This window comes from Gemella morbillorum, assembly GCF_900476045.1.
GTDB lineage: Bacteria > Bacillota > Bacilli > Staphylococcales > Gemellaceae > Gemella > Gemella morbillorum.
Genome location: NZ_LS483440.1, coordinates 115343 through 230685, shown reverse-complemented (window position 1 = coordinate 230685; position 115343 = coordinate 115343). Strand labels below are relative to the sequence as shown.

Here is a 115343-nt window from a genome sequence, read left to right as displayed (position 1 = left end):
AATTTATATTCGTGTTCTTTTGCTCCATCCCAAGCATTATAAACATTTGTGTAGCCTAATTCTACAGCTTTTTGAGCAGCTTTAGTTGAACGGTTACCACTGTAGCAGTAAGTGTAAACTGGTGCGTTTTTATCAGCTGGTAATAATGCTGCAAGATCTTTATCTAGATTCTTAACATCAATATTTTTAGCTCCTGCTACATGTCCTTTTTCAAAATCTTTTGCTTCACGAACATCGATAAATGTACCTTCTTTTTTATCAATAGCTGCTTGGAATTGGTCTGCAAGTAATGTAGTAAATTTAACTAATTCGTAGTCTTTATATTCTTTAACTCCTTTAGCGTCACTTACATCTTTGAATCCTGCTTTTACTAATTTTTCAGCAGCTTCTTTACTTTTCTTACCAGTATTACAGTATACGATTACTGATTTTTCTTTCCAAGCACTGATTCTGTCGATATTTTTTTCGATATCAGCTAATGGAATGTTGATAGCGTGTTTAACGTGCCCTTCTTTATATTCGTTTTCTGCACGAACGTCAATTACAAGGTGTTTTTCTTTTTCTTTATCATCTTTTTCAATTTTGTTTAAATCTTCTCCTGACATGGCTTTTACTGTTGGAGCATTGCTATTATTTTCTGCAGGTTTAGATGATGAGCACCCCGCTAATGTTAATGATAAAACAGCTGCCATAGTTACAGCCAACAATTTACTTTGTTTCATAAAATTGTCTCCTTTGTATATATTGTTATTGTTTCCATGGCCATTATAACAGATTATATAATTTCATTCAATAGCGCTTTTTAAAATACTTAACAATTATTTTAATTTTATTTCTAATAAATATAATCAAATAACTGGCATCAAGACTATTATTACTATACTCAGGGTTTTTTAACGATGTAAATATTTTAATGTTTTCTTTATAATCAGAAAAATAATTTTTATTTTTATATATTATAACATCTCTAATTGTTCAAGAAATTCATTAATATTTTTTACTTTACATCCTTCATAATGAACAATTTTGTCATCAAAATGCCATTTTTTCTCTATTAAACAAGTTTTTAATCCTAATTTTTGAGCTGGTTTTATATCGTAGAAAATTGAATCGCCTACCATCATTGTTTCATCTGCAATTAAATTCTCATTATCCAAAATATTCGTTAACGCCAGCGGTTTAGGTTTACTTACTTTCGTCTCTTCAGAAATATACAGGCTAAATAATTCATCTAAACCAAGTTTTTTTAGCTTCAATCTTTGCTCATAGCTCTTTCCATTGGTCAAAAGGATTAATTTATACTTTTTGCTTAATTTTTTTAACTTCTCATTTAATTCTTCATTCGGTTCTATACAATCTATTATAAAATCAAACTGCTTTTTATAATAAATACCGCAATCTTCCAACGTTAAATGCAATCCGTATATTTCCATAGTCTTAATTAATCTTTCATTGCGAAGATTTATCAACTTAAGATTTCCTCTATGAATTTCTTTCATCAATTCGTTATTTATTCTTTTATAAGCTATAAAGAATTCATCATAAGACGTTATCTTATCATACCCAAGATACTCAAAAACTAATTTATTAGATTTTTTCCATACCGTACTAAAGTCATACAATGTATTATCTAAATCGAAAATTAAATTTTTTATTTTTTTCACCATCTCACCTCCTAAAAAATGAATTATTACCACTATTTACCATTATTTTATAATTAAAAAAACTAAAATCCAAGCAAAATAACTTGGATTTCAGTTGATCTTATTCTTCATATTTTATTGTAGGACGAGCCTCATAAACTAGCGTACCAGGTGGTACACTCTTTTTTAAAACCGCATTTGCTCCTATTTTAGAATTATCCCCTACTGTGACATTACCTAAAATTTTGGCACCTGCACCGATAATAACATTATTTCCTATAGTTGGATGTCTTTTTATCGGATCTAATGTCGTCCCTCCTAAAGTTGTTCCATGGTACATAGTAACATTATCCCCTACAATTGCAGTTTCACCAATTACAACTCCCATACCGTGATCTATAAATAGACCTTTACCTATTTGGGCCCCTGGATGAATTTCTATACCTGTTATTCGTCTAGCGCGTTTAGCAAGTATTCTTGCCAAGGTATGATGCTTTTTCTTATATAGCTTATGTGCAAAATAGTGATAGTTCAATGCCTTTATATGTGGATATGTTAAATATATCATAAGTTTAGACTCAGCAGCAGGATCTTCTCTAAGCACTCGGTTAATGTTATAGCGTAAATTATCAAAAAACTTCATTACACTTCTACATATGTAACTTCATCAAACTCTAACATAGATAAATATTTATCTACTCCGTCAGGTAAGATTGTTACAATTTTTTTATCGGGATACTTAGCCGCTACTTTTTTTGCACCAGCAATAGCCGCTCCTGAGGAAATTCCAACTCCAATACCAGTTGTTCTCACGAAGTTTTTAGTTTCGCTTATTGCTTCATCACTTGATACTGTATAGATTTCATCCATAAGTTCTTTATTAAAGTTCTCTGGTACAAATCCTGTTCCAATACCTTGGATTTTGTGAACTCCTCCATGCCCTTTACTAATGGCTGGCGATTCTTCTGGTTCAAGTGCAATTGCTAAAACTTCAGGTTTATTTTCTTTTAAATATTTAGCAACACCAGAAAATGTTCCGCCAGTTCCTACTCCTGCTACAAAGATATCTAAATCTGGAACTTGCTCTAAAATTTCTTTCGCTGTAGTTGCATAGTGATATGCTGGATTTGCAGGATTATCAAATTGGCTTAAAGAAATAGCATTATCATATTTTTCACGGATTTCTGCTGCTTTATCGATTGATCCTTTAATTCCTAATTCTTTTGGTGTTAAAATTAATTGTGCTCCGTATGCTTTAATTAACGTACGACGCTCTATACTCATACTTTCAGGCATAATAATAACAGCCTTTAATCCTAATACCGATGCTAAAATAGCAACAGCAATCCCAGTGTTTCCACTAGTTGGTTCTACGATAATAGTATCGCTATTTACTTTTCCTTGACGTTTTGCTTCTTCCAGCATACCAAGAACAGCACGATCTTTAACGCTTCCCCCTAAGTTATATTTTTCAAGCTTCACAAAAATATTTGTGTTGTCTATTTTATATATAGGTGTATTCCCTACAAATTTTAATGATGATAACATAATATCTCTCTCCTTTTCTTGTTATTCATTTACATTAAATTATATCATAAATTTTATTTATTGAAAATATTTTAATGTGAATATTCTGAAAATTTATTACAAAGTAATTCTTAAGTATTTTGGTAAATACTACTTTGAATACATTAAATACTTGTTTTTTTAGAATTAACTAAATAGCACAAGAATTAATATATTCCTATGCTATCTGTAATAATTCTAATATCCTCTGCTAAAGGGACTTCTAAAGAAATTTCATTTTGTGTAATCGGGTGTTTAAACTGTAGATTATAACAATGTAATGCTTGTCTCTCTATAAGGTCTTTGTTACCTCCATACAGTTCATCTCCTAAAAGTGGATGGTCTAAATGGCTCATATGCACTCGTATTTGATGAGTACGTCCCGTAAATAATTTTAATTTCACCAAACTAATATCTTTTTTTTCGTCATATTTTTCTAACCAAACTTGTGTTTTGGCATAATCTCCATCTTCTGCAACACATCTGGTTATAATACTATCCGCTTCTCTTTTTATATTGGCTTCTATAACTTGGTCAGCAACTCTTCCTTTTGCGAGTGCAAGATAAAATTTATTTATGTCTGTTTTTCCAAATAGCGCATGAATATGACGATGTTTTGCAATTAAAACTAATCCTGTAGTATTTTTGTCAAGGCGAGTGACTATATGTGGAATAGTGACATAGTTATTATCATGAAAATAAGTATTAACTATTTCTAAAAGCGAAGCATCTTCTTCATTTCTTGAAGGAATAGAAGGTAGATTAGCAGGTTTATTGACTACAAGAAAATACTCGTCTTCATGAATAATATCCAGATTCCCTTCTATAAAACGAACATGTTCACTAAATTTTTCGCTTGGCAATGTTATTGTTACTTTGTCACCATTTTTCAAAATATAGCGGACATTTTCTTCTTTGTCATTTACCTTAATACTGCCATCATTATCAAATTTTATCCTTGTTAAAGTTTTACGCGAGATGTTATTTTCTAACAAAAACTCGCGTAAACATTGTTCTTTTTCTATTGTATAAGTTAATACTAAATTAGTCATTGCTAATAAACGATCTTTTTACTCGTTGCCAAAAGCTATCATCGTTGTAACGAATAAACGAAATCTTTCTATCCTTTGCTAAAGTAATTTGTAGTTTTGATATTGTTTCATAATTAAAGTGTAAATGGTCAACACTTATACGATGATTATCAGCGTTTATAGGTTTTATAGTTAATTCATCATCTTCTGATAAAATTAGAGAATTCCCTAATGTTCTGTAAACCAGATTATTTAATGCTGCGATCTCTGTAACTTGGTATACAGCTGATTGTGGATGAATTACAGCCCCACCAAGACTTTTGTTGTAAGCTGTAGACCCTGTTGGAGTACTTATGCATAAACCATCTCCTCTAAAACTTTCAAAATGTACACCATTTATATAAACTTTGGCCGCATAAGTCGTCCCTGTGTGATTATTTACGGTAATTTCATTTAGAGAATAATATTCTCCTACTAGTTTTCCATCTTCACAATATGCTTTTAATCTTAATACAGGGTATTGCTCTATTTTCGGCTCTAGTGCCAACATATCAAAAAATAATTTTTCAAAATTCTGAGCTGAATAGTCTGTGTAAAATCCTAAATGTCCCGTATGTATGGATAGAAACTTTATTTTATCTAAGTTATCTATATGTTTATTAAAAGTACGCAGTACTGTTCCATCTCCACCAATTGCAAAAACATAATCGGGATTTTCAGTATCTTCTTTCATATTACTAGCAAGAAGAAATTCTTTTAACTTATTTCCAATTTTTACCGAAACTTCATCATCCCTTAATTCTATGCAAAATTTACCTTTTAACATTTTTATCCTCTTTTGTTATTTTTTCATAATTTTCTAACCAAACATCTGCAAAGTCCGGTGCTAACGCTCCTTGATTGTTATCTATCCATTCTTGCAGTTTGTTAACATTATATTTCAATATTTTATCAATCTTCTCCCCATAATTATAACGAACTTTATTCTGATTATACTCATCTTCATCTAATAAGAAGTATTTACCATCTGGATATTTTTTTATATCAAGGTCATAGTCAATATATTTCACACCATCTACGTCATAAGCAAATGGGCTACTTAAATTTGAATAATAATGTACGCCATCTTCCCTAAACATGCAAATTATATTAAACCAACTTTCGCTATGGAAATAAACTAGAGCAATCTCTTTTGTTACCCAAGTTCGCCCATCGCTTTCTGTAACTAATGTTCTATTATTTGCCAAAATTAAAACTTGTTCATCCGCTTCAAGAACAATGTTTTTATGCCAAATTCTATGTATAGAACCGTCATGTTTATAAGCAATTATTTTTACTACATCCCCCTTTTGGGGCTTTCCATCTCTATACATACTCTCTCCTTTCATCATTTTATTCTTCATATCTTTTTTATTATATCATAATTATTCCTTCTTATTCCACCTTAATTACCTATTTCTCTCAATTATTTTTCACAAAATAAAAGAACTAGTTGTTAGATTATTTAAGCATTTTTACAAGCAAAATTATTCCTATATTTCACTTGTAAAAATAAGCTTATTTTGGTAAACAACTAATTCTTTATTTTCTTACCATGCATAGTTAGGTTCTTCACATGTTAGCATTGAATTCAATAATTTCTCTGGTGTTTCTATTTTTAGCCCACCATATACACTATCTTGTACTTTAGGAGCTGGATCTAAGTAATAAACATACTTTATATCAGAGCCATCTTCTGTTTCTATATAGCCGATTGCTGTAACATTATGTTCTCCTTTTAAACCTGGATATATTTTAGAAACATCCATTGTTAAATACATAGGATACCCATCCTTTATGTTTTTCTTTAATCTCTGCTTAAATAATGAAATTTCTTGTGCACTTTGCGTACCACCGACTACCACTTCTAAACGATAACCTGCTTGTCCCGTAACTGGGAATTCATATCCAAACATATATTTATTTAATACCCTTATAGCATCTTTATTATGTGTTCCAAATGGTTCATAAGTCCCCATTTCTTTAGCTAATGTGAATTGATCTACATATACTCCGCGATATGATAAAATCATGCTAACACTAGTAGGAGCACAATAATACCAAACTTTTTGTACTTGTGGTGTTACATTAAGTCTAACTTTTCTATTAGTTTCTTTTGGTGTTTCTTTTACTTGAGACGTTTCATTATTTGGGGATTTTTCTCCATCTTGAGTCTTTTTTATAACCTCATTATTATTAATATTATTTTTATCATTAGGATTATTTTCTTGACGGTTTACTTTATTATCTTCTTTTTTATTCTCCTCCGTCTTAGTTGGGGCATCCTCTTTTTTATCTATATTTTTACTACAACCACATAAAAAACTAACAATTAATATCGTGTTTAACAACAATTTTATAATTTTCATCTCGTTCTCCCCCCTTCTTTTTTCCTACTATTATTTTAGCATATTCTTTCCTTCTTAGTCTATTCTCATCCTAGACTTACTAGCTAGTTGCAGTTTGCAAAATTTTTAGAGAAAAAAACTAAATCTCTGTTGACAAAGACAAAATTTACTGTTATTCTATAAGTGTATATACTAGGGCTCTTTATGTTCAGTTTGTCTTTGGGGTAATTATGAGAAGAATTTTTGGTAGAAGATTTTAGGGATATTTAATCTTCCTCTGGAAATACACTATTGAAGTAACTAAGCTGATATAATTTGCAAATACACCTACTAAAAATTTTAGTAGGTGTTCCTGTTGGATTAAACAAAAAGTCAGATGATTTTTTAACTACTCATCTGACTTTTTTATTTTATTCGTAATCAATTACTCCTAGGGCTATTTTAGCATAACGTGACATTCTATCTTTTGTCCACGCTGGCTCCCAAACTATATTGACATCAACTTTTTCTATCTCATCAACACCTAGCATAGCAGTTTCTACTTGTTCGATTATAACCGGTGCTAAAGGACATCCCATTGATGTTAATGTCATATCTACAATAGCATGCTTATTATCGTCACTCATCTTAACATCATAGACTAATCCTAAATTCATAATATCAATCCCTAATTCTGGATCAATTACATTTTCTAAAGCCTCTATAACTCTATCTTTTAAAGTTTCCATTTTTTCCTCCTGTTTCAAAAACCTTTATACTTATCTCAGCTACTCTTTTTATTTTATTCCTAAAATCTGTAGCCAACTCCTTTTTTATACTCTTCTTTAATATAGTTACCCAGTTGAACTATATGTTGTTCTGTTTCTTTTCTAATCATACCTATCTTTATGTCAAGGTTAGATGTGTCATCTAATCTTAGTATATCTAACATATATCCTTGTAAACGTCCTTTGGAGTCTGTAACTTTTCTAAACTCTAGTCTCTTAATATCACGTAGAGGTTCAAAATTAAACACGCCTTTATAAACAATTATTGAATCTTTATAGATTAAAACTTTAAGACCTTCATCTAGGTACTGCGCTTCACGCAAAAGAATATCCAAGTCTCTTTCTGTTTCAGGGAATTCAATAAATAGCTCTTCGTATTCACTACGAGCATGACGAATTCTTCTTCTTATTGAAAATATTACACCTATAGTTATAGCAGATAAAACAAACGGTACTCCTATAGTCATAACATAATATCCCCATCCTATTGGTTTCAAGTACATATCAGAATAAAACGGTTTTTCTTTCAACTTACTTGTATAAGCATCTTTATTGTCTTTAATCCCAACTTCGGCAATAATCTGTTTTACACGTTCTCTTATTAAACTACTCTTTTGAACTGATTCTACAAATTTGCGTCTTAGCTCAGGTGTGATATTTACTTTTCTACTACTGCGTCTTCCTTTCGTAACTTCCGGAATAGCATCAATACGTTTATAGATGTTTTCGTTTGATAAATTAGTTAGCTTTCCATCTTTTAACTTTCGACCATCAAGGAATTTTTCTAATTCTTTTTCTGTAGCTTTTAGCATTATAAAGCCTCGCTCATAGTCGACTAAATAAAATTTTTCACCTTCTTTGAGCTTTTCATCAACTATATTTTGTTCTTCTATAGCTACAACTTTTATAATTGAGTAACCAGAATCTCCAGAAAAGTCGTCTCCTTCTTTATATAATGTTTCCAAACTCCTAAAACTATTTATCGAAGCAACGATAAACACAAAACTTACTACAAACAATATTATAGCTATTATAATCGAAACTTTCGATCCTCGTATATAACTTTTTCTCATTTTCTATCCAACTTTTATCTTTAAATTATTTTTTATTTGAATTTTCTATTACTATCGCTCCATTTGGAGTTCCTGAAATACATAAATCGCACATATTTAAGAATAATCCATGTTCAACTACACCAACAATATCAGCCAACTTGTTCTTCACTTCATCTATATCGAAACCATAACCTAGATGTAAGTCTACAATATAATTATGGTTATCAGTTACTAAAGTTTTCCCATCTTTTAGGCGCAATACTGGATTTAGTCCTAATTTTTCCATTTTTCTAATAGTATGGCTATATCCAAATGGTAAAATTTCTACAGGTAGATTAAAGTTCCCCAATTTTTCTACATCTTTACTTTCATCAAAAATCCAGATTATTTTTTCGGCAATATCCGCAACTATTTTCTCTCTAAATAGTGCTGCTCCACCGCCTTTTATCGCGTTGAAGTTTTTATCAATCTCATCTACACCGTCGACAGCAAGATCGATATGATCTATTTCTTCTAGTTCCTTAATAACAAGACCTAAGCTTTTTGCTAGTTCCACTGTTTGAATCGATGTTGATACCATCTCTATATTCAAACCTTCTTTTACTTTTTCAGCTAGCGCATGAACAAAGTAAAACACAGTAGAACCTGTCCCAAGACCTACTATCATACCATCTTTAACATAGTTAACTGCCTCTTTACCAACAACTTCTTTTAAATTCATTTTTCGTTCCCCTTTTAATGATTTGTATATTTATTTAATATTATTTATACTCTACCAACTTGTAATTTTTCTTACCACGTCTCACAACTGTAAAACTATCTTCAAGATGCGAACTACTATCTACAGTGAAAGCTAAATCAGTAACTTTGTCCCCATTTATAGAAATTGCTCCGTTATTTACGTCTTCACGCGCTTGGCGTTTAGAAGTAACTACACCACTTTCAACTAGGAAATCTACTATATTGATATCCTCTTTTGGTAATTGAGCTTTTGGCATACCTTTTACAGCTACTTTTAATTCATCAAGAGTTAGTTCTTTAATATTTCCTGAGAATAATGCTTTAGTGATATTTAAGGCACTCTCTAAAGCCGCTTCACCATGTACAATTTTTACTAACTCTTCTGCTAGAGCTTTTTGAGCAAGACGTAAGTGTGGCTCTTTTGCCAAGCTTTCTTCCAATTTTTCAATTTCTTCTTTTTCTAAGAATGTGAATTTTTTAATTGCTGAGATTGTGTCATTATCAGCAGTATTGAACCAGAATTGGTAAAACTCATAAGGCGTTGTTTTTTCTGGATCTAACCATACCGCTCCACCTGTTGATTTCCCAAATTTTGTTCCATCTGATTTTAGCATTAGCGGAATAGTAAATCCATACGCTTCTACATCACCGCGGAGTTTACGCATAATTTCTAGCCCTGTAGTAATGTTCCCCCATTGATCCGATCCACCAAGTTGCATTTTTACCCCATGATGTTCATTAAGATAAGCATAGTCAATACCTTGTAATAAGGTATAACTAAATTCTGTAAATGACAATCCATTTTCTAAACGACTTGATACAGAGTCTTTTGCCAACATATAATTAACATTGATTAGTTTTCCATAATCTCGTAAAAACTCAATCATAGACATTTTTCCTAACCAATCACCATTATTTACAAACTCGATATTTTCATCTCCTCTAAAAATATTACGCAGTTGATTTTCTAATTTTTTAGCATTTTCTGCAATAGTTTCTAAACTTTGTAATTGGCGTTCTTCACTACGTCCTGAAGGGTCTCCAATAATTCCAGTTCCCCCTCCAACTAAAACTACTGGCTTATGTCCATATTTCGCAAATCTTTTTAATGTTAAAAATGGTAATAAATGCCCAACATGTAGAGAATCTCCAGTAGGGTCTGTTCCACAATAAATAGATACACTTTCCGTTTCTAATAATTTTTTTATTCCTTCTTCATCAGTTTGTTGATATACTAAATCTCTATATTTTAGTTCTTCTAACAAGTTACTCATGCTAACCTCCTTGTTTTCTTTCATGCGTATGTTTCCATTATATCACAATTTAGCTATTTCTTTGATAGTTTTTCATTATTTTTTGACTATAAAACTTTATCATTATTATGATTTAATTTAGAGTTTTCTCAAAAATATGATATAATGTAGTAAAATATGTAACCAAGGGGATTTCTATGGAAAAAAAGAAGATTAGAACTTCATTTCTTAGGATTTTTTTATTAATACTTGCTATTTTCATTAGCTTTGGAGCTGGGATAGCTCTTGGTTTTGTCGGTGGATTAGTCAAAGATCAGCCCGTTTTAGATCAAAAAGAAATGAAAGAACAGATCAATAACATTAGTAAAAATAGTGAAGTTTATTTCGGTACTGGTGAAAAATTAGGTACCCTTAACTCTGAGCTTATTAGAAAAACTGTAAATTATGAAGACTTAGGTGAAAATGTTAAAAATGCGACTATTGCTAGTGAGGACTCTGATTTTTACTCTAACAATGGTGTAGAAATATTCGGATTAATCCGCGCTGTTTATAGCGAAGTTACCGGAGCTCATACTAGTGGTGGTAGTACGATAACTCAGCAGCTCGTTAAGAACCAATTATTAGATAATTCTCGTTCTTATGAAAGAAAAGCAAAGGAAATTTTATTAGCCCTAAGGGTTGATAATCACTTTTCTAAAAAAGAGATTCTTGAAAACTATTTAAATGTTGCTTCTTTTGGGAAGAATAGTTTAGGGCAAAATATTAGTGGAATAGAAACTGCTGCACAAGGCGTTTTCGGTATCCGTGCCAAAGATTTAAACATCGCTCAAGCAGCTTATCTTGTTGGTTTTGTTCAATCACCATATAGATATACTCCTTTTGATAATGCAGGTAATATTAGGCCAGATGAAGAACTACAAGCTGGTATAGAGCGTCAAAAATATGTTTTATCGCGAATGAAAGCAAATAACTTTATCAATTCTTCTCAATACAAAGAGGCTCTTGACTTTGACATTAAAGGATCTTTTACTAAACAAAAAGTTGAAGAATATACTGAATACCCTTATATTCGTGACGAAGTAACAGCATCTGTTGCAGAAATCTTAGCTGAACAAACAGCAGTTAAAAATAATAGACTCCAACAATTTAGAAATAACGCTACTTATCGAGCAGAATTAATCGAAAAAAGTAAAACAAAATTTATTACAGGTGGTTATAAAGTAAAAACAACTTTAGATAAGAAGCTTTATGATAAGCTTCAAGAAACAAAAAAACAATTTGAAAGTTATCCAGCATCTTACCAAAACGGATCAACTTATCCATTAGAAATTGGAGCTTCAGTTATAGAAAATGATACTGGTAAAGTCTTAGCTTTTATCGGTGGAATAAATTATAAAAAACAACAGCTAAATCATGCTACTCGTACTAAACGTTCTCCAGGTTCTTCAATCAAACCACTATTGGTTTATGGACCTGCTATTGATAAAGGATATATTACTCCAAATTCAACTATCCTAGATAAACGATTTAATTATTACGGTTGGACACCAGAAAACTTTACAAGAACTGAATATGGTTATATTTCTGCAAGAAAAGCACTTGCTCAATCACTTAACTTATCGACAATTAGATTATATTCAGCTTTTGTAAATGAAGATCCTGTAAAAGAGTATCTTGAAAAAATGGAATTCAAAGGTATGACAGAAACAGATCATACATCTCTTGCTGCTTCTATCGGTGGGATGAGTTATGGAGTTTCTGTAATGGAAAATACTAGTGGTTTCTCTACATTTGCTAATATGGGAGAACACAAAAAAGCCTATATCATAGAAGAAATTCGCAACAATGATAATGAAATAATCTATCAAGCTAATCACACACCTATTAGAGTTTATAATGATTCTACAAGTTACTTAATTTTAAATATGCTTAATGATGTAATTAATGCAAGTTACGGAACTTCTGCTGATATAGCTAAACAACTTAACTTCAGCAGTAAAAACTTATTTGTAAAAACAGGAACTTCTGAATATTATAAAGATCTTTGGGTTGTTGGTGGTACAAAAAATATTACCGTCGGTGTTTGGAATGGTTACGATAAACCTGCTACTGTACCAAGTTATGACTATGCTCATAGGTCTTGGGCTGCAATAATGAATGCTATTTATAGCTATGATAGTAAGCTTGTTTCACCAGATGTAGCCTTCACTAGACCAAATTCTGTAATAGATTTCTCTATAAATCCTTACAATAACGCAAAAGGTTCTGTATCCGATATGATTCCTAATGGTTTTGTGGAATTAACTAAGGAAAAAACTCTTGCGAAACTTGGATTTAGCATTGATAAAGATTTAACCTTTGGAGAGCCAAAATCTATTATGGAAAAAAATAACAAAGACAAAGATGATAAAGATAAAGATAAAGATAAGAATGAAGAGTCTCATAGTCATTCATCTCATGACGACTCTGATGACTAATCTGTTCTTTATACATTATAAAACATAAAAAAGAAAGACTTTATAGGTCTTTCTTTTTTACTTCTATCCTTCTAATACATCATACATAGCTGTTAAATCATGTGCATCAGCAACTTCTGCCCAACCTTCAATATCATCTAACTCTTTCGCATGAGTTATCGTATATATTGCTTTGGTTAACGTATAAAATTCTTGCAGTGGTTTTATTAATTTCTTAAAGCTAGTTACCGCCCCACCACCTAAAGCTTCTTCAAACATTGATTGAGCTCTCTTTCCATCTTCATTATTTATAACATCTTCTAAAATAATGCCAGAATGGGCAAGGTATAACATATAATTATAAACCGCCTTAAAAGTACGATACGCTTTTTTTATATTTTCATTTCCTTCTTCTTTATTGGTCCAACGACGCAAGCTTGTTACCTGGTTTTGTATAGGATCTTTTATCTCAGAAATTAAAAATGCAACAAATTCATCAGCAATTTCTTTTTCCTTTTCCTTTACTAAATCTGGAGTAAATCCTTTTTCTAATAACCTATTATAAAAATCTCCAAAAATTCTATCCAATTCGTATGTATCTTCTTCGGTTAAAAAATCTTCTGGGGGAACAAATGTTTTTAATACAGGAGGAAATTCTATAGTTTTTCCTACATTAAATGTCCCTACTGTCATATTTAGCGATTGAACAAAATCATTTTTTCTTAGATAATTATAAATATGATGTGCATCTTTAGCATAATAATTCTCGGTAAATTCTTGAAGTTTATTTGTCTCTTCTAAATCTTTTTCTAAAAAGTATTCTTCTAACTTCTTATTATATCTTTTATCATATTTACGTAGTTGTTTTAATTGTGGTAACGCCGTATTATAAGTATAAACTCGCTGAAAAGTTTTTCTTAATAATTCTACTGTTATAGCCAAATGACCACCTAAAGAATGACCAGCTGCAACTTTATAGCATGTATCAAAATTAGGTATCTTTTTCTTAAGAAATTTCAAAAATGCAAATGCAGAATCAATCTGACTAGTATTCTCTCCTGAAACTATTCCTGTATAATTGTAAAACCAATCACTCATATCATCAAGCTCGGTTCCTCGAAAAATTACCAACAGTTCATTGTACTTCTCCAAATAAATAGCTGTTGCTTGAAAACCATTTTTTGCAAGTTTGGGAGTCGATAGACCACAATTATAGACTACTATATCATCTATTTTCTCACCTGTAACATCTTGAATAATTCTTTTTATTTTATATTCAGCCGTGCTTTGCTTCTTATTTCCTTTTATCAAATACTCATACCAAGCTAACTTCGCTAAAAGTAACGGATTATGGAAAAAACGTAAAAACATATTAATCCCTCTTCTCTACAATTTTTCTCTAGTTCTTTTTATATTATATCACAAAATATATTCAGTAAAACAATAAAAAAGAGCCTAGATTTTTCTAGACTCTGATTATTATTATAACTATTTTGCTTTTCGGCGTTTTAGCACTAATGAAGCAACTAATACCATTAATCCTACAGCTACTGATGATTTACTATTTTCACCTGTTTTCGGTAGAGTAGCTCCTTTTTCAGTCTTAGAAGTTCCTTTTTCTACTACCGATGTTGAATTTGTTGAATTTAATGGTTTTGTTGGTTTATTTAATGATTTAATATCAAACTCTGGTTTTTCCAACACTGGTGCATCCTTTGGTATTTCAAAGTGAAACTCTAGTTTTTCTAATACCGGTGTATCTTTAGTAACCGCATATGTTAATTTTTCTAACTCATGTTGTTTTTTGATTGCTATATATTTATCATATGCAAGTTTTGCTTTTGTATTAGCACCTTTTAATTTTTCTTTTTCTAAATCCAATTCTTCCTTGGCTAACGCAAGTTCTTCCTTAGCTATTTCTAAATCTTTTTCGATTTTATCGTATTTAGCACGTAATTCTAACGCAGAAGTGTGTTCTCTTTCTAAGTTCGCTAATTTATCAGTAAGTGATTGAATATCACTAGTTAAATTAGCAATTTCTGTTTTAGCTTCTTCTACTTTAGCTTCAGCATTACGAACAGCTTGTTCTTTAGCTACTAAATTATCTTCTAGTGCTTTGATTTCGTTAGTTAATGTATTAAATTGACCTTGTAATTGTCTAACTTTTTCATCAGCAATAGCTTTTTTATCTTCTAAAGTTTTAATAGTATCAACAACAGCTTTTAGTTCTTGTTGTGCTTTATCTAATTCTGTATTTACGGCATCTAACTCTGCTTGTGCTTGTGGACTAGATGGTACTACATTATCATAAGATTTTACTTTGTTAACTAAAGCATCATATTTAGCTTGTTCAACTTTAACTTGTTCAGCTTTTGCTTCAGCTTCAGTTTTCGCTTTGTCGTAAGCTTGTTGTAATTCAGCTTGACTAGGTACTTTTAATGGTTCTAAGTTATCTTTAGATGTTTTACCAAATCTTGCTTCTGCTGTAGCTTTATCACGAACAGTTGATAAAGCTACACTAACAACGTGGAATCGTAAATGGTATACTTTATCACCTTCATCGTCAATTAATTCTTTATATGAAAAGTTAACAGCCGTAGTAGGGACGTTTTCTAATAATGATTCTGCATGTCTGTAATGGCCATTAAGATTTCCTTCATAGAAGAAATCGAAAATTGAATTACGAATATCGTGGAAAATTTCACGTTTTGTACGAATGCTACCTTGTTCATTTACCATTTCTGAAGTAGTAGTTAAATTCTCATAAAATTGACCTTCTTGTAATCCGTGTTCTTTAGCTGCTTTCTTAATACTTTCTTTATCATGCCCCATTTCTTGGTAATTTGATGTGCGAGAGTATTTAGCTATATCATCAGCTAATTTTTGAGTATTTTTATTAACTCTACGTGGTTCTAATCCGAACTGTGCACGTACTTGATTTAATAAGTATACGAAGTATTGTGAAAATTCTTCTTTATCTTTTTCAGATAAGTTATTAACATCAACTGTTTCATCACCATTTTTATCATCTTCAAAGAAATAGTTCTCTTTTTTGTATTTTTCTAATACTTCTAATTCAATAGCTTTTAGTTCTTCAAGTGTGATTTCATTTCTTCGATATTTTTTGTAACCTTCCACAAACTCAGGTGCTAATTTAGCTTCTTTTAGAGCGTATTTAAATAATCTACTATTAGATTCTAAGTTAGTTTTAGCTTCTGTTTCTTTTTCTTTAGCAGTTTGCTCATCAGTTTTAGCTTTAGCTAATACTTCTTTTTGTTGATTCATATCCGCAGTAGCTTTAACTTTTTCATCAGAAATAGTTTTGTCTTTTTCTTTTGCAACTTTTAACGCGTCTGTTTTTTCTTCTTGTGCTTTTGTTAAATCTTTAACTTTTTGCTCAAGTTCTACTTTTTCAGCTTTTTTATCTTCTAATTCTTTAAGACTAGGAGCTAACTCTTTGATTTTACCTCTTAATTCATCTGCTTTAGCTTTTTTGTCTTGAATACTAGTCTTCGCAGTTTCTAAACCTTGTTTCTCGGTATTTAAATCTGCTTGTTTAGCTTTTAAATCTTCTTGTTTGTTTACTAGTTCTTTTTCTTTAGCTGCTTTTTCTGTAGTTGTTTTTGTAGTTTCAGATTCTAACTCTTTGATTTTTTCAGGTGTTACAGACTCTGACGCTTTTTTAGTTGATTCTACTTTTGAAACTTTTTCTTCTGCCGATTTAACTTTGTCTGTTTTCTCTGCAACAGTTTCAGTTAAAGCATCTGTTCTTTCTTTCGCCGTATCTGATTGTACTTTCGCCACTTCAACATCTTTTTCAGTAGTTTTCCCTTCTTTAGTTTTTATAATTAATTCACTATCAGGGGTTGTAGATGTTGATTCTGTCGTTTCATTTGCTTTTGCTTCTGGAACATTTACTAATAATACACTCCCAGCTAAAACTGTACCAATTGTAATTGTTTGTTTAAGTTTTTTTCTCATATATTTTTCTCCATTTCTTAACTATATCTATCGCCCACTTTATTTTTATAATTTTTTCATATTTAACTGTACTTTATAGTATTTTTATAATTAAATTGCTAGCTATTTTACTCTTTTTTTACTCTTCTACAAACACTATTCACGCAATACATACCTTGTAAGTTTAAATTACAGTTTATTATCGAGGCATACAACAACTCAATTCTATCATTTTTCTTTAAAAAAATCAATATTTTTATTATAAACATATATGTATTCTGAAAAATATCCATCTTAATATTTCAAAAATATTGTTTTTAATCCAACTATTCTCCCTATCATTATAAAAATAATCTTAAAGTTTTTTAAAACTTTAAGATTATTCCTATTTTTTTGTTTTTCCTATACATTAAATCTAAATAGCATTATATCGCCATCTTTAACTTCGTATTCTTTTCCTTCAAGACGAACACGTCCAGCTTCTTTTGCTTTTACCATGCTTCCATATTCTAATAAATCATCGTAACTTACAGTTTCTGCACGAATAAATCCACGTTCAAAATCAGAGTGAATAATTCCAGCACATTCTGGCGCTAACATTCCTTTTTTGAAAGTCCAAGCACGTACTTCTTGAACACCAGCAGTAAAGTATGTCGCAAGACCTAATAAACTATAACTTGCTTTAATAAGTTTATCAAGACCACTTTCATCAATTCCTAATTCTTCTAAGAACATTGCTTTTTCTTCGTCTTCAAGAGACGCCATCTCTTCTTCAATTTTCGCACAAACTACGATTACTTGACTTCCTTCGTTTGCTGCAAATTCGCGAACACTTGCTACGTGTTTATTAGCGTCAACGTCTAGCAAATCATCTTCACTAACGTTTGCTACATAAAGCATCGGCTTCATAGTTAATAGGTGTAGATTTTTAGCGATTTTTTGCTCTTCTTTATCTAATTCTAAAAGACGCGCTGGTTTTTCTTCTTTAAGAATATCACGCACTTTTGATAATACTCCAAACTCAGCCATAGCATCTTTGTCTTTTTGTTTGGCTTGCTTTTCGACACGTCCTATGCGTTTTTCTACACTTTCAAGGTCAGCTAAAATCAACTCTAAGTTAATTACTTCAATATCATATAATGGATCTACGCCACCTGCAACGTGTGTAATATTTTCATCTTCAAAACATCTAACAACTTGGCAAATTGCATCTACTTCACGGATATGACTTAAAAATTTATTTCCTAGTCCTTCACCTTTTGATGCACCTTTTACAATACCAGCGATATCAGTAAATTCGAATGATGTCGGTACTGTTTTTTTCGGTTCTACTAATTCTGTTAATTTATTTAATCTATGATCAGGTACTTCTACAATCCCAACATTTGGATCAATTGTTGCGAATGGATAGTTTGCTGCTAATGCTCCTGCTTTCGTTATTGCATTGAAAAGTGTACTTTTCCCTACGTTTGGTAATCCTACTATTCCGGCTGTTAATGCCATAGTATTAATCACTCCTTTTCTCTTTATTATTTATATATACGAAAAACAAATCTTCTTTATTTTTCTTGAAAATTTAGGCCTTCGCCTACTCAACTATCATATTATAACATAAAAACTATAACTTAGCATTTAATATTATATTATTTGAATTATTTTTTGCAAATTATAATTAATTTTATCCATTAGTATCTAAAATGATACTAACTATTCTAAAATTGCGTACTTTACAAAATATAGTTTAGTGGGTAAACTATATTGTAAGATATAAATATATCTAATAAATTGTTAGGACGGTGCTTAATAATGAAAAACTACAACTCAAATATTAAACTTGGTATCGCAAGCCTTAATGTTCAAGATTTGGAAAAACAAACTAATTTTTATAGACATACAATGGGAATGACGGTGTTGGAAGAAGATAAGGACTTCGTTCTTTTAGGTACTTCAAATAAAACTCCGCTTCTTAAACTGCAAAAAACTGCTCATAAATTTGTGAATTCTTACGGATTATACCATATTGCATACCTAGTTCCAACTGAACAAGATTTAGCAGATATTCTTAAACATTTTGTAACGTCAAAAACTAGGCTGGAAGGTGGGGCTGACCACGGCTATTCTAATGCTATTTATCTAAGTGACGCTGAAGGAAATGGTATTGAAGTATACTATGATAAAGACGAAAGTTTTTGGGATAGACGCCCTGATGGAACTATCGTCGGCATTACCGAGAGATTAGATGCAGACCATTTACTTGATATCTCTAAAACTATCTCCCCATATGAATTACCCGCTGACACTATTATCGGACATATTCACCTAAGTGTTCGTGATTCTAAAGTATCATCTGCATTTTATCAAAATGTTTTAAACTTTTTAGATAAATTTACCGTACCATCTGCAAGTTGGATTGCTCATGGAGATTATCATCATCATCTTGCTGTAAATAATTGGGCAGGTAATAACTTGAATGATAGGCAAAAAGATTTTCCTGGATTAGCTTATTTCGAAATTATCGTAGCAGATAAAGATGAATATCTAAAGCTTATTCAAAATATTAAAGCAACTAATACTACTATAAGAAAAGAAACTGAGGATGCTATATTTATAAAAGATCCTAATGGAATTGAAGTAAGATTAATAAAAAGCATTTAATTAAAGTGTCTAAAAAAGGAGAACGGCTCGCCAATTGGCGAGCCATATATTATGAAAAAAAATATTATTAAGTTTTGGTATAACTATATTATAGTATTGCTACTTTACATATACTTTAATCTATAATTAAAGTTTACTTAAAAGTTATTTTTAATGAAGACACGGGAATAATTACTCTAAATTAAAAAATAAACAACCTAGCTTTATTAGCTAAGTTGTTCATTGCTAAAAATCTATTCCGATTTTTTCTCAATTATTTTTTTTATTTTTTTATTAAAATCTCGTCTTGGCATCATAATATTATTATCACACTTTAGACATTTTATTTTAATATCTGCTCCCATGCGTGTGATTTCCCATCTATTTGTACCGCATGGATGTTGCTTTTTCATCTCTACTATATCACCTAAGCCATAATCCATACTTCTTTCCTCCTATTTCTCATCTTTTCCTTTAAGCCTATCTTTGAAAACATTATAAAAATCTCGACGTAACATAGTTTCTATGCTTGAATTTTTTCCTGCTTTTGCCTTACCGACAATTGTTATATAAGCTATATTATCTTCTATCTTGTCAATTGCATCTAACCTTAACTTATCATGTTTGTATAAATAAGATTTATAAGCGTCATTGTTATTAGCAAAATCAAGGATACTTTGGACTTCATTTTCTAAATCCTCTATTGTTGTTTCTATATTAATTGGAAACTCACAGATTGCTAGATTATAAGTCAATGAGTAATTAATAACTTGATTAATTGTACCATTAGGAATAAAATAAATCTCTCCACCTTTAGAGCGAATTTTTGTTGAACGTAATCCAAGAGAAAGGACACTTCCTTCCGCAATAAATGCCGCTTGATTATAAATTTTTACATTATCTCCGACATCAAACTGTCCTTCAAGAATTATAAAAAATCCAGAAATAATATCTTTTACTAAATTTTGCGCACCAAAACCAATAGCAACAGAAGCTATCCCTGCACTGGCAACAATGCTAGTTGTGTTTATTCCCACAATTGCTAAAATTTGGAAGAAAGCAATAAAGTAGACCGTGTATCTAACCGCACTTTTTACAAGTTTAAGCAGAGTCTCTGATCTTTTTTCATTAAACTTAATGTTGAATTTTTTGTTGGCATTGTCCCTTGTTGTCATTATATAATCTATAATTTTGTTTAGGATTTTTACGCCTATAGTTGCCACTATAATTATCGCAATTATTAATAGTGTTTTTTCTAAGAGTTTAATCCAAAGATCAACATTATTGAATATTTTTAAAATTTTTTCATTAATAAAATTCATACGCTAGTCCTTAAATAATGCTACAATTCTTTCGAATTCATCATTATCTTTAAATTCTATTTCTATTTTACCCTTTTTATTACGATTTTGTTTAATCGTAACAACTGTTCCAAGACGTTTTTTTAAGATATTTTCTTGTTCTTCTATAAAAATATCTTTCGCTTTTACTTTTTTAGTCGTTTTAGGTTTAGTCAGATTATTAATATACTCTTCTAGTTCACGAACAGACATCTGACGTTCTTTAACGCGATTACACACTTCAATCATAGCCTTTTTAGTTTTAAGCGCTAATAATGTTCTTGCATGCGCAGCGCTAATTATGCCTTTTTCTAGTTCTGCTTTTATTTCTGCTGGCAATTTCAAAAGGCGTAGGCTATTAGCTATATATGGACGGCTTTTCCCAAGTTTTTTAGCAAGCTCTTCTTGAGTAAGGTCCATCTTGTCCATTAGATTTTTATAACTTTCTGCTTCTTCTAACGACGATAAATCTTCACGTTGTAAATTTTCTAGAACGGCGAAAATCATCATCTCTTCGTCGCTCATCTCTTTTATAATAGCTGGTATAGTTTTTTTACCTAAAAGCTCAAAAGCACGGAAGCGTCGTTCTCCAGCAATAATATAATATCCTTTTACTGCGTTTTTAACAACTATCGGCTGTAATAATCCATTCTTTTCGATAGAATCTTTTAATTCATTCAATTTTTCTTCGTTGAAAACTGTACGTGGTTGATATGGATTTTTTTTGATTTCTTCCAGAGGAATATCCACTACTTTATCACTATCTTCTACTAACTCTATATGTTCAGTAGCAAAAATAGCATCTAGTCCACGTCCCAATCCTTTCCCTGACTTTTTAACCACGTTCAATCACCTCTTTAGCTAATGATAAATATTGTTTTGCTCCATTAGAATTTTTCGCGTATTCTATAATTGGTTCCCCAAAACTCGGCGCTTCACTTAGACGAACTGTTCTAGAGATAACTGTTTCAAATGCTTTTCCTTTGAAATGCTCACGCACTTGCTCGCCTACTTGATTAGAAATATTTGTACGGCTATCTGTCATTGTAAGCAATACTCCAAATATATCCAATCTAGAATTAAGATGTTTACGTACTATATTAAATGTATTCATCAGTTGGCTAAGACCTTCAAGAGCATAATACTCTGTTTGAACAGGGATAATAACCCCATCAGCAGCCGTAAGTGAATTTAAAGTGATTAATCCCAATGATGGTGGACAATCTATTATTATGTAGTCATATTTTTCTTTTATATCTGCTATTGCATTTTTCATGCGTTGTTCACGGCTAATCGCAGATACTAATTCTACCTCCGCACCTGCTAAAGCAATACTAGATGGAACAATATCTAAATTCTCATAAGCAGTTTTTATAATAACGTTATTAATATCAACCTCATCTACTAAAATATTATAGATAGATTGTTCTAAACCTGCTTTGTCAATTCCAACACCGCTAGTAGCATTGGCTTGTGGATCAGTATCTATAAGCAACACTTTCTTTTTGAGATGTGCCAAAGATGCTGCTAAGTTTATTGAAGTCGTAGTTTTTCCAACCCCACCTTTTTGGTTACATATCGCTAAAATTTTCATCGTTCTCCTCTTTCTTCAAATAACGAGGAATAGTTACTTTTATAACTATATTTTCCATATTTTCTTCTTCCTCTTTATTTAAATCTATTCCATATTTTTCTTCTAATTTTGCTATTTCTTTTGTTAATTTAATTACTAATTTCTGTGCATCGTAATTAGCATTTGTAGATACAGGTTTAACATCTTTTTTGATTTTTAAATATGTATCTATTTTTTCTTCTGTTTGCGAGACGTTTAAATTTTGTGATAAAATTTGTGATAAAATCTTTTCTTGAGCAGATTCATCTAATTTTACCATTGCTCGTCCGTGACGCTCTGTTATCTTTTTCGAATTAATTGCTTCTATTACTTTTTTACTTAATTTTAATAAACGCAGTTTATTAGCAACTGTCGCCTGGGTTTTACCTAATGATTTAGCAAGTTCATCTTGTGTTAATTTATTTATACGTAATAACTCTTGATAAGCATGTGCTTCTTCAATCGGTGTAAGCTCTTCTCGTTGAATATTTTCAATAAGCGCTAGTGTCGCCATTTGTTCTTCAGTTAATTCTTTTACTATAGCTTTAGTAGTTGCATGCTGTAAGTATTTTATAGCGCGAAGGCGACGTTCGCCAGCTATTAACTCATAAAATCCATTCCCTATATCCCTAACCGTAATGGATTGTAATAAGCCGTTTTGTTTAATAGATTCTGCAAGTTCTTTTATTTTTTCTTCTGTAAATTCGTGTCGTGGTTGATATTTATTTGGTACTATTTTATCTACTAATATTTCTCGTAAGACATCATCATCTGAAATACCAACTTTTTCAGCTCTATGTGTCAAATCATATAATTTACTAAATGGTTTTACACTTTCTATCATATTTTACCTCCTATTAGTAAACATTACACTAATACAATAACATATATATGTTTGTTTGTCAAAAATATTTCCCAATAAATTTTATCTACTAAGGCTTAATTACATTGCATTCTTAGGATTATTTCCCTAATTTACTAAATTTTAAGGTAATAAAAATAGTCAAGGAGAGGTTATTTATTCTCCTTGACTACAATTTGGACTATATATTTAATTTTAAAATATAATTTATTGAATAAAAAAAGATGTAATCCTAAAAGATTACATCACTCTAAACAGGGACGGCAGGAATCGAACCCACACCAAAGGTTTTGGAGACCTTTGTTCTACCGTTAAACTACGTCCCTAAATGGTGGGAAGAAGTGGATTCGAACCACTGAACCCTAAGGAGCGGATTTACAGTCCGCCGCGTTTAGCCTCTTCGCTATCTTCCCTATATAAAAAAATGCCGGCCAGAGGACTTGAACCCCCGACCTACTGATTACAAGTCAGTTGCTCTACCAACTGAGCTAGGCCGGCAACATGGTGCCTCGAGACAGAGTCGAACTGCCGACACATGGAGCTTCAATCCATTGCTCTACCAACTGAGCTATCGAGGCAAGTATTAATTTTTACATAAAAAAATGGCGGTCCCGACGGGAATCGAACCCGCGATCTCCTGCGTGACAGGCAGGCGTGATAACCGCTACACCACGGGACCTAATATAAAAAATTGCGGGAGATGGATTTGAACCATCGACCTTTGGGTTATGAGCCCAACGAGCTGCCAGACTGCTCCATCCCGCGATAATAAAAATGGAGGAGGAAAGGGGATTCGAACCCCTGCGAGCTTTTACACTCCTGTCGGTTTTCAAGACCGATCCCTTCAGCCGGACTTGGGTATTCCTCCTTGATATGGTGGACTCTGCAGGACTCGAACCTGCGACCGATCGGTTATGAGCCGATAGCTCTAACCAACTGAGCTAAGAGTCCGTGTTCCTTTAGAATTCACTAAACATTATTGGTGGCGGCAGAGGGGATCGAACCCCCGACCTTACGGGTATGAACCGTACGCTCTAGCCAGCTGAGCTACGCCGCCAATAAAGGCTTAAATTCAATTTAAAATGGTGGAGCCTAGCGGGATCGAACCGCTGACCTCCTGCGTGCAAAGCAGGCGCTCTCCCAGCTGAGCTAAGGCCCCATAATAAATTATTTTCAATGGTCGGGAAGACAGGATTCGAACCTGCGACCCCTTGGTCCCAAACCAAGTGCTCTACCAAGCTGAGCTACTTCCCGAGGTTTTTAAATGGCGCGCCCAAGAGGAGTCGAACCCCTAACCTTTTGATCCGTAGTCAAACGCTCTATCCAATTGAGCTATGGGCGCTAATATAATGGTGCCGAGGACCGGAATCGAACCGGTACGGTATTGCTACCGCAGGATTTTAAGTCCTGTGCGTCTGCCAGTTCCGCCACCCCGGCACTATATTAACTATTGGAGCGAAAGACGGGATTTGAACCCGCGACCCTCACCTTGGCAAGGTGATGTTCTACCCCTGAACTACTTTCGCGAATACTAGAATGGTGCGGGTGAAGGGAGTCGAACCCCCACGCCGTGAGGCGCTAGATCCTAAGTCTAGTGCGTCTGCCAATTCCGCCACACCCGCAAAAGAATGGTGAGCCATGAAGGACTCGAACCTTCGACCCTTTGATTAAAAGTCAAATGCTCTACCAACTGAGCTAATGGCTCTAAATTTAAATGGTGCCGGCCAGAGGACTTGAACCCCCGACCTACTGATTACAAGTCAGTTGCTCTACCAACTGAGCTAGGCCGGCATAAATGGTGGAGGTTAACGGGATCGAACCGCTGACCCCTTGCTTGTAAGGCAAGTGCTCTCCCAGCTGAGCTAAACCTCCGAAATTGCCTGGCAACGTTCTAGTCTTGCTGGGCGTAAACCCAACTACATTCGACGCTAAAGAGCTTAACTTCTGTGTTCGGTATGGGTACAGGTGTGTCCTCTTCGCTATCGCCACCAGACGAAAACTTCATACATATATTATATCATCTTTTCTTCTCTTGTCAACAAATTTTTCAGAACTTCACTTGATTAAGTCCTCGACCTATTAGTTTTAGTCAGCTACATGTGTTACCACACTTACACTCCTAACCTATTCTCCTTGTCGTCTTCAAGGGGTCTTAATATCCGTGGGAAATCTCATCTCGAGGGGGGCTTCATGCTTAGATGCTTTCAGCTCTTATCCCTTCCGTATTTAGCTACCCAGCTATGCCACTGGCGTGACAACTGGTACACCATTGATACGTCCATCCCGGTCCTCTCGTACTAAGGACAGCTCCTCTCAAATTTCCTACGCCCACGACGGATAGGGACCGAACTGTCTCACGACGTTCTGAACCCAGCTCGCGTACCGCTTTAATGGGCGAACAGCCCAACCCTTGGGACCGACTACAGCCCCAGGATGCGATGAGCCGACATCGAGGTGCCAAACCTCCCCGTCGATGTGGACTCTTGGGGGAGATAAGCCTGTTATCCCCAGGGTAGCTTTTATCCGTTGAGCGATGGCCCTTCCATGCGGAACCACCGGATCACTAAGTCCTGCTTTCGCACCTGCTCGACTTGTAAGTCTCACAGTCAAGCTCCCTTGTGCCTTTACACTCTGCAAATGATTTCCAACCATTCTGAGGGAACCTTTGAACGCCTCCGTTACTCTTTGGGAGGCGACCGCCCCAGTCAAACTGCCCACCTGACACTGTCTCCCGGTCTTTGCCGAGGGTTAGAATTTCAATACAGCAAGGGTAGTATCCCAACAGCGCCTCCTCATACACTGGCGTGCATGATTCTTAGGCTCCTACCTATCCTGTACATACTGCATCAAAATTCAATATCAAGCTACAGTAAAGCTCCATGGGGTCTTTCCGTCCTGTCGCGGGTAACCTGCATCTTCACAGGTACTATGATTTCACCGAGTCCATCGTTGAGACAGTGCCCAAATCGTTACGCCTTTCGTGCGGGTCGGAACTTACCCGACAAGGAATTTCGCTACCTTAGGACCGTTATAGTTACGGCCGCCGTTTACTGGGGCTTCAATTCATACCTTCGGATTTCTCCTAAGCACTCCTCTTAACCTTCCAGCACCGGGCAGGCGTCAGCCCCTATACTTCACCTTTCGGTTTTGCAGAGACCTGTGTTTTTGTTAAACAGTCGCTTGGGCCTATTCACTGCGGCCTACTCTCGTAGGCACCCCTTCTCCCGAAGTTACGGGGTCATTTTGCCGAGTTCCTTAACGATGGTTCTCTCGCTCACCTTAGAATTCTCTTCCCAACTACCTGTGTCGGTTTGCGGTACGGGCACCTCTTATCTCGATAGCGGCTTTTCTTGAGAGTTTGGCTTCATTGACTTCGCTACTTTAATTTCGCTCCCCATCACACTTCAGTCTTATGAGCAGCGGATTTGCCTACTACTCAACCTTTGTGCTTAGACGTCCTATTCCATCAGGACGATCAATTAGCCTCCTCTGTCCCCACTTCTCTCAATCGATATTTGGTGGTACAGGAATTTCTACCTGTTGTCCATCGGCTTCACCTATCGGCTTCACCTTAGGTCCCGACTTACCCAGAGCGGACGAGCCTTCCTCTGGAAACCTTAGTCTTTCGGTGGATAGGATTCTCACCTATCTTTCGCTACTCACACCGGCATTCTCACTTCTAACCTCTCCACCTCGCCTTCCAGCTCAGCTTCTATGATGTTAGAACGCTCTCCTACCATATAACATTAGTTATATCCGCAGCTTCGGTTGTATGTTTAGCCCCGGTACATTTTCGGCGCGATGTCACTCGACCAGTGAGCTATTACGCACTCTTTAAATGGTGGCTGCTTCTAAGCCAACATCCTGGTTGTCTGTGCATCATCACATCCTTTTCCACTTAACATACAATTTGGGACCTTAGCTGGCGGTCTGGGCTGTTTCCCTTTCGACTACGAACCTTATCACCCGCAGTCTGACTCCCGTTGATATTTATCTGGCATTCGGAGTTTGTCTGAATTCGGTAACCCGGGATGGGCCCCTAGTCCAAACAGTGCTCTACCTCCAGTAAACTCACAACGAGGCTAGCCCTAAAGCTATTTCGGAGAGAACCAGCTATTTCCAAGTTCGATTGGAATTTCTCCGCTACCCACAGCTCATCCAAACACTTTTCAACGTGTCCTGGTTCGGTCCTCCATTCAGTGTTACCTAAACTTCAACCTGGCCATGGGTAGATCACTTGGTTTCGGGTCTACTCCATCATACTATTTCGCCCTATTAAGACTCGCTTTCGCTTCGGCTCCATGTCTTCCACTTAACCTCGCATGATAAAGTAACTCGCCGGTTCATTCTACAAAAGGCACGCCATCACCCCCTAAAGGGCTCTGACTACTTGTAAGCACACGGTTTCAGGTTCTCTTTCACTCCCCTCCCGGGGTTCTTTTCACCTTTCCCTCACGGTACTGGTTCACTATCGGTCACTAGGTAGTATTTAGCCTTACCAGATGGTCCTGGTAGATTCCGACGGAATTCCTCGTGTTCCGCCGTACTCAGGTGCTCTCTCACGCCAACTTAGCATTTCGTATACAGGACTTTTACCTTCTATGGTCTATCTTTCCAAATTGTTCTACTATACTTCGTCATACGCTTTGTTGAGAGTCCTACAACCCCAATATGCATGCACATTGGTTTGGGCTCTTTCCCTTTCGCTCGCCGCTACTTAGGAAATCGATTTTTCTTTCTCTTCCTGCAGGTACTTAGATGTTTCAGTTCCCTGCGTTACCTCGCTTTCGCGTACCGCCCTTTTAAAAGCGGTGGGTTCCCCCATTCGGATATCTACGGATCTTTGCTTACTTACAGCTCCCCGTAGCGTTTCGTCGTTTGTCACGTCCTTCTTCGGCTCCTAGTGCCAAGGCATCCTCCGTGCGCCCTTTACTACTTAATCGTGTGTAGCTTTTACGCTTCGTTCTTCTTCCTTGAACTCTTGTGAATAAGTTTTTCAACTTACTTACTTTTTTCTCGGTTTTGTAAATCTGTTTCTTTACTTATAGAAAATTATCTTTGATCTAATATATATATTCAGTTTTCATTGTGCTTGAGTATTCCTTGAACACTCAAAACTAAACGAATTGCCAACGTATTCCTTATCCTTAGAAAGGAGGTGATCCAGCCGCACCTTCCGATACGGCTACCTTGTTACGACTTCACCCCAATCATCTGTCCCACCGTGACCGGCTCCCTCCTTAAAGGTTAGGCCACCGTCTTCGGGTGTTACAAACTCTCGTGGTGTGACGGGCGGTGTGTACAAGACCCGGGAACGTATTCACCGCGACATTCTGATTCGCGATTACTAGCGATTCCAGCTTCATGTAGTCGAGTTGCAGACTACAATCCGAACTGAGAATAGTTTTATGAGGTTGGCTGACTCTCGCGAGCTCGCTTCTCTTTGTTCCTATCCATTGTAGCACGTGTGTAGCCCAAGTCATAAGGGGCATGATGATTTGACGTCATCCCCACCTTCCTCCAGTTTATCACTGGCAGTCTATCTAGAGTCCCCATCTTACTGCTGGCAACTAGATATAAGGGTTGCGCTCGTTGCGGGACTTAACCCAACATCTCACGACACGAGCTGACGACAACCATGCACCACCTGTATCTGTGTCTAACCAAAGGTCAGAACAACACAATCTCTTGTGTCCTCACAGTATGTCAAGACTTGGTAAGGTTCTTCGCGTTGCTTCGAATTAAACCACATGCTCCACCGCTTGTGCGGGTCCCCGTCAATTCCTTTGAGTTTCAACCTTGCGGTCGTACTCCCCAGGCGGAGTGCTTAATGCGTTAGCTGCAGCACTGATCTCTTATGAGACCAACACTTAGCACTCATCGTTTACGGCGTGGACTACCAGGGTATCTAATCCTGTTTGCTCCCCACGCTTTCGCGCCTCAGTGTCAGTTACAGGCCAAAAAGCCGCCTTCGCCACTGGTGTTCCTCCTAATCTCTACGCATTTCACCGCTACACTAGGAATTCCACTTTTCTCTCCTGCACTCAAGTTTAACAGTTTCCAATGACCCTCCACGGTTGAGCCGTGGGCTTTCACATCAGACTTATTAAACCACCTGCGCGCGCTTTACGCCCAATAATTCCGGACAACGCTTGCCACCTACGTATTACCGCGGCTGCTGGCACGTAGTTAGCCGTGGCTTTCTGGTTAGGTACCGTCTCTTACATGTATAGTTACTACATATCCATTCTTCCCTAACAACAGAGCTTTACGAACCGAAATCCTTCTTCACTCACGCGGCGTTGCTCCGTCAGGCTTTCGCCCATTGCGGAAGATTCCCTACTGCTGCCTCCCGTAGGAGTCTGGGCCGTGTCTCAGTCCCAGTGTGGCCGATCACCCTCTCAGGTCGGCTATGCATCGTCGCCTTGGTGGGCCTTTACCCCACCAACTAGCTAATGCACCGCAAAGCCATCTCATAGTGTTAGCATAACCAACTTTTAAATATCTCTCATGCGAGAAATACTGTTATCCGGTATTAGCTATCGTTTCCAATAGTTGTCCCAGTCTATGAGGCAGGTTCTTTACGTGTTACTCACCCGTTCGCCGCTAAGTTTTTCTAGTGCAAGCACCAGAAAAACTTCGCTCGACTTGCATGTATTAGGCACGCCGCCAGCGTTCGTCCTGAGCCAGGATCAAACTCTCCAAATAATTGTTTAGCTTGATTAGCTCTTTAAAAAGTTTTATAGTTTCTTTTCAAAACTGTCCTTTTTGGAATTAACGTTGACTTAATTCGTTTAGTTTTCAATGTTCAAGTTTGTTGCGTTAGCAACTTTTATATCTTATCATTTTTATTTTTTTTTGTCAATAGTTTTTTCAAACTTTTTTTAACTTATTTTAAAATGACTTCGTCTTTCTTCAAGACTTTTCCTATTCTATCATCTACTTTCCCCTTTGTCAAGGTGGTTTTTCAACTTCTTAACCTTACCACTAAATATAATTTTAAGTTGTTCTGTTAAAGTAGAAGATGGTTATTATTTTATCATCTCTTTTCTTTTTTGTCAATAGCTTTTCTTATTTTATTAACATTCACCTTTTTAAATTTTGTAATTGTTCGTTTTCTTCGAAACCTTATATAGAAATATTTAGCTTAGCAGAAAACAAAATTGCTGAACAAGTATCTTTTATCCAGCAATTTTATAATATTATTATTTTTTTCTTCTATATATTGTAGAAATCAAATACTGTAACAGGCATATTTCGTTTGTGTTCTGATTTTAGATAATGACCTTCTATTATTTTCGCTATTTCTTCTGGGACTTTTTTCCCCTCTAAATAATCATCTAAATTATCATAGCTTACCCCTAGCGCTACCTCGTCTTCTAGAGCTGGTCTTTCTTCTTCTAAATCTGCAGTTGGTTTTTTAAGATATAGATGTTCTGGACATCCTAATTTTTTCAGCAATGCTTTTCCTTGACGCTTATTTAATCTATACAACGGCATAATATCTGCTCCACCATCGCCATATTTAGTATAAAAACCCGTTATAGCTTCTGCTGCATGATCTGTACCGACAACAATTCCACTATTCATGGTTGCTATAGAATATTGAACTTTCATTCTTTCTCTAGCTTTTTCATTGCCTTTGGCGAAGTCTGTTATTATCACACCTGCGTCTTTTAGAGATTCAACACTAGCATCTACAGCTTTTTTTATATTTACAGTATACACCTTATCAGGTCCAATAAATTTCAACGCATCATTACAGTCATCTTCATCAAATTGCGTTCCATAAGGCAAACGAACAGCTATAAACTTATAATCTTCACCTGTTTCTTCTCTAAGTTCTGTCATCGCCATCTGACAAAGTTTTCCACATAACGTAGAGTCTTGCCCTCCAGAAATACCTAATACTAAACTTTTCACAAAACTATTCTTTTTAATGTAGTCTTTTAAAAAGTTTATAGTTAAACGTATTTCTTCATCTACATTTATCTCCGGTTTACATCTTAATCTGGCGATAATTTCCTGTTGCAAACTCATAATTCCACCTACTAATTTTGTTTTTTAGTTACTTTTCGTAAAATATTATTTCTATTTTCCCAACATTTCGTACTTAAATCCACAGGATAAAATTCCGGATTTAATAGTCTCAAATATTCATTCCATAATGTTTTTTTATTTTCTTTGAAGTATTGTGCGCTTTCTTGAACACTAGGGATAGCATAGACTTGTCGACCATCTTTGAAAACATCAACATGCAAGTCTCTCGCTTCAAAATTCTCAACTTCTTTTTCTAAATATGTATGAGTAGGGTGGAATAGTTTTATACTTTTCTCCTTACTAACATCTTCAGATTCTAATGCGATATAATCCCCTGCTGCCATACCATTTTCTTTATTTATTATTCTATATACTCTTTTAATACCAGGAATAGTCAATTTACCAGGGTTTTCTGACACTTTTAATCTATCTACCATATTACCATTCTCGTCTTCCAAACAAGCTAATTTGTATACCGCACCTAGCGCAGGATTATCATAAGCTGTAATCAGCTTAGTCCCTATTCCCCAAGCATCTATTCTAGCACCTTCTTGTTTTAAATGAGTAATTGTAGCTTCATCTAAATCATTAGACGCTACCACTTTAGCATTAGGGTATCCTGCCGCATCAAGCATCTTTCTTGCTTCTTTTGACAAATAAGCTATATCTCCAGAATCTAAACGAATACCAAGGAAATTAATTTTATCTTTCAATTCATCAGCTACTTCTATTGCAGTTGGTATCCCTGAACGCAAAGTATCGTAAGTATCAACTAAGAAATAGCAATCTTTATGCGCTGCTGCATACTTTTTAAATGCCACTTTTTCATCTTCATAGGCTTGAACAAAAGAATGGGCATGAGTTCCGCTACATGGAATTCCAAATAATTTCGCAGCTTTCACATTACTTGTTGAATCAAATCCACCTATAATAGCTGCACGCGCTCCCCATACCGCAGCATCAAATTCATGCGCGCGACGTGTTCCAAACTCCATACAAGGTTCATTAGGACATAAATGTTTTATTCTTGCAGCTTTTGTCGCAATCAATATTTGATAATTAACTATATTTAAAATCGCTGTTTCTATTATTTGAGCCTGAATCAACGGTGCTTCAACACGAATCAATGGTTCATTGCCAAAAACAATCTCACCTTCTCGTACTGAACGAATACTACCGGTAAACTTCATCTGTTTTAAGTATTGCAAGTAAGAGTCTTCATACCCTAATCCGGCTAAATATTCAATGTCACCGTCAGTAAATTCAAATGAATTTAAATATTCAACTACTTTTTCAAGACCAGCAAAAACTGCATATCCGCCACCGAAAGGTATTTTTCTAAAGTAAACATCAAAATAAGCTTTTCTTTCATGCACTCCATCTTTAAAGTAGGCATACCCCATATTAATTTGGTATAAATCGGTATGCAATGCATCCCCTTCATATTTATTCATAATTTCCTCCGAATTTAATTTTATTAACTATATTTTAGCACTTTAACCTCTTTTTCTCAAATATTTGTTTCTATTATACAAGGTTACGTTATACTGTATTATTTTCAAATAAAAAAGAGGTTATAGAAACTTAACCTCTATTACCTCTTTGATTATTTGGATTTGGATTTGTCGTTTGTCTTGTTGTATTTTGCTCAGAAGTATTCTTTTCATCTTTATTATCAGTATCTTTATTTTTAGATTTATTATCTTTCCCAGAAGAAGTCTTTTTATCCTTATCTTCCTTTGACAATTCAGGAATTTTACTATCATCTATCCTTCCATGATTATCTTCAACCTTTTGAAGATTGCCATCCATAATAGATTTTATTGTTGTCTGTAAAAAACTTTCTTGTAAGGGTAGATTGAATATTATTTCTCCTTTATAGCTAAGTCCATATTCTTGTCTTACTAAATCAGAAATAAAATAGGGGTCTTTCAATTTATCTATTACTAATTCATTAACTTTATTCTCTTTGTCTAATTTCGCTATAGTATTATTTTGTTCTGTAAGCTGATTACTTATTTGCTTTTTCTCACGAATATACATATATGTTTGAATCAAAGTAACTGCCAAAACCATACTCATAACCGATAAAATAAGAAGTTTTCGACGCTTTCTGTACTTAGCCTTAGCTTTTAGAACATCTTTTCGAAATTGATTGTTTTGCGTAGCCATATTACTCTACTCTCACCTTTTCTGATAGCACCTTAAACATTTTAGTTGCATCTTCTTTTTTTGTACTATCTTTTAATTCTAATACTTCATAGACAACTTCTTTTTTTGCGAAATAAATAGTAATCTGATCGCCTACTTTTAACGGACTGGATGGCTTAGCCTTTTTTCCGTTAATAGCTATATGCCCTTCTGAAGAAATTTCATTGGCAATCGTCCTTCTTTTTATTATTCTCGATACTTTTAAAAATTTATCCAAACGCATTTAATCACCCCTACATATTAGTATTATTTATTATCACATATTTATTTGTTTTTCGCAAATATTTATAATTTCTATTTTTTGTAATCTAATTACAAAGAATAAAAGGCAAGAGTCTCTCGCTCCCACCTTCTTTTATGCTTATGCCCAGTTACCATCTTTAAAGATAGCCACTTCTTTTCCATCAGCTGTTATTCCTACAATATTTGTTGTAGCTTCTCCAATCATAAAGTCAACATGAATCAAACTATCATTAGCACCTACAGCAGAAAGTTCTTCGTCACTCATTTCAGGACCACCTTTCACGCAAGTAGGATAAGCTTTCCCTAAAGCGATATGGCAAGCTGCATTTTCATCAAATAAAGTTTCCAAGAATAAAATCCCTGTATTTGAAATTGGAGAATCAAATGGAACTAGTGCCATTTCTCCAATTTTTCTTGAACCTTCGTCTGTATCTAATAGATTTTTAAGAACATCATATCCACGTTCTGCTCCAAAGTCTACTACTTTCCCTTCTTCAAATTTCAACCAGAAGTTATCTATTAAAACACCACTGTAATTTAAAGGTTTAGCATTATAAACAATACCACTAGTTTGCTCTTTATGCGGCATAGTAAATACTTCTTCAGTTGGGATATTAGCTACAAAGCGGTCAGCTTTTTTTGCATAACTTCCTGCACTTTGCCAAATATGTCCTTTAGGAAGCCCTACATAAAGATCTGTTCCTAATTCATTTGTAATATGTAGTTTTACAAGTTCATTTTCATGTAAAAATTTAGCTTTCTCATCTAAAATACTAATATGTTCTTCCCAGTCTGCTACCGGATCTTCTCCTTTAGCACGACATGCACTTAAAATTTGATCCCAAAGTTTTAAATACGCTTCTTCATCAGTAAGTTCTGGGAATAAACGTTTTGCCCATCCAACAGTAGAAGCACTAACAACGCACCATGGACACTCATCACTCATAATTGCTTTCATATAATTACGCAATGCCTTTGAGCGACCTATCATTGATGCTTTCAGTTTCGAACTATCAGCTCCTGCTAATCCATCTGGATCATCTCCAATAACAGAAAGATATGCTGTTCCTTCTTCTAAACTCTCTTGATATCTATCAATATACCATTGACCTACACTACTTAAAGTGTCTTCACTTTGATATTTAAGATGTAATTTAGTAAGTTCTTGATCGCGCCACTCTATCTCTACCTTTTTCGCACCAAGATCATAACAAGCTTCCACTATTTTTGCCACAAAATCACGAGTTTCTGTACTAGCTCTTACTAAAACAGGTTGATCTTTTTGAACATTAAGACCTACTTTTGCAATAAGTTTCGCATAATTTTTTAATTGTGTATTTAAATCCATAGACAATCTCCTTTATTTATAAATTTCATTAAGATTGAAACACTTTCTACTTGTTAAACTAAATAAATTTTAGTTACGATTCTATTATAACACTTTTTTCAATATATTAGTAGGAGATTCCAAGAAATCTTGAAACCTCCTTTATAAATTACTATTCGACTAGACTGCGCGAGTAGCTTCTTTTAACCATTCTAACTCTTCACCTTCAAAGTATGGAGAAAGAACTTCAAATACTTTTGCATGGTATTTATTCAATTCATATTTATCTTCGCTTGTAAGCATATCTACAACAACAGCTTCTAAATCCCAAGGAACAAATGTCATAACTTCGAATTCCATAAATTGACCGTATTCATTTTTCACAGAATTTCTAATGATAAGTTCATTTTCTAAACGAATACCATGAGATCCTGAAATGTACAATCCTGGTTCATTAGTCATAGTCATACCATGTTTAAATGGTTCTGCAGAACGATAGATTCCCCAGTGAATACCCTGTGGTCCTTCGTGAATATTTCCTAAGTACCCAACACCATGTCCTGTCCCATGGTTAAAGTTTTCGTATCCATACCATAATGGTGCACGAGCAAATAGGTCTACGTTAGCTCCGCAAACACCTTCCATAAATTTAAGTCTTGATAGACGCAAGTGACATTGTAACACTTTTGTATAATCTTCTTTAAGACGATCGCTTACTTCGCCCATAGCCGTAGTACGTGTAATATCAGTTGATCCTTCTTCGTAGTGACCACCTGTATCTGTTAAGAAGAATGTTCCAGGACGCAGTGGAATAGATGTTTCTTCAGTAGAAGAGTAATGGACAATAGCTCCATTTTCTGCATGACCACAAATTGGTGCAAAGCTTGGGCAAATAAATCCTCCTTGTTCTTTTCTGAATTCTACAAGTTTATCAGAAGCTGATAATTCATCTTCTTGTTCACTAATACCTTGTTTTACTAATTGTTTCAACCAATAAATAAATTTAGTATGTGCAACACCATCTTTAACGTGCGCTCTAATTGTATGTTGTAATTCTACTTCATTTTTGATAGCTTTCATTAAGATCGTAGGATTACGCTTTTCAACTAATGTTACTTCTTTAGGAATATTATTAAATGCAGCATAGTTTAAACGAGCTGGGTCAACTAGAACTACATCTTTTTCTGTAAATTTCTTAACATCTGCATATACATCATTATAAGGTTTAATAACTACATTATCCTCTTTTAAGTGTCCTTTAATTTCATCAGATAGTTTTCTTTCATCTACATATAAGTCTACTCTATCTTCGTATACTATCGCATAACTTAATAATAATGGGAAGAAGTCTACATCCATACCTCGAATATTTAATAACCAACCTATATCATCTAAAGTTGTAATTACATGGACATTAGCTCCTGCTTCTTTCATTTCTTTACGAACTCGCTCTAATTTACTGGCAACAGTTTCCCCAGCGCGTTCTAAGTTTAAATAAAATGCTGGGGCTTCTGACAACGGTGGTCTATCTGTCCAAATTTCATCTACTAAATCAACTTCATATTTTACAGTTGCATTTTTATGTTTTAATTTTGTTGCAATTTCTTTTCCTTCACCAAACATAACAACACGTCCATCGAAACCTGCAACACCATTTTCAGGTGTATTTTCTACAACAAAATCTACAATTTTAGGAACACCTGGTTCCCCCATTTTTTGAAGTTCAACTACAGTACCTGCCAATTGTTTTTCACCTTGTAAGAAGTAACGACCATCAGTCCATAATCCCGCAAAGTCTTTTGTTACAACAAGCGTACCTGCTGAACCTGTAAACCCACTCATAAATGCACGTGCCTTAAAGTGTTCACCTACGTACTCACTATTGTGGAAATCGGCTGTCGGTACCATATAAACATCTATACCGTTTTTGTCCATCAACGCTCTTAATTGAGCTATTCTTTCGTTTACTACCATCTTTCTTACCCCTTTTTATTTTATTTTTATTTTAAAATCTCTTTAAATCTATCTGTGGCACGAACCAAAGCATCTACAATAGCTGGTTCTGCTGACGAATGTCCAGATATAACAAAATCCAAATCACAATTATTTAGCTTTTTACTTAATTCATAAGCATTAATCGGTCTACAATCAACATCATATCTACCATGCACTATATAGGTAGGAATATCTTTTATAGCACTAACATTATTCAACAACCAATTATCATCTCCACCCCAGAACATATCATTCATCCAGAAATGGCACTCGATAGTCGCTACTGACAGAGCAAAGTTAATTTCTCCCGCACTTTCTTCTACATTAGGAACTGGGTGCAACGTCATTACACTTCCTTCCCAAATACTCCATTCTCGTGCTGCTTCTTCTCGAGTTTTTCTGTCTTCACTAGTTAATCTCTTATAATAAGAGCCTATAATGTCGTGTCTTTCTTCCTCAGGAACAATAGATACATATCTATCAAATGCTTCAGGGAAAAATTCACTAACTCCACCTTTTTCATATAACCATGTTATATCTTCACGGCGTCCTAAGAAGATTCCTCTTAACACCAATCCTAAAACGCGTTCAGGATGTTTTATCGCATAACATAGAGCCAATGTTGTACCCCAACTCCCTCCAAAAACAAGCCACTTTTCTATCGATAGCTCTTCTCGAATTTTCTCTATATCCTCTATGATATGCCAGGTATCATTATTCTTTAGACATGCACGCGGAGTTGATTGACCACTTCCTCTTTGATCTAATTGAATAATTCTATACGCCTTAGGGTCAAAGTAGCGTCTCCCTGTTGGAGTAGTTCCTCCTCCAGGCCCACCATGTAAAAATACTACAGGGATACCCTGTGGATTCCCACTCTCTTCATAGTATATGGTGTGAACATCATCTACCTTTAGCATTTTCGAAAAATTTTCATTTATTTCTGGGTATAACGTCCGTAACTCTCCCATATTAGAACCTCCTACCTTTTATTATATTTACACTTACTATTTTAACACAAAATAAAGCGTTTTTCATTAATAAAATAACGTTATTTTCTGTAAAAATATATTTTTATTAAATATATTTATTTTTTACATAATTAAAGACTATAGTACTTTTTCACTATAGTCTTTAATTTAATCTTTACTCTATTTTTTTTAATAAATTATTTTATTATTTTTCTATGATACCTTTGAATTTATCTGTTGCACGTACTAAGGCATCAACAATTTCAGGTTCTCCTGAAGAGTGTCCACATACCAAGTACTCAAGTTCACAATTATTTAATTTTTTGCTAAGCTCCCATGCTCCAATAGCACGACAGTCAACATCATAACGACCATGAGCGATAAATGTTGGAATATCTTTTATAGGTTCAATATTGTTTAAAATCCAATTATCATCATTCCAGAACATATTATTCATCCAAAAATGACATTCAATAGTAGCCATAGAGATAGCATAATTTATTTCCCCGAAGCTTTGCTCTAAGTTTGGATCTGGATGAAGTGTTACTAGAGAACCTTCCCACATACTCCATTCTTTTGCTGCTTGTTCACGTTCTTCTTTGTTCTCACTTGTTAGACGTTTGTAATAAGCTTCAATAAGATTTCCGCGCTCTTCTTCTGGAATTATACCTTGATATCTTTCAAATGCTTCAGGGTGAATATTACTTGCTCCCCCTTCTTCATAAATCCACAGTATATCTTCACGACGCCCTAGGAAAATACCACGTAAAACAAGCCCTAAAACACGCTCTGGATGTTTTATAGCATAGCATAATGATAGTGTAGAACCCCAGCTACCACCAAATACTAACCACTTGTCAATATTTAGTTCTTCACGGATTTTTTCGATATCCTCTATAATATGCCATGTATCATTATTTTCTAGACAAGCATGTGGTGTAGATTTTCCACTTCCACGTTGATCAAACAAAATAATTCTATACGCTTCTGGATCAAAATAACGTCTGCACGATGGTGCTGTCCCACATCCTGGTCCACCATGTAAGAAAATTACAGGTATTCCATCAGGGTTCCCACTTTCTTCATAATAAATTGTATGAGTATCATCAACTTTCATCATCTTAGTAAAGTTAGCTGAAAGCTCAGGATACAGTGTTCTTAATTCTGCCATAGTCTATTCTCCTCATTTTTATTTTATTCCTACATTATTATTTTACCATAAAAAATAATTTTTTTCATCAATAAATACTAAAAAAATAATCAATACTATAACAGAATAAACAAATATAATAAAGAAATTAAAATATAAATCAAAAGCATATAAGCTCCTTAACTAATACAGAAGAGTATTATAAAATGAAAATGCATTTCTTATATAAAAAATAAAAAAAGAAGAAAGAGCTAACTCTCTCTCTTCTTTTTATATAATTTTAATCTTCTACTAAAGTTTCACCTTCACGTAGTTCTACTAAACTAGCTAGTTTTTTCTCAAAAATGAATACTAATAATGCTACTACTACGCAGACACCACCAATTCCTAAAGCTACGTTTACTATTGGAAGCTCAGCTACTAATTTATACAAGTAGCTATATCCTTTAGCTGCACCAAATGTTGCTACAATCCAAACCGCCATCATTATAGATAGAATTTGTTTTGGCGCATATTTAGAAACGAATGATGCTCCTAATGGAGAGAAGAACATTTCTGCTAAACTCATTACGATGAAGAATAGAATTACCCAAAGAATACTAGCTTTTTGGCTTTCAGGCGCACCTACTCCACGAGTAAATTCTGTTAATGCTAAGATTCCAAAAGTTACACCTAGTAAGAATAAAGCGATTGAAGCTTTTTTGTATAAACTCCAGTCTCCTTGTGGACGTCTAGCAAGTTTATACCATAAAGCACCTAAAATTGGTCCTAAAATAACACATGCTAATCCGTTAAGTGAGTCTAACCATGAAGTTGGCACTGTAAATGTTCCAATTTTATCATCGATAAACTTAGGCATGTAATCGTATAGAATTACATATGTTAAATACCAGAAAATCCAGAAGATAACTGATAATAATGAAATAATTACGATTGAGTACACACGACGAACTTCATATTTTTCTAATGGACGATTTACTTTTACTTTTTCCTCATGGTGGTCTTCACCTTTAGCGAATGGATGTTTACCAACATCTCCTAAAGATTTATAACCTAAAACGAACCAAATTGCACCGATGATACAAAGTAATCCAGCAATTTTGAAGCATTGTAGGTATCCGTTAGCACTTGATGTTGCAAGTTTAACATATAAAAGCCCTACTGCAGTAGTTCCAATGAATGAACCTATATTAATGAATGAATACATAGTTGAGAATGCATCGTCTTTACGTTTTTCATCACCTTTAAAAATTTCTCCAACTACTGCTTGAAGATTACCTTTGAAAAATCCTGTTCCAACAGAAACTAAGATAATCATTGTCCATAAAGAAGAATAAGTACCAACGTAACCTGCATAACCATATCCTAATCCCATTAAAAGTAACCCTACAGGAATAAGATATCTAGCACCTATCAACTTATCCGCAATAAACCCTAATAATACAGGGGCAAGATAAGTAAAGGCTACTAAGTTAGATTGCATTGCTGCACCTTCTACTTTACCTAGTCCAAGACCACTTTCTCCTAAGCCACCACTAATTACAGCAGCTGTAACATAGATAATGATAAGCCATTTAGAAGAATAATACGCCGCTCTCTCGAATGAGAAAGTGATAGAACTCATATAAAAACTCCACGGTTTGTGATTTTTAACCGCCACTTCTGACATAATAAATCCCTTCTTTCTTTGTGAGTGTCTCACATTTTTTCTCTATTATATCATAATATATTTTGTCATACAACTACTTTCAGAAAAAACTCTATAAATATTTTGATATCAGTATTGTATTTGCTTTCATTGAGTGCTATAATTAAATTAAAGTTCAGAATATTTTAAAGGAGTTGTATAAATATGAAACTTTCAAGAACTAATAAAATCTTATCTAAAATGAAAGAACAAGGTATCAATCAAGCTATTATTAGCGATCCTTATTCAATTTTCTACTTAACTGGTCACCTGGAACATCCAGGAGAAAGATTTTACGCTGTATTACTTGACGAAAATGGTAATCACAAACTTTTCGTTAATGCTCTATTCCCTATCGAAAATGATTTAGGTTTAGAAAAAGTAGTGTACTCTGATACTGATAATCCAATCGAAACACTATCTAAAGTTATTTCTGATGGAGCAGTTGTAGGTATTGATAAAATTCTTCCAGCTAGATTTTTATTACCACTTATGCAATATTTACCAAACAGCAAATTCGTTGATGTATCTCTAATCGTTGACCGCATTCGTATGATTAAAGATGAAGAGGAAAAAGAACTTATGCGTCGTGCATCTCTTCTAAACGATGAAGCTTGTCAAAGAGTTATTAACAGCATCACAGCTGAAAAATCTGAAAAAGATATAGTTAAAGACTTACTTGCTATTCACGAAGACCTTGGAGTTGAAGGATTGTCATTTGATCCAATTATCGGATATGGCGCAAACGGAGCTAACCCTCACGGTACAGTTGGTGATAGATATCTAAAACCTGGAGACTCTATTATCGTTGATATGGGTGGAATCAAAGATAACTACTGTTCTGATATGACTCGTACAGTATTCTGGAAACAACCAAGCCCTAAAGCGCGCGAAGTATTCGAAACTGTTTTAGAAGCTCAAAAACGTGCTTGTGCTCTAGTTAAACCTGGGGTTAGATTCTGCGATATAGATGCAGCTTGCCGTGACTATATTACAGAAAAAGGATACGGAGAATTCTTCACACACCGTACAGGACACCACATCGGTCTTGAATGTCACGAATACGGAGATATTTCTAGTATCAACGAAACTAAATGCGAGCCAGGTATGATTTTCTCTATCGAGCCAGGTATCTACCTTCCTGGAGAACTTGGAGTTCGTATCGAAGACTTAGTACTTGTAACTGAAGATGGTTGCGAAATATTAAACAAACTTAACAAAGAATTAGTAGTTATCGGAGAATAATTACTTAAGAAAAAAGAGTATCGCAAGATACTCTTTTATTTTATATTAAGAAGCTGTACAATCGTATTGCTTCTTAATTTTTTTATAATTTAGTTATTAAAATTTTTATTTAAAAACTCTCCAACAATATTCCAATATTGTTCTCTAAATTTTCGCTCTGCTTGAACATGCTTCATACCTGGAAAACTATGGAATTCTTTTTTAGAGTTAATTAATTCATAAGCCGCTTTCCCATGTTCAATTGGTACGAAACCATCAGCTTCACCATGTAACACTAAGGCAGGAAGTTTAGTATTTTTTAACGCCTCGGTTGCATCAACATCCCCAAAGAAATATCCTGCACGTAATTTTGTCATTGTATTTGCTGCTGGAATAACAGGGAAACTAGGTAAATTAAATAATTTTTTCAGTTGATATGTAAATTCTGTTTTTAAATTAACATAACCACTATCTTCTATAAATACTTTTACATTACTTGGTAGATTTTTGCCTAGTGAATTCATAACAGTAGCTGCTCCCATACTTATACCAAATAACGCTATATCAGCATTACCACTGTCTTCCGAAATTTTTTTAATCCAATTGACTAAATCAGTTGAATCATACCCTCCCATAGAAATAAACTCACCTTCACTTTTCCCGTGGGCAATTAAATCTGGAGCAAAAACATTATATCCCATGTCGTAAAACTTTTTAATATAATTTGCCATTTTAAATGAGCTACTTGTATACCCATGCACTACTATAACCCATTTTTTAGCACCTGGATTTTCAAATTTATATCCTACCAGTTTATTTTTAGTTACAGAATCCATCGTCAATTCTTTTTTAGTAGTCTCAAACCAATTTTCTACTGCTTTTTTATCTTCTTTGTTACCATCGCTATCTTGGTTTACTATTGCACTTTTATCTACTTTTGGATTCAAAGCAAAATTATAAAAATAATTCCCTGTAAAACCAAAGGCAACAACTAAAATCACAAGAATACCTAATAATATTTTTTTGAAATGCTTTTTCACTGTTCCATATCCTTTCTTTCATTAAAACATAACCCTTATTATACTACCTCCATCAAGAAAAGTAAACAAAAAATAACACCAATAGAGATATTGGACATCCCTATTGACGTTATCCTTATTTTATAATTACTTCAACTTTATCACCAATTTCAAAAGCTTCTTCTGATGATAATGTCAAAACTTTTAAATATCCATATTTCTTAGTTTGCACTTTGTATTCTACCGTAGCCCCTAAATAAAATTTTTCTAAAATTGTATTTCCCTGATTGTTATCTTTTTTCAATTTAATCCTCTCAGGTCTTAAAACATGTCCATCTTTCGATAAATTACTTTCACCTATAAATTTTGACACAAATTCCGTTTTAGGATTGCTATATAATTCTTGTGGTGTTCCTATTTGCTCTATTTCACCATTATTCATAACAATTATCTTATCAGCGAGTCTAAAAGCATCTTCTTGATCATGAGTAACAATAATCATAGTAACACCAAACTCTTTTTGTATTCTTCTTACCTCATCTCTCATAGCTCCTCTAAGATGTACATCTAGATTAGAGAATGGCTCATCTAAAAGTAAAACCTTAGGTTGTAACACTAGACTACGTGCAATAGCAACCCTTTGCTGCTCTCCCCCTGATAATTCAGAAATATATTTATTTTGGTAGCCTGCAAGTCCTACTTTTTCTAAAACCGAAGTAGCTTGTACTAAGATTTCCTTTTTTGATAATTTCAAAAATTTCAAACCATAGCTAACATTTTCTATTACATTTTTATGAGTAAATAGTCCATATGATTGAAATACCGTCGCTATAGGTCTTCGTTCAGGTGTAACATTAGTTATATCTGTATTATCTATAAATATTTTCCCTGAAAAATCTTCTATAAAACCTCCAATTATATTTAACAAAGTTGTTTTCCCACAGCCAGAAGGCCCTAAAACACAGACAAGTTGTCCTTCAGTTATCTCAAAATTTATATTTTTTAAAACTTCTTTTTCATTATAATTTTTAAAAATATTTTCTAGTTGCAAATACATAACTACCTCTTCCTATTTAGTATTAAGTAATATAAAACATTAACTGCCAAACAAATCATGATAATATAAAAAGCAATTACTGAACCTATATCATACTTACCACTTTCTATAACATCAAACATTACTAGTGTTGCTACTTTTTGACTTGGATATACTAAAAATATAATAGATCCTATCGTTGTCATCGTTGCATTAAAACCGTTGATAAAGCTGACAAATAGACCTTGCTTCGTTAACGGTAGTACAACATCTTTTAATTCATCAAGTCTTTTCCCTCCTAAATCACGAGCCGCTTTTAGCTGAGCTAAAGGCACTTGACTAACTGAACTATATCCAATTCTACTAGCAAATGGCATTTGTTTGAAAATTAAATTCAGTATAACTATCAAAGCTGTGCCTGTAATTTTCAGCGGATACGAATTAAATGCTAGAACATACCCTAATCCATAAAATGTTCCCGGTAATATGTATGGCAATGTAGCGATAAAATCAATTATCTTTAATGATTTTATTTTTTGAATTTGAATATAATATTGTAAAATATGTCCTACTATAGAAGCTACACCACCTGCGATTAATGCATAGATTATACTTCTAAGAAAGACTCCAGAAATATACTCATTAGTATCAATAAAATTCTGTAGAGTAAATACTAGTTTCCCATATTCCATAGTAGTAAACGCAGATAAGACTATAGCTCCATATAAAGATACTAAAATAAAAATAGTAATAATGCTAGCTAATGCTGACAGTCGATATATTAGACCTTTTTTCTCTATATTTAAACCTGAATAAGCAACACCTCTATTTTCAACGACAACATTTTTTAGACTTTTTGAAAATAGTAAAAAAACTAAAAGTGATGGTAATAAAATAATAAAGTTCAATATTACCGCCTTACTTACATCACCTTCTGCAATAAATGCTAAATAACCTTCTGTTGAAAGGACATTATACTTACCACCAACAATAGCTGGTGTTGTAAAATCAGCTACACTTCTTATAAACGTAAGGAGTACAACCACCTTAATAGCTGGTTTCATTAACGGAATCAAAACATCCAATATAACCCTATTTGTATTAGCACCTAACGACCTTGCAGAGTTAATGACGCTATAATTAATTCCATTTACAAAACCAATTAAAAGCAAGGCATTTATAGCTATATGAGTAACACTTTGCATACTAACAATACCTAAAAAACCATACGGATCATAATTTAGTCCTAATAAGTTATAAGTGATTAATCCACGTCTACCAAATAAATTTATATAAGATAAAGATGTGACGAACGGTGGTGAAATCGTCGCTATCATAAATACTAAAACCATAAGTTTTTTAACGGCGTTCTTACTTATAAAATAAAATATCGCTATAAAGACAGATAATATCGCCGTTACAATAGTCGTTCCGCTAGCAACTTTAAGAGAGTTAGTTAATAGTTTTAAGTAATAACTTTTATTTTGAAGAAATACACTAACTAAATCGCCCTTCATCCCATAAATAAAAATCATTACAAATGGGTATAATATAAAAAGTATAAACGAAATAACTAGCACCATTATTATGCTTATATCAAATTTATTTATTGTTTTTACTCTCATAATACCTCCTTGTAAAATAAAGTGATAGCAAATAAGAAAAATAAATTTGCTATCACCTTTTAATTTTATTTATCTCCTACTAATTCTTTCCATTTTTTAAGAATAGCACTACGTTCGTTACCAAATGAAGCTAGGTCTTCTTTAAGAAGTCTATCTTTTGGTAATCCTAAATCTGCTCCTTTAGAACCATCGATTACCATTTGAGCACCATCTTTACCATCAAGTTCTGCAATTAATTGTTGGTTTTCTGGTTTCAAGATAAAGTCTTCGAATGCTTTTGCTATATCTGTTGCTGAAGAGTTTTTGAAGATTGCAACTCCTTCAGGAATCCAAGGAATACCGTCTTCAGGATAAACAACTGTTAAATTATGTTTTTTAGCTGCATCAAATGCAGATTTATCAACAGGGATAATTCCTATTCCGAATTCTCCAGCAGCTGTTTTTTCTTGTGGGTCTTTACCACGTTTACTGTAGAAATCTACGTTTTTGTTAAACTCTGTCCAGTATTCCCAACCTTTTTCATTACCTTTTTGACCTAAAATTCCAGCAACGGCACCGAAATTAGTTCCAGAAATAGCTGGGTTACTCATAATAATCAACCCTTTATATTTTGGATTAGTTAAATCAGACCATTTTTTAGGAACTTCTAATCCTTTTTCTTTTAAGACTTTTTCATTAACTAAAAATCCAACTACAGTAATCCCTTTTGATAACCAATAATTTTCTTTATCTTTAAAACCTTCTTTGATTTTATCAGAACCTTTAGCTTCGTATTGTTCTAAAAGTCCATCTTTTTTAGCAGCCATAAAAGCATCAATACCTCCACCAAACCAAAGGTCTGCTATAGGTTTTCCTTCTGCTTTTGTGCGTGAAATTACTTCTCCACTTGACATAGATAAAAATTCGACTTTACTATTTGTTTCTGCTGCGAATTTATCAAATAGCTTTTTGTATTTTTCGGAAGTAGCGACAACATTCATCGTTCTACCACCAAAGTCTAATTTTTTCTCCTCTTGTTTAGTTTCAGTCGATTGTTTTTGACCACAACCTAATAAAATTAGAGAAACTGCTAAAACAGTAGCTAATAATTTAAAGATTTTTTTCATAAATATCTCTCATCCTTTCATTATTTTGAGTATATCTAGATTATACTAACTATTTCAGCTTCTTTCAACCATACCTAAAAGGTAGGTGTTAGATTAAATTAGCATTTTTTATATATACTTTCTATTTAAAAAGAATAATCTACCTAATCTTATTTATATTTTTTGTATAATTATAAGTTGAAAAATTTATTTAAACTTCCAAACCAAATTTTTCTTTAATAGCATCTGCAACTATCATACCTGTAAACCATGCAATCATCAGATTATATCCCCCGATTTCCCCGTGTAAATCTAAAATTTCTCCAGCAAAATATAAGTTATCTATTTTTTTATGAGAACATGTTTTCGGACTAACCCCTTTTAAGTCAACCCCACCAGCTGTTGTAAAAGCATATTCCAACGGCATTGTCTTAATATTTACAAGCTCATAACGTTTAATCTTCGAAACAAACTTCCTAAGTTCTTTTTTACTAACATTTTCTGGGAAATACTTATCAATCATAAAATTATAAAAACTTTTCGGTAATTTTCCACTTAAAAACTTATTATCTTGCCAAAGTTTCTCAAACAACGCTTCTTCATTTAATTCCGGATAAAAATCTAAGTAAAACTTATCTTCTGGAAATCTAGCTACAAATTCACCCATCGCAATAGATAATGGCCCACTTAGACCTTTATGTGTGAAAAGCAAATCTCCTACGCGTTCATTCTTTTTATGGAACATTTTTACATTTTGAAGTGCAACTCCTGACAATTCTTTAAAATCATCAAAAATCAACGCTACTTCACTCGGATATATTTTTGTGATTTTTACACCATGTTTTTTTAATATTCTATGGAGAGAACCGTCACTTCCACTCTGCGGATAAGTTTTTCCTCCTGCACAGATAACTACACTTTTCCCATAATATGTATCTATATTAGTACGAACTCCTACTAGTTTTTCATCTTCAAAGATTAAATCTTCTACTTTTTCGTTATAGTTTATTTTAGCATGATCTATTTTAAAAGTATTCACCACATCGCGCGCTTTTTCACTAGCTGGGTACAATCTTCTATTTTCTTGTTTTAGCTTTAAATTATGTTTATCAAAAAATTTCTTCACATTATATTTATGATATGCACTACGCAAAAATCGTCCGTTATGAACAGCCGCGACGAAATCTTCAGCATTATCACTACTCATCACATTGCAGCGACCATTTCCAGTTAAAAGTAGCTTCACCCCTGCACGTTTATTTTGTTCTAAAACTAAAACACGCAACCCACTATCATTTAACCTATCAGCAACCATAAGCCCTGCACTTCCAAGACCTATTATAATAACATCATACTTCATTTAGATACTTCCTTTCTTCTAACAATCCTCATTTATATGACTTACCGCCGCTTCTATTATCGATGTTACATGACTATCATATATGCTATAGTATCTCATTCTTTTTTCTTGGCGATCTTTTACCAACTTCATATTTCTAAGCTCTGCTAATTGGTGAGATATTGCCGACTGCGTACCTCCAATAATCTCCTCAAGCTCACTAACATTTCTTTCTTTTTCCATTAATAATAACAAAATCTTAAATCTTGTTTTATTGCGCAATAAATGAAACAACGCTAAAACTTTATCTAATTTTTCTTCCGGTATATTTTCTACTCTCTTTAAAGTATTCATCTAATCCCTCCATCTTAACATACTTTATTATAACCATATTCGCTATTTAAAGCAAGATTATTAAAACAAAAGATAGGCTTGGGATTAACAACTATGATTTTAAAAATCAACTATGTAAATCCGTGCCTATCCTCTACTCTTACTCTTTTATTTCTTTTAGCATTCTAAGTGAGTTTAATATTACTGCTAGTGTACTTCCTTCATGGAGAATAACCCCGAAGGTAATATCCATTTTCCCTAAAAAGTTCAAAATAACTAATACAACTACGACAAACATTGCAAAGATAATATTTTGATAAGTTATCTTAAGCATTTTCTTACTTAATTTATGAGCATGGCTAAGTTTTGATAAATCATTTTTCATTAAAATCATATCCGCAACATCCATCGCAACGTCAGTACCATTTCCCATAGCTATACCTACATCAGCAAGGACAAGTGCTGGCGCATCATTAACACCATCTCCTAACATAGCTACATTACCATATTTTTCCTTTTGACTTTTTATAATCTGTGCCTTATCCTCTGGCATAACATTCGCTCTTACCTCATCTATTCCAACAATCTTTCCTACAACCTCCCCCGTCAAATATGAATCACCTGTAATCATCATTGTATAGATGCCTTGCTTTTTAAAATACTCTACAGCACCTTTTGCACTAGCATTTGGGATATCCATAAAAGCCAACAACCCAACTACTTTAGAATTGCGTGCTACATAAACAACAGTTTTCCCTTCTTTAGCCAAGCACTCCACCTGTTTAGTTAAAGCGTCGCTTGCATTAGTAAATGCAGTTACCTTTGCTATACAGTACTCTGCCCCTAAATACGTCGTTACTAATCCAATACCTATTTTATTCTCAACTTCTAATTCTATAGGTTCAACATTAGGAAACTTATTTACGATAGCTCGTGCTAATGGATGATTAGATTGCTTCTCCATTGAGACAACTACTTTTAACAATTCTTCCTCATCTTCTTCAAAAATATAATCTGTAACAACTGGCTCTCCATTAGTTAATGTTCCCGTTTTATCAAAAGCAATCGCCTTAATATTACTCAAATGCGATAGGTATGCCCCACCTTTAACGAGAACTCCACGTTTTGATAGATTAGAATTAGTCGCTAGTGTCGCTGGAATAGCACTTGCTGCCAAAGCACACGGAGATACCGCAATTAAGTAAACCATACTGCGATATAAGCTAATCTCCCAACTCCACCCGAAAATAAATCTACTCGCAAGAAGTACTACTGGAAATAGAACTAAAACAAGAGTTACATATTTAGGTTCCAATCGTTGAAGCAATGTTGCAGTTTTTGTCAAACTATTTTGCGAAGCATTGACTAAACCTAATATCTTCGCAAAAACCGTATCTCCTAGCTCTTTAGTGACTTGCATAACAAAGGTTCCTTCTCCATTAATAGTACTCCCAAAAACTTCATCACCAATGTTTTTTTCTTTAGGAACACTCTCACCAGTAATAGAACTTTCATTAATGAATGTAGTCCCGCTTAAAACAATTCCATCCGTCGGAACTTGATCTCCATTTAAAACTTGGAGTTTATCCCCTACTTCAACCTTATCTATAGGAATAATCTTTGTATTATTATCTTCTAAAACTAACCTCGCTTGAGTCGGATTTAGATTCAATAGATTCGTAATCTCTTTTCTACTTTTTTCATCAACATATTCTTCTAAAAAGTGTGCTCCGGCAAAAATAACTATAAGCATAGCCGCTTCTTCATAATTACCGATAAAAATAGCCCCTATAGCTGCTAGAGTCATCAGCAAATGAACATTAGGAGAAAATCGTTTCTCTTTTTTTGTATTTTGGATTGTATTTCCTAATCCTTCAAAAATGACATGATATCCCGCTATCCCAACTGTTCCAATAAACAAAATATTTGAATATAAGGAATACCTATTTTCTAATATATATCCAGCAATAAAAGCCGCTAATCCAACAAAATACATTATTACTGGAAATTTTCCACCATGGCTATGCATATGACAGTGATTGTTATTGTGATTGTGTTCATGACAATTATTATGTTTATGATTGTGGTTGTGTTCATGAGCATGAGAACTAATATTATTACTATTATACTTATGAGCATGATTACATTTTTTTTCATTATTATGAATATTATCAACACCCTTTATATTATTACACATACTATATCCCCTCTTTCCTCTTGAAAATATTAATATATGATTATTCTTTCATATGTATTATATATGAATAAACAATCATATGTCAAATATAATTAGTTTTTTCTTCTAAAATTTTTTCCAACCTACGTTTTTTATTAAAAACTATTATTTGAAAATTATTTTAATTTTATATTTCTTCTTATTGGAATTTTTTATTATTTTGTACTATACTAAAGGGTATATATTTAGAAGAACTATTGAACTTTTTCAAAAGAGTTCCCCCTAGTTTTCCTAATTAAAACTTTGATTAAAAGGATTTTTTTATAATGAGACTTAAAAAAATTAGTATTTTATCTATTCTTCTAGTTTTTTTATTACCGAATCTCGCAAAAGCAGAGATGCTATTTTTAGACAACAATGCAATCTCTAACTTTAGCGATGTCAACACACATCTTGTAGTTTCGGAATTTAATACTGGAAAAATAATTTCTAAACGTGGAGAAAATAAACAAGTATCTGTGAGCAACTTACCAAATCATCTTGCCTTATTTTTACTAACAAACGATTTAAAAAATGACAAAATTTCACTTGATACAAAATTGAAAATTACTAATAGCGATGCTATCTTAAATAAATACAACCTTAGTTCTTCTGTTAGCGTTGAAGATGCTTTATTCTTACTTGAAAATGAAGATTCTGACGCTCTACTAGAGGCTATTTTTAAAAAATATGATTTAACAATCGAAAAAGCAAAAGACATTTTGAGTTCAATGTCCCTTAACGACACGACATTAGCTTCATTAACTATTGACGAAAAAAATATAAGTACGGCAAAAAATATGTCGTATTTAACGAATATGATTTTGAGAAATTACCCAAAACTTACTGAGATTACTAAAAATCCAGAAGTAACACTTTCATCAGGTTCTAAAGCTACTAACAATATTTCTTTTACAGAATCAGATAAGTTTAGAGTGTTGGGACTTAATCACGCGAATAAAAATAGTATCACTTTTGCTTATAGCGGAGATACAAAATTACTTATTACGATTTTAAACCAAAATGATGATAAGGCTACATATTTTGATAAACTGCAAAAAACTTATGACTATTTATTTACCAATTATAGCTACAAACTTGCACTAAAAGCAGGTAGTTATAAAATAAATAACGAGAACATCACTTTTGAAAAAGATATTTATGATTTATTCTATGAAAAACATTCTATAAAAGATGTTACCTACCTACTTATGAATAAAAAAATATTACTTTTCCAAAAATACGAAACAATCTCTGCTAATGCAGGTACTGTTTTTGCTGACTTTTCATCAAACGATACTTCAGGTGTATTAGCAAAAGTAAAAACAAATTTTATCAATGATATTAATTTTGACAAGAAAAACAACTTAGAAAAAACTACTATAGTTATCGATCGTACTAAGTACTTCGCTACGGGTATTTTAGCTATCTATTCATTAGTATTTATGGCATTTTACATTATGAAAAAAGTTGTTAGAAAGGATTAATTATGGAGCAAAATAATTTAGTATTTGAAGTTGATGGGATTATCTATGAGCTTATATACAATTTTAAAGATGCCTTCCAAAAAGAATGGTTCGAAGAAAAATTAGTCGATGTACTAAAAAATAAACCTTATATTGTCGGCGATATTTCTCATGACAAACTTCGCCTTAGTGGCTTCACACTAACAAAAGACAATAACAATCCAAAAAATATCAATAATCTAGAAGATTATATTTTAGAATATTGTAATTTTGGAGCACCCTTTTTTGTAGTTAAAAAACGATAAAAGAAAAACTATTTGGCGTTACTTACGTCAAATAGTTTTTATTATATTCTAAATAAACTTTACACAGACTGCTTCCGGTACTTCAACACCACATTGAACAACATCTAGCTCACCAGTTTTTTGATCAACTGCATATACAGTTATCGTTCCTGATGTTTCATTAGTTGCAACAGCAAACTTATTATCTTTTGATAAGGCAAAATCCCTAGGATCTGCTCCCTCAGTACTAATAGTTTGAATCTCTTTTAACTTATTATTCACATTCTCAAAGACAACGATAGTATCCTGCCCACGATTACTCACATAGATAAACCTATTGTCATTAGAAATTTTTATCGCACTTCCTTTATTTTCAACAGGAAAATCCTCTAATAATGTCGAATAGTATTCCGGATTCGTTAGATTTCCATCACCATCATAATCAAAAGCAATTACCTCACTTGTTAGCTCCGTCATAGCGTAAGCTTTTGTTTCATCTGAACTAAAGACTATATGGCGAACGCCACTACCAGCTTTTACTTTTACATTTTGAACTTTTTCTAATCTACCCTCGTTTAACTTATACGTTGTAATTTCATCCGTACCTAAATCACATGTGAAAACATAATTACCACTTGGAGAAAAACCTGCAAAATGAACATGAGACTTTTCTTGACGTGGATGTACACCATTCCCTTCGTGAGTATCAGTCGATAATAATGTTCCTAAAGCTCCATTAGTAATTGAATAACTATCCGCCGTTCCCGTGTGGTAATTTGCTGATAGCAAGTACTTGTCATCATGACTTACCTCGACGTAACATGGAGGATTACCTTCTTTTGAAACTGATGTTAGTTCTTCGAGTCTCCCATCTTCTAAAACTCTAAAACTAGTAACAGCTCCTTTACCTTCTCTTTTAGATACACTGTATAAATTTTTATTATCACTCGATAGCGCCAAGTAAGTCGGATTTTCTACTTTAGCAACTGATGCTACTTCTAACACTCTACCTTCTTCTGATAATTCTATTTTATATATTCCTTGGCTTTCTTTTTTAGTATATGTTCCTATATATGCTCTTACCATTTTAGCCTCCTAGCCATTATTTCATCATTTATAACACCTATTATACCATTTATCGCTATTTTGTATAATATATTGACTTTTCTCTATTACCGACTTATCTATTGCCGACCTGCACTTCAAGTAAATCTCCTTGATTTTAAATATTTTTCATAATAATTAACCTTGATTTTATCGGAAATCACAAATACTTCGTTTTTGTTCTCTATTTGCGTAATTTAAGTTTTACTTCTGAGTCTGTTCTTGATATAATAAAGTATATTATTATGCAAATTTTAGGAGGACAACTGTGAAACACGAATTTATACTAGTTCTTGACTTCGGTAGTCAGTACAACCAACTTATCACACGTCGTGTACGTGAGCTTGGTGTTTATTCTGAACTACATGATAACGAGATTTCTATTGATGAAATTAAAAAAATGAATCCTAAGGGAATTATTCTTTCTGGGGGACCTAACTCTGTTTATGAAGAAAATTCTCTAACAATTGATGATGAAATTTTCAACCTAGGTATTCCAGTGCTTGGTATTTGCTACGGAATGCAATTAATGCAGCACAAACTTGGAGGTCGCGTAGAATCAGCGACTAGCCGTGAATACGGAGCACATAACATTGATGTAGTTGCTGGTGCTCGTCTATTCGAAGCTACACCAACTACTCAACAAGTATTAATGAGTCACTCTGACAAAGTTGTTGAACTTGCTGATGGATTTAAAGTAGTAGCAACTAGTGATAACTGCCCTATCGCTGCTGCCGAAAACGTAGAAAAAGGATTCTACTGTTTCCAATTCCACCCAGAAGTTCGTCACTCAGAATACGGTTATGACCTACTTAAAAACTTTATTAGAAACGTTTGTAACTGTACTGAAAACTGGACTATCCAAAACTTTATCGATGACAAAATCAAAGAAATTCGTGAAGAAGTTGGAGATCAAAAAGTTCTTTGTGCCCTATCTGGTGGTGTAGACTCTTCTGTAGTAGCAGCTCTTTTAGATAAAGCAATTGGAGACCAACTTATCTGTATGTTTATCGATCACGGTTTACTTCGTAAAGGTGAAGCAGAAGCTGTTATGTCAACTTTCAGTAAAGAAATCGATGGTGGTTTCAACATGAACCTTATTAAAGTAGATGCAAAAGAAAGATTCCTAGGAAAACTTAAAGGTGTAAGTGATCCAGAGAAAAAACGTAAAATCATCGGTAATGAGTTCGTATATGTATTTGATGAAGAATGCGCGAAATTACACGATGTTCCATTCCTAGCACAAGGAACTCTTTACACAGATGTTATAGAATCTGGAACTAAAAATGCTCAAACTATCAAATCTCACCACAATGTTGGTGGACTACCAGAAGATATGCGTTTTTCACTTATCGAGCCTCTTAACACATTGTTCAAAGATGAAGTTCGTGCATTAGGAGAAGCTCTAGGTCTTCCTCATGAAATAGTTTGGCGTCAACCATTCCCAGGACCAGGTTTAGGTATCCGTGTTCTTGGAGAAGTAACAGAAGAAAAACTTCAAATCGTACGCGATAGTGACTTTATCCTACGTGATGTTATCGCTAAACGTGGTTTAGAAGGAGAAATCTGGCAATACTTCACATGTCTTCCTGATATCCGTTCAGTAGGAGTTATGGGAGATGTTCGTACTTACGATTATACTGTTGCAGTTCGTGCCGTAACAAGTATCGATGGTATGACAGCAAGTTGGGCACATATCCCATTTGAAGTACTTGAAGAAATCTCAGCACGTATCGTAAACGAAGTAGCACACGTTAACCGCGTAGTCTACGACATTACAAGTAAGCCACCAGCAACTATAGAGTGGGAATAATTCAATAGTAAAATATATAAATAAAAGCCTTGATTTTTAAGGCTTTTTATTTCAAAAAAATTAATAAAAATAAACTTTTAGGCATAAAGTTCCCTGCCAACTTCCCTGCCGAAGAGTAAAATTTACAATGTAAGAAGGTGAACAGTTTTGAAATATATACAAGATTATCTTAATGACATACTAATTAGAATGGCTTATCATTCTAGTGCAATTGAAGGAAATACTATCACTTTACCTGAAACAGTATCAATAATATTAGAAAATACTCTTCCTAGTTCTCGTAAAGGTATCAGAGAATTTTATGAAATAGAAAATCATAAGCAAGCTTTTGAATATTTATTTGATAATATAGATAATAATAAAGATTTAAATATAGACTTAATACTTGATTTGCATAGGTATTTAGTAGATAGATTACAGCACGATGCTGGTTGTTTCAAGTCTAGTCAAAATGCAATAGTCGGTGCAGAGTTTCAGACTGCATCACCTAGTGAAACACCATACTTAGTACGTCAATGGATAGATAATACTAACTATCGATTAAACAACGCTAAAGAGGATACTGATATATTAGAAATTCTTGCAGATACACATATTCAATTCGAAAGAATACATCCTTTCAGTGATGGTAATGGTAGATGTGGAAGATTAGTCCTACTCTACTTAGGAATCAAATACTTAAATTCTCCACTTATCATCTCTAAAGAAAATAGAGCTGAATATATGGAATATCTAGCTGAACAGAATATAGAAGGATTAACTTCTCTATTAAGCAACTCCCTTGAGTTTGAAAAACAAAGAATAACACAATTCAACTAATATTATAGTCGCAACTTTAAAAATAAAGTTGCGACTATTTTTTCGCCTAAATTGACTACTATGGGTATACCCATATCGAACAAAAATCAATCCTATTAAATCAACAAATAAAGTGTCCGTTATACATGTCTAAAAACTAAATTCAGGAGGTACAAAAATATGAAAATCGGATATATAAGAACTTCTACCATTAATCAAAACTTAGATAGACAAAAACAAATTATGAAAGACAATAATGTAGATTTACTATATAGTGAACAAGAAAGCGGAAAAGATACAAATAGACCAGTTCTTAATAAAATGCTAAACTCTATCCGACCTAACGATGAAGTAATAATCTCTTCTCTAGATAGACTTAGCAGAAATTACAAAGATTTAAAAGAGATAATACAAATAATAAAAGATAAAGGAGTAATACTAACAATAGTAGATGCTCCTTTTCTTAATTTTAATACTAACAATCCTACACTAGACACTGCTATGTTTGATATTTTTCTTTCACTACTTGGATATATCGCTCAAAATGAACGTGAAAAAATTCTAGAAAGACAACGTCAAGGCATAGAACAAGCAAAGTTACGTGGTATTTATAATGGACGCCCCATCAAATATCATGCTCACGCTAAAAATCCTCAAGATAGGTTTATATATGAAAGTGTAGTTTCTATGCTCCAAGATAAAAAACCTGTCCAATCTATCGCTAATCATGTTGGCATAGCTAAATCTACTGTATATGAGATAAAGAAACGCATAAACTTAATCACTTAATACACTCTTATATATCTCTTGCTTGTGTTTAAATGAATCTATTCCACCTTCAAGATAGTTAACAATTGCTTTTTTTATTTTTATTTCACCCGGGTATCCTTGTAATTCAATCCATCCATGCTCTCCATCTGACTCCATGACAAAAACCTTATCTGATATAGCGTTAGTAACAATAGTAGCATTGTGTGTAGCAATTATTATTTGTCGTTTATCTTTTACACTTTTAAGTTGATTTACTAAAGTTAGGTAAATATACCTTGTATCTAGATTATCTTCTGGTTGATCTATTATTAGTGGTCTATAGTCTTCCGAATAGTCACTATACGCTAAAATAAAATCTAACATCGCTACTACCTTTTGCCCTTGACTTAAGTTTCTTATATCTTTATAAATAATTTCCCCTTTTTTTGATGAGACTTTTAAATTAATATTAAACTCCAATCTTAATTCTTCCTGTCTTCCAAAACTATTAATATAATATTTAAGGTTCTCTTCAGAAACTTGGTCAAATACAGTATAAATAATTTCCAGAAATTTTTCAATATTATTATCATTTAAAGCAACACGATCTACATCTCTTTTTAGTTTACTTTGAGCAGAATACCTACAAAAATATTTACCTAATATATCTGATTTTTTCTTTTCTATGTTGGTGAAAAACTCAAAAAAACCAAATTCTTCATAAAGCTCATTTAAGCAATCTATTGTTTCATTTAAGGTTATTCTATATATTCCTATATTATTTTTTAAATTTTTTGACAACCAATTTTTAAAATTAGGTGCTCTAAATTTATCACTTTGTTCATATACAATTTTTAATCTACCTATATTTTTTTCATTGAATGAAGAAATAATTTTCTCTACTTGCTCAGCCCTTTGATTTTTCTTATTATTCACTTTAACTATCATTTCAGAAATACTTCGGAATTTAGTTTTCTCACCATTAATTGTGGGTTTAGCCAGTTGTTTATTTTTCAATAATAAATTGTAAATAAATTCTGTCATCTCATCATTATCTGCTTTTTTCACCAAGTCATTGACAGAATATACAGTATCAAACATTTCCCCCAAGATTCTAGCTTTATTCGATACTCTTTCAAACTCTTTCCCATTACGTTTGACATGGTAAATATTTAAGTCCTGTGATCTAGCCAATTGCTGTATTTCGCCAGAATCAAACCTATATGAATAATGATATAATCCTTTTTTATTTTTGCCAAATTTTCTTAGTATATGTTCTTTATCATCCTTTTTAGAAATAGAACGAATTCCCATTTCTACAATATACTCATCCCCATCTAATTCATACAAAATAAATATATTAGGATTTCTACAAATAAATTCTAATTCTCTTTCGTTCCTCACCTTTTGAGTTAAACAATACTGTAATATATTTAAAGTGGTACTTTTCCCTGTTCCTCTTCCTCCTATGAAACAATTTAAATCTGGTGAAAAAATTATATTATATGACAACTGTTCATCTTTATTTATTAAGAATCTATTTATCTGATTGTCCTTGGGAATATGTACCCCTTTTATGTAATTCTTAGGAAAATTATCTACATCTTGAAATCTCACTGATGTATCATAATTTAACATCGCTTCTATAATCATTTCGTAACTTCTCTTACTTCCTTTTATCCACATAATATTTTTTCCCAGTCCTTCAATATTATGTGAATCATTATCTAAAATATACTTTACTTTTACCGATTTATTATACTTTGAAATATTATTATTTATTCTTTCAATATGCTCTTTTGCTGATACGCCTAGACACTCTATAAGTGATGATTGTAATAACTTCTGTCTATAACCTCCTGCTAAATAGTCTTTGCTAAATATACTCGATGAATTTATATGGGCGATATAACAAAATATTCCATTATTTGAAAAATAAGTCATTACATTAAGACTTGTCTCATATGTTCCAGATTCTACGTCCATTATGTTATTATTTAACCAATCTTCAACTATCTGTAATTTTTTTTTATCAAATATTAACACTATATGTAACTTATCTGCACACGATATTTCAACCCCATTAAATACATGAGGAAATACGTGCTTTGGATACTTAGAGTTTAACAAGCAAATAGAAGTTTCTAATTTTTTTATTCCTTTAATCGAATTATGATCGCAGACCACTACACATCCAATTTTTTGTAAATATAGTTCATTTGCTAAGATAAGGTAAGATAAGTATTCTTTACAACTAGAATAACCATATTTCTGAGAATCTTCTTCATGCATTAGCAGTGTGAATTTGTCTACTCCCTCTATTTTCTCTTTAGCTATTTCATATATATCATTATCACTCTTTTCTTTATATACCTCATCATTCCATTCTTCTAATAAGCTATAGTCATGAGATTCTGGAGTATGGATGTGAAATACACTTTTATAAAATACACCAAATTCTTCTTTTTGATTCTTTAGTTCTTTATAAGCCGTTTTTACCTGTTCATTAATTTCCATGGAAAATCTCCCTTCATTTCTAATTAACCATAATATATCACATATATTAATTATATATTATAACTTTGATAGTTTAAATACTAAGTATTAAACTATTTACATTTTAGACATTTATATTTGCTTATGTCCTAGATATTATCCAAGACTTACTAGTCTTATACTGTCCTAGAAAAAAACTTATAATAATTATTGTAAAGGAGGGGATTTAATTTGTCAGCCAAGAATAAAACATTAAAAGACCCAAATAACTGGCAGCCAATTTATAATGATATATCACATTTAATTGGTGAGGAAAACACAATTAAATTGTATGAACATTTTAGAGGCTTAACTTTGAATTTTCCGATGAAGTTACTCTCTAAAGAAGGTATGATTAACGTTGTTAAATCTGAGTATAATGGACATAATGTAGTTGACTTGGCTAGAAAGTATGGCTACTCTATGAGACATATAAACCGTATAATAAAAGATAATAATTTAAAAATAAAAGGAGAACAACAATGAGTAAAAAAAATATCACAATAATCTCAAGTCTTATAGCATTTATAGTAATTGTAGCTAGTGGATACTTCTTCTATAAAAACTCTGGGCAAAATAACATAAAGGCTGATCATGATAAATATTTAGCGCTTATAAATGATAATTATAATTTTGACGAAGGAGTTAAAGGTTTAGAAAACCTTGATAATGATAAAGGTCAAAAAATGTTTAAAAACATAAAAATTGAAATCAAGATTGCTAAGGAATTAAAAAATACTAACACAAGCCTTGATAATAAAGATATTGATTCAGCAAAAAAATCGTTAGAAAAAGTCGAAACCCTAACTATTGATAATTCGTTTGATAAAGCGATTGACTGGTTAAAAGAGGATATCACTAACTATGACAAAGTATTAAAAGAAATAAACGATGCTAAACCTGATGATATTAATACTATTATTGATAAATATAAATTTAACCACACCTCATTAAAACAAAAACTAAATGATGAAGCAAATAAAAAAGTTAGCAGAAAAGAGGAAGTCCACCAAACTGAAAATCAAAATACAAGCTCTACACTTACATTTGCAGAAAGAATAGCGAAAAACTATGAATATTATGAACATACTATAAAAAATGATTTAATATCTATGAGCAAAAGTCCTGATGGTAAAGAAGCACCTACTGATGGTATTGATGTTTCTTATAGAACGTTTGACAAACACAATAATTTAATAATGCTGAATTATACAGCTAGAGATCCTCAATACTCTGCCATTGTATTATTTAAATTAAACAATGATGGAACGTGTTCCCTTGTTGAATATGGAAGCCTTCAACGCACCATTGCTACTTATAAAGCGATATATTAAAAATTTTGTAAGTGCATATTCCTATTTGAAATTATTATACTATATTTCAATAGTTATACACTTACTCCTGATACAAAAATTACAAGTTAATTTTTAAATTTATGTCACAAAAAATTAAAAGATTTATTAAACTATAAAAAGGAGATAACATATTATGAAATATTGTACACAATGTGGTAAACAAAATATCAACAATTCTAATTTTTGTGAGTTTTGTGGAGAAAAAATAAATAATAACTACACAGTTACTAACGAAGCAAAAGAAAAAGTAAAAAAAACTAAATCTTCTAAATATATAATAGTATTAACCATCCTAGTTATCATATTATCAATAGGTGGATATTGGTGGAAGACAACTTCTTCTGCTAAGGCAGAGTTTATGAGAAAATATGAATCAGCAATTTCCCTAGTAAATAAAGGTGAGCTTGAAAAAGGAAAATCAGCACTTGAAGATATAAAAACAGAAGATAAATACGATGATGTGGATATAGAGAATACTATAAAATTAGTATCAGATTTATTTGACATTCAAGTTGCAATACTAGAGGAAAAAGATAATCTCTCATCCCAAATAGAGAAGTTCAATTCAAATTATTCGGGGAAATATGATAATATCAAAACGCTTGTTAATAATATATTAGCAGATAGCAAAGTATTAAATAAATATTTGGAAACTGCTAAAAAATTAAAAGATTTTCAAAAAAATAATGATTTTGATAAAGCTGAGTCAGAATTAAAATCATTAAAAGAATACAAGTTTACTACTGAAAAAATATCAAAAGAATTTGAAAAGAAAGTAGCCGATATTGAATCGAAATTAGCTAATGCAAAAAAACAATTTGATGAAACTAAGACAAAAGAATCTCAAGCAAACACATCTTCTGGAGGTGTAGGTGATAACGACGTTATACCAGCAGGATCTTCTTATGTATTTAGTGGCACAGTAACTAACTCTACAACTTATAAAGAATTTAGGCAGACAAATGCTTATCAGACTATAGCAAGTAATTATGTAGGTTTTAATGCAAGTAATGCTGAAATTAAAGCTTGTCTAGAATGGCTTATCCAAAAAGGAAAAGAAGGAGCCCAAACACTACCAAGTACTGATGAATATAGAAAAGCTTTTGGTAGATAATAATACAATAAGATTAAATCGTTCTCTCTAATAAACTACATATTACTCATATAAATATATAACTGCAACACTAGTTGATTATACTTTTATAAAGTATCTTTTAAGCACATATTCTTAAAATAAAATATTAATTTCAATGAAAGGAAATATATAATCATGAATTTTTGTCCCAACTGCGGAAATAAACTAAACGAAAACTCAAATTTTTGTGGTATATGTGGTATTAAAATACAAAAAAATACTAACATGGTAAATCAAGAAAATTTGAATGAAGTTCAATCACAAATCCAATATCAAAATCAAAATGAATATAATATCTCTACAGAAAAACATAAAACAGAACAAGCACAATTCTCAAATCCATCTCAGTTTGCACAATCCACAAAAAAAGTATTAGATTCTGCAACTGAGCATTTAAACAAGTACACTGGAGAAATAGGGAGTGTAGATATTAACCTTAGAGAATTATTCTCTGAAGTTTTTAATTCTCATTCTACTGATGAGGCAGAAGAAATATTTATTTCTGGAACTAAAAAAACTACACCACCTCTAAAACAAGTATCAGAAAGCTGGGGAAAACCATGGTTGTTTTCTAGAGTTCTTGTTTGGTTCCTTATTGCATTCGCAGCATTCTGGTTTTGTATTTTTAAATTAAACGCTCAATATGCAATCCCAGGATTCATATTTGCTGGAGCATTTGCAATGCCTATTTCTGCATTAATATTCTTTTTTGAATTAAATTCATTTAAAAATATTAGTATAATGAGTACATTTAAAATATTCTTCGTTGGTGGTGCCTTCTCTTTACTTATAGCACTTCTTTTATATCAAGTTTTCCCATTAAGTTTAGAAAGTCAGATATTTGGAACATTAACCGTTACCGATGCATTCTTAATAGGACTAATAGAAGAAGTTGGAAAATTCATAATAGTTATTTACTTTGTAACTAAGCTAGATATAAAATATATTTTAAATGGCCTTCTTGTTGGTGGTGCTGTTGGAGCTGGATTTGCAGCATTTGAAACTGCTGGATATATTTTATCATTCTCTGAACAAGCTATGGAAGTAACAATTATAAGAGCTATCACTTCTATTGGTGGTCATCTTGCATGGACTGCAATAGCTGGTGGTGCATTAATAATAGTTAAAAGAACTAGTGAATTAGAGTTATCTCACTTCATGAAATCACAATTCGTTTTCTTCTTTTCATCTATTGTAATAATGCATGCTCTTTGGGATATGGATTTACCTCTTAATAGTTATTTGAAAATGGCTGGTTTAATAATATGGGTATGGATAGAATTATTCGTCATAATAAATGCTGGACTTAAAGAGATAACTAAGTATAAATATAACTCAGAAAATTAGTCAAATATTTTGCGAACCTAATTAGTTTTAACACTAGTTAGGTTTTTTATTTTTTACAAAAAGGAGTCTAATAATGACAAAAATACAAATTATACAACTAAAACAAGAAATACTTAAAGAAATAGAAATAAACAATAATAAAGAATTTAACTCTCCTGATGTTTCAGGAGATTTTTTTATTAACTATATTGGTGCATATGACAGAGAGGTTTTTGCTATTGTCGGTCTAAATGTTAAAAAGAAACCTACCTACTGCGAAATTTGTCATATAGGTATTTTAGACCAATCCCCTATTCACTTTAGAGAAATATTTAAAGGAGCTATACTCGCTAATTCTGATTCTATTATTGTAGCTCATAACCATGTATCAGGTAGTTTAAAACCTAGTAATGAAGATATAAAAGTAACTAAAACATTAGTAGAAGCTGGTGATTTACTTGGTATAAAGGTACTAGATCATATTATTGTCACTAATTCTAACTTTTTATCTCTTAAGAAAGATAATAAAGAGTATGGAGGTATTTTATGGTAGATATTAATCAAATCATTAACTTACTTTATAACAAACTAAATTTAAATATTAACTACTCTGAATTAATATCTGAGAGTTATCTCCTTACTATAGATGAGTTAGATAGCCAATTATTACCTACTAACTTTTATGATGTAATGAAGCACAAATCATATCAAGTTATCTTTTTTTATTATGCAGATATTACGGTTTATATTTTCTATAATCCTGATATGACAAAAAAACTTTTAACAGGCATACTAAAACAAGAAAGGTTAGTGTTCAGTAAATATGAGAAAATCTAACAAAAGAAATAAAGCCTCTATCTTAGACTGGATAAAGGCTATATATGAAATAACTGTAATAATTATTAAACTATATCAAAAAGTAACAGCATAGAAAGGATAAAACAATGACAAAAATACTATCAGCAAATATTCAAATAGAATTACTAATGTCAGATGATGGCAAAGAAAGATTTATATTAAAGAAAGTCTGGGATGAAAATAAACCTATGGTCACTATATTAACATTATACCCAAGCACAAGCGAGCTTATTATAAATGATTCTACAACTACATTTATTACTAATAATGTGTACAGAAATAACTTTGGTGGATTTTATAGTGTTAATCTATATTCGAAGATTTTAACGGGAAATCGGAGATTTGAAAATCAGAAGAATACAAATAATACAAAGCACATACTAGAGTGTGCTAAAGAGTCTGATAAAATAATTATAGCTTGTGGCTCACTCCCTAAAACTAACAAACACGTAAAAGATAGATTAGATTCAATTATTTCGTTACTAGCTAAAAACAAATTAAAGAAAAAAATACTTTTTCTTACTGATAACAACAAACAAGAAAATTTTCATCCTCTAGCACCAAAAGTGAGAGCAAAATGGGAGTTTATGTGATATAATTTAGGAAAAAAATATGGAGGATTCTCATGGAAGAATTTATTTTTACTGGGGATATATTATGTGATTCAATTTTATTTATCAGAGAAGATAGAGAAAATAATACATTAAAAGAAGAAGACCCCAATTATAATATAAAAACAAGAAAAAAAGAAAATCGAAATTATACTACTAAAAAAAGTTATTCATCAAGAAAAACAAAATACTCTGATGAATTTATTCGTAACGCGACGTTAGGAGTAGACTCAATTATAAATAAAAAGGCGGTTTCTAAACGACTAGCATATTCTTTGTATTTATTATCTACAAATAAAAAATGCAATAGATTACTTGGAAATGATTTTTTCGATAAATACTTGGAAATAAAACCAGAAACTTCTAAAAAAACTAATTGTAAACTTAAAACAAGTTTAAGTGATTTTAAAATATACAATAAATCTATAGCATTTATTATATATGTGCTCACTTCATTATACTATATTAACAATCTTCCATTTTATATCACTCCACGTAAAGATGGCTTTTTAACAAAATACAAAAAAGAGTATTTTCTATATCCTAGATTAATAGACAACTTTTTGCTACATAATATTCTAATGATTTTAAATCTAATAGAAAATAAAAGTTATTCCCCTGATTTAATAATAACCGAACATAATAAATTAATGGAAGAGTACAAAAATATATTCTCATCATTTGAATATAATATCTCCTGTTCTTACTTACTTATAAAAGATTCTAAAACTTCTCGCATAGCTCAATTAACTGCTCCTGTGAAATACAGTAGCTCCAGAAATGAAGATATATTTTATAAAATCTTTAAACAATTTGAAAATTTAAATGAAAAAGAATTAACAGACATTATAGAAATTATAAAAAGCCTATTTTCTAGTTCTTCTCCTACGGATGACGAATGGAAATATTTAAAAAAAGAATTATTTATTACTCATTCTACACTATATACTGAACAAAGTAGACTCCAATCAAAGTGCTATAATATAATGCTACAACTACCCGATACTCTAAGTAATATTAGAGACTCTGTTGTAGATTTACAATCAAAATTGCTCTCGTTTGATCCTAATAAATCGTCTATGTATGATAACGAAAATTATTTGGCTGGTTTATGTATGGAATTAACTTATTTAAAAGAAGTTAATTCATTTATAATCTCTACTTATAAAGATTGGGTACTGCTAATTAAAAAAATATCTACTCTATGTAAAAATGTAAAACAAATATTGAAAGAGCCAAAAAAAGCCCATCCTTTCACCCTAGATAAAACAGAGGATTCTTTAATAGCAGTTCTAAAATTGCACCCTAGTTCAGTATCGAAAGAAATTGACAAAATTTTAAACATTATATATGAGGCGCATCTAACTAAAGAACCTATCTCTTTTATGAAAAAAAATAATCGAATAAAAGAACTAGCTTTCCATGTTTTTGAACATATTGGCTATGTACTCGCAAATTTACATTTTTTTTCAAACTATATTGTTAAGTTTTATGAAACGCCTGAATTATACAATTATCACCTTATATATGATGATGAACTTTGCAAATATGAAAATAAGGTATCTATTGATAATGACACTTTCAAATACTATAATGATGATGATATATATAGAGCTTTTTCTCTACTAGATATAATTACTCCTAATGATTCCCATTATGTTTTTTTTCATGCTATAACTGAAAAATTCACTGAATTAATAGAATCAAAATACTATAACATTTTAAAAAACAATTTTAGTGACGATAATAAGATAGAAATAATTAAAAACTATAAACGTCTAATTGATTGCGAAAATTTTATATCACAAACTAAACTTATCATATACAACAAAAATATCAAAAAACTACTGAATTCCATAAAAAAAAATAAAAATAATATTAATGTAATTAATATAGACTTTTTCGAATCAAAATTAGATTCTTTAATAATTTGACCACTGCTTTAAAGTAGTGGTTTTTAATTTATATAAGTATTATTTGTCTTTTTTTCTTATTAGATTTTTTTTACCAAATTTTATGATAAACATTATTCTTCTTTATGTTATCATATCATTAGAAAATGCACTTTCAAAAAATATATAGAGCAAGTACTTGTCTTCTAAAAAATTTTGGGACACCTGGGTAACCCATCCAACCCAAAAATAAAAACAGAGAGGTAATTTCAATGAAAAAACATATTTTAAAACAAAATGAAATCAAAAAAACTCTAAGCACTTTAAATAATCATGGAGTAGAAAAAATTAACATTCGTAGCATTGGAAAGGAACAAATTAAGAATGATATTTTCCTTACTTCTGAGATAGACGAAATTATAAACTATATTGAAGGGTTAGATAATAACTCAAATATCTACACTACTTTTAACTACTTTGACACAGTTGAAAAAAATACTATATCTGATAAGGATATAAAAAGTATAAAATTCATATTGTTGGACATTGACCCTGAACGCCATCCAGGAACGGTTTCTACTAATGAACAAAAAGAAGAAGCAAAAAAAGTTTTTTATAATTGCTTGAAATTTTTAGAAGAAAACGGGGTTAAGTATCACTATACTTTTGATTCTGGTAACGGATATCACGCATTAATTCCTGTAAGTATTGATGCTAATAAAGTTAATCAAGATACTATAAAAAAATTACTTTATTTATTAGATGATAAATTTTCAACTGAAAAAGCTCATGTTGATAAAGGTGTTCACAATCCAGCACGTATTACTAGATTTTACGGAACACTTAATACGAAAGGTATTGAAACTACCCCAGAAGAATGTCGTTATTCTAAATTCTTAGAAGATAACTCTAATAGAAAAGTTAATGATTTCAAAATGATAGAAAATATGGTAAACAGTTATTCAAAAAAAGAAAATATTGAATATGAAAAAATGACAAAAAATGTACCGTATTTGCTAGTGGATAAACCTAAAGAGTGGCTTGAATCACATAATCTGCTATTTACTAAAGTTAAATATTTAGATAATGGAGAACTCTATAAATTTGAAGGCTGTCCAATGAGGGAGCATAAAAATAACGATAGGGGTCACTATTTCATCGTAAATGGAGATAAATGTTATTTTGGTTGTCATCACGAAAGCTGTGCATATCAAAATATAAATACTTTTAACGAAAAATATCCTTGTCCTGAGGAATTACTCATTACAGAAGTTATAGAAGCCTACGAGCATCCCACTCTAGACGGTATTAAAAACGGAAAGAAATATCAATTCTCCAACTATATTCTAGATCAAACAGGTGTCATAGTTGAAGATAAGGAAAAAGGTCTGTATCAAATTTCTTCTAATCCGATTTTTATTAGTAATGTTATATACAATAGAGACTTAGAAGAATTTGATTATGAAATACAGTCGCTTAGCATAGGACAGACTAAAAACACTTTTTACTTGAAAGGTAATGAGCTTAATGCCTTATGTTTACGTAACATTTTGGCGAAAAAAGGAGTAATGGTTAATAGTGAATACAAACTTCTTACCTACCTGCAACTTCAGGCTCATAAAGCTAAAATCAGCGCTATCCATAGTTATGTAGGATGGGTTAAGTATGACAAACTTGTTTATAATCTGTGTAAAAGTTATGGTGATGATAAAGAAAGCACACTCAACAAGGATAGTATTTTTAAATTATCACCCTCTGGAGACTATGAAAATGTTATAAACCTAGTAAATAACGAAATAATAGGTACTAATATGGAAATTGCGTTAGCTGTAAGCTTTTCTTCGATAGTTCTAGGTTATCTTTCTAAACATGATTTTCCTGATATTGGATCACTAATTGTCAACATCATGGGACGTAGTTCAACAGGGAAAACTACAGCCTTACATTTTATACAGAGCGTCTATGGTAATCCTACAGAAAACTTAAAGACATTTAATGCGACATCTAATGCATTACTAGGGATGTTATCTGACAATTACGGAGTAGCCACTGTCATAGATGAGCTGTCTAGTAGTACTATAAATGATATGACTTCATTAGTTTATCAAATAGCAGGAGGAAAATCCAAGCAAAGATTAAACTCTGATTCAACACTGAAAGAACAAAAGACCTTCAATACGACTATAATATGCTCATCTGAAATCGGATTTCGTTCTAGACTAAAAGATAACCCTGGACTAAGAATGAGACTAATTGAAATAGATTTAGATGAGCCTTGGACAAAAGATGCTAGTAGTTCTAATAGTATAAAAAGGTTAGCAAACGAAAACTATGGTATACTTGCTAATGAATTTATGAAAGCTTTGTTTTTACATAAGAGAGGCACTCAACTAATATTAGATCATTTTATAAAAGCAAAAGACAAGATAATTGCCTCTATTGCTAAATCAGAATATAGAGATAGAATTAGCGTTCTTTATGCAACAATTCTCGCTGGTGCAACACTCACAAAAGAGTTGTTAAATGTTCAACTTGATGAAGAAAAAATAATCCAACTATTTGTAAAGCTAGAGGAAAAAGAAATACCTAATAGAAAAGGAATTCCTGAAGACGTACATGAAAAAATAATCGAATTTATTCACAAGAACGCTACTAGGTTTTACTATGATACAACAACTGTTCGATCTTCTGGGAAAATAGGCATAATGAAAAAAGAAAACCAAGCTGTATATGCTTATATATTTACTGGTGAATTTGAGAAATTTTTACACAGAGAATTAAAAATAGAAGACGTAAAGTTAGCCATTAACAGATTAATTAATGAAGAAATTATCATTAACAAGTCTGATAGTAAAAGGAAGGCATCACGAATCTATATAGCAAACATACGAGAAAAATGTTACAAAGTTAAAGTACCAATAGAAGATTATGACTTAATTATTAATGAAATCGGACGAGATACCACCGATTTTCTAAGACCTCAGTCCCCTTCTAAGTTCGAGGACTTTGAATCAAAATCGGTTGATGATATAGATTTATCTTAAAATTATAAGGAAAGTTTATGAAGTAATAATATTAAATCAGATAAAAGGAGGTTCTTATGATTACTATAACTTACAAAGATGTTATGCATCTAGGATTCCCGAAACATACCGCTCGCTCGGTGATAAAACAAGCGAAAGTTCAGCTTGTTAATAGAGGTTACACTATTTATGAAAACAACCGCATTGGCACAGTTCCAAAAGAAATTGTTGAAGAAATACTCGGTTTGAAATTTCCTATACAGGAGGATATAGCGTAATGACAAAAACAAAATTCCCCGGAGTTTATAAAAATGAAAAAACAGGTTACTTTTTCTACAACGTGGAACTCGGTGTGGACCAGATAACTGGTAAAAGAATTCAGAAGAAAGGTAGCCGTGATTCTCACGGTTTACCTTTCAAATCAGCAAAATCTTGTAATGATGAGCTGATAAAAGTAAAAGCAAAATTTAAAGAATCTAAAGGTGGTTCTCATAACTATAATATGACCTATGAGCAATTCATGAATACAGTTTATTTGCCACACTACAAATCAACAGTAAGTGAAAATACATGGAAGAATAGAAAAACTATATTACCTATTTTTATAAATAGATTTAAAGGAAAGAAACTACGTAACATTAGTATTGCCGATTGTGAAAATTTTAGAATCTACTTATTAAATCATAGCGGATATTCTCAAGCATACTGCTCTCTATTATACGGAGCATTTAGAAAGTCTTTAGATTATGCTGTTTTTAGACAATTCCTTTCGGAAAATGTATCTAAGAAAACATCAGCCATTCCTAAAGGTAAATCTAACATCCCTTACTGGACTAAGAATGAGTTTGAGAAAGTAATTTCTACCTTTGATAAAAGTGATTATCTAGAGCACCTTCACTTCGTTATGATATGGCTATACTATGTAACTGGAATACGTGTTTCAGAAGGCTTAGCATTATATTGGTCGGATATTGATTTTACTAAAAAGACATTAAGAGTTCATCATAATCTTGATATGAAGTCCAAAAAAGAATATACACGAAGCCTAACTCTTAAAACTGAAAATAGCAAACGTATCATCTCGCTAGATGATGATACTATAAAGATATTAAAGGAGTGGAAAAGGCGGCAACAAAAATTAGTAAATAGCCATTTTATAATGAGTTATGATGGCACACCTTTACATAGATGTATTGTTGGTAGAATAATTAATAAACGTTCTAATTTAGCTGATGTTCACAAAATTCAAGCTAAAGGACTTAGACACAGTCATGCTAGCTATTTAATTAACGAGCATAATGCAGATATACTAGTAATATCTAAAAGATTAGGTCACTCTAGTCCAGAGATAACACTAAAACATTACTCTCATCTTTGGGGTAATAATGATAGAAGTATCGCTGATATGATAACTGGAAATATAAAAATCAAGTTTAACACAACTAACTCGAATACAAAGTTTATTGGAAGAGAAAATAGCATTATCGGGATTGAACAAACAGGATTATATGATTCAAATGAGCCTAAATCATAGAGTTGAGGTATTCGGAAATATAAGAGTATTTGACGAACTACAAACAAAACTGGCAATGCTTGAAGAGTATTTCGAAAATGTTAATTTGGACTGCGATATTGATGAAAAATAAGCTTGAGCTTTTGGCATATATTCTGGAAATGTTTGAAACGGTGAATAGAAATAAAAATGACTCTACCTACAGCAATAGATAGAGCCAAAAAGTTTATCCGGTTGATTGAACGCTATGATAACTTTGATGAACTGACACCAACCATCATCAACGAGTTTGTAGAAAAAATCTTAGTCCACGAACGAGATCGAAAAGGCAGTCAAACCGCCAATCAGAAAGTCGAAATCTACTTCAACTTTATCGGGGACTATGAAGCGCCGAAAGAAGAATTATCCGAAGAAGAAATACAAAAATTAAAGGAGGAGGAAAAAGAACGGGAAAGAAAAGACAGGCTTCATCAAAACTACCTCAAGCGTAAAGCAAACGGCAAGGAAAAAGAATATGAGGACAGATATAAGGCAAGAAGAGAGGAGAAAAAACAGGAAAAGCTAAAAGTTTGAAAAGAACAGGGATACCGGTAAGCGAATATGAAAAGGTTGAGAAAAATTATTCTGTCATTTAGCTACAAGTAAAAACCTTGTTGACAAATATTATAAAATAATTTATAATAAGTATACATATAATAAAAGGAGGAAGTACTATGGAATTTAGTTTTAGTTTGAAAATCAAAGCGGCAAAAGAAGATGTGTGGGAATACTATGCAAATATTGAAAAATGGTATGACTGGGAAAAAGATTTAAAAAATATTACATTAAAAGAGGGATTTAAGACAGGTTCATATGGAACTATGGAACTTGAAGGAATGCCCCCTATGGAATATCAGCTTACTCTTGTAAAACCTTTTGAAGAATTTTGGGATAAAACAGAAACTCCGTTTGGAGATATTCTTTTTGGTCATCAAATAATTGATAATAATGACGGAAGCGTAAATATAAAACATATTGTAGCTTTAGACAGTGAAGACAAGCAGCATTTGGAATTTTTGAGCCAAGTTTTTTCCGATGTTCCTCATTCTATATTCATTCTGAAAAATTGCTTGGAAAGATAAGGTGATTGCTGTTTGTTTACATCAAAATATAAAAATAATTCAGAAAAATCAACAGGATTGTTATTCATGAGGGTGTACAATAAATGGCATCTTATGATAAAACAGGAGTTAAAGAAAATGAATTTGACACACCCTCAATTTGTTGTTTTAGCTTCTCTTGCATATCTATCGCAAAATGGAAATGAAGTTACACAGGTTATGATTTCAAAACTCTCAGGGATAGATGTTATGACCGTATCTCAAATATTGAGTTTATTGGAAAAACATAACTTTGTGAAAAGAAAAGAACATTCAAGGGATACAAGAGCAAAAGCTGTTACTTTGAATAAAAAGGGAGAAGAAATATTACAAAAAGCTGTTCCGCTAATTGAGCAAATTGATGAATTTTTTTTTGGAAAGTTAGATAACGATGAAGAACAATTTAAACATTTTCTCGTTAGCCTAAATGAAGAATAAGAAATATTATTTATAATTTACGGAGATGTCAAAATTGCCATCTCCATTATTATATTTGAAACTCAAAAAATAAAACATAGATATAAAACAGAAAATTATTCAAGAGGATTTTTTACGTCAAAGTGTAGAAGTCCTCCTTTTTTATTCTCAAAAGCAAAAACAGAGAGCAGAAAAAGGAGGATTACACAATGGATAAAAAGGATTACTACCTTTATGTCAAAGGAAAAGAGGTTAAGGTCAGTGAAGAAATCTATAAAACCTACTGGAAGATAACCGAGCATGAAAAATATCTTCAGAGAAAGTTTAAAAAATATGCTTGCAAAAAATCGGATAAACAGAAATAAACTAGATAATAAGGCTAAATCAGATAACAAAAACCTTGATTTTATGCCATTTATAAAAAACAATATCAATGGACATATCGAGTGGGAATAAACGGTGTAACTTAGAATTATTAGGAGTATAACAACGACATAATTCTTAGATACAGCGTATGCAACAAGAACTTTAATCTTAACGAACAAAGTGAGGAAAAGATTATTAGTTCTAACTGCTCATACATCAAAGTATCTATACTAAAAACTAGTTTAATCTCCACCAAAAATTATTGGTGGGGTCTTTTTATTAAAATCTTTGATTTTTTTCCTTATCTATGCTAAAATATAAATATAAAAAAGAGAGAGCCGTTTTAAAGACGGTGGCTCGAATATGTAATTATTAAATAACTATCTTACCCTAAGCCAAAGCGTAAAGATGGTTATTTTTTATTGTCTTTTTTCAATGCTACAATACATGCACTAACTACTGAAACAATCAATAGATTTATTCCAATAATCGTCTGTACAATTTCGTAAGCTGACAACTCGCTACTCCTTTCGTCCAGATTTTAGTGTATGCGAGCATAGCACCATCCCCTTTCGTATTGAAGTAGCCACCATCTTTATCGCCGTATTGTTACGACTAACTTCTCTCTCCAGTTTTGATTATATCAAATTAAATTATCATAATCAACTATTTATAAATACTAATATATCAACACTTTTTACTAAATAATTATACTTTTTATACCCTGCCATTTCCCCTGCCAAAACAAAAAAAATTAGTTTCAAAACACTATAATATCAATAGTTAAGATTATATTTTGTTACATTTGAGTGGGAATAATGCGGTGTAACTTAGAATTATTAGGAGTATAACGACGACATAATTCTTAGATACAGCGTATGCAACAAGAACTTTAATCTTAACGAGCAACGCGAGGAAAAGATTATTAGTTCTAACTGCTAACATAGTGAGATATATAAAACTCCTAATTTATAAGGGGTTTTATTTTAGTTATAACTAAAAAGGTAACTTAACCTAAGAAACCCTATTTTAATAGTATTTATAAAGTTATATATAGACTAAAAACAATAAAAAACACTTTGGATTGTCTCCAAAGTGACCCCAAAAGCCCACCGAAATTGTCGGTGGACTTTTTTATAAATAATCTACAAATTAAATATACTTAATGATTTTATTTATAAAGGATCTTAAAAAAACTCGACTGTAATTTTAAAAATTTGTTGTATATAAAGACTAAATATTTTTTGCGAGCGTTTTCTTTGACTTTGAACATTTATTGATATACAGTAATAGTAGATAGATATTTACTTATTATGTCTAATTCTAACGACTAAGATAATAAATGTCTAAATAAACGGGAAAGGAGTAAAAATATGATTTGGTCAATTATTGTAGGAGGGTTTATAGGTTTTATTGCAGGAGGGATTACTAAAAAAGGTGGAGCAATGGGTATCATTGCAAACATCATTGCAGGATTAGTAGGTTCTTCTGTGGGACAAGCACTATTTGGTTCATGGGGACCTAAGTTAGCTGGAATGGCATTAGTTCCTTCTATCCTAGGTGCAGTTATTGTTATTGCTGTTGTATCATTCTTTTTTGGTAAAAAAGAATAAATAGCCTTTTCAAAAATAGTACGATTTAAAATTAATTAAATAGGTTGGTTTAGTATATCACTAATCATACTAATTACCGTTTTTTTAAACTACTATTTTTATGTGAAAGGAGGTATTTTACATGGTGCTAACGCCAGATTCTAGTATATCGGCAGGAAAAAATAAATATTTATCTAAAGTTGATGAAAAAAAATCAGATGAAGAAATCAAAGAAATTGCCGATGAAGCGAGAGAAGCAGTAAAAAATGCTATAGAAGAAGTAAAAGAAATATTTGGTTATAACAAAGAATAACTTTTATAACAGGAGGTATTATTATGTCAATAGAAGAAAAATTAGATCAAACTAAAGGATCAGTTAAAGAAGGTGTAGGAAAATTAACTGGTGATGAAAAACTAGAAAAAGAAGGAACTGCAGAAAAAGTTACTTCAAAAGTTAAAGAGGTTATCGTAGATGCTAAAGATGCTGTAGAAGGAGCTATCGAAGGCGTTAAAAATGTAGTTAAAAAAGACGAAAAATAATTTTTATAACAGGAGGTATTGTTATGTCAATAGAAGAAAAATTAGATCAAGCTAAAGGATCAGTTAAAGAAGGTGTAGGAAAATTAACTGGTGATGAAAAACTAGAAAAAGAAGGAACTGCAGAAAAAGTTACTTCAAAAGTTAAAGAGGTTATCGTAGATGCTAAAGATGCTGTAGAAGGAGCTATCAAAGGCGTTAAAAATGTAGTTAAAAAAGACGAAGAATAATTCTTAAAATAATTTATTTACCTTCACAACTTAAAATAAGCCCTATTTATCGTATAACTATAAAAAACGTTATATTAGAATATAGGGCTTATTTATTTTTCACATTACCAAAAAGATAAGAAGAACATATATTAATAAAATTGATTCCCTTAACAAATGACACCATATCACATGGAGGAAAAAATTCCTAAAGAAGTTTTTTATAATCTCACAAAGGAAAAACAAGAAAAAATAATTTTTGTATTTAAAGAAGCGTTCGAAGCCAAGCCATTTCAAAAGGTAAACGTTAAAGAAATAGTTGAAAAAGCAGGAATAGCTAGAGGTAGCTTTTATCAATATTTTGAAAACTTGGAAGATGCCTATTTTACAATTCTTAATAAAGAAACTGTTGATATTCATAAATTATTTATGAAAATGTTTTTGTTGAAAAATAGAAATTTGTCCGAGGCTTTAATTGCTTACGGTCATAAAATCGCAGATATACTATTCGACGAAAACACCTATATGATTTATAAAAATCGATATTTATATTAGACAGATTACAGCTTTGGGAAAAATGGAGTATATTGTGCATTTTCATACAATGTGGCAACTGAAGTATTAAAATTTTTAAAAAACACTGCCGAACAATATGGTATGGGAGTTTATAATCTAGCTACTGGTGAGATTATTTGTAAAAATCTTGACATATTAAAATATAGTACCGAAAGTATAGGAGATACTTTATACGATTGGAAGACTATTGAAAATTCTATTGCTACTCTTGATAACCCAGAAAGAGGTATAATAAAAGATCAATTTACCTTTATTACCCTCTGGTTTGAAAATGATAACACAGCCTCAGAAAGTAATTATATTCAATGCATACCAAATTATGTACCAAATGGTCTTTTTGCCCGTCTATTCAATAAAGATGCATCCCATAACATTTCTGGCTACTTTTTTGAAATAGCAAAAGATGATGCACTCTACCAAACACTTGTTCAAGATAAGAACGAATTAAAAATCATTATAAAAAATTGGTGCATAGAAAGAAAAGAACCCGATATAAACACATACAAAAAAATTTTAGATTTATAAAATAAATCCGGGACATTTACCATGTCCCGGATTTTACTTAAAACTATTTATTACTATTGTAATTAACAAATAACTATTTCTATTATTTTCTCTAAATCAAAAAAGATTATCGAGCATCTTTAGTGCGATATAAGAAGATAGATAATGCTGCAAGTACAAGTCCTAAAAGGCTAGGGAATAATGGAGAATCAGTAGCCCCTGTATTTGGTAATGTTTTTTTAGGTTCTGGATCATTTGAACCATCAGGAGTTTCTGTTGCTGGTTTGTCTGGTTTGTTATATTTATTTGTAAATATCACATTATCTCCATCTCCTGTTACTTTCGCTTCAAGTTGTCCTTGTCCATTGTCAGTAACTTTTACTTTTACAGTATAAGATTTTGAATCATATGTAATTCCTTCTTCTTTTCCTGCTTTTTCTGTTACAGTGTATTCATGTTCTCCTGCTTTTGTATACTCTACATCGAAAGCAATTGATCCATCTGCTTTGTTTTTAGCTGTTCCTACTACTTCAGTTCCTTCTTTTAGTTCAAACTCATATTTGTCTGCTTCTAAATCTTTACCTTCTAATACTTTTTTAGCTTTAATAGTTGCTTTTGTTGCAGCCGCTTTATATGTATTTGTAAATGTTGGGTTATTATCTGTTACTGCTGCTTCAAGTTGTCCTTGTCCGTTGTCAGTAACTTTTACTTTTACTGTATAAGATTTTGAATCATATGTAACTCCTGCTTCATTTCCTGCTTTTTCTGTTACAGTGTATTCATGTTCTCCTACTTCTGTATATGTAATATCTTCGAAAGTAACTGTTCCGTCTGCTTTGTTTTTAGCTGTTCCTACTACTTTAGCACCCTCTTTTAGTTCAAACTCATATTTGTCTGCTTCTAAAGCTTTACCTTCTAATACTTTTTTAGCTGTAATAGTTGCTTTTGTTTCAGTTGCTTTATATATGTTTGTAAATGTTGGGTTATTTCCTGTTACTGCCGCTACTAACTTACCTTGTCCATTGTCAGTAACTTCTACTTTTACTTCACGAGGAGTTTTATCGTACGTAACCCCACCTTCTGTTCCTTCTTTCTCTGTTAGAGTATATGTATGCACTCCTACTTCTGTATATGTAATATCTTCGAAAGTAACTGTTCCGTCTGCTTTGTTTTTAGCTGTTCCTACTACTTTAGCACCCTCTTTTAGTTCAAATTCAAATTGATCATCTTTTAATGTGCTTCCGTTTAGTACTTTTGTTGCTGTAATAGTTGCTTTTGTTTCAGCTGCTTTATATGTATTTGTGAATGCTGGGTTATTTCCTGTTACTGCCGCTACTAATTTACCTTGTCCATTGTCAGTAACTTCTACTTTTACTTCGTGAGAAGTTTTATCGTACGTAACCCCACCTTCTGTTCCTTCTTTCTCTGTTAGAGTATATGTATGCACTCCTGCTTCTGTATATGTAATATCTTCGAAAGTAATTGTTCCGTCTGCTTTGTTTTTAGCTGTTCCTACTACTTTAGCACCTTCTTTTAGTTCAAATTCAAATTGATCATCTTTTAATGTGCTTCCGTTTAGTGCTTTTGTTGCTGTAATAGTTGCTTTTGTTGGTTTTGCTGTATAAACGTTTACAAAAGTTAGGTTGTCTAAACCTGTCACTGTTGCTACTAATTTACCTTCACCATTATCTTTTACATCTACTGTAACTTCATAAGCATTAGGGTCATATGCTACTCCATCATCCCCTGATCCTGCTTTTTCTGTAATAGTGTAAGTGTGTTTCCCTGCTTCTGTATATGTAATTACTGGGAATGTAATTTTTCCTGCTGCATCATTCTTAGCTGTGCTAACAAGCGCACCATTTTCTTTTAATTCGAATTCATACTTTTCTGCTTCTAGTACTTTGTTTTTCAGTACTTTTGTTCCTTCTAGTTGAACTGTTGTTTCAGCTGCTTTATAAGTATTTTTGAATTCTTTATTATCATATTTTACACTTGCCATTTTAACACCGTAAACATCTTCTACAGTAACTGTTGCGTTGATAGTTTTAGTGTCATAAGTGTATCCACCTTTTTTACCATCTACTTCTTTGATTTGGTAATTAAATGTTCCAGTACTTGAGAACTTAACAGCTGGGAATTTTACTTTTCCTTTAGCATCGTTTTTCGCTTCTTTTACAGTTCCATCTGGTGCGATTAATTGGAAAGTAAATTCATCTGCTTCTAGAGCTTTACCTTCAAGTTTTTTAGTAACTTGGAATTCAACTTCGTCTGATTTACCACCTGCTCCAATACCTTCTGTTGTAGTTAGTGGTGCAAAACCTGGTATATCAAAATTCCCTTGATCTGTTGTAGCTGTAGCATTGTTGAATGCTTTTTTAGTAGCATTATCAACAGGTGCTGTTAAACGAGTTCTATACATTACATATAAACCTTTGTTGTCTAGCGTACCACCGTTTGGTCTAATGCTAAAATGATTTGGATCTGTTACAGTTACATCCGTTTTTGCTAATAGTGGACGTGTTTCTGCTTTATTCCATTCAGTGAAATAGTATCCTGTAATATCACTAGCTAATACTTGTCCTTCTGGGATAGTATCTGCTATATTAACATTTGTAAAGTGTTTTGCATAACGGTTAATACGGATACGCCAGTCTACATAGTTAGGGTCACTTGAGTTTTGAACTCCCCATTTTGTAAATCCTGTTGGGTCATCATCTGGAACAATACGAGTTAGAGTATAGTTTCCAGCCCCAGGGAAAGTAATGTTATATGGAGTATCTAACTTAACACTATCTGCCCATACAACAGTAAATAAAGCTGTAATTTGTTTATCTTCTGGCAAGTTAGCAAAGTAGTCTTGATTTGTTACTGTAACTGTTGCCGTATTAGCTGCTTTATTTGTTGTTAATTTCGCGATTACTGTTCCATCTGCTGCTCTCAAATCAGTTGTTGAATCTTTTTCGATTTTAAACTCGTTTGGAACTTGGTAAACCATATAATCTCCATTTTGTAATACTACATCATTTGGGAAACTATATGTTGGTGATATATAGAATTTTCCTTCCCCGTATTTTGCATTATTTACAATTGGATTATTATTGATTTTCACAGTCGCTGTCATGTTATATTTATTTGCTGGTAATTCTGCTGCTTTTACGGTATTACCAGTTTTTAAAAATGGCACAAATACTGATAATACTAACAGAACTGCCATAAATACATGAACATATTTTTTTGTAATATTTTTCACTATATTATCCTCCTTAAATATTTAGGCATAAATCCTTACTTTATATTATATATATTCTTTTATAATTTTGCAAGAATTTAATTTTGATTTTCCACTTTTTTATGATATAAAAAATATATATCATTATCTTAATTATAACTTAACAAAAAACCTTATTCTTGTAGTATAAATCAACAAAGAAATTATTATTTAATTTTCAAAAAAATATCTCATTTTTTTTACTAATTTTTCTCCAATTTTCTGTTAAATAATAATTAAAAATATTTTTCATTTTAGCAACAACATTCGTCACTATTACTCTAATAATCACATATTTTTTTAAAAAGTATTATTTACCTAATAAACATAAAAAAAGAGAGAATAAGAATTCTCTCTTTTTTTATTTATCATCACTGTAAGTAGCAAATAGTTTTCTTTCTCTAGGTTAAAACCAAAATTAGTTATTATTTCTAGCGCGATATAGGAATGCAGATACTGCTATAAGCACAAGTCCTAAAAGTCCAGGTAATACTGGTGAATCAGTAGCCCCTGTTTTTGGTAATGTTCCCTTAGGATCTGGGTCATTTGAACCACCAGGAGTTTCTCCTTTTGGTTTGTAAGTATTTTTAAATATTGCTTTATCTTCAGGTCCAGTAACTTTTGCTTCAAGTTGACCACCATTGTCAGTAACTTCTACTTTTACGTCATAAGAAGCATCATCATAAGTATACCCGTCTTTTCCTTCATTTACTTCAGTCAGTTTATAATTATGAGTCCCTGCTTCTTTATATTCTATATTGAAAGTAACTGTTCCATCTGCTTTGTTTTTAGCTGTTCCTACTACTTTAGTTCCTTCTTTTACTACAAAGGTGAATTCGTTATCTTCTAAGTTTTTACCAGCTAATTCTTTTTTAGCATTGATAGTTGCTTTTGTTGGTTTTGGTGTATAAACATTTACAAAAGTTAGATTATCTAACCCTGTCACTGTTGCTACTAATTTACCTTCACCATTATCTTTTACATCTACTGTAACTTCATAAGCATTAGGATCGTATGCTACTCCATCATCCCCTGATCCTGCTTTTTCTGTAATAGTGTAAGTGTGTTTCCCTGCTTCTTTATATGTAATTGCTGGGAATGTAATTTTTCCTGCTGCATCATTCTTAGCTGTACTAACAAGCGCACCATTTTCTTTTAATTCAAATTCATACTTCTCTGCTTCTAGTACTTTATTTTTCAATACTTTTGTCGCTTCTAATTGAACTGTTGTTTCAGCTGCTTTATAAGTATTTTTGAATTCTTTATTATCATATTTTACACTTGCTGTCTTAACTCCATACACATCTGTTACTGTAACTGTTGCATTGATAGTTTTAGTATCATAAGTGTATCCACCTTTTTTACCATCTACTTCTTTGATTTGGTATTTAAATGTTCCTGTTTTTGAGAACTTAACAGCTGGGAATTTCACTTTTCCATTAGCGTCGTTTTTCGCTTCTTGTACAGTTCCATCTGGTGCAATTAATTGGAAAGTGAACGCATCTGCTTCTAGAGCTTTACCTTCAAGTTTTTTAGTTACCTCAAATACAACTTCATCTGATTTACCACCTGCTCCAATACCTTCTGTTGTAGTTAATGGTGCAAAACCTGGTACATCAAAAACACCTTGATCAGTTGTAACTTTAGCATTGTTAAATACTTTTTTAGTTGTGTTGTCAACAGGTGCTGTTAAACGTGTTTTATATAAAATATAAAGCCCTTGTCCATCTAATTTACCATTACCATTCGGATTGATTGAGAAATGATTTTGATCTGTTACAGTTACATGTGCTGCATCTAACTTAGGATGAGCTTCTGGTTTATTCCATCCAGTGAAATAGTATCCTGTAATATCACTAGCTAATACTTGTCCTTCTGGGATAGTATCTGCTATATTAACGTTTGTAAGTTGTTTTGCATAACGGTTAATACGGATACGCCAGTTTACATAGTTAGGGTCACTTGAGTCTTGAACTCCCCATTTTGTAAATCCTGTTGGATCTTCATCTGGTACAATACGAGTTAAATTGTAAACCCCAGCACCAGGAATCGTGATTTTGTATGGAGTATCTAACTTAACACTATCTGCCCATACAACAGTAAATAAAGCTGTAATTTTTTTATCTTCTGGCAAGTTAGCAAAGTAATCTTGATTTGTTACTGTGACTTTTGCCGTATTAGTTGCTTTATTTGTTGTTAATTGTGCAATTACTGTTCCATCTGCCGCTCTCAAATCAGTTGTTAAATCTTGTTCGATTTTAAACTCGTTTGGAACTTGGTAAACCATATAGTCTCCATTTTTTAGCACTACATCATCTGGGAAACTATACGTTGGTTGTAGATAAAATTTACCTTCCCCATATTTTGCATTATCAACTAATTTATTATTATTGATTGTTGGAACGGTTGTCATAGTATATTTATTTGCTGGTAATTCTGCTGCTTTTACGGTATTACCAGTTTTTAAAAATGGTACAAATACTGATAATACTAACAAAACTGCCATAAATACATGAACATATTTTTTTGTAATATTTTTCACTATATTATCCTCCTTAAATATTTAGGCATAAATCCTTACTTTATATTATATATATTCTTTTATAATTTTGCAAGAGTTTGCTTTTTATAATACAGCTTTAACCTATAAATTGCTTTAATATTAAGCATATATAGAAATAATTAACACTCTTTATTTTCCAAAAATATATTGAATTTTTACTAATTAAATAACAAAATAACAGAAAATATAGTGAATAATACCTACTACTTTCTGAAAATATAAGTATAAGTAATTAACTATAAAAAATTAATAGCGCAGTGGCCATTTCACCATTACGCTACTAAACTTTGATTCTAATCTTAAAGATAAATTAGCTACTATCTATTGAATACACTTAAATCATCTCTTATTTTACATTACATACAAGTTATCAATTTTATTAGAAATTTTAAAATCGTTAATAAACTATTAAAATAAAGAATTTACACATATATTTTAATTATATTTTACACTTTCAACATAATATTTAGATTTTTTGCTTCCACCTTGATAATCTTTGTTGTTAAGTTTTATAGTTATAGTCGAAATATTTGTCTTAGTCATTGCATCAAGGACATTTATTTTTATACTATCTCCTTCTACTTTCCACTTTTCTTTTGCTTCAACTTCTTGTGGATATTTATTTGTTAAAGGCATTCCAACAAAGACAATTTTATCATCACCTTTATAATAATGTATTTCATTTTTTGTTGGATACAATGGCGATTTTGCTGCTTCAACTTCATATTCGTTAAAATTTGGTCCTTTTAATAAACCTAACGCCTCATTCATAGTATAAGTTTTATCTGAATATTCATTGATAACATCTAGATAATCTTCTTTCGAAATAGTGAACAGTTCATCTCCATTAGGTGATTTCGATTTTTTAACTCTGTCTTGTGTAATCCAAGCTAATAGATTCGTTTGTGTTTTTAACCTCGATAAATCATTTCCTGAAATAGCCACTTTATTTATTAGCTTTTCTGCTTCTTTTAAGTCGTGAGCAGCTTTTTGTTCTTGTTTCTTTTCTTCTTTTGGAACATCTTTTTGTTCTGAGTTATTTTTTTCATTTTTTTCTTTATTGGCTTCTTTTGCTGCACATCCTGTTATAACCAATGCACCTGCTGCAAGAACCATAAGTAATTTCTTATTCATATCTAAATTCTCCTTTATCAATAAAGTAAGATATTTTATTGATTATTCTTTTTTCTTTGACATTATTATACCACATTTTCTCTAAATTAAAAAATAACACTCAGAATAATTAACTTTCTGAGTGTTATTGTATATATTTTGATTAAATTACTTTTACCTTATCTCATACCTTTATCGTAAGGAACTCCAAGCGCTTCTGGTGTAGAAGTTTTCTTAGAGAAGACGATAAGTGCGATAATTGTCGCTACGAATGGGAACATGTTCCAGAATGATACTGGAATTGGAAGATCTGGTGCAAGAATAGACACTTTTTCTGCGAAAACTTTTGTTCCTCCGAAGAATAACGCTGCAAATGTAATTGTAATTGGGTTATATTTACCAAAGATTAAGGCTGCTAATGCCAAGTAACCAAAACCGTATACTGTAATTGCCGCGTTAAATCCTTGGCTAAATGTAGTTGCAATAATTGCACCTGCAAGTCCTGCTAAACATCCAGAAATAAATACCCCAATATAACGGTATTTAAATACGTTTAATCCTAATGAATCACTGGCTTGAGGATTTTCCCCAACAGAACGAAGTCTAAGTCCAAATGGACGTTTGTAAATAATATAGTAAGTAAGTGCTACTAATACTATTGCTATAATAATCGTTGGATATACTGTAAATTTACCAAAAACTGTATATCTAGGGAATCCACTTGCTAATAATAATTCGTAAGTCCCATTGAAATGGTTAACTAAGAATAATGCAATAGCTGGTGTAATTAAGTTAATCGCTGTCCCTGAGATAACTTGATCAGCTTTTAAGTTAATACTGATAAATGCGTGGATAAGTGAAAGTAGTCCTCCACATATTGTCGCAGCTAGTAAACATATAACCAATTGAAACATGGTTGGCGCACCTTCGAATGCTGTTAAAGCTATGAAAGAAGCAACAAATGAACCAAAAATTACAAAACCGTCAAGTGCAATATTAACAACCCCACTCTTTTCAGAATAGAAACCACCAATGGCTGCTATTAGAATAGGTACTGTATATTGTAACATTGAGTCTAATAGTGATAATACTGTATCCATTTATTTATCTCCTTTCTTTTTACTAACTAGTTTATCTAGTAATTTGCTATCGAAAATAGCTTTTGCTGCAACGAATAATACGATTAATCCGATTAAGATGTTCGCGATATCTTTTGGAATACCGATAAACGCTAATTGTGGAGTAAGAACTCCTAGGAATCCGAATAATAATGCTCCTAAGAATGAGCCTAGTGCTGTATTTGCTCCGATAAGTGCAACCGCGATACCCATGTATCCAAACCCTTGGAATGTAGACCCTGCAACTACTTGACCAACAGGTCCCATATTGTAAAGCGCTCCTCCAAGTCCAGCAAATGCTCCTGAAATAGCCATTGAAAGAACAGTGTTTCTATTAACTTTCATACCAACAAATCTAGATGCTGATGGGTTAAACCCTACTGAACGAAGCTCATAACCGAATACTGTTTTTTCCATAACGATATAGAATATAATAACCGCAAAAATAGCTAAGAATAAATCCGTTCCTAAACGGTGGTTATTGAAAATACCTTCTATCAAATCATTTTTTAAATATCCTGAACCGTCACTTGCAACAAGTGGTTGAGATATAATGTCATTATTTCCTCGAATAAATTTTGGCACTGCAAATTGAACAAAGTATAAAGCTGTGTAGTTTAACATAATTGTTACAACTACTTCACTAATATTGAATCTAGCTTTTAAATACCCTGCAATAGCTGCCCAAAGTCCACCAACAATAATACCTGCTAAGATACTTGCTACTAAGACTACATAAAAGTTCATACCTTGCATTTTAATAGCAACAATACCTGCAAAAAGTCCACCCATAATGAATTGTCCTTCTGCTCCTATATTGAATAACCCTGTTCTAAATGCAAAGGCTACTGACAATCCTGTACAAATTAACGGAATTGTCGATACAAAAATTTCAGCTATACTGTTAGAGTCGGTGAAAATATCACCCATAACTCCTAATACGTCTCCTGGTGCTGCTCCTATTGCTGAAATAAGAATTGCTCCAATTATAAATGAAGCTAATATTGGTAGCACCGCATTAGTTAAAACTTTCTTTAACATAGGTTCTCCTCTCTACTTCTTAACCCCTGCCATAAGCAGACCAAGTTGTTCTTTTGTTACATTCTCATCATTATCTACAACATCGATAATATTACCGTTGTGAATAACTGCTATTCTATCTGATAAAGTTAAAATTTCATCTAAGTCAAATGAAATTAATAGAACACTATTACCTTTATCACGGTAATCAATTAGCATTTTATGAATACCATTAATAGCCCCTACGTCAAGACCACGAGTTGGTTGAGTAGTCACTAATAGTTTAGGGTCAAGTTCTAATGCGCGCCCGATAATAAGTTTTTGTTGGTTACCACCACTCATGCTTCGTGCAGAAATCTTCTCATCACCAGCTTTACGAACATCATATTTTTCACAAATTTCTTTTGCAAATTTAGAAATTACAGGCTTTTTAAGGAATCCATTTTTAGAAAACTTCTCTGTGTAGTAATTTTCTAATACTGAATTTTCTTCAACGCTGAAATCTAACACTAATCCATCTTTATGTCTATCTTCGGCAATGATTTCAAGACCTAATTCTTTACGTTTTGCTGTAGAAATTCCATGTAAATCTTTTCCATCAAAGATAATTTTACCTTGTGTTTCTTTAAGTAAAGCATTCAGTACTTCAACAAATTGTTGTTGTCCATTACCATCAACTCCAGCAATACCTAAGATTTCTCTTTCATGTACGTCAAGATTGAAGTCATGTAAGATATTTTGTTTTTCTTGAGTATCTGCATAAATACCTGATACTTCTAGTATTTTTTTCTTCCCTTCACGAGAACGTTCATACTTGATTATTTCTAAGTCTTTACCAATCATAAGGCTTGCTAATTTTTCTTTAGTTGTTTCTGCAACTTCTACTGTTCCAAAATATTCTCCACGACGAATAATACTGCAACGATTAGCTACTGCCATAATCTCATTAAGTTTGTGCGTAATTAACAGAATAGTTTTTCCTTCTGCTTGAAGATTTTTAAGAATCGCTAAAAATTCTTCAATCTCCGCTGGTGTTAATACCGCCGTTGGTTCGTCGAAAATTAAAATGTTAGCATCTCTATATAACATTTTTAAAATTTCAACCCTTTGTTGCATCCCTACACTTATATCACCAACAAGGGCTTTAGGATTAACTTCTAATCCATATTTTCTAGATAACTCTGAAATTTTATTTGCAGCAGATTCTAAATCAATTTTTCCACCTTTTACTTCTTCCATTCCTAAAATAATATTTTCAGCAACAGTAAAGTTTTTAATAAGTTTGAAGTGTTGGTGTACCATCCCAATTCCAAGTTTATTCGCATGTTTAGGGTCTTTAATATCAACTTCTTTTCCATCTAATTTAATCACACCTGCTTCTTGATGGTACATCCCAAAAAGAACTGACATTAATGTAGATTTTCCGGCACCATTTTCTCCAAGCAAAGCATGAATTTCATTATTCTTAACCTGAATAGTAATGTCTTTATTTGCGTAGAAGTCACCAAACTTTTTAGTTATGTTTAGCATTTCTATAGCGTACATATCTTTACCTCTCTTTTTTGTTAATTTCACTTATATATTATACTAGATTTTTACGTTCTAGTATAGCTTTTTATGTTAATTTTTCATTTGAATTTTAATACTATTTAACTATATTTCTTATAGATAAATATTAATTACATCTTTCTTATTTATCATACTTAGTTTAATATCATTATCTCTTTTCTTAGTATTAATTTAAAACAAATTTTTTTATACTTACCTTACGTTTAAATAATAATCTGCGAAACTATTTTATTTCTGAATGTATCTTTTAAAAATATACTTACCTATATTTTAGAAAAAAGACCTAGTAAAACTAGGCCTTTTTCTATGACTAAACTATTAGTCTTATAGTTCTCCGTCAATATTAGCTTTATCTGTTATTTTAGCAGCTTCTGATGCTACTGTTACTTTACCTTCTTTAAGATCTTTAACAGCTGCATCGATTTTAGCTTTAATTGCATCACTTAAGTTTGGATTTTGTGCTGGAAGTCCTACACCGTCTTCTTTGATTGTGAATGTTTTAGTAGTTCCACCTTCAAATTTACCAGCTTTGATTGAATCTAAGATGTTTTTAACTGCTACGTCAATACGTTTAACAGCTGAAGTTAAGATTACAGATTTCTCTACATCTTTTCCATCTTTATCTTTAGCTTTGAATACACCTTCTGCATATTGGTCTTTGTCTACACCAACGATCCAGTGTTTAACTTCTCCGCTTTCTTTTAGATCTTTAGTAGCTCTTTCTTGAGCTTCTTTGATTGATCCACTTCCAGTTCCACCAGCTGCAACGAAGATAACGTCTGCTCCAGCGTCAAACATTGTAGCTGCTAAAGTTTTACCTTTGTTAGTATCATTGAATGAACCACTGTAGTTATAAACGATTTTGATATCTTTTTTAGCTGCTTTAGCACCTTGTACAAATCCTAAACCGAATTTGATTACCGCTGGGATTTTAGCTCCACCGATGAATCCAACTTTTCCAGTTTTTGATTGAAGAGCTGCTGCATATCCTGCTAAGTATCCTGCTTCTTGTTCAGCGAATAATACTGATTCTACGTTTTTGTTAGGTACTGATCCATCGATAAAGATGTATTTTTTATCTTGGAATGAATCTGCAATTTTTGGTAACTCTTTTTCAAAGTAGAATCCAGCAAGAGAAATAACGTCTGCTGCTTTTGAAGCGTTTTGTAAGTTAGCTGCAATATCACTTTGGTTTTTAGTTTCAATTGGATTTAAAGCTTTACCACCATTTTTTTGAACCCATTCTTGAACAGCTTCTACGTTACTTTGGTTAAAACTTTTATCTTTTGCTCCACCTTCGTCAGTTACAACTCCGATTTTTAAGTCAGATTTACTATCTGAACTAGAATTGTTGTTAGATGATTTAGAAGAACATCCAACGAAAATTAATGCTGCTGATAAAACAACTGCTATTAACGAAAATACCTTTTTCATAAATAAAAAGTCTCCTTTGTTATTATATATTTTATATTTAAATAATACCACATTATCTTCTAAATATCAACATTTTATTTGTTTTTCAAATATATTTTTTTAGAAAGTTCGTGTTTAGGGAGGAAAGTGTCTTTTTTCTATTTTTTTATGATTTATCGTTCTTATTACCCTATAGATAACAAAATTTCTCACATCTCTTTAAAGCATTTTCATAACTTTTAAATTAGCATTTTAAATTTCTCTTTTCCCTCATGTTTTTTATTAAAATAAAGCCCGAACATTTAGTTATATTATATTATTAAATAAAACGAAACTAACACAACAACGACTGTAAAATCAGCGTTTTCATCATATTATTTTTTATTATTTTTTTGAATAATTTTATAGTTCGGTTATTGAATACAATCACAAATTATAAAAAATACGGAGCCACCCTATGTCCTTGACTCCGTATTTTGAAAATATTAAAGCTCACCTTCAATGTTAGTTACTGAACCTTTTGCTTTTAATTCGTCTCCAGTGGCTACAACTTCCACTTTTCCTGATTTCAACTCTTCGATTGCTTTAGTTAATTTTCCTTTTATATCATCATTTAAATTTGGATTTTCTTTTGGAATGCCTACTCCATTTTCTTTAATACCAAATATATGTTTACCATTTTGGAATTTATCAGCTTTAATCTCATTTAAAATCTTAGTAACTGCTACTTCAATATTTTTTACAGCTGATGTTAAAACAACAGATTTTTGAACTTCTTTACCGTCTTTGTCTTTTCCTTTGAAGATACCTTCTTCGTATTGGTCTTTATCTACACCAACAACCCAGTGATTAACTTCTCCACCTTTAGACATATCAAGAACCCCACGTTCTTTTGCTTCTGATATTACTCCATTACCTGTGTTACCAGCCGCAACGAAAATAACATCTGCTCCAGAATCATACATAGTTGCCGCTAATGTTTTACCTTTGTTTGTATCTGAGAATGTTCCACTGTAGTTGTACATAATTTTAATATCACTTTTAGCCGCTTTAGCTCCTTGAACAAATCCAATACCAAATCTTTCTACTGGTGGGATTTTTGTTCCACCGATAAATCCTACTTTACCAGTTTTAGATTTTAATGCTGCTGCATATCCTGCTAGGTATCCTGCTTCTTGTTCTTTAAATATCAACGATGCAATATTTGGCGCTTCTACAAAAGTATCAATATATAAGAATTTTTTGTCTTTATATTGTGCAGAAATTTTTGTAAGTTCTTTTTCAAACTCATATCCTGCAACTGAAATTATATCAGAAACTTTCGCCGCATTTTGAACATTAGATGATAAATCCGATTGTGTTTTAGTTTCGATAACAACAGGATCTTTCGCTCCATTTTCTTTAACCCATGCTTGAATCGCTTCTACGTTGGCTTGGTTAAAGCTTTTATCTTTTGCTCCACCTTCACCAGTAACAATTCCTATTTTGTATCCTTTTGAATTGTCCGTCTTATTGTCATTCTTGCTCTTAGATGAACATCCTACAACCACAAGTGACAATGTTATTAAAATTGTTAATAGAGTGCGTAATTTTTTCATAATTTACCTCCTAAATTTATCTCTATTGAAACTACAATACCATATTCAGCAATCGATTTCAATAGTTTGTAACAATTTTTGAAAATATTACATTTTTTCTATCATATGTGATATAATTATTAGATAAAGCATTTTCAGGAGGAATTTTTTATGACGTATTACAATAATATTGTTGAAACTGCAAATTATATTAAAAAGTATTTTAACGAGCCTATCGACTACGCGGTAGTTTTAGGTAGTGGTATTACACTTGAGCTAGAAGACCAACAAGAATTAGGTTATGAGGCTATCCCACTTTTCCCAGGAAATAAACGTGCTAACCATGTAAAAGGACACGCGAATAAACTTACTTTCGGAAAAATCTCTGGGAAAAATGTCCTTATTTTAAATGGTAGACTTCACCATTACGAAGGATATAGCATGAAAGATGTCGCTTTTATGACTTATGTTGTTAAGTTTTTAGGAGCTAAAGGATTATTTATTACTAATGCTTGTGGTGCTATTAATACTGATTTTAGCGAAGGAGATATTATTTGTCTTGATGACTTCATCTCACTTGTTAGCGATAATCCACTAAGAGGCGAAAATGATCCACGTCTTGGAGAAAGATTCGTTGATATGACTACTCCTTTCGATCCGTATTTAGTAGAAAATCTTAACAATTCTGCAGAAAAACTAAATATCAAATTATCTCAAGGTACTTATGGTTTCTTCCAAGGACCATACTTTGAAACACGTGCTGAGATTAGAGCATTCAAAACTATGGGATGCGATCTTGTAGGTATGTCTACTGTTCCAGAAGTTATTGCAGCCAACCATGCCGGACTCCCAGTAGCAGTTCTTGCTTGTATTACAAATATGGCAACAGGGGTTCAAGAAAGAAAACATGACCATGAGCATGTACTTAAAACAGCCCAACAAATTAGTATAAACCTTAAACAATTACTAATTGAAACACTAAAAAACTTAAAATAAGGAGTGTTATCTATGGAAAAAACTATTTTTGAAAAAATTATTGACGGTGAAATTCCTAGCTATAAAATTTATGAAGATGAGTATGTCTACAGCTTCTTAGATGTATTCCCAATTACAAAAGGTCACACATTAGTTATCCCAAAAAAACATAGCCGTAATATTTTGGATTGTGATCCTGAAACAGCAGCAAATATCGGACGTGTTCTTCCTAAAATTGCAAATGCCGTAAAAGAAGCTTACAATTGTGACGGTATTAATATTTTCCAAAATAATGAAGAATATGCTGGGCAAAGTGTTTTCCACCTTCATTTCCACATAGTTCCACGTTACAAAGACAAAGATACTAACTTTGACAATTTGGAAATCGCGTGGCCACCTCAAAAATTAGAACCTTCTGATTTTGAAAAAATTCAAGAAAGCATAGTTAAAAATCTATAAATATAAAAAGGAGAATTTTTAAAAATTCTCCTTTTTATTATGTTGCTTATTCTTATTTATTTTTTCCCATCTTTTGAAGAAAATAAAGCTACGATTGAATCTAAAGTAGTTTTAGCTTTTCCTTTTTCCTCTTGGGCTTCTTCTTGCTCTTCGTCTTGATTTTCTTTTACTTCTTCATAATCTTCTAATTCTTGTGCTTGAACTGCTAATTCCGCTTCTAACGCCTCTAATTCTTCATAAGTCAGTTTGTCTAGATCCAATCTATCTCCTGCTGCAGTAACTATATCTTGAGCTTCCTCTTGCGCATCTTTCGCAAATTCAGATACATCTTCTATTTTCTCTTCTACTGCATCTTGGATATCTTCAGCTTTGTCCTCAACCTCTTCTTTTACTTCATCAGCTGCGTCTTGTGTTTCTTCAAGTACTGATTCAGCTTCTTCTTTTACTTCTTCCACAACTGGTTCTACTTCTTCAGTTACTTCTTCCACAACTTCTTGAGCTTCTTCTACTTTTTCTTCCACTGCATCTTGGATATTTTCAACTACAGGAGCTACTTCCTCTTGAACAGCCTCTACACCCGATACTACCTCTTCCGTTGCTTCTTCTACTTTTTCTTCCACATCTTCTTGAACTTCTTCTAGTACATTATCTGCATCCGTACTTAGTTCAACAAAATTATCTTCAAGTTTTTCTTCATAAGCTTTTACTTCTTCTAACTTTTCACGCGCAATATCACTTTCTTCTTGCACCACTGCGCTACCTACTGCTTCATTTACAAGCTCATTTAATTTATTCAAACCTTCTTTTGCATTTTCTTTAAGCAATTCTTTGTGTTTTTCTAATTCTTTTGGATTTTTATAATAGTACGCTCCTACCGCACTAACCGCACCTAATACTAATCCTTTGAAAATTTTACCCATTTTTCTGTCCTCCTGATTGTTATGTCAATATTGATTTTATCAGAAAAGTATGTTGATGTAAAGAGTTTGGAGCTGTATAAAGTAGCTTATTTTATCCATTATCACTTATTAATTATCAAAAATAAATAAGCTCTCTATAAATTTGCTAGAAAGCTTATTTAGTAATTATTATTTTAAATGTTTTACCCTTGCTACGATTTCTTTATGGCGCCCTTTTATCATAGGACGTGCTTGTGGATTACCTAAGTAACCACATGTTCTTTTTACAACATCACAGCTTTTTGGATCTCTATTACCACATTCCGGACATTTAAAACCTTTTTTCGTCGGTTCAAACTCACCTTCAAAGTTACAGTTATAGCAACGGTCTATTGGTGTATTAGTTCCTAAATACCCTACTTTATCATAAGCAAAATCCCATACCGCTTCAAGAGCTTTTGGATTTTGTTTTAACACTGGATATTCACAATAATGAATGAATCCACCACTTGCATAATAAGGATAATCTTTTTCAAAGTCTAATTTTTCAAATGGTGTTGGGTTTTTACGAACATCATAGTGATAAGAGTTTGTATAGTATTCTTTATCTGTAACATTTTCCACCATACCAAATTTCTCTGTATCCATACGGCAGAACCTATCAGTTAGTGACTCACTTGGTGTAGAGTAAATACTATACCAGTAATCCCCTTCGCTAGTCCATTTATCTACGCATTGTTTCATATACTTCATAATGTCTAATGTGAAGTCTTTAGCTTCTTTATTTTTTTCCCATTCTCCACCATAGAAAACACTAGCAACTTCGTATAGGCCGATATATCCTAAAGATAATGTCGCTCTTTGTTTATCAAAAAGTTGTTTAACTCTATCATCTGGTTTTAGACGTTTCCCAAAAGCTCCATGCATATAAAGAATAGGTGCATTTTGAGGTTTCGCCTCTCCACATCTTTTAGCTCTGTAATCTAGAGCATCTTTACATACTTCTAAGCGCTCTTTAAAGATTTCCCAGAATAACTCTTTATCCCCATTTGATTCAAGAGCAATACGCGGTAGATTTAGAGTTACAACTCCTAGATTCATACGGCCACTCTCAACAAGTTCTCCATTTTCATCTCTCCAAGCAGGTAAGAATGAACGACAACCCATAGGCGTTTTGCAGCTTCCTGTTATTTTCACTAAAGTATCGTACATAATTACGTCTGGATACATTCTTTGTGTAGCACATTCTAATGCTAATTGTTTTACATCGTAATTAGGATCTTCTGGTTTTAAGTTTAATCCTTCTTTTATTACAAAGATTAATTTAGGGAAAATAGCCGTTCTTTTTTCTTTTCCTAATCCTGCTATTCTAACTTTTAAAATAGCCTTTTGTATTTCTTTTTCGAAATATCCTTCACCTAAACCAAATCCTAAAGATGTAAATGGTGTTTGTCCTTGAGAAGAATATAAAGTATTTATTTCATATTCTAGTGATTGCATCGCATCATAAATATCTTTTTTAGTTTTTTCACGAGCGAACTGTTCTTGTTTTTCTTCACTTTCAATCCATTCGCTAGCCATCTTTAGATTTTTTTCATAGTTAAGTTTTGCAAAAGGAGCAAGCACTTCATCTATTCTATCCGCACTACATCCTCCGTATTGGCTTGATGCTACGTTTGCAATAATTTGCGCCATTTGAGCAGTAGCTGTTTGGATACTTTTCGGACTATCTACATCTGCATTACCAATTTTAAATCCTTTTGTAAGCATTTCTTTAAAATCAATTAAACAGCAGTTTGTCAATGGTTGATACGGAGAATAATCCAAGTCATGATAATGGATTTCGCCTTTTTGGTGGGCATTAGCTACGTGTTGAGGTAGCATTTTCAAACCAATCGCTTTAGCTACAATACCGCTTGTTAAATCTCTATGTGTATTGAATACTAAACTATCTTTATTAGCATTCTCGTTAACAACATTTTCATCACGATTCACTAATTTTTCAATTGCGACATTGATATCAAGACTACGTTCACGCTCTATATCACGCATACTACGATAGCCTACATATTCCTCATAAATAGCCTCTTCTCCCAATGTTAACAATGTGTGCTCAACAATATTTTGAAGCTCGTAAATTTTTATATTATCCTTAAATCTATTTCCGATTTCTATAATAACATTATCTACGATACTATCTATATTAACACTATGTTTCTCTCCAAACACACTTTTAACAGCTTTTTCAATAGCCTTGTATATTTTATCAGCATCAAATTTTACTACGCGACCATCTCTTTTTATAACTAATAAATTTTTTGTAAGCAAATCTAACTTTTTCTGTGTATAAGAATAAAAATTACTTCTTTGCATCTTTTTCCCCTCCCAAAAATCCTATCTATCCTCTATTAATTCATAATTAATCTTAATTATAATAAAGACGCTATTAATACTATATTATAACAAATATCAACGCTTGTCTACACCGAATATTTCCGGGAAATTCAGAAATGTTATTATATCGCTTGTTGTGAGAATTGTGAATTTTTTGAGAATCTCTGTTTTCTCTTTTATAAGAAGAAAACATTGATAAATCAGCATTTACGTTGAATAAATTTATTATCTGTACCATTTCTTTTCTATATTATTTTTACTACAGCTATCTATTAGTGTTAACCTCGCCAATTACAAGTGAAAATTAAAAAGTTCCCTGCCAGCTAACACTTTTATTGAAAAAATTAAGTTTTTCTTTTTAGAAAATTAAACTACATTTTAACATTATAATTTATTATATAGTTGAGTATATAATTAAAAGCGAGAAAATATATGAAAAAAACACAAATAGAAACATTAACTGATCAACTTTTTTCAATGGAGGCTAACCAGCCTTTATTAATAAATGAACTGGAGCCTTATGTCGAGCTATTTATGCATTATGAATGCGCAATGTTAGAAATAGAAACTAAGCTAAATGTTTTTGATAAGGAATTTTCTCTTCACGGGGAAAGTAACCCCATCGAATCAGTTTCAACTCGTCTTAAAACACCGCTTAGCCTTATGAATAAATTAAAGCGTCTCGATTTACCGTTTGATATAGAAACTATAAAAAATAATATTTATGATGTAGCAGGAGTACGTGTTATTTGTTCATTTAAGGATGATGTTTATAAACTTGTAGAAGCCTTAAAACAACAGGATGATTTAACGATAATAGCGGAAAAAGATTATATTAAGAACTACAAAGACAATGGTTATCGTAGCTATCACCTTATTGTGAAAGTTCCTATATTTTTATCAGATAAAGTAGAGCATGTAGCTGTAGAAATCCAATTTCGAACAATAGCTATGGATTTTTGGGCTAGCTTAGAGCATAAGCTCCGTTACAAAAAGAACCTAAGCGAGGAAAAAGAAAAAGAAATTGAACGTCGACTATTACTCTGTGCTGAAATAAGCGCTAAGCTCGATAATCAAATGCAGAAGGTAAAAGAAATAATAGAAGACGATTCTCAACTTGTCTAATACATACTAACCCTAGTAGATATAGAAATCCAACATTAATATATCTACTAGGTATTTTTATTTTAATGAATTAACTGTTAATCCTAAATTTTGTTTGATTATTAACTATATTTACTATATACTAATAAAATATAAAAGAAATTTGTGAAAGGAGCGCCATATGAATAACACCAAAAAAAGTTTAATAGCAATTCTTATATGTTACTTTTCATGGGGACTTTTTCCAATATATTTCAAACTTCTAAAAAGCATTGACGCTTACGAAGTTTTGGCTATACGTGTACTATGTTCATTTATTTTTATGATCTTAGTGGTCCTTTTAGCGAAAAATAAAAATAGCATTTCTTTAGAAATTAAAAAAATATGGCAAAATAAGAAAAGCTTCTCGTTACTTGTTCTCGCTTCGTTTTTAATTACAGCAAACTGGTTAACTTATATCATAGCTGTAAATACAAACCACGTGCTAGAAGCTAGTTTTGGTTACTATCTTAATCCAATTGTCACTATAATACTCGCTGTTGTCTTTTTAAAAGAAAAATTAACCCGTATACAGACAATTGCCTGTATCTGTGTTGGAATTTCATTACTATATTTATTTATTTCTATTGGTTCGCTTCCTTGGATTTCCATCCTACTTGCCCTTACTTTCGGATTATACAGTCTGTGTAAGAAGAAAATTATTCTTAGTCCAAAAGCAGGTCTATTAATAGAAACAGCTATTGTTTCGCCTATAGCTATTATTTATATGCTCTATTTAGCAAGCACAAGTAATATAACATTTTACACTTCTAATAATGCTACAATAATAGCCTTACTTCTATCAGGGGCTATTACCGCTATACCTCTTATGCTGTTCGCTAAAGGTGCTGTCGATATTCCTCTTTACCTTCTTGGAATACTACAGTATCTACCACCAACAATGCAATTTTTTGTAGGAATATTTATTTATAACGAACCATTAAGTATTGAGAAATTAATTTCATTTATCATAATTTGGATTGCAGTAGCTGTATTCTGTTATTCCGCAGTTACTTCAATGAAAAAGCATAATTTAGCAAACAAAAGTCACCAGAGATAATCTGATGACTTTTTTATTAGGTATTAATTACAAAAAAAGAAAACGAAGTTTGATTTTATCTCAAACTTCGTTTTAATTTATTTATTAAGCTGCTTTTTTAGTACCTTGTCTAATCATAGAGATACCTGTTATAATAACAACTCCGATGATTACCCATGTTAAAATTTCTAATGGCATACTCTTAACTAATGTATAAGCGACTGTTACCCCAATAACACCCCCTATAGCAATAGCTATAGAACCAATTCTTGTATAGTTTCCTGCTTTAATGAATTCAGGTGAACCTATAGCCATAAGTCCAGCACAAGAACCCATCATGATTGGGAACGCTACAAGTGGGCTTAGACCTAACATGTAAACCATAGCCATACAAGGTGCATATAATCCTACACCAGCCATCATAAGAGCTCCAAGAATGAAGTTACCTACAACACCGATAATAAGTTTAATACCTGTTAATCCTACAGCTTCGTTACCAGCTCCAAGAGCTTTTAACCATCCAAGTTGTCCTGACATCATTAGGAATGCTGTTACGATTAAACACACACCCATAACAAGTTGGATTTTTTTCTCAGGAAGTTTGTTTACTATTCTTGCTCCTACTAACGCACCTACGATTGCTGCTGCGATCATAGAGAATAGTGTAACACCTTCTACTTTTACCCCAGTTAAGAATAAAGCCGCTTCCATTAATACTGGAATTGTGTGGGCAACATTCAATGTACCAGGAATCTTTTTATCAGTATCTAAAAATTTAGTAATTTTAAAGAATAATGTTGTTGGTGCGAAGCTTCCAATCCCTAATGTATCGAAGAAGTCAGTCACTAACCCGATAAAGAATCCGATAACTGGATTTTCTTTTCCTAAATCATCTTTATGTTTTACAATATCCATAATGAATGAAACTAAGAAGAATACTCCTGCTGCCCCTAATATAATTAATAATACTGTCAATAAATCCATAATTTTCTACACTCCTATCCTAATAAGAATCCATAAGTTAATTCATCGTCTGGATCGTAAACATAGTTACTAAATCCTAAAATATAACCAGAACCTGTGATTTCAGGGATGATTGCATCATATCCCGCTAATTTTCTCTCTTCAACTATTCTACCTTTAAATAAAGTACCTAAGATACTTTCATATACGAATGGTTCACCTGGTTTAAGTTCACCTTTAGCATATAATGTAGCTAATTTTGCAGATGTACCTGTTCCACATGGAGAACGGTCGATGTTTCCATCTCCGAATACTACTACGTTTTTATAAGTAGCTTCTGGATGAGAAGGTTTGTCATAAATTTCAACTAAGTCTACAGTTTTAATATGTTCTAAAGTTGGGTGTTGAATTTCGATGTTAGCATTAACTGCTTCACGAATTTTTAGTCCTGCTTCTTTTAGTTTAGAAGCATTTTCTGGTTTAACTTCTAATCCTAATTGATCTGCAGAGATGATACAGAAGAAGCTTCCTCCAAATGAAATATCAAATTTGATATGTCCGATTCCTTCTACATCTAATTCTACATCGCGTTTGTATAAGAATGATTCAACGTTTTTGAATGAAACTTCTTTTACTTTAGCTCCGTTATCTTTTAACTTAGCTGTTGCATAAATAAGTCCAGCTGGTGTTTCTACTACTACTTCTTTTTCAGTAGCGCCTTCTTCTACATCAACCATACCAGTTTCTACAGCTGCAGTTACTGCCGCGATAGTATTGTGTCCACACATATTTAAGTAGCCACCAGTATCCATGAATACTAATCCAAAATCAGCTTCCTCTTTTGTTGGAGGTAATAGGAATGCTCCGAACATATCTTGGTGTCCACGTGGTTCAAACATAACAGACTTACGAACATCATCTAAGTGATCGATGAAGTATTGTTTTTTCTCAACCATATCTTTACCAGGAATTTTTGGAATACCTGCAGTTACTAATCTTGCTGCTTCACCTGCTGTATGTGTATCAATAACTGAAATCATTTTATTTAGTTTCATAATTATTCACTCCTTAAATTATTTGTTATCTTGTCTCATTTTTAATTTTAACAATGCTAAGGCTTTTCTTGCATCAGTATAATCAATATTGTTTTGGCAAACTATTTCTGTTTCTACGCCTTCTTCTGATTTATTAAAGTCTAAAACAAATTTTGTATATTCATTTTCTACGACAAATTTATGTTTACCCATAAATTTCAAACCAACTATTGTAATACCGCGCTCTCCTATTTCAAACATAGTATTAGCGTAGTCAACATCACTATTACCCCAACCATCTGCTGAGATTATAGCTCCATCCGTTCTCATCGCTTCTAACCAAGTAGCTGTTCTCCAACCAACTAAATGTTTTAGTCTGTTGTCTTGGGGAGTTCCCACAACTATAACCCCTTGGAAATCGATATCCGGATCTTCTGCCAAAGTATCTAATAATGGATCTCTAAAATGATGCAAACTAGTTTCTTTTGTAGATGGTCCTATACCCATAATAACACCCCTTCCTATACCATTGCTCTTATCGCACCATCACGATATTCGTTTGGTGTTAATAAGACGGGCATATTATTCATATCTATAATAGAAATACCTTTATCTATTCCACTAGGTTCAATAGGGAACAGTTGATTATCATACATCATGCCTTGTCCAGCTACCTCTTTCACTAAAGCTACTTTTGGTTTTCCTGGATTTTGTTTATTATAAAATTCATGTACTTCATCTGCATCACGACCACTCAAAACTTTCATAACTTCTCTGATATTTTGTAAATAAACATCTGATAGCTCGAAAATTGAGAATGCTAGTTCACGATTAAACTCAGCTTCTGGTTTTATAATAACATCAATATGGATTAAATAATCATCAGCAGCTGGTGAACCAGCCTTGTTTAAAACTAACTGTTCTTGTAGGATACCCTCTGAAGAACCAAATTCATGCATTTGTTTCCCTTCTGTGTTTGCTCCTGTAAGAATCATATAAACACCTGTCAGAGTATGTGTAATCCCTTCTCCTAAACGTCCTATAACCTTTGTCGAAATTGGTACAACGTCCATTATAGTATTAACATAAAAATTATGTTCACGAGGGCGTATTATTTTCACCTCTACACTCTCAAAAATATCTTTATCATATTCTATTTCTGTTGGAATAATTAACTCATTATTCTCAATTTTTACTTTTTTTCCTAAAGCAACATCTTTTATATGGAATGCTTTTATTTGTAATTTCTCACTTGACATAATTATCATCCCTTTTTATTTATTCATCTGTAATGTAACAGTACCTCTTCTGTACACTAGTACAGATATTCTTTTAAAAAAGAAGAGGGATTTCCATCCCTCTTCGGAATTCTCCTACACGTGAGCGATGTACTCAAATGGAAGAGGAACTATTTTACCTGAACTTGGTATTTTAATTAGTTGCTCTAATGTTGCTTCTAAGATTTGTGTTTGTTGCTCAACGTTTCCTGGTTCTCCTGCGTTTGCTCCCATTGGTACAAGTGGAGCAACGGCTCTTGGAGTACCGTTTTGACGCACTACTGGAGGTAGTGCTGCTATTAAGATTGTTGGAATACCTGCTTCCTCAATTGCTCTCTGCACGATCACGGCAGTTCTATGGCAAGTACCTCAACCAGCAGTTAAAATAACTGCATCAACATTTTCTGCTTTTAGTTTTTTAGCGATTTCTGGACCTGTAGAGTTTGTGAAAGCCTCTTGGTCTCCACCACCACCCATGAATCCGTAGTGGAATTCTGCTACGCTTTTAATGAAACCTTTTTTAGCAAGTTCGTGTAATCTGTCGATTGGGAACATGCAGTTGATATCTTTGTTAGCGTCAGCGTTGTCATATCCACCGTGAGATACCATAAGATCTGAACTGTGAGCAGTATCCGGGATTTCACGGAATGTAGTATCCCCTGCTAAGTTAAATCTTTTATCTGTTTTTAAGTGAACCCCTGCAGCTGTAGCTAATGCTACTTTCATATCTTTTAATTCTTTAGTTACTGGAGCCCAAACTGGTTTCGGTGTAATAGGTACAAAAATCTCTGATTGTAGACCTTCAAATATCGTTAATGACATTCTAATTTCTCCTTCCTACTATTTTTCTTCGTTGTGTTTTCTATTTTGTACTTCTTGTTCTAACTTTTTAGTATTAAGTATTGCATTTACATAATGTTCGTCAGGTTCTTCATTTAATACTTCTGGATAACTTAGTAAAAAGGCAACTTCTTGTCCGATTTTTACTGGGTATTCCGAGATTAGCATTCTCATAGGAATTTTAAATTGCCCTAGGCGTCCTTTAATATCTATCGTAACGCTGGCGTCGTTATGATCGACTATAACCCCTTCGAACACTCTTTCTGTAGATGCATATTTTAATTTTTCAATCATAACTTACTTCCTATACTTTTAAATTTTAGTCTTCTTTTTCGTAAATTTCTTGACGTTTTTTAGATTTTGGTAACACTTGTTCGTTATCAACTAATTCTAATTTTTCGCCTGTAGTTTTTTCGATAATTTCTACGTTGTTTAATTTAACGTTTGGATTCCATTTTCTTTCAGCTTTTTTGATTGTTCCGCCACCCATTTGTGTTTTAAGCATTGCTAAAGCACGGATAGCATCTTCTTTACATAATGTATTGTTTGAAAGAATTTCGTTTTCGATACCTTGTTTAGATTTGTTGTTATCAACCATAGCTGACATGTATTCGTTACCTACAACAAGAGCACCTTGTACTGCAGAGTAAGTCATACCAACTACTGATACTCCACGTTTACCGATTTCTTCGATGTGTGAAGCAAAGTCGATGTGGTTGTTACCAAATCCTTCAGTTGTAACGATAGCACCATCGATATCCATAGCTTCGATAGTCATACCAACACGTTTAGATACATAGAATTTTTCTGAGTTAGCTTGAGGTGATCCAACTAGTAATACCCCTACTAAGTCGATTTCTTCGTCAGCCATAGCTTCAAGTACTAATGGTTCACGGTAGTAGTGACGAGAAGTTTCTTTAGAAGCTGGTCCGATACATGTTAATGCGTGGATACCACCGTCTAATACTTCTGTTGGAGCAAGCATAACTGGTAAGTTACCAAGGTCAACGTTTGGTTTAGCACCAAGTGTTCCTACTGGTTCAACTGGTAAGATTAAGTTATCGTGCATTGCACCTTGTCCCATGATTTCTTTAACGATTAATACTTTTTTGTTTCCTGGGTGACGATATTGTTCAATATTGATGTTTCCTACTACTAGGCTTTCATCTTCTACTTCTTTAAGAGCTTTACGGATTTCTTCAGTAATGTGGTCGAAAGCTTTGTGCGCTGCTAATGGTCCTGGACGTTCCATGTTAGCTCCTGCTTTAATTGTTACTTGACCTTTAATGAAGATTTCACCTTTATCTGGAGCACCTGGACGTCCCCACATAATGTTACGTTCTAATTCACCTTCAGAAGATCCGAATTCCCCAATTTGAACTCCGTTAGCATCAGTCCCTGTAAGAACCATTACTACACCTTTAAGTTCACGAGTGATACCATGTCCAATTTCACCTTCTTCTTTAACACAGATAGGTTGAACGTCCATGATTGTTTCACTGTAAGTGTCATATTTATCAGGAGTGATGATTTCTAATTTAACATCTTCTACTAATACTTCTGACTCTGCAGCTTCTTTACATAAATCTTCTGGAGTTCTTAATACTAAAGTAGTTCCTTTAATTTCAGTTTTTTCTCCAAATACTACTTCATCAATTTTGTAATGTTTAGTGTGTAGAGAACGGATGAACTTTGATTCACCTTCTACTTTTTCTTCTTTTGCTGCTGCTACTGGTGCATCAGCTTTAACTTCTACTGCTTTAGCTTCTACTGCTGGTGCTGCAGCTGGTGCTGCTGATGTTGCTTGCCCACCAGCAAATGCTGATAGAGGAATTTCTAAATTGATATTTTCCCCTTTTCCGATTTGAAGTTTGAATACACCTGCTGGTGCTGAAGCTTGTGCTACTGGAGCTGCAACTGGTGCAACTTCTGCCACAGGAGCTGTTGCAACTGGCGCTGCTTCTACAACTTCTTCTACTGCTTCTTCTGCTTTTTCTTCTCCACCTTGTACTGCATCAATAATGCTTGGTGTAATTGGTATTAGAGCATCTGTTGTTTTTAATAATTTTGCACCTAATACTTGTCCGATTGTTAATGCATCATCTGGGAAAGATAATAGACCTGAATCTACTAAATCATCAAATAGTCCTGGATCTTCTAAGTTATCTGGACCAATTACGATCCCTTCCTCAGCTCTGCAACAAAATACCGCCTTGTCGTTTAAATGTTCTTTCGCTGTTTCTGCTGTAATTGACATTACTTCTAACCTCCAACTAAATTAATTATTATTGTGTAATTCTAAGCTCTTATAGCTTCTATATAAATGATGGTCAGTGGCACGAAGTACATGGTCGGTACTATGATAAACTTTTACTCCTAACCTAGGAGCTACACCTGTCACGGTGTTAGTTCAATCTTGACAAGTACCAGCAATGACTGCTTTCGCACCATCTTTTTTCATTTTTAATACTTTTTCCGCTTGCCCTGGGCAAATACCTGGTAATTCACAACGTAATCTTCCATTTTTATCTGGTTTCATACGTTTACACATTTGAACAGAAACTACTTCTGCTCCCATACCATCGGCAATTTGACGAAGGCGCTCTTCCTGAGCTCCACACTCACAAATAAGTATCCCTACTTTTTCTTTTTCTTGTGGATATGGCATAGCAACTAGTAACCCACCAGTTGTTTTGTTAATAGGTTCATCTTCTTGGGCTGGACGTCCTGTAAATGGTCCACCTCGAACTATTTCCCCATGCGGATTAATGTAGCCTCCAGCTCTTTCTATAAACACACTAATTGGTAATCCAATTGGTACATCTAAGAAAATACTTGGATTTTGAACACGCCCACCAACTGTTAAATCTTTGTCTATAAGAGGTTTATCATCTTCAATCGCATTTACTACATGTTTAATAGTTTCAACGTTTGAGATAATTGCATTAGCCTCTAACGGCAACTGACCTGGTTGTAGAATCACACCTAATGTTTCACGTACGATAACACGTTCGTCCCCTGCTGGGTACATATTAGGTAAAATCTTAATACTGATATTAGGCTCATTTTTACATGCTTTACCTAATGCTAATAGTGCTTTACGATATTTTGTTTTAATAGCAATATATCCTTCTTTAGCACCTGTTAGTTCCATAATGTATTTCATACCACGAACAAGCACTTCTGGTTGTTCTTCCATAAATTTAACATTATGTCCTAAAATTGGTTCACACTCAGCTGCGTTAGCTATAAGATATCCACCAGGAATTTGTGTAGAAAACTTGATTCCAGTAGGGAATCCTGCTCCACCAACACCTACGATACCAGCATCTTTAATTTTTTGCAGATAATCATCTGTTTTTTCTAATCTCACATAATCATCAGTTTGTTCTTTATCTAGTTTCACAACTATATCCATTTCAGTTATTTCTTCAACAACTCCTGACAAACTTGCGTGAATATTAGCCCCTAATCCAGCTGGTACAGCAACAAGTTGCCCACGTTTAACATGGTCACCCACATTAACTATTGCTTGACATGGACCACCTACGTGTTGTTTTAACGGAATGTGTATTTTTTCAACATCAAACTCTATCATTCTTTTTTCCTCCTTTCTTCAAAAATTCTTTACAAGCAGTAGTTCAAAACTTCTACTACATTTATTGTATAACAGTTTCACTTTTTTTGCAAAGGTTTTTTTAAAAAAAATATATTTTTCTTTTCTCTACTCTGTTCTTCTAAGCGATAAAAAATAACACCAATATTATAAATTCAATGCTTTAACTCCGCGAATAATATTATTTTGTTATTTAAAAAATAGTATTTTAATTGAAATATATTATCACTTAAACGCTTTATCAGCTATAGCAACTGTTTTATACATTATATTCAATGTTATAACATAACAACAGTATTCCTGTGTTATACTTGTCTTGAATATTTACATTTTTAATAAAACGATTTATAATATTAATTGGACAAAACAAAGGAGGAAAGCGGCAGGTTGTCGCATATATTATAATGAAAAACTTTAAAAAAATAGGAGCGATTTTTCTTGCTTCCGGTCTTGTGTTAAGTGGGTGTTCTACAAAAGATGCCAATACAAGCCAAGGTGAAAAAAAGGAAATTAAAACTATTTCTTTAGATGATTTCACAAAAAATTTAGGGAGCAGCGAGTATCAATTCGTTGATACACGTAGCGATGAAGCATATAACGGTTTCAAAACAGATGGTATTAAAAATGGTGGCCATCTTAAAAATTCTATCCAATATAGCGCTTCATTTATAGGAAAAGTTAACAAAGATAAAGAAGCAAAATTTGTTAGCGATAAAGGGTTAGATAAAAACAAAAAAATTGTTGTTTATGATACAAACAAGGAAAATATAGCAAAAGTTTCTGATAAACTAGCAACACTTGGTTATGATGTCTACAAATTTGAAGACTATAAAAAATTCGCTGATAATGATGCTAATAAAGATAATTTAGTAACTTATCCTGAATATCAAAATCTTGTTTCGCCTGAATGGGTAAAAAGTATTCAAGACGGCAAAACTCCTGAAACATATACAAATAAAGATAACTATTCAATCTTTGAAGTTTCATGGGGAGAAGGAGATAAAGCAATCAACTATAAAGAACATATTAAAGGTGCATATCACTTTAATACAGATTGGATAGAAGATGGACCAGTTTGGAACTTGCGTTCTGCCGATGAAATAAAAACCAATCTTCTTAAACAAGGAATTACTAGTGATAAAACAATAATTCTTTATTCAGATGATGCTTCAGCAGCTTTCCGTGTTAACTGGGCACTTAGATGGGCTGGAGTAAAAGATGTTCGTATTATGAATGGTAGCCTTAAAAACTGGAAAGAAGCTGGTTATAAAACTGAAACAACAGCAAATACACCAAAAGCAGCTTCTAACTTCGGTGTAAACATCCCAGCTCATCCAGAATACAATATTTCTCGTGCTAAAGAAATGGCTGAGAAAGTAAAAAATGAAGGAATTAAACTTGTCAGTATTCGTGCTTGGGATGAACACTTAGGTAAAACTAGTGGATATGACTATATCGAAAAAGCTGGTGAACCTAAAGGGGCTATCTTCGGTTTCGCTGGTGACAATAAAGGAGATATGTCTGACTATATGGATCCAGACGGTACTTTGCGTAACCCTCAAGAAATCTACAACCTATGGAAAGGACAGGGAATTGCTGAAACAGATAAAATAGCTCTTTACTGTGGAACAGGTTGGCGTAACGCTATCCCATGGTTTATGACTCAACTTACTGGCCGTGCTAATACATACTTCTATGATGGAGGTTGGAACGACTGGCAACTTGACGGTTCTCTTCCTGTGGATATTAACAAAGATAAAGGTTCAAAACCAGATTCTAAAAATGATTATAAATAGTAAAATAGTACCTGCGATATTTTCGTAGGTACTATTAAAAAACCAGCTTTTGCAAATGTGACAAAAGCTGGTTTTATATTAATTATTCTAGTTCTGCTAATTTTTCTTTTAAGTAAGGTACTAAATCATCTTTTAAATCACTTTTTAGCGCAAAGTCAATAGTAGTTTTAACAAACCCAATAGTTTCCCCTACATCGTAGCGTTTACCTTCAAAGTCATAGGCATAAACATTTTCTTCTTCATTTAACATTTGAATAGCGTCTGTAAGTTGAACTTCTCCTCCGACACCAACTTGTTTTTTAGCTAAATGCTTGAAGATCCCTGGATTAAGAACATAGCGTCCCATAATAGCTAGATTCGATGGCGCTGTACCTGGAGCAGGCTTTTCTACAAAAGTTTCTACTTCGTAAAGTTTCTCATCTTGCCCTTTAGGAGCTATAACACCATAGCGATGCGTCTGATCTTCTGGAACAGTTTGAACTCCAATAACAGAGCAACCAGTACGTTCACTTTCATCTATAAGTTGTTTTATCGCTGGTTTTTCATCATTAATTACAATATCATCCCCAAGTAAAACTGCAAACGGCTCATCACCTATAAAACTACGCGCAGTTAGAATTGCATCACCTAATCCTGCCATTTCTTTTTGACGAACATAGTGGATATTAGCTAATGTTGTTGGGTATTTCACTTTTTCCAACAGTTCTAATTTCCCTTTGTTTTCTAATTCTACTTCTAACTCTACGTTTCTATCGAAATGATCTTCAATTGCTCTTTTTTGTTTTCCTGTAACAATTATTATATCTTCAATCCCAGCTTTTACCGCTTCTTCTACTATATATTGAATAGTAGGTGTATCTATTATTGGTAGCATTTCTTTTGGTAATGCTTTAGTTGCTGGTAAAAATCTCGTTCCATACCCAGCAGCTGGTATTATTGCTTTTCTTACTTTTTTCATATATCCACCTATATTTCTAAAATTTAACAGACTTATCATACCACGTTTTGTATATTTTTGCAAATTTCACAAGTCAATCAAACTATATTTCTAACATTATAACTATTACTGAACATTCTTTAATTTATTTTAATCATTGTTATTAAAGTGTTTTTATCAAATTTTAATTTTAATTTCAAACATTTTCCAAACAGAAAAGAGCAAAAGAATATCCCTTTATCAATATTTACTATCTCGTATTCAACGCCTGAACAACTACATTAGCTGTGCGTTCTTTCCCATTTCTATAATATGTTACTTTAATAGTATCCCCTATTTTTGTTTTCTCAAATAAGTATTTTCTTACTGACGCAACATCTTTTATTTCTTGGCCATTTATTTTAGTAATAATATCATACTTCTCTAAACCTGCTTGCGCTGCTGGAGTATTGCTTTCAACCGAACGAATAACAACACCTTGTTTTCCATTAAAGTTTAATTGAGATTGCACTGTGTCACTATCTAGTGTATTAACCGAAACAAGTTGCACACCTAACGCTGGACGCATAACTTTACCAGATTTCTCCAATTGTTCTGTTATTAATTTCACTTCATTAGATGGTATACCAAAACCTATTCCTTCTGCCGAAACATTATTTGATGCTTTGGCAATTTTCGATTCATTAATACCTATAAGTTTACCTTCATTATTAATCAGCGCCCCTCCACTGTTACCCGGGTTAATAGCCGCGTCTGTTTGGATAACCGTTTGATTCCAATCGTTAACCCCATCACCATCAATATCCATAGGTATTTGACGATTCACTGCTGAAACTATACCTTTAGTTACGGTATTTGATAAAGTTACGTCTAATGGCGATCCTATTGCAAAGGCAGTTTCCCCTACAGCTATTTTATCACTATCTGCGAAATCCATAGTTGTTTTAACGTTATCAGCTTTGATTTTCAATACAGCAAGGTCAGTCCAAACGTCTGTACCCACTACTTCTGCAGTTACATTAGTTCCATCACTTAAAATAACCGATAATTTTTTAGCCCCATTTACTACGTGATTATTAGTTACAATGTAAGCTGTATTCCCTGATTTTTTGTAAATAACCCCACTCCCACTTGATGCAGGTTTTAAATCGCCAGAATTATTAGAATCACTGTTACTAGAACCATATTTTGAACGTTTAGAAGAATTCCTCCCTAAAATCGAGTCTAAATTGTTATTTGAGGCACTCTGATAGTTAACGATAGACACAACAGCGTCCTTAGCTTTTGAAATAGCATTAACTGTCGTTTGTTGATTATCTTTATCTTCTTTTGTTGCTGTTACTGAAGAAGTTAAAGCTTTCCCTGTCCCCATTACCGCTTGTGCTCCAAAAACACTAGTTGCACCAAGGGCGAATGCCGCAAAGACAGTTAAGAACAATTTACCGTAGTTTCTACTATCTTTTGGTTGTTGACTATCATCGAATTCAAACCTATTTTTCTCATCAAGTTCTCTATACTCCGCTTCTGTATATTCAGCATCATTATAGTTTACATCTTGAAACTCTTGTTTATTATCATTGTTAACAAACTCTTCATTATCTATATTATTACCTGATGTATTATAATTCTCTAAATTATTATTTTTTTTATCTTCCATTTAGTATCCCTCCGCAATTAATATATTTAAACATTTAAATTATTGATAAGATTAATTTTTTGTATTAAATTCTTAATTTACAATTACATATTATCAATAACAGTTTAAACAAAGTTTAAAGGAAAGTTTAAATTAACTTAATGTTTTTCATGGGACAAAAGCAAAGAACAGCTCTTTACCTTCCAAGTTGCTCTCCACTTTTATTATTTAAATTTGAGTGTTAAAAATTGAAAAAATCTAACTAAATTGAATAACCCGCAAAAACTAACAATATAATAATAAATAAATATTTTATCCACATTATAATTTAATATTATATATCCTGACATCAATATTAAAACAAGGTTTATTATGAAAGTTAAAATAAACTTTTTAGACTGTATAATTAAAACTAACTGGATTAAAATAAATACTGCCATAACTCCAAGTAATATCTTTATATTAATATCTGTAAAATACTTAGGAAACTTATAAACATTTCTAAAAAGAATATGTCTTAACATCCCCATTTTTCTTTCTGAAAAATAATACCATCCCGAAATCGCTACTATCAAGAAAATTTGAATAATAGTCAGCAGCACATGAATTTTCTTGTATTTAATATTTTTAAACATTGTCCTCTCCTTGTTTAAATTATAGCTTAATGATATAATATACCTAATATTTATTATAGAGAAAAAGAAAATTAGTTGCAATAAATCCATATAAGCAACTTAAAAAGTGTTGTCGTTTAACATATATCTGTTTTTATTTTATTTTCTTGAAAATATATAATGAACTTATCTTATTCTCCATGCAAAGACTTGTAACTATATACACTTGTACATATAAATATAAATTACTTATTTAACGAGGTTATTATGAAAATCAATAAATATTTTACTGTATTCTCAGTATTATTTCTAATTTTTATGTTTTTATACACATTCAATATAAATTTTGATCTTAATCAAAAACTTAATATCGCTAATCTTCTTATGATTTTAGGGTTATTTATTTCGTTGCTTGTTGCTGGTTATCTATTTTTAATTAAAGATATAATAAAAAGTTCAGAACGTGAGCGTAATGGTATAGTATTAGTTCTAGTTATTTTAGGAATAATTTTCTTCTATTATAACCCTCTTCCAAAACCAGAAAGCTTTTTTGTTGAAATACCAAGAATAGCGTATTTTATCCTTACAATAATTATTTTTGCTTTGCTACTTCTAATATTTTGGCGCGAAAGAACAGTTAGCTTTGTTATTTCAATATTTCTACCATTTAGCATTCAAAGTTATTTAGTAAATATTAAAGGAAATATGAATTATACTGACTACACATTATATATCGTTATATTGTTTATCGCTATCGCATTCGCTATAAACTATGCCCTAGATAGCAGAAAAAATTAAAACTAAACACCGAAAGTCATTTAAACAAGGAATACCCCAAAACTTATCCAAGTTTTGAAAGGTTATTCCCTCATATCTAGCTTTCGGTGTTCTATTATGCTTTATTCATTAAACATTTATACTAATACTATATACTTAGCACATATATCTGCAAAAAATTTCTGAATATCTCCTTCTTTTAAATATTGCTCTTGCTCTTCATCTACTATATATTTCTCATCTGCTTCCATCACCATCAGCAATCTTTCAAATGTATCTGCAAATAAGCTCTCTTCTTCATTTAAAAGATAATTAAATTTTTGTTCAGCAAAAAACGGAACAAACACCTCATGAAAAGCCCCTTTACGTATACGCCCAATCAGTTTCTTATTATTCTCTGTTATAAATAACTCCCCTTGCTTTTCAACAAATTCATACGCTTTGTTATAATTTGAGAAAATCTGAAATCCTTGAGCTTCTTTATATTCTCTAAATACCGGAATTTTCAACCCCTGCTCCTCATATAACGCCTTATCTATTATCACAAAAACTTCTTCTAAATCCCAAAATTCTTTTGCAATATAGTAAAATGCTACTCGCCAGCGACTATCATCTTTCGGAAGTCTCTTAAATGTCGCTATTTGTTCTACTAATCTTATATCTTTATCCACGCTATTTCCTCATTTCTTAATATATAATATTACTTCAATTCTATAAATGTCCCTATTCTCTTCGTTGTAGCATTGTCCAAGCGATACGAAAAAAACTGATTGTTATCTTTTACTGTGCAGAAATTTGCAAGTGTAATATTTTTATCTAGAATTCCTGCTCGTTTCAATAATCCTTTGTTTATAATCCACAAATCTAAATAATACTTATCTCCATATTTTTTATAATAATTATCTATCTTATGAACTGCAAACTTTTCTACAAGTTCATACGAAACTTCATAGCTATCTCCTGATACCGAAGGACCTATTATGACTTTAATATTTTCTCTTTCACAGTTGTAATCTTTTGCTAAAGTTTCTATTATTTCCTTGGCTATATTATCATAAGTTCCTCTCCAGCCAGCATGTGCCAGCGCCACAACCTCTTTTTCTTTATCATAAAAAACTAAAGGCACACAGTCTGCGGTGAAAATAAGTAGAGGTACATTTTTTAGGGAAGTAACTAACCCATCCGCTTTTTCTCCATTGTTTTTTCTATCGTCTACAGCCTTTATAATTCTAACATTTGCACCATGCACTTGAGTATTGTACATTAAATTATCATAGTTAAAATTATATTCTTCACAAAGACTTTTAACATCAGTAGAGTTTTTAGCATCAACTGTTCTATTAGTAAATAATATTCTTACGTTATCATCTTCTATCAAATAACCTTTAGCAACTTCCTGCATAATACAGCCTCCTATAAAAAGTTATATTCATAAACACATTCTTTCAAAATAAAACTAGAGAAATTCGATTTTATTATTTTTCCAGTATCGATAAAGCCTTGTTTTTCATAAAAATTTCGAACATTATAATTCTCTAGAACAACCTTCAAATATATTTTATCACAAAAAGCTAGGTTTTCGAGCGCTTTATTTAATAATAATTTCCCTAACCCTTGTTTTTGATGAGTTGGTAAAATATTTAAAGCAAAAATTTCGTGACTATATCCTAACTCATCATCGCGTGCTTTACCTACAATAACATCTCCAACAATACTATACCCAGAGTTTAAACATTGACCTCCAGTATCTTCTACAACGTAAGCCATTATATCCTCACTAGTAATAATCTTTTCTAAATTTTTCGACATTTTTTCAACTGAGAGATTCGCTAAAAATTCTGCTGGCATAATGTTATTATACGTTGCTCTCCAAGTTGCTATATGAAGTTTTGCCATATCTTTTGCATCAGCAGCTATCATCTTTCTTACTTTCATAACACTCTCCCAAAAACTCCTAATAATATTATACACGAAAAAATATTCTGTCTTTTTTATTTATCCCATTAAAACAAAAAATCCGAAAAACTCGTAGCCTTTCGGATTTTTATTGTAAAACCTATTTATATTACTCGACTAAATCTAAATAAACTTTTTTGCTAAATGTAGTTGAGTTTAATACTGTACGAATTGCATTAATAACTGTTCCTTTTTTTCCAATTACACGACCACAATCATCTGGATGAACAGTTAGTATATAATGCTCGCGCGCATTTTTAACAAATTTTTCAATTTTGATTTCGTCTTTATGTTCAACTATTTCACTTACAATATTATAGATTAATTCTTCCATTATTACTCTCCTATTTTGCTACGATATTTACCAATCTTCCAGGTACAACTATAACTTTCATTACTTGTTTACCTTCAATTAGAGCTTTTACTTCTTCATCAGCAAGAACAATTTGCTCTAATTCTGCTGATGTTAAATCTTTTTTAACATCTAATTTTGTTTTAACTTTACCCATAAGTTGAACAACTATTTCTACTGTATCACTTACAAGTTTTGTTTCATCAAATGTCGGCCATGCTACATATGAAACTGACTCAGTATTACCGTAGATTTCCCACATTTCTTCTGCTAGGTGCGGTGCAAATGGTGCAAGTAGTTGAATAAATCCTAATGCATATTTACGTGGAATATATTCAGCTTTGTAACAATCATTTACAAACACCATAAGTTGTGAAATTGCAGTATTGAAACCAAGAACTTCGATATCTTCTGATACTTTTTTCACAGTGTAGTTGTAACTAACTTCTAATTCAGCATTCTCTTTATCTAAAACTTTATCGTTTACTTTTCCTGTTTCTTCATCAACGAATAAACGGTAAACTCGATCTAAGAAACGACGTGATCCATCAAGACCATTTTCACTCCATGCTATAGATGCATCTAATGGGCCCATAAACATTTCATAAACACGTAATGTATCAGCACCATGTGATACGATAATATCATCAGGGTTTACTACATTACCTTTAGATTTAGACATTTTTTCTGGACGCCCATCTTTACCTTCAGCAAGAATCATACCTTGGTTGAATAGTTTTTGGAATGGCTCACGACTTGGCACTAGACCTAAATCATAAAGAACTTTATGCCAGAAACGAGCATATAGTAAATGAAGCACCGCATGCTCTGCACCACCGATATAAACATCTACAGGTAACCAATATTTTAATTTTTCTGGATCCGCGAACATTTCATCATTGTGTGGATCGATATAACGTAGGTAGTACCAACAAGAACCAGCCCATTGAGGCATTGTGTTAGTTTCACGTTTACCTTTTTTACCAGTTTCAGGATCAACTACATTCAACCACTCTTCGATATTCGCAAGTGGTGATTCCCCTGTTCCTGAAGGTTTGATATTATCAGTTTCAGGAAGCAATAGTGGAAGTTCACTATCGGGTACTGTTGTCATAGTCCCATCTTCCCAGTGGATAATCGGAATAGGTTCTCCCCAATAACGTTGTCTTGAGAATAACCAATCGCGCAGTTTATATGTAACTTTACTACGTCCAACATTATTTCCTTCTAAAAATTCAATAACCTTTGCGATTGCATCTTCGTTATTAAGTCCATTAATAAATCCAGAATTGATGTGTAGCCCATCACCATAGAACGGTACTACTACTTCACCATTATCCTCGATAACAGGAGTAATCGCTAGATTAAATTTAGTCGCAAACTCAAAGTCACGCTCATCATGCGCAGGAACAGCCATAACAGCTCCAGTTCCATAAGATGCAAGTACATAATCAGCAATCCAAATTTCTACTTTTTCTTCGTTTACTGGGTTAATTGCATAAGCACCTGTGAAAACTCCAGTTTTATCTTTATTAAGGTCTGTTCTTTCAAGATCAGATTTACGCTTAACAACATCTAAATACTCATCTACTGCAGCTTTTTGTCCTTCAGTGACAATTTTTTCAACAAGTTTATGTTCAGGTGCAAGTACACAGTAAGATACTCCAAAGACAGTATCAGCACGTGTAGTAAATACTGTGAAACTTTCATCTGTTCCTTCTATTTTGAAATCAATCTCCGCACCAACAGATTTCCCAATCCAGTTACGTTGCATTGCTTTAAGGCTTTCAGGCCAGTCAAGAATATCTAAGTCTTGTAATAGTTGTTCTGCATAATCAGTGATTTTAAGCACCCATTGACGCATTGGACGACGCTCAACAGGATGTCCTCCACGTTCAGACTTACCATCAATAACCTCTTCATTAGAAAGTACTGTTCCTAAGGCAGGGCACCAGTTTACAGGCACTTCATCAACATAAGCAAGTCCTTTTTCATAAAGTTTTTTGAAAATCCATTGTGTCCATTTATAATAATTAGGATCAGTTGTATTTACCTCACGATCCCAATCATAAGAAAATCCTAGTTCTTTAATTTGACGACGGAATGTATCAATATTTTGTTTGGTAAATTCCCTCGGATCATTTCCTGTATCTAATGCATATTGTTCAGCAGGTAATCCAAATGCATCCCACCCCATTGGATGAAGAACATTATATCCATTTGCTCTTTTATAACGACTTAAAATATCAGTCGCTGTATATCCTTCTGGGTGCCCTACGTGAAGCCCCGCTCCAGATGGATAAGGGAACATATCTAATGCATAAAATTTTTCTTTAGTATGATCATCTAATGTTTTAAATGTTTTATTTTCATCCCAATATT

102 protein-coding genes, 18 tRNA genes and 3 rRNA genes (2 of these 123 running past the window's edge) are annotated in these 115343 nt (G+C 32.5%); 36 read left to right on the top strand and 87 right to left on the bottom strand.

All coding sequences use genetic code 11. The features are described from left to right. The 12 genes from DQN46_RS01080 to tyrS all read right to left on the bottom strand — a co-directional run. A protein-coding gene (locus DQN46_RS01080) for a rhodanese-like domain-containing protein (RefSeq protein WP_111742689.1) crosses the window boundary here: on the bottom strand, positions 1-722 show its 5' portion. The gene continues 4 nt to the left of window position 1, outside the view; the window shows 722 of its 726 coding nt (coding positions 1-722); it begins with the start codon at positions 720-722; its stop codon lies off the left edge, out of view. 234 nt (positions 723-956) lie between these two features. Then, a complete protein-coding gene (locus DQN46_RS01075; protein ID WP_111742688.1) occupies positions 957-1667 on the bottom strand; it encodes an HAD family hydrolase in 711 nt (236 codons plus the stop codon). 97 nt (positions 1668-1764) lie between these two features. Beyond that, positions 1765-2286, bottom strand: coding sequence for a serine O-acetyltransferase (gene cysE / locus DQN46_RS01070; protein WP_111742687.1), 522 nt, complete (start codon positions 2284-2286; stop codon positions 1765-1767). Continuing rightward, positions 2286-3194, bottom strand: coding sequence for a cysteine synthase A (gene cysK, locus DQN46_RS01065; RefSeq protein ID WP_111742686.1), 909 nt, complete (start codon positions 3192-3194; stop codon positions 2286-2288). The genes cysE and cysK overlap by 1 nt, the downstream gene beginning before the upstream one ends. A gap of 182 nt (positions 3195-3376) precedes the next feature. Next, positions 3377-4261, bottom strand: a complete 885-nt coding sequence (locus tag DQN46_RS01060) for an RluA family pseudouridine synthase (RefSeq protein WP_111742685.1) — start codon at positions 4259-4261, stop codon at positions 3377-3379. Continuing rightward, a complete protein-coding gene (locus DQN46_RS01055) occupies positions 4254-5066 on the bottom strand; it encodes an NAD kinase (RefSeq protein WP_111742684.1) in 813 nt (270 codons plus the stop codon). Before DQN46_RS01055 ends, DQN46_RS01060 begins: the two co-directional genes overlap by 8 nt. Further along, on the bottom strand, positions 5053-5613 hold the full coding sequence (locus DQN46_RS01050) for a DUF402 domain-containing protein (protein WP_004633313.1): 561 nt from the start codon (positions 5611-5613) through the stop codon (positions 5053-5055). Before DQN46_RS01050 ends, DQN46_RS01055 begins: the two co-directional genes overlap by 14 nt. A gap of 216 nt (positions 5614-5829) precedes the next feature. Continuing rightward, positions 5830-6648, bottom strand: a complete 819-nt coding sequence (locus DQN46_RS01045; protein WP_111742683.1) for a C39 family peptidase — start codon at positions 6646-6648, stop codon at positions 5830-5832. Positions 6649-7037: 389 nt separating this feature from the next. Continuing rightward, entirely contained in the window at positions 7038-7355 is a 318-nt protein-coding gene (locus DQN46_RS01040; protein ID WP_004633316.1) for a metal-sulfur cluster assembly factor, read from the bottom strand. A gap of 59 nt (positions 7356-7414) precedes the next feature. Continuing rightward, positions 7415-8467, bottom strand: a complete 1053-nt coding sequence (locus DQN46_RS01035; protein WP_145961392.1) for a hypothetical protein — start codon at positions 8465-8467, stop codon at positions 7415-7417. Positions 8468-8492: 25 nt separating this feature from the next. Continuing rightward, on the bottom strand, positions 8493-9170 hold the full coding sequence (gene rpiA, locus DQN46_RS01030) for a ribose-5-phosphate isomerase RpiA (RefSeq protein WP_111742681.1): 678 nt from the start codon (positions 9168-9170) through the stop codon (positions 8493-8495). Positions 9171-9210: 40 nt separating this feature from the next. Continuing rightward, complete coding sequence (gene tyrS / locus DQN46_RS01025) at positions 9211-10464, bottom strand: tyrosine--tRNA ligase (protein ID WP_111742680.1); 1254 nt, start codon at positions 10462-10464, stop codon at positions 9211-9213. A gap of 176 nt (positions 10465-10640) precedes the next feature. On the opposite strand from tyrS, the gene DQN46_RS01020 reads away from it, so the two are divergent. After that, positions 10641-12920 carry a transglycosylase domain-containing protein gene (locus DQN46_RS01020; RefSeq protein ID WP_111742679.1) on the top strand — a complete coding sequence of 760 codons (2280 nt, stop codon included), beginning with the start codon at positions 10641-10643 and terminating at the stop codon, positions 12918-12920. Between the two features lie 63 nt (positions 12921-12983). On the opposite strand, the gene DQN46_RS01015 is transcribed toward DQN46_RS01020, so the two are convergent. The 3 genes from DQN46_RS01015 to ychF form a co-directional block, all read right to left on the bottom strand. After that, entirely contained in the window at positions 12984-14270 is a 1287-nt protein-coding gene (locus DQN46_RS01015; protein WP_111742678.1) for a DUF6792 domain-containing protein, read from the bottom strand. A 117-nt stretch (positions 14271-14387) separates the two neighbouring features. After that, a complete protein-coding gene (locus tag DQN46_RS01010) occupies positions 14388-16880 on the bottom strand; it encodes an SEC10/PgrA surface exclusion domain-containing protein (RefSeq protein WP_111742677.1) in 2493 nt (830 codons plus the stop codon). A gap of 381 nt (positions 16881-17261) precedes the next feature. Next, positions 17262-18362, bottom strand: coding sequence for a redox-regulated ATPase YchF (ychF, locus tag DQN46_RS01005; protein ID WP_111742676.1), 1101 nt, complete (start codon positions 18360-18362; stop codon positions 17262-17264). Between the two features lie 303 nt (positions 18363-18665). Here ychF and DQN46_RS01000 point away from each other — a divergent pair, with 303 nt between their 5' ends. Next, the gene (locus tag DQN46_RS01000; protein ID WP_004633338.1) at positions 18666-19514 is read left to right on the top strand and encodes a VOC family protein; all 849 of its coding nucleotides are present in this window, start codon (positions 18666-18668) and stop codon (positions 19512-19514) included. 233 nt (positions 19515-19747) lie between these two features. On the opposite strand, the gene DQN46_RS00995 is transcribed toward DQN46_RS01000, so the two are convergent. The 35 genes from DQN46_RS00995 to DQN46_RS00825 all read right to left on the bottom strand — a co-directional run bounded on the left by DQN46_RS00995 (position 19748) and on the right by DQN46_RS00825 (position 40913). Continuing rightward, on the bottom strand, positions 19748-19936 hold the full coding sequence (locus tag DQN46_RS00995; protein ID WP_004633341.1) for a DUF951 domain-containing protein: 189 nt from the start codon (positions 19934-19936) through the stop codon (positions 19748-19750). 12 nt (positions 19937-19948) lie between these two features. Beyond that, the gene (locus DQN46_RS00990) at positions 19949-20815 is read right to left on the bottom strand and encodes a mechanosensitive ion channel family protein (protein WP_004633343.1); all 867 of its coding nucleotides are present in this window, start codon (positions 20813-20815) and stop codon (positions 19949-19951) included. A gap of 3 nt (positions 20816-20818) precedes the next feature. Beyond that, positions 20819-21676, bottom strand: a complete 858-nt coding sequence (locus DQN46_RS00985) for a ParB/RepB/Spo0J family partition protein (RefSeq protein WP_004633345.1) — start codon at positions 21674-21676, stop codon at positions 20819-20821. Further along, positions 21669-22427 (bottom strand): ParA family protein, encoded by a 759-nt coding sequence (locus DQN46_RS00980; RefSeq protein ID WP_004633347.1) that lies wholly within the window; start codon positions 22425-22427, stop codon positions 21669-21671. The genes DQN46_RS00985 and DQN46_RS00980 overlap by 8 nt, the downstream gene beginning before the upstream one ends. Beyond that, entirely contained in the window at positions 22405-23289 is an 885-nt protein-coding gene (locus DQN46_RS00975; RefSeq protein ID WP_004633349.1) for a ParB/RepB/Spo0J family partition protein, read from the bottom strand. The genes DQN46_RS00980 and DQN46_RS00975 overlap by 23 nt, the downstream gene beginning before the upstream one ends. A 273-nt stretch (positions 23290-23562) precedes the next feature. Further along, positions 23563-23633 (bottom strand) — tRNA-Trp (locus DQN46_RS00970). 3 nt (positions 23634-23636) lie between these two features. Beyond that, a tRNA-Tyr gene (locus DQN46_RS00965) sits at positions 23637-23720 on the bottom strand. Between the two features lie 12 nt (positions 23721-23732). After that, positions 23733-23805: transfer RNA gene (locus DQN46_RS00960), tRNA-Thr, on the bottom strand. Between the two features lie 4 nt (positions 23806-23809). After that, positions 23810-23885: transfer RNA gene (locus DQN46_RS00955), tRNA-Phe, on the bottom strand. Between the two features lie 25 nt (positions 23886-23910). Further along, positions 23911-23986: transfer RNA gene (locus DQN46_RS00950), tRNA-Asp, on the bottom strand. 12 nt (positions 23987-23998) lie between these two features. Continuing rightward, positions 23999-24072, bottom strand: a tRNA-Met gene (locus DQN46_RS00945). A gap of 10 nt (positions 24073-24082) precedes the next feature. Then, a tRNA-Ser gene (locus DQN46_RS00940) sits at positions 24083-24175 on the bottom strand. 6 nt (positions 24176-24181) lie between these two features. Beyond that, a tRNA-Ile gene (locus DQN46_RS00935) sits at positions 24182-24258 on the bottom strand. 29 nt (positions 24259-24287) lie between these two features. After that, positions 24288-24364, bottom strand: a tRNA-Met gene (locus tag DQN46_RS00930). Between the two features lie 26 nt (positions 24365-24390). After that, positions 24391-24466: transfer RNA gene (locus tag DQN46_RS00925), tRNA-Ala, on the bottom strand. A gap of 18 nt (positions 24467-24484) precedes the next feature. Further along, positions 24485-24561, bottom strand: a tRNA-Pro gene (locus DQN46_RS00920). An 11-nt stretch (positions 24562-24572) separates the two neighbouring features. Continuing rightward, positions 24573-24649, bottom strand: a tRNA-Arg gene (locus DQN46_RS00915). Positions 24650-24657: 8 nt separating this feature from the next. After that, positions 24658-24744 (bottom strand) — tRNA-Leu (locus tag DQN46_RS00910). A 14-nt stretch (positions 24745-24758) separates the two neighbouring features. Next, positions 24759-24833: transfer RNA gene (locus DQN46_RS00905), tRNA-Gly, on the bottom strand. An 11-nt stretch (positions 24834-24844) separates the two neighbouring features. Then, a tRNA-Leu gene (locus DQN46_RS00900) sits at positions 24845-24929 on the bottom strand. A gap of 7 nt (positions 24930-24936) precedes the next feature. Then, positions 24937-25012 (bottom strand) — tRNA-Lys (locus DQN46_RS00895). A 10-nt stretch (positions 25013-25022) separates the two neighbouring features. Then, positions 25023-25098, bottom strand: a tRNA-Thr gene (locus DQN46_RS00890). Positions 25099-25103: 5 nt separating this feature from the next. Then, a tRNA-Val gene (locus DQN46_RS00885) sits at positions 25104-25179 on the bottom strand. Positions 25180-25185: 6 nt separating this feature from the next. Continuing rightward, positions 25186-25300 (bottom strand): 5S ribosomal RNA (rrf, locus tag DQN46_RS00880). 66 nt (positions 25301-25366) lie between these two features. Beyond that, positions 25367-28249, bottom strand: a 23S ribosomal RNA gene (locus tag DQN46_RS00875). A 209-nt stretch (positions 28250-28458) separates the two neighbouring features. After that, positions 28459-30015 (bottom strand): 16S ribosomal RNA (locus DQN46_RS00870). The 16S, 23S and 5S rRNA genes sit together here with 18 tRNA genes alongside, the layout of an rRNA operon. A 510-nt stretch (positions 30016-30525) precedes the next feature. After that, positions 30526-31347 carry an ammonia-dependent NAD(+) synthetase gene (gene nadE, locus DQN46_RS00865; RefSeq protein ID WP_004634130.1) on the bottom strand — a complete coding sequence of 274 codons (822 nt, stop codon included), beginning with the start codon at positions 31345-31347 and terminating at the stop codon, positions 30526-30528. Between the two features lie 11 nt (positions 31348-31358). Next, complete coding sequence (locus tag DQN46_RS00860; protein WP_004634128.1) at positions 31359-32801, bottom strand: nicotinate phosphoribosyltransferase; 1443 nt, start codon at positions 32799-32801, stop codon at positions 31359-31361. A 130-nt stretch (positions 32802-32931) separates the two neighbouring features. Further along, on the bottom strand, positions 32932-33519 hold the full coding sequence (locus tag DQN46_RS00855) for an FtsB family cell division protein (protein ID WP_004634126.1): 588 nt from the start codon (positions 33517-33519) through the stop codon (positions 32932-32934). Position 33520: 1 nt separating this feature from the next. Next, positions 33521-33781 carry an RNA-binding S4 domain-containing protein gene (locus tag DQN46_RS00850; protein WP_004634124.1) on the bottom strand — a complete coding sequence of 87 codons (261 nt, stop codon included), beginning with the start codon at positions 33779-33781 and terminating at the stop codon, positions 33521-33523. A 138-nt stretch (positions 33782-33919) separates the two neighbouring features. After that, the gene (locus DQN46_RS00845; protein ID WP_004634122.1) at positions 33920-35149 is read right to left on the bottom strand and encodes an aminopeptidase; all 1230 of its coding nucleotides are present in this window, start codon (positions 35147-35149) and stop codon (positions 33920-33922) included. A 159-nt stretch (positions 35150-35308) separates the two neighbouring features. Beyond that, entirely contained in the window at positions 35309-37102 is a 1794-nt protein-coding gene (locus tag DQN46_RS00840; RefSeq protein WP_004634120.1) for an aminopeptidase P family N-terminal domain-containing protein, read from the bottom strand. A gap of 26 nt (positions 37103-37128) precedes the next feature. Further along, a complete protein-coding gene (pip, locus tag DQN46_RS00835; RefSeq protein ID WP_004634119.1) occupies positions 37129-38094 on the bottom strand; it encodes a prolyl aminopeptidase in 966 nt (321 codons plus the stop codon). A 205-nt stretch (positions 38095-38299) separates the two neighbouring features. Beyond that, positions 38300-39265 (bottom strand): prolyl aminopeptidase, encoded by a 966-nt coding sequence (pip, locus tag DQN46_RS00830; RefSeq protein WP_004634115.1) that lies wholly within the window; start codon positions 39263-39265, stop codon positions 38300-38302. Positions 39266-39524: 259 nt separating this feature from the next. Then, positions 39525-40913, bottom strand: coding sequence for a peptide MFS transporter (locus DQN46_RS00825; protein WP_040461915.1), 1389 nt, complete (start codon positions 40911-40913; stop codon positions 39525-39527). Between the two features lie 183 nt (positions 40914-41096). On the opposite strand from DQN46_RS00825, the gene DQN46_RS00820 reads away from it, so the two are divergent. After that, positions 41097-42176 carry a M24 family metallopeptidase gene (locus DQN46_RS00820; protein WP_004634111.1) on the top strand — a complete coding sequence of 360 codons (1080 nt, stop codon included), beginning with the start codon at positions 41097-41099 and terminating at the stop codon, positions 42174-42176. A gap of 89 nt (positions 42177-42265) precedes the next feature. On the opposite strand, the gene DQN46_RS00815 is transcribed toward DQN46_RS00820, so the two are convergent. From DQN46_RS00815 to DQN46_RS00785, 7 genes are all read right to left on the bottom strand, one after another. After that, complete coding sequence (locus DQN46_RS00815; RefSeq protein ID WP_004634109.1) at positions 42266-43195, bottom strand: alpha/beta hydrolase; 930 nt, start codon at positions 43193-43195, stop codon at positions 42266-42268. 115 nt (positions 43196-43310) lie between these two features. Further along, the gene (locus DQN46_RS00810) at positions 43311-44231 is read right to left on the bottom strand and encodes an ABC transporter ATP-binding protein (protein WP_004634107.1); all 921 of its coding nucleotides are present in this window, start codon (positions 44229-44231) and stop codon (positions 43311-43313) included. A gap of 2 nt (positions 44232-44233) precedes the next feature. Next, entirely contained in the window at positions 44234-45835 is a 1602-nt protein-coding gene (locus DQN46_RS00805) for an ABC transporter permease (protein ID WP_004634106.1), read from the bottom strand. Positions 45836-45900: 65 nt separating this feature from the next. Continuing rightward, positions 45901-46941 (bottom strand): ABC transporter substrate-binding protein, encoded by a 1041-nt coding sequence (locus DQN46_RS00800; RefSeq protein WP_004634104.1) that lies wholly within the window; start codon positions 46939-46941, stop codon positions 45901-45903. Positions 46942-47131: 190 nt separating this feature from the next. Then, positions 47132-48280, bottom strand: a complete 1149-nt coding sequence (locus DQN46_RS00795; protein ID WP_004634102.1) for a BaiN/RdsA family NAD(P)/FAD-dependent oxidoreductase — start codon at positions 48278-48280, stop codon at positions 47132-47134. Between the two features lie 18 nt (positions 48281-48298). Continuing rightward, the gene (locus tag DQN46_RS00790) at positions 48299-48613 is read right to left on the bottom strand and encodes an ArsR/SmtB family transcription factor (RefSeq protein ID WP_004634100.1); all 315 of its coding nucleotides are present in this window, start codon (positions 48611-48613) and stop codon (positions 48299-48301) included. 139 nt (positions 48614-48752) lie between these two features. Next, the gene (locus DQN46_RS00785) at positions 48753-50789 is read right to left on the bottom strand and encodes a heavy metal translocating P-type ATPase (RefSeq protein WP_455331840.1); all 2037 of its coding nucleotides are present in this window, start codon (positions 50787-50789) and stop codon (positions 48753-48755) included. Positions 50790-51094: 305 nt separating this feature from the next. On the opposite strand from DQN46_RS00785, the gene DQN46_RS00780 reads away from it, so the two are divergent. Both DQN46_RS00780 and DQN46_RS00775 read left to right on the top strand, forming a co-directional pair. Then, entirely contained in the window at positions 51095-52294 is a 1200-nt protein-coding gene (locus DQN46_RS00780) for a D-alanyl-D-alanine carboxypeptidase family protein (RefSeq protein WP_111742675.1), read from the top strand. Between the two features lie 2 nt (positions 52295-52296). Next, positions 52297-52578: a YutD-like domain-containing protein gene (locus tag DQN46_RS00775; protein WP_004634092.1), complete on the top strand. Its 282-nt coding sequence runs from the start codon at positions 52297-52299 to the stop codon at positions 52576-52578. Between the two features lie 48 nt (positions 52579-52626). Here the strand turns inward: DQN46_RS00775 and DQN46_RS00770 are convergent, their stop codons facing one another. Beyond that, a complete protein-coding gene (locus DQN46_RS00770) occupies positions 52627-53643 on the bottom strand; it encodes a lactonase family protein (protein WP_111742674.1) in 1017 nt (338 codons plus the stop codon). Between the two features lie 286 nt (positions 53644-53929). On the opposite strand from DQN46_RS00770, the gene guaA reads away from it, so the two are divergent. From guaA to DQN46_RS00755, 3 genes are all read left to right on the top strand, one after another. Beyond that, the gene (gene guaA, locus DQN46_RS00765; RefSeq protein WP_111742673.1) at positions 53930-55474 is read left to right on the top strand and encodes a glutamine-hydrolyzing GMP synthase; all 1545 of its coding nucleotides are present in this window, start codon (positions 53930-53932) and stop codon (positions 55472-55474) included. Between the two features lie 147 nt (positions 55475-55621). Beyond that, positions 55622-56293 carry a Fic family protein gene (locus tag DQN46_RS00760; RefSeq protein WP_111742672.1) on the top strand — a complete coding sequence of 224 codons (672 nt, stop codon included), beginning with the start codon at positions 55622-55624 and terminating at the stop codon, positions 56291-56293. Between the two features lie 159 nt (positions 56294-56452). Then, the gene (locus DQN46_RS00755) at positions 56453-57061 is read left to right on the top strand and encodes a recombinase family protein (protein ID WP_111742671.1); all 609 of its coding nucleotides are present in this window, start codon (positions 56453-56455) and stop codon (positions 57059-57061) included. Here the strand turns inward: DQN46_RS00755 and DQN46_RS08705 are convergent. Further along, positions 57050-59539 (bottom strand): Spaf_1101 family AAA-like ATPase, encoded by a 2490-nt coding sequence (locus tag DQN46_RS08705; protein WP_111742670.1) that lies wholly within the window; start codon positions 59537-59539, stop codon positions 57050-57052. The two genes, DQN46_RS00755 and DQN46_RS08705, sit on opposite strands and share 12 nt — an antisense overlap. Before the next feature lie 210 nt (positions 59540-59749). On the opposite strand from DQN46_RS08705, the gene DQN46_RS00745 reads away from it, so the two are divergent. From DQN46_RS00745 to DQN46_RS08535, 16 genes are all read left to right on the top strand, one after another. Further along, on the top strand, positions 59750-60043 hold the full coding sequence (locus DQN46_RS00745; RefSeq protein ID WP_111742669.1) for a Mor transcription activator family protein: 294 nt from the start codon (positions 59750-59752) through the stop codon (positions 60041-60043). Beyond that, complete coding sequence (locus DQN46_RS00740; protein WP_111742668.1) at positions 60040-60891, top strand: hypothetical protein; 852 nt, start codon at positions 60040-60042, stop codon at positions 60889-60891. The genes DQN46_RS00745 and DQN46_RS00740 overlap by 4 nt, the downstream gene beginning before the upstream one ends. A gap of 154 nt (positions 60892-61045) precedes the next feature. Next, complete coding sequence (locus tag DQN46_RS00735; protein WP_111742667.1) at positions 61046-62026, top strand: zinc-ribbon domain-containing protein; 981 nt, start codon at positions 61046-61048, stop codon at positions 62024-62026. A gap of 246 nt (positions 62027-62272) precedes the next feature. Then, positions 62273-63394: a PrsW family intramembrane metalloprotease gene (locus DQN46_RS00730; protein WP_170120616.1), complete on the top strand. Its 1122-nt coding sequence runs from the start codon at positions 62273-62275 to the stop codon at positions 63392-63394. 73 nt (positions 63395-63467) lie between these two features. Next, the gene (locus tag DQN46_RS00725) at positions 63468-63926 is read left to right on the top strand and encodes a JAB domain-containing protein (RefSeq protein ID WP_111742665.1); all 459 of its coding nucleotides are present in this window, start codon (positions 63468-63470) and stop codon (positions 63924-63926) included. Then, the gene (locus DQN46_RS00720) at positions 63920-64210 is read left to right on the top strand and encodes a hypothetical protein (RefSeq protein ID WP_111742664.1); all 291 of its coding nucleotides are present in this window, start codon (positions 63920-63922) and stop codon (positions 64208-64210) included. Before DQN46_RS00725 ends, DQN46_RS00720 begins: the two co-directional genes overlap by 7 nt. A 107-nt stretch (positions 64211-64317) precedes the next feature. Continuing rightward, positions 64318-64824 (top strand): DUF1643 domain-containing protein, encoded by a 507-nt coding sequence (locus DQN46_RS00715; protein ID WP_111742663.1) that lies wholly within the window; start codon positions 64318-64320, stop codon positions 64822-64824. A gap of 32 nt (positions 64825-64856) precedes the next feature. Then, entirely contained in the window at positions 64857-66776 is a 1920-nt protein-coding gene (locus tag DQN46_RS00710) for a hypothetical protein (protein ID WP_111742662.1), read from the top strand. Positions 66777-67006: 230 nt separating this feature from the next. Beyond that, on the top strand, positions 67007-69778 hold the full coding sequence (locus DQN46_RS00705; RefSeq protein ID WP_111742661.1) for a DUF927 domain-containing protein: 2772 nt from the start codon (positions 67007-67009) through the stop codon (positions 69776-69778). A 56-nt stretch (positions 69779-69834) separates the two neighbouring features. After that, a complete protein-coding gene (locus DQN46_RS00700; protein ID WP_111742660.1) occupies positions 69835-70035 on the top strand; it encodes a DUF3173 family protein in 201 nt (66 codons plus the stop codon). Further along, complete coding sequence (locus DQN46_RS00695) at positions 70035-71291, top strand: tyrosine-type recombinase/integrase (protein WP_111742659.1); 1257 nt, start codon at positions 70035-70037, stop codon at positions 71289-71291. The genes DQN46_RS00700 and DQN46_RS00695 overlap by 1 nt, the downstream gene beginning before the upstream one ends. Then, positions 71275-71403, top strand: coding sequence for a hypothetical protein (locus tag DQN46_RS08820; protein ID WP_263433192.1), 129 nt, complete (start codon positions 71275-71277; stop codon positions 71401-71403). The genes DQN46_RS00695 and DQN46_RS08820 overlap by 17 nt, the downstream gene beginning before the upstream one ends. A gap of 56 nt (positions 71404-71459) precedes the next feature. Further along, entirely contained in the window at positions 71460-71843 is a 384-nt protein-coding gene (locus DQN46_RS00685; RefSeq protein ID WP_455331841.1) for a DUF4368 domain-containing protein, read from the top strand. A gap of 140 nt (positions 71844-71983) precedes the next feature. After that, a complete protein-coding gene (locus DQN46_RS00680) occupies positions 71984-72391 on the top strand; it encodes an SRPBCC family protein (RefSeq protein WP_009218602.1) in 408 nt (135 codons plus the stop codon). Positions 72392-72403: 12 nt separating this feature from the next. Then, entirely contained in the window at positions 72404-72847 is a 444-nt protein-coding gene (locus DQN46_RS00675; protein ID WP_036740430.1) for a MarR family winged helix-turn-helix transcriptional regulator, read from the top strand. 188 nt (positions 72848-73035) lie between these two features. Then, entirely contained in the window at positions 73036-73191 is a 156-nt protein-coding gene (locus DQN46_RS08535) for a hypothetical protein (RefSeq protein WP_170120620.1), read from the top strand. A gap of 413 nt (positions 73192-73604) precedes the next feature. Here DQN46_RS08535 and DQN46_RS08700 read toward each other — a convergent pair whose 3' ends face one another. After that, entirely contained in the window at positions 73605-73709 is a 105-nt protein-coding gene (locus DQN46_RS08700) for a putative holin-like toxin (RefSeq protein ID WP_081450717.1), read from the bottom strand. Between the two features lie 856 nt (positions 73710-74565). Here DQN46_RS08700 and DQN46_RS00670 point away from each other — a divergent pair. The 6 genes from DQN46_RS00670 (at position 74566) to DQN46_RS00650 (ending at position 76631) form a co-directional block, all read left to right on the top strand. Then, a complete protein-coding gene (locus DQN46_RS00670) occupies positions 74566-74805 on the top strand; it encodes a GlsB/YeaQ/YmgE family stress response membrane protein (protein WP_003147828.1) in 240 nt (79 codons plus the stop codon). 121 nt (positions 74806-74926) lie between these two features. Continuing rightward, positions 74927-75097, top strand: a complete 171-nt coding sequence (locus DQN46_RS08530; protein WP_170120619.1) for a hypothetical protein — start codon at positions 74927-74929, stop codon at positions 75095-75097. 23 nt (positions 75098-75120) lie between these two features. Continuing rightward, positions 75121-75324 carry a CsbD family protein gene (locus tag DQN46_RS00665; RefSeq protein ID WP_111742658.1) on the top strand — a complete coding sequence of 68 codons (204 nt, stop codon included), beginning with the start codon at positions 75121-75123 and terminating at the stop codon, positions 75322-75324. Between the two features lie 23 nt (positions 75325-75347). Then, entirely contained in the window at positions 75348-75551 is a 204-nt protein-coding gene (locus tag DQN46_RS00660; protein WP_111742657.1) for a CsbD family protein, read from the top strand. Positions 75552-75707: 156 nt separating this feature from the next. Next, entirely contained in the window at positions 75708-76085 is a 378-nt protein-coding gene (locus DQN46_RS00655) for a TetR/AcrR family transcriptional regulator (protein WP_111742656.1), read from the top strand. Positions 76086-76136: 51 nt separating this feature from the next. Beyond that, on the top strand, positions 76137-76631 hold the full coding sequence (locus tag DQN46_RS00650; RefSeq protein WP_111742655.1) for a hypothetical protein: 495 nt from the start codon (positions 76137-76139) through the stop codon (positions 76629-76631). 106 nt (positions 76632-76737) lie between these two features. Here DQN46_RS00650 and DQN46_RS00645 read toward each other — a convergent pair whose 3' ends face one another. From DQN46_RS00645 to DQN46_RS00610, 8 genes are all read right to left on the bottom strand, one after another. Beyond that, positions 76738-79863, bottom strand: coding sequence for a Spy0128 family protein (locus tag DQN46_RS00645; protein WP_111742654.1), 3126 nt, complete (start codon positions 79861-79863; stop codon positions 76738-76740). A 436-nt stretch (positions 79864-80299) separates the two neighbouring features. Then, positions 80300-82423 (bottom strand): Spy0128 family protein, encoded by a 2124-nt coding sequence (locus DQN46_RS00640; protein ID WP_111742653.1) that lies wholly within the window; start codon positions 82421-82423, stop codon positions 80300-80302. A gap of 456 nt (positions 82424-82879) precedes the next feature. Continuing rightward, positions 82880-83578 carry a hypothetical protein gene (locus DQN46_RS00635; protein WP_111742652.1) on the bottom strand — a complete coding sequence of 233 codons (699 nt, stop codon included), beginning with the start codon at positions 83576-83578 and terminating at the stop codon, positions 82880-82882. Between the two features lie 158 nt (positions 83579-83736). Next, the gene (locus tag DQN46_RS00630; RefSeq protein ID WP_004634045.1) at positions 83737-84657 is read right to left on the bottom strand and encodes an ABC transporter permease; all 921 of its coding nucleotides are present in this window, start codon (positions 84655-84657) and stop codon (positions 83737-83739) included. Then, positions 84658-85716, bottom strand: a complete 1059-nt coding sequence (locus DQN46_RS00625) for an ABC transporter permease (protein WP_111742651.1) — start codon at positions 85714-85716, stop codon at positions 84658-84660. Between the two features lie 12 nt (positions 85717-85728). Next, complete coding sequence (locus DQN46_RS00620) at positions 85729-87240, bottom strand: ABC transporter ATP-binding protein (protein ID WP_111742650.1); 1512 nt, start codon at positions 87238-87240, stop codon at positions 85729-85731. A gap of 348 nt (positions 87241-87588) precedes the next feature. Continuing rightward, positions 87589-88698, bottom strand: a complete 1110-nt coding sequence (locus tag DQN46_RS00615) for a BMP family lipoprotein (RefSeq protein WP_111742649.1) — start codon at positions 88696-88698, stop codon at positions 87589-87591. Between the two features lie 464 nt (positions 88699-89162). Next, positions 89163-90275 carry a BMP family lipoprotein gene (locus DQN46_RS00610; RefSeq protein ID WP_111742648.1) on the bottom strand — a complete coding sequence of 371 codons (1113 nt, stop codon included), beginning with the start codon at positions 90273-90275 and terminating at the stop codon, positions 89163-89165. 150 nt (positions 90276-90425) lie between these two features. On the opposite strand from DQN46_RS00610, the gene DQN46_RS00605 reads away from it, so the two are divergent. Beyond that, positions 90426-91250 carry a purine-nucleoside phosphorylase gene (locus DQN46_RS00605; RefSeq protein WP_111742647.1) on the top strand — a complete coding sequence of 275 codons (825 nt, stop codon included), beginning with the start codon at positions 90426-90428 and terminating at the stop codon, positions 91248-91250. Positions 91251-91262: 12 nt separating this feature from the next. Further along, positions 91263-91688: an HIT family protein gene (locus DQN46_RS00600; RefSeq protein WP_111742646.1), complete on the top strand. Its 426-nt coding sequence runs from the start codon at positions 91263-91265 to the stop codon at positions 91686-91688. A 56-nt stretch (positions 91689-91744) separates the two neighbouring features. On the opposite strand, the gene DQN46_RS00595 is transcribed toward DQN46_RS00600, so the two are convergent. Then, positions 91745-92608, bottom strand: coding sequence for a hypothetical protein (locus tag DQN46_RS00595; RefSeq protein WP_111742645.1), 864 nt, complete (start codon positions 92606-92608; stop codon positions 91745-91747). Between the two features lie 168 nt (positions 92609-92776). After that, positions 92777-94960 carry an anaerobic ribonucleoside-triphosphate reductase gene (nrdD, locus tag DQN46_RS00590; RefSeq protein ID WP_111742644.1) on the bottom strand — a complete coding sequence of 728 codons (2184 nt, stop codon included), beginning with the start codon at positions 94958-94960 and terminating at the stop codon, positions 92777-92779. Between the two features lie 453 nt (positions 94961-95413). On the opposite strand from nrdD, the gene DQN46_RS00585 reads away from it, so the two are divergent. Then, positions 95414-96106: a GTP pyrophosphokinase gene (locus DQN46_RS00585; protein ID WP_004634028.1), complete on the top strand. Its 693-nt coding sequence runs from the start codon at positions 95414-95416 to the stop codon at positions 96104-96106. Positions 96107-96266: 160 nt separating this feature from the next. Next, entirely contained in the window at positions 96267-97184 is a 918-nt protein-coding gene (gene rarD / locus DQN46_RS00580) for an EamA family transporter RarD (RefSeq protein WP_111742643.1), read from the top strand. 84 nt (positions 97185-97268) lie between these two features. On the opposite strand, the gene DQN46_RS00575 is transcribed toward rarD, so the two are convergent. From DQN46_RS00575 to prdC, 9 genes are all read right to left on the bottom strand, one after another. Next, the gene (locus tag DQN46_RS00575) at positions 97269-98147 is read right to left on the bottom strand and encodes a TSUP family transporter (RefSeq protein ID WP_111742642.1); all 879 of its coding nucleotides are present in this window, start codon (positions 98145-98147) and stop codon (positions 97269-97271) included. A gap of 14 nt (positions 98148-98161) precedes the next feature. After that, a complete protein-coding gene (locus DQN46_RS00570; RefSeq protein ID WP_004634022.1) occupies positions 98162-99181 on the bottom strand; it encodes a proline racemase family protein in 1020 nt (339 codons plus the stop codon). 18 nt (positions 99182-99199) lie between these two features. Then, positions 99200-99667 (bottom strand): glycine/sarcosine/betaine reductase component B subunit, encoded by a 468-nt coding sequence (locus DQN46_RS00565; RefSeq protein ID WP_004634020.1) that lies wholly within the window; start codon positions 99665-99667, stop codon positions 99200-99202. 14 nt (positions 99668-99681) lie between these two features. After that, on the bottom strand, positions 99682-100419 hold the full coding sequence (gene prdD, locus DQN46_RS00560) for a proline reductase cluster protein PrdD (protein ID WP_040461913.1): 738 nt from the start codon (positions 100417-100419) through the stop codon (positions 99682-99684). A gap of 114 nt (positions 100420-100533) precedes the next feature. Further along, positions 100534-100779 (bottom strand): hypothetical protein, encoded by a 246-nt coding sequence (locus DQN46_RS08930; RefSeq protein ID WP_197712514.1) that lies wholly within the window; start codon positions 100777-100779, stop codon positions 100534-100536. Between the two features lie 27 nt (positions 100780-100806). Continuing rightward, positions 100807-101259: a glycine/sarcosine/betaine reductase selenoprotein B family protein gene (locus tag DQN46_RS08925; RefSeq protein WP_197712513.1), complete on the bottom strand. Its 453-nt coding sequence runs from the start codon at positions 101257-101259 to the stop codon at positions 100807-100809. 18 nt (positions 101260-101277) lie between these two features. Next, positions 101278-101571, bottom strand: coding sequence for a CBO2463/CBO2479 domain-containing protein (locus tag DQN46_RS00550; protein ID WP_004634012.1), 294 nt, complete (start codon positions 101569-101571; stop codon positions 101278-101280). Positions 101572-101596: 25 nt separating this feature from the next. Next, complete coding sequence (prdA, locus tag DQN46_RS00545) at positions 101597-103534, bottom strand: D-proline reductase (dithiol) proprotein PrdA (RefSeq protein ID WP_111742640.1); 1938 nt, start codon at positions 103532-103534, stop codon at positions 101597-101599. Between the two features lie 153 nt (positions 103535-103687). Further along, the gene (gene prdC / locus DQN46_RS00540) at positions 103688-104875 is read right to left on the bottom strand and encodes a proline reductase-associated electron transfer protein PrdC (protein WP_111742639.1); all 1188 of its coding nucleotides are present in this window, start codon (positions 104873-104875) and stop codon (positions 103688-103690) included. A 422-nt stretch (positions 104876-105297) separates the two neighbouring features. On the opposite strand from prdC, the gene DQN46_RS00535 reads away from it, so the two are divergent. Further along, the gene (locus DQN46_RS00535; RefSeq protein ID WP_111742638.1) at positions 105298-106689 is read left to right on the top strand and encodes a rhodanese-like domain-containing protein; all 1392 of its coding nucleotides are present in this window, start codon (positions 105298-105300) and stop codon (positions 106687-106689) included. Positions 106690-106771: 82 nt separating this feature from the next. Here DQN46_RS00535 and galU read toward each other — a convergent pair whose 3' ends face one another. The 3 genes from galU to DQN46_RS00520 all read right to left on the bottom strand — a co-directional run bounded on the left by galU (position 106772) and on the right by DQN46_RS00520 (position 109897). Continuing rightward, entirely contained in the window at positions 106772-107647 is an 876-nt protein-coding gene (gene galU / locus DQN46_RS00530; RefSeq protein ID WP_004634001.1) for a UTP--glucose-1-phosphate uridylyltransferase GalU, read from the bottom strand. Between the two features lie 229 nt (positions 107648-107876). Next, on the bottom strand, positions 107877-109283 hold the full coding sequence (locus DQN46_RS00525; RefSeq protein WP_111742637.1) for a S1C family serine protease: 1407 nt from the start codon (positions 109281-109283) through the stop codon (positions 107877-107879). Between the two features lie 203 nt (positions 109284-109486). Further along, positions 109487-109897, bottom strand: coding sequence for a hypothetical protein (locus DQN46_RS00520; protein WP_111742636.1), 411 nt, complete (start codon positions 109895-109897; stop codon positions 109487-109489). Positions 109898-110143: 246 nt separating this feature from the next. Here DQN46_RS00520 and DQN46_RS00515 point away from each other — a divergent pair, with 246 nt between their 5' ends. Then, positions 110144-110674 (top strand): hypothetical protein, encoded by a 531-nt coding sequence (locus tag DQN46_RS00515; RefSeq protein ID WP_111742635.1) that lies wholly within the window; start codon positions 110144-110146, stop codon positions 110672-110674. A 116-nt stretch (positions 110675-110790) separates the two neighbouring features. On the opposite strand, the gene DQN46_RS00510 is transcribed toward DQN46_RS00515, so the two are convergent. The 5 genes from DQN46_RS00510 to leuS form a co-directional block, all read right to left on the bottom strand. Further along, positions 110791-111324, bottom strand: a complete 534-nt coding sequence (locus DQN46_RS00510) for a hypothetical protein (RefSeq protein WP_111742634.1) — start codon at positions 111322-111324, stop codon at positions 110791-110793. Positions 111325-111353: 29 nt separating this feature from the next. Then, the gene (pgeF, locus tag DQN46_RS00505; protein WP_111742633.1) at positions 111354-112055 is read right to left on the bottom strand and encodes a peptidoglycan editing factor PgeF; all 702 of its coding nucleotides are present in this window, start codon (positions 112053-112055) and stop codon (positions 111354-111356) included. Between the two features lie 11 nt (positions 112056-112066). After that, complete coding sequence (locus tag DQN46_RS00500) at positions 112067-112588, bottom strand: GNAT family N-acetyltransferase (RefSeq protein WP_111742632.1); 522 nt, start codon at positions 112586-112588, stop codon at positions 112067-112069. Positions 112589-112718: 130 nt separating this feature from the next. Beyond that, the gene (locus tag DQN46_RS00495; RefSeq protein ID WP_004633985.1) at positions 112719-112943 is read right to left on the bottom strand and encodes a KH domain-containing protein; all 225 of its coding nucleotides are present in this window, start codon (positions 112941-112943) and stop codon (positions 112719-112721) included. A 10-nt stretch (positions 112944-112953) separates the two neighbouring features. Beyond that, on the bottom strand, positions 112954-115343 hold the 3' portion of the coding sequence (gene leuS / locus DQN46_RS00490; RefSeq protein ID WP_111742631.1) for a leucine--tRNA ligase. Its footprint extends 40 nt past the window's final position; 2390 of the gene's 2430 nt are visible here — the last part of the coding sequence; its start codon lies off the right edge, out of view — the gene reads right to left on this strand; it ends in the stop codon at positions 112954-112956.

Excerpts from the sequence above, each read along its gene's own strand:
- DQN46_RS00565 (WP_004634020.1), bottom strand. The coding sequence starts at position 99,667 with ATGGGTATAGGACCATCTACAAAAGAAACTAGTTTGCATCATTTTAGA.
- DQN46_RS01050 (WP_004633313.1), bottom strand. The coding sequence starts at position 5,613 with ATGTATAGAGATGGAAAGCCCCAAAAGGGGGATGTAGTAAAAATAATT.
- DQN46_RS00495 (WP_004633985.1), bottom strand. The coding sequence starts at position 112,943 with ATGGAAGAATTAATCTATAATATTGTAAGTGAAATAGTTGAACATAAA.
- DQN46_RS01015 (WP_111742678.1), bottom strand. The coding sequence starts at position 14,270 with ATGTTTTTACGTTTTTTCCATAATCCGTTACTTTTAGCGAAGTTAGCT.
- DQN46_RS00525 (WP_111742637.1), bottom strand. The coding sequence starts at position 109,283 with ATGGAAGATAAAAAAAATAATAATTTAGAGAATTATAATACATCAGGT.
- DQN46_RS00810 (WP_004634107.1), bottom strand. The coding sequence starts at position 44,231 with ATGTATTTGCAACTAGAAAATATTTTTAAAAATTATAATGAAAAAGAA.
- DQN46_RS00595 (WP_111742645.1), bottom strand. The coding sequence starts at position 92,608 with ATGGGTAAAATTTTCAAAGGATTAGTATTAGGTGCGGTTAGTGCGGTA.
- DQN46_RS00820 (WP_004634111.1), top strand. The coding sequence starts at position 41,097 with ATGAAACTTTCAAGAACTAATAAAATCTTATCTAAAATGAAAGAACAA.
- DQN46_RS01045 (WP_111742683.1), bottom strand. The coding sequence starts at position 6,648 with ATGAAAATTATAAAATTGTTGTTAAACACGATATTAATTGTTAGTTTT.
- DQN46_RS00705 (WP_111742661.1), top strand. The coding sequence starts at position 67,007 with ATGAAAAAACATATTTTAAAACAAAATGAAATCAAAAAAACTCTAAGC.
- prdA (WP_111742640.1), bottom strand. The coding sequence starts at position 103,534 with ATGTCAATTACAGCAGAAACAGCGAAAGAACATTTAAACGACAAGGCG.
- DQN46_RS00625 (WP_111742651.1), bottom strand. The coding sequence starts at position 85,716 with ATGTTAAAGAAAGTTTTAACTAATGCGGTGCTACCAATATTAGCTTCA.
- pip (WP_004634115.1), bottom strand. The coding sequence starts at position 39,265 with ATGGCAGAATTAAGAACACTGTATCCTGAGCTTTCAGCTAACTTTACT.
- DQN46_RS00620 (WP_111742650.1), bottom strand. The coding sequence starts at position 87,240 with ATGTACGCTATAGAAATGCTAAACATAACTAAAAAGTTTGGTGACTTC.
- DQN46_RS08925 (WP_197712513.1), bottom strand. The coding sequence starts at position 101,259 with ATGTCATTAACGATATTTGAAGGTCTACAATCAGAGATTTTTGTACCT.
- DQN46_RS00720 (WP_111742664.1), top strand. The coding sequence starts at position 63,920 with ATGGTAGATATTAATCAAATCATTAACTTACTTTATAACAAACTAAAT.
- DQN46_RS00860 (WP_004634128.1), bottom strand. The coding sequence starts at position 32,801 with ATGAATAAATATGAAGGGGATGCATTGCATACCGATTTATACCAAATT.
- DQN46_RS00850 (WP_004634124.1), bottom strand. The coding sequence starts at position 33,781 with ATGCGTTTGGATAAATTTTTAAAAGTATCGAGAATAATAAAAAGAAGG.
- rpiA (WP_111742681.1), bottom strand. The coding sequence starts at position 9,170 with ATGAATTTAAAAGAAGTTGTTGGTAAAGAGGCAGTTAACTATGTTAAA.
- DQN46_RS00805 (WP_004634106.1), bottom strand. The coding sequence starts at position 45,835 with ATGAGAGTAAAAACAATAAATAAATTTGATATAAGCATAATAATGGTG.
- DQN46_RS00770 (WP_111742674.1), bottom strand. The coding sequence starts at position 53,643 with ATGGTAAGAGCATATATAGGAACATATACTAAAAAAGAAAGCCAAGGA.
- DQN46_RS00800 (WP_004634104.1), bottom strand. The coding sequence starts at position 46,941 with ATGAAAAAAATCTTTAAATTATTAGCTACTGTTTTAGCAGTTTCTCTA.
- DQN46_RS00585 (WP_004634028.1), top strand. The coding sequence starts at position 95,414 with ATGAAAAAAACACAAATAGAAACATTAACTGATCAACTTTTTTCAATG.
- prdC (WP_111742639.1), bottom strand. The coding sequence starts at position 104,875 with ATGATAGAGTTTGATGTTGAAAAAATACACATTCCGTTAAAACAACAC.
- DQN46_RS00500 (WP_111742632.1), bottom strand. The coding sequence starts at position 112,588 with ATGAAAGTAAGAAAGATGATAGCTGCTGATGCAAAAGATATGGCAAAA.
- DQN46_RS00635 (WP_111742652.1), bottom strand. The coding sequence starts at position 83,578 with ATGAATAAGAAATTACTTATGGTTCTTGCAGCAGGTGCATTGGTTATA.
- cysE (WP_111742687.1), bottom strand. The coding sequence starts at position 2,286 with ATGAAGTTTTTTGATAATTTACGCTATAACATTAACCGAGTGCTTAGA.
- DQN46_RS00975 (WP_004633349.1), bottom strand. The coding sequence starts at position 23,289 with ATGATAGAAAGTGTAAAACCATTTAGTAAATTATATGATTTGACACAT.
- DQN46_RS00680 (WP_009218602.1), top strand. The coding sequence starts at position 71,984 with ATGGAATTTAGTTTTAGTTTGAAAATCAAAGCGGCAAAAGAAGATGTG.
- nadE (WP_004634130.1), bottom strand. The coding sequence starts at position 31,347 with ATGAGTTTGCAACAGGAAATTATCGCCAGATTAAGATGTAAACCGGAG.
- DQN46_RS08530 (WP_170120619.1), top strand. The coding sequence starts at position 74,927 with ATGGTGCTAACGCCAGATTCTAGTATATCGGCAGGAAAAAATAAATAT.
- DQN46_RS00980 (WP_004633347.1), bottom strand. The coding sequence starts at position 22,427 with ATGAAAATTTTAGCGATATGTAACCAAAAAGGTGGGGTTGGAAAAACT.
- galU (WP_004634001.1), bottom strand. The coding sequence starts at position 107,647 with ATGAAAAAAGTAAGAAAAGCAATAATACCAGCTGCTGGGTATGGAACG.
- DQN46_RS00655 (WP_111742656.1), top strand. The coding sequence starts at position 75,708 with ATGACACCATATCACATGGAGGAAAAAATTCCTAAAGAAGTTTTTTAT.
- DQN46_RS01000 (WP_004633338.1), top strand. The coding sequence starts at position 18,666 with ATGAAAAACTACAACTCAAATATTAAACTTGGTATCGCAAGCCTTAAT.
- DQN46_RS01010 (WP_111742677.1), bottom strand. The coding sequence starts at position 16,880 with ATGAGAAAAAAACTTAAACAAACAATTACAATTGGTACAGTTTTAGCT.
- DQN46_RS00515 (WP_111742635.1), top strand. The coding sequence starts at position 110,144 with ATGAAAATCAATAAATATTTTACTGTATTCTCAGTATTATTTCTAATT.
- pgeF (WP_111742633.1), bottom strand. The coding sequence starts at position 112,055 with ATGCAGGAAGTTGCTAAAGGTTATTTGATAGAAGATGATAACGTAAGA.
- pip (WP_004634119.1), bottom strand. The coding sequence starts at position 38,094 with ATGGGAGAGTTACGGACGTTATACCCAGAAATAAATGAAAATTTTTCG.
- DQN46_RS00710 (WP_111742662.1), top strand. The coding sequence starts at position 64,857 with ATGGAAGAATTTATTTTTACTGGGGATATATTATGTGATTCAATTTTA.
- DQN46_RS00725 (WP_111742665.1), top strand. The coding sequence starts at position 63,468 with ATGACAAAAATACAAATTATACAACTAAAACAAGAAATACTTAAAGAA.
- DQN46_RS01060 (WP_111742685.1), bottom strand. The coding sequence starts at position 4,261 with ATGACTAATTTAGTATTAACTTATACAATAGAAAAAGAACAATGTTTA.
- DQN46_RS08535 (WP_170120620.1), top strand. The coding sequence starts at position 73,036 with ATGGATAAAAAGGATTACTACCTTTATGTCAAAGGAAAAGAGGTTAAG.
- DQN46_RS00660 (WP_111742657.1), top strand. The coding sequence starts at position 75,348 with ATGTCAATAGAAGAAAAATTAGATCAAGCTAAAGGATCAGTTAAAGAA.
- DQN46_RS00695 (WP_111742659.1), top strand. The coding sequence starts at position 70,035 with ATGACAAAAACAAAATTCCCCGGAGTTTATAAAAATGAAAAAACAGGT.
- DQN46_RS00855 (WP_004634126.1), bottom strand. The coding sequence starts at position 33,519 with ATGGCTACGCAAAACAATCAATTTCGAAAAGATGTTCTAAAAGCTAAG.
- prdD (WP_040461913.1), bottom strand. The coding sequence starts at position 100,419 with ATGTCAAGTGAGAAATTACAAATAAAAGCATTCCATATAAAAGATGTT.
- DQN46_RS00610 (WP_111742648.1), bottom strand. The coding sequence starts at position 90,275 with ATGAAAAAATTACGCACTCTATTAACAATTTTAATAACATTGTCACTT.
- DQN46_RS00685 (WP_455331841.1), top strand. The coding sequence starts at position 71,460 with ATGACTCTACCTACAGCAATAGATAGAGCCAAAAAGTTTATCCGGTTG.
- DQN46_RS08820 (WP_263433192.1), top strand. The coding sequence starts at position 71,275 with ATGAGCCTAAATCATAGAGTTGAGGTATTCGGAAATATAAGAGTATTT.
- DQN46_RS00795 (WP_004634102.1), bottom strand. The coding sequence starts at position 48,280 with ATGAAGTATGATGTTATTATAATAGGTCTTGGAAGTGCAGGGCTTATG.
- tyrS (WP_111742680.1), bottom strand. The coding sequence starts at position 10,464 with ATGAGTAACTTGTTAGAAGAACTAAAATATAGAGATTTAGTATATCAA.
- rarD (WP_111742643.1), top strand. The coding sequence starts at position 96,267 with ATGAATAACACCAAAAAAAGTTTAATAGCAATTCTTATATGTTACTTT.
- DQN46_RS00570 (WP_004634022.1), bottom strand. The coding sequence starts at position 99,181 with ATGAAACTAAATAAAATGATTTCAGTTATTGATACACATACAGCAGGT.
- DQN46_RS01020 (WP_111742679.1), top strand. The coding sequence starts at position 10,641 with ATGGAAAAAAAGAAGATTAGAACTTCATTTCTTAGGATTTTTTTATTA.
- DQN46_RS00630 (WP_004634045.1), bottom strand. The coding sequence starts at position 84,657 with ATGGATACAGTATTATCACTATTAGACTCAATGTTACAATATACAGTA.
- DQN46_RS01040 (WP_004633316.1), bottom strand. The coding sequence starts at position 7,355 with ATGGAAACTTTAAAAGATAGAGTTATAGAGGCTTTAGAAAATGTAATT.
- DQN46_RS00995 (WP_004633341.1), bottom strand. The coding sequence starts at position 19,936 with ATGGATTATGGCTTAGGTGATATAGTAGAGATGAAAAAGCAACATCCA.
- DQN46_RS00700 (WP_111742660.1), top strand. The coding sequence starts at position 69,835 with ATGATTACTATAACTTACAAAGATGTTATGCATCTAGGATTCCCGAAA.
- DQN46_RS00670 (WP_003147828.1), top strand. The coding sequence starts at position 74,566 with ATGATTTGGTCAATTATTGTAGGAGGGTTTATAGGTTTTATTGCAGGA.
- DQN46_RS00790 (WP_004634100.1), bottom strand. The coding sequence starts at position 48,613 with ATGAATACTTTAAAGAGAGTAGAAAATATACCGGAAGAAAAATTAGAT.
- DQN46_RS01075 (WP_111742688.1), bottom strand. The coding sequence starts at position 1,667 with ATGGTGAAAAAAATAAAAAATTTAATTTTCGATTTAGATAATACATTG.
- DQN46_RS00775 (WP_004634092.1), top strand. The coding sequence starts at position 52,297 with ATGGAGCAAAATAATTTAGTATTTGAAGTTGATGGGATTATCTATGAG.
- DQN46_RS01035 (WP_145961392.1), bottom strand. The coding sequence starts at position 8,467 with ATGAGAAAAAGTTATATACGAGGATCGAAAGTTTCGATTATAATAGCT.
- DQN46_RS00600 (WP_111742646.1), top strand. The coding sequence starts at position 91,263 with ATGGAAAAAACTATTTTTGAAAAAATTATTGACGGTGAAATTCCTAGC.
- DQN46_RS00665 (WP_111742658.1), top strand. The coding sequence starts at position 75,121 with ATGTCAATAGAAGAAAAATTAGATCAAACTAAAGGATCAGTTAAAGAA.
- DQN46_RS00845 (WP_004634122.1), bottom strand. The coding sequence starts at position 35,149 with ATGGATTTAAATACACAATTAAAAAATTATGCGAAACTTATTGCAAAA.
- DQN46_RS00840 (WP_004634120.1), bottom strand. The coding sequence starts at position 37,102 with ATGGTAGTAAACGAAAGAATAGCTCAATTAAGAGCGTTGATGGACAAA.
- DQN46_RS01055 (WP_111742684.1), bottom strand. The coding sequence starts at position 5,066 with ATGTTAAAAGGTAAATTTTGCATAGAATTAAGGGATGATGAAGTTTCG.
- DQN46_RS00575 (WP_111742642.1), bottom strand. The coding sequence starts at position 98,147 with ATGGATTTATTGACAGTATTATTAATTATATTAGGGGCAGCAGGAGTA.
- ychF (WP_111742676.1), bottom strand. The coding sequence starts at position 18,362 with ATGGCATTAACAGCCGGAATAGTAGGATTACCAAACGTAGGGAAAAGT.
- DQN46_RS00825 (WP_040461915.1), bottom strand. The coding sequence starts at position 40,913 with ATGTCAGAAGTGGCGGTTAAAAATCACAAACCGTGGAGTTTTTATATG.
- DQN46_RS00605 (WP_111742647.1), top strand. The coding sequence starts at position 90,426 with ATGACGTATTACAATAATATTGTTGAAACTGCAAATTATATTAAAAAG.
- DQN46_RS00615 (WP_111742649.1), bottom strand. The coding sequence starts at position 88,698 with ATGAAAAAGGTATTTTCGTTAATAGCAGTTGTTTTATCAGCAGCATTA.
- DQN46_RS00735 (WP_111742667.1), top strand. The coding sequence starts at position 61,046 with ATGAAATATTGTACACAATGTGGTAAACAAAATATCAACAATTCTAAT.
- DQN46_RS00740 (WP_111742668.1), top strand. The coding sequence starts at position 60,040 with ATGAGTAAAAAAAATATCACAATAATCTCAAGTCTTATAGCATTTATA.
- DQN46_RS00755 (WP_111742671.1), top strand. The coding sequence starts at position 56,453 with ATGAAAATCGGATATATAAGAACTTCTACCATTAATCAAAACTTAGAT.
- DQN46_RS00780 (WP_111742675.1), top strand. The coding sequence starts at position 51,095 with ATGAGACTTAAAAAAATTAGTATTTTATCTATTCTTCTAGTTTTTTTA.
- DQN46_RS08705 (WP_111742670.1), bottom strand. The coding sequence starts at position 59,539 with ATGGAAATTAATGAACAGGTAAAAACGGCTTATAAAGAACTAAAGAAT.
- nrdD (WP_111742644.1), bottom strand. The coding sequence starts at position 94,960 with ATGCAAAGAAGTAATTTTTATTCTTATACACAGAAAAAGTTAGATTTG.
- DQN46_RS00535 (WP_111742638.1), top strand. The coding sequence starts at position 105,298 with ATGAAAAACTTTAAAAAAATAGGAGCGATTTTTCTTGCTTCCGGTCTT.
- DQN46_RS00550 (WP_004634012.1), bottom strand. The coding sequence starts at position 101,571 with ATGATTGAAAAATTAAAATATGCATCTACAGAAAGAGTGTTCGAAGGG.
- DQN46_RS00990 (WP_004633343.1), bottom strand. The coding sequence starts at position 20,815 with ATGAATTTTATTAATGAAAAAATTTTAAAAATATTCAATAATGTTGAT.
- DQN46_RS00785 (WP_455331840.1), bottom strand. The coding sequence starts at position 50,789 with ATGTGTAATAATATAAAGGGTGTTGATAATATTCATAATAATGAAAAA.
- DQN46_RS00715 (WP_111742663.1), top strand. The coding sequence starts at position 64,318 with ATGACAAAAATACTATCAGCAAATATTCAAATAGAATTACTAATGTCA.
- DQN46_RS00730 (WP_170120616.1), top strand. The coding sequence starts at position 62,273 with ATGGTAAATCAAGAAAATTTGAATGAAGTTCAATCACAAATCCAATAT.
- DQN46_RS00520 (WP_111742636.1), bottom strand. The coding sequence starts at position 109,897 with ATGTTTAAAAATATTAAATACAAGAAAATTCATGTGCTGCTGACTATT.